Genomic DNA, 109,714 nt, shown 5'->3' on the forward strand with positions numbered 1-109,714 from the left:
GGAGCTCCTTCATCTCGAAGAAGGCGTCGAGCAATCTCTCCACCTCGTCCGGGCTGCGCGCCTCGATGCGCCGATGGCTGCCGACGGCGTCGAATTTGCGCATCTGCGACCGATGTTTCTTGCGTTTGCGCTTGCCGCTGGCGCGCAGCAGCAGCGCATCGAAGCCCCCGCCAAGGTCGACGGCCAGCGAAAGATTGGGGCTGGAGAAATGATCGAGCGATGCGAGCGGATTGGCGATGCCGTCGAGATCGGGCAGCAATCGTTCCAGCGCGATGAGATCGACGTCGGGCCTAGCCTTGGCGATGGCCCCAAACACTGAGTCGACGGCCGCGCTCTCCGCCCTGACCAGCCATTGCGGGTCAGCGGCCGCGAAATTGCCATTGGCATGGCGGCCGCCCATGAAACGGGCGACCCGGAACGGGCCCTGGCTGACAACCTCCAGCGCCAGTGCGACGACCGGCTTGCCTCCGAGAGTGAGCGTCGCCACCAACAGATCGGGCTCGAGCTGCGCGGCCCAGTTCAGGATCCATGTTGCGCCCTGGGCCGGCGCATAAAGCGCCGACCGGCAGAATTCCGCATAGGCCGCCAGCCCGTCCGCACCCACGACGGAGACCGATGGCCCGGCGGCATCCTTCGGCAGGGCGCGTGGCGAAGCCTCGGTCGCCGCAAGCCGATTGCCGTCAAATGACGCCATTGCGTCAACCATACCTCAATCCTTAAGGCGTATTGATCCCGATTTGGGGGGCGCGCAGGCGTATTCCGTGCTTGGATCAGCCTAGGCGCAAAAGGTGAATGAATGATCGACGGTGGGGAGGCAATCCGGAAACTGGCGCTCAACGTCGCCCGCTATACCGGCCTCGCACCACTGGCCAGGCCATTTGTCGGCGGCATCGGTGCCATCCTGATGCTGCACCGCGTGACTGCGACACCGGAAAAACCCGACAGCGTCAACCGCCACCTCAACATCGCGCCGAGTTTCCTTGACGCGGTGATCGCCGACATGAAGGCGGACGGCTATGTTTTCGTCTCGATGGACGAGGCCGTGCAGCGCATCAAGGCAGGCGGCAAGGGCGGCCGGTTCGCCACCATCACCGCAGACGATGCCTATCGTGACAACATGACCGAGGCCCTGCCGGTGCTGGAGAAGCACCGCGCGCCGATCACCATCTATGTGGCGCCGGGGCTGATCGACGGCACCGCCGATCTATGGTGGGATGTGGCCGAGGATATCGTCAACGCGTCGGACCGCCTGACTCTGTCGACCTCGAATGGTCCGGCGGTGATCGATTGCGCGACCCCGGCCAGGAAAAGCCAGGCAATAACCCGGCTGCACGCCTACCTGGCCACCGAGGTTCGTGAGGAAGATCTGCGCACAGTGCTGCGCGATCTCGCCAGTTCAAACGGCGTCGACGCGGACGCCTCGCGCCTGCGGACGCTGATGAACTGGGATGAGATCCGCACCGTCGCCGCGCATCCGCTGGTTACGATCGGCGCCCATACGATCAACCACAGCAATCTGAAGCGGCTTTCCGAGGCCGATGCACGGCGCGAGATCGACGCCGTGAAGGGCATGTTGCGAGCAGAGCTTGGCAGCGAACCACTCCATTTCGCCTATCCCTATGGCTATGCAAGCGCCGTCGGCTGCCGCGAAGTCGGCTTTGTCGCTGACGCCGGCTATGTCTCCGCCGTGACGACCCGCCATGGCGTGCTGCGCGCCGAACATGCCGGCTTCCTGCATGCCTTGCCGCGCATTTCGATCAATGGCCGCTACCAGAGCCTTGCCCATATCCGCACCATGCTGTCGGGCGTGACGACGCCGCTCGCCAATGCTGGCAAGATGGTCGTCACCATCTGACCGGGTTTGCCGTCCGCCTTGAGCGTTGATCCAGCAGCGTATGAGCTGCGAGCCAAGGCAGCCCGTTTCAGCCTTTCGAGCGCGGCTCCAGCATCAGCCACTTGATGATGCCCATCGCCGGCAGCACCCAGAGCAGGCCGCTGAGCAGGAAGAACAGGAATTGCACCAACGCGCTGGACTCCGACAGCCGGGCGACGGCGAAGATCGATGCGACCAGCGCATAGATGATGACCAGTGCCACCAGCAGGAACATTCCGATCAGCTTTTTCAGGCGAATGGGCATGGCTTAGCCTCGTTGATCGCTACCGCTTAGGCCGAACGCAGGACACGCGCAACCCGCGACATCGGGCGCGACGGCGTGCCGCGCTGCATGGTCTTGCCAGCACGGATGCTATGGTTCACCAATCCGCGACATTCAACCGGACTGGACAGATCATGGCTGCCATATCAGCCGCCCACCAATACGTCGCCCGCGACCGCGACCTGCACAACCGCGCGCTTGTGCGCGGCTGGCTTTATGTCGTGCTTCTGGTGCTGTTTGCACTGGTGCTGGTCGGCGGCGCCACGCGGCTTACGGAGTCCGGCCTGTCGATCACCGAATGGCAGCCGATCCATGGCGTCATCCCGCCGCTCAACGACGCCGAGTGGCAGGAGGAATTCCAGCGCTACCAGCAGATCCCGCAATACACCGAGCTCAACAAGGGCATGAGCATCGAGGCGTTCAAGTCGATCTTCTGGTGGGAATGGGCGCACCGTCTGCTGGCGCGCAGCGTCGGCCTGGTCTTCGCCTTGCCGCTGCTGTTCTTCTGGGTGAGCCGCCGCATCGAGCGCGGCCTTGGGCCGAAACTCGTCGGTATTCTTCTCCTCGGCGGCCTGCAGGGCGCCATCGGCTGGTGGATGGTGGCCTCAGGCCTGGTCGACCGTGTGTCCGTGAGTCAGTACCGGCTGGCGACGCATCTGACGCTGGCGGCGCTGATCTTCACCGCCACCATGGTCGTCGCGCGTGGGTTGGCGCCGCATTCGGAGCCCGCCGCCGATCGCTCGACGCAGCGCCTGGCCGGCTTCATCGTGTTCCTGGCGCTGATCCAGATCTATCTCGGCGGCCTGGTCGCCGGGCTCGACGCCGGCCTGAGCTACAACACCTGGCCGCTGATGGACGGCAAGATCATCCCCGGCGATCTGCTGATCCTCGAGCCGGCATGGCGCAACTTCTTCGAAAGCCCGAAGACGGTGCAGTTCATCCATCGGCTCGGCGCCTATACGGTCTTCGCCGTCGCGCTCTGGCACATGATCGCCACGCGTCGTCGACTGCCCGGCTCAACCCATGCCCGCCGCGCGACGCTGTTGTTTGTGCTGGTGCTGGTGCAGGCCTCGATCGGCATCGGCACACTGCTGATGCAGGTGCCGCTGCATATGGCGCTGACACATCAGGGGTTTGCGCTGATCGTGCTGGGTTTCGCTGCCGCGCACTGGCGCGGCACCAAGGGCGCCTATCCCTTGCCGCAGGAGATCGTGCTCAGGAGTTGATCCCGAGCCGCTCGGCCCGTCCCTCAGGTCAGAAATTCGCCCGCACCGCCCGGATCGCCTTGGCGATCGACAGTTCGCGGTTTTCCTCGACCGTATTGTCATCCTCGTGGTGCCAGGCCGCGGACAGGCAGCCATAGGCGATGGCATGGTCCAGTATTGCCGGCGGCGACTGCCCCAGCGTCTTGCCAAAGACTTCGGCCATGTGTGCGATCCGCTGGGGATCGAGGCAAAGCGCGTCGCGGTCGAGCGGGTTGTAGAACATGTTGGCGGCGTCGAAGCCGGGATCGCCGAGCACGCCCTTCGGATCGATCACCAGCCAGCCGCGCGGTCCGTGCAGGATGTTGTCGTGGTGCAGGTCGCCATGCAAGGGCCTGATATCGTGCGGATTATCCAGCAGCCGTCCGGCGATCGACGCTGCCTCGACATAGATGCTGGCATGACCCGCGTCTCGGTCGATTGCGGCTTTCCTGAACAGGCTGGCGTACCGCTCCCTGAGCGGCTGCAGCTCGGGCGGAAAGGGGTGATGCGACGGCGAAAACAGTTTCGCCATCACCTCAGCCGCGATTGCGGTTGCGGCATTGTCGCCCTGTTCATCGAGAACCTGGGTAAGCAAGGTGTCGCCGCCATATTCCAGCAGCATGCTGTGGCCGTCGCGGCCAAGCAGGCGCACCGCGCCTTCACCGCGCCGCCAGGCGAGGAAATGCTCGCCGCGCAATTCGTCGGCGACATCGTCGAAAGGCTTGAGCGCCTTGACGACGGCCGGCGAGCCGTCGCCGCGAACAACCTTCCAGATGCGGCTCGAAAAGGTCTCGGCAATGAGTTCGGGCGCGCTGATTTTCCAGCGCGCCGGGAAAACTGGTGCGTCCATCAAAGCCCGAGCATCAGGTCCATGTTCTGGACGGCTGCGCCCGAGGCACCCTTGCCGAGATTGTCGTAGACCGCCAGCAGCAGCGCTTGCGCGCGTTTGTCGTTGGCGAAGACATAGACCTTCATGCGGTTGGTGCCGTTGTAGATCTCGGGATCGATCTCCGGCATGCGCTCCAGGTGCGCATAGGGCGCCACCTCGACCACGCCGCCCTTGATGGCGGCGAAATGGTCGGCAATGGCTGCATGAAGCTCCGCGCCTGTCGGCACATGCTCGAGGCCGCCGAGCTGCAGCGGCACCACTGTGATCATGCCTTGGGCGAAATTGCCGACCGCCGGCTGCATGATCGGGTCATGTGACAGTTTTGCATAGGCCCGCAGTTCCGGCACATGCTTGTGCTGCAGGGTGAGGCCATAGGGCAGGAACTCCGAGGCGTCCTCGCCCTTGGCGACGTAGTCCTCGATCATCGGGCGTCCGCCGCCCGAATAGCCCGAAATGCCGTTGACGGTGATGGGGAAATCCGCCGGCAACAGGCCTGTCGTGACCAGTGGCCTCAGCGTGGCGATCGGTCCCTGCGGCCAGCAGCCGGGATTGGCGACGCGCTTGGCCGTGGCGATCGTCTTGGCCTGGTCCTTGTCCATCTCGGCGAAACCATAGGCCCAGCCTTCGGCGACGCGATGCGCGGTCGATGCATCGATGACCTTGGTGGTGTCGTTGGCGATCAGCGAGACGCTCTCCTTCGCCGCATCGTCCGGCAGGCACAGGATCGCGATATCGGCCGCATTGAGGAATTCGGCGCGCGCCGCCGTCTCCTTGCGACGCTCGGTGGGGATGGAAATGATCTCCAGGTCGCCACGCTCGGCAAGCAGCGCCCGGATCTGCAGGCCGGTGGTGCCGTGCTCGCCGTCGATGAAGATTTTCGGTTTCATGACCTGATCAAATTCCCTGATATTCCGAGACTATATACCGTTGCCGTGATTCACCGCGGCACCGTTGTGATTGCCGTTGTTCATCTCTTCCTGCCGTGCCTTTCGTTCAGCCAGCAGGCCGAGATACTGCATGGCCACCATCGAGCCGGCGATCGCCGTTATATCGGCGTGATCATAGGCCGGCGCAACCTCCACGACATCGGCGCCGACAATATCGACCTGGTTGAGCTGGCGCAGCGTCGACAGGATCTTCGCCGAGGACGGGCCGCCGGCCACCGGCGTGCCGGTTCCGGGCGCATAGGCCGGGTCGAGGCAGTCGATGTCGAAGGTCAGGTAGGTCTTCTTGCCGCCGGTGCGGTCGACGATGGCGTAGGCGATGTCGGAGGCACGCATCTCCTCGATTTCGTGGCCGTAGAGGATCTTGATGCCGAACGTATCAGGGGCGTGGGTGCGGATGCCGATCTGGATCGAACGGTCCGGATCGATGATGCCTTCCTTGACCGCACGGCCGACAAAGGATCCGTGGTCGATGCGCTTGCCGTCATCCTCCCAGGTATCCTGATGCGCGTCGAACTGCACCAAAGCGAGCGGTCCGTGGATGGCGGCATGTGCCTTGAGCAGCGGCCATGTGACGAAATGGTCGCCGCCCAGCGTCAAAAGGAAGGCGCCTGATTTCAGGATCTTCGCCGCTTCGCGCTCGATCGTGCCGGGGGTTTTCTGGTGGTTGCCGGAGTCGAGCAGGCAGTCGCCATAGTCGACCACCGCGAGATGTTCGAACAGATCGCGCGAGAATGGATACTGAGGGTCATTGTCGAGGATCGCCGAGGCGCGGCGAATCGCCTGCGGCCCGAAACGGGCGCCGGGCCGGTTCGTGACGGCGGCGTCGAAGGGAATGCCCCACACCACCGCATCCGCGCCCTTCACGTCCTTGGTGTATTTGCGCCGCATGAACGACAGCGCGCCGGAATAGGTCGGCTCAAGGGCGCCGCCCGTTTTGGAGCGGGCGGTGAAGGCATGGTCGATGTTCTTGGTCGCCATTACTGGTCCTCGTTTTCATCGGGGTGCAACAACTACAGAACCGGCATGGAAGATGCCAGTCACAGCTTGGGGAGACGAAACGGCGCCGCCCGGGTGCCACGGCAAGACAGGATTTGTCCCATCATGACGCAGGCCGCGTTTCTTAATCCGTCCGATGGCGTGGTGTCGACCCATGCCGGCACGATAGCCGGCGAGCGCTTCCAGGTTCTCGATTCGTGGCGCGGCATCTGCGCGCTGCTTGTGGCGCTGTTTCATTTCCCGACCGCTTCCGCGATCTCGCAGAGCGCCTTCATCGGTTCGTCCTATCTTTTCGTCGATTTCTTCTTCGTCCTTTCCGGCTTCGTCATCGCCAGCAGCTATGCGGATCGGCTGAGTCAGCCGATAGAGGTCGCCCGCTTCGCGCTGGTGCGGTTCGGCCGCATCTATCCGCTGCATGTCATCATGCTCGCGGCCTTTGCGGGCTTCGAACTGCTGCGGCTGATGCTGCCGCAATTGCATGGCACCGGCGCTGCCCCCTTCACCGGCGGTTTCGATTTGAAGAGCCTGCTTGCCAATCTGCTCCTGCTGCAAGGGATGGGCTTCGAGGATCATCTGACCTGGAATGCGCCAAGCTGGAGCATTTCGGCGGAGTTCTTCGCCTATCTCCTGTTTGCCGGCGTGGTCTTCATCGCCGGCGCGCGTGCCTGGATATGGCTTTTCGCCGCCGCCGTCACCGCGCCGCTGTTCCTGTTTGGTTTCTCCACGCATCATATGGACGTATCCTACGATTTCGGCTTCATCCGCTGCCTCTACGGCTTCTCGCTCGGCGCCCTGCTGGCTTGGTTTCAGCATGATTCCATTGCAGGGGCACGACAGCTCCTCGCCAGAAGCGGCCCGCGGCTGAGCTGGACCCTTGCCGAAATCGTCATGGTGGCGGCCATCGTGTTTTTCGTGTCGCTGGCGGGCAGCAATGATTTCGGCATCGCGGCACCCCTGGTGTTCGCGCTGGCGCTGTTTCTCTTCGCCCATGAAGGCGGCTGGATTTCCGCCTTGCTACGGGCGCCGGTCATGCTGACGCTCGGCGCGCTGTCCTACTCGATTTACATGGTCCACATCTTCGTGCAGGCGCGCCTGATCAACGTTGCCGGGCTCGTCGAGCACAAGCTTGGCCTCGGCCTGGTCGGCGACATCGTGCTGCGCGGCTCGCCGGCGACGGGCTTCGGCACCGGCTGGGCCGGAACGGTTGCAATCGTCATCATGCTCGTCGCCACCATCGCCGCGTCGTGGATCACCTGGCGTTTCATTGAAATGCCGGCGATGGCCTGGTTCCGCCGGCTCTCGAAGCGCATTTGACGCCAGATATCGCGACCATCCGCTAGCCGGCTTCGTTCACCCAGATGTCACGGGCATCGCCTATCCCGGCTTCGATCCGGCAAGGAGCGATTCTCGAATGCGGACGATCTGGCTGAGCCTTCTGCTTTGCACGACCCTTGCGGCCGTCTCCGGTCAGGCCTTTGCGGACGAAAGCCGCGCCAGGCAGATCCTCGACCGTTTCGAGCATGCCAACCAGTGGCGCGACCATGTCATGGTGGCCGCCCATCGCGCAGGCAGTATGCAGGCCGGCAAGACGCTTTATGCGGAAAATTCGCTCGCCGCCGTCAAAGGCTCGATCGCCATGGGCGCCGAGATCGTCGAGGTCGACATCAGGCGCTCGAAGGACGGCGCGTTCGTCGTCATGCATGACAGCTGGCTCGACCGCACCACCACCTGCAACGGCGAGGTGGCAAAATACACGCTGGCCGAACTGAAGACCTGCCGCTTGGTGATCGAGGGCACCCGCGCCGTCACCGACGAGAGGGTTTCGACGCTGCGCGAGATGCTGCTGGCGACCAGGGACCGGATCCTGATCAATCTCGACAACAAGCTCGAAGTCGGCGACCTGCCGGGCATGATCGCGGTGGCGCGCGATCTCGGCATGGCCGACCAGGTCATCGTCAAGGAGAACCTCTGGAACCAGACCAGGATTGCCACGGTGAAGGCCGCCATGGCCGCGATCGGCGGCGGCGTCCAGTTCATGCCGATCATCGCCGATGACGCGGTGCATGATGCCGGTTTCGCCGAAACGGTCGACCACGCCTTCTCGCCGCGCGCGATCGAGCTGATCAACTGGCGGGCTGGCGCCGAGACGCTGACCGAAACCGGCGGACCGCTGTTCAGCACGCGCATGCGCGCGGCCGCGGTGCGGGGCAACTGGCACATCTGGGCCGACACTTATGCCATCGTCAACAAGCCCGGCGGGTTTCTCGCAGGCGGCCGTGGCGACGAATTGGCGGTCCAGGCCAGCCTGCCGCGCGAAGCCTGGGGTTTCTGGGCCGATCGCGGCGCCACCATCATCCAGACCGACGAACCGAAGGCGGCCATCGATTGGCTGGCGGCGAACGGTTACCGCGTGCAGTATGCCGGGACGGGCGAACGCATCGAACCCGCCGCGACCGCCAGCATCAATTGATTTGCCGGGATCGGCATCCCTGACTGGTTGTCGCAGGCTGGCCTCTCCTGACGGAACGGTGTCAGCGAGAAGCCGTTATGCCAAGGCATGACCGACACCATCGTTTCCAAGCCCCGCGCCACCTATGCCGCCACTGTCGCCGCGACCAGTCTCGGGTTCGTGGTGGTGCAGCTCGATGTCTCCATCGTCAATCTCGCCCTCAACAGGATCGGCGCTGCACTTTCGATGGGCATAGGCGGCCTGCAATGGGTGGTCGATGCCTACACGCTTGCCTTCGCCTCGTTGCTGCTAGCCGGCGGTGCGCTCGGCGACAGGATCGGCGCCCGCCGGGTGTTCGTCGGCGGCATGGCGCTGTTCAGCATCGCCTCGCTGGTCTGTGGCCTGGCAGGGAGCCCTTGGGTGCTGATCGCGGCGCGCGCCGTGCAAGGCGCGGGTGCGGCTTTGCTGATGCCGTGTTCGCTGGCGCTGCTCAACCGTGCCTACGCTTCGGACAAGGCGCGCCGCGCGCGGGCCGTCGGCCTGTGGACGGCGGCAGGCGGTGTTGCGCTTTCGGCCGGGCCGGTGCTCGGCGGCTTCATGGTCGGGTCGCTCGGCTGGGCAAGCATCTTCCTGGTCAACCTGCCCATCGGCGCGCTTGCCATCTGGATGGCCTACCAGTTTCTACGCGAAACGCCGCTGAAGGCTGAAAAGCCGCCGATCGACTGGGCCGGGCAGGGGCTTGTCGTGCTGACGCTGTTTTCGCTGACCGGCGCCTTCATCGAAACCGGCTCGTCCGGTTGGGCTTCATTGCCGGTTATCGGCGGACTGGCCGTGGCTGCAGTGGCCGGAAGCCTGTTCCTGCTGGTCGAGAGCCGGACCAAGGCGCCGATGTTTCCACTGAAGCTATTTGCCAGCCGCGTGCCGGCGGCGACCAGCCTCGTTGGACTGGCGGTCAATCTGACGCTCTACGGCACGATTTTCATGCTCAGCCTCTATTTCCAGCAGGAAAGGCATTTTTCGCCTGAAATGACCGGGCTCGCCTTCCTGCCGTTCATGGCGGCGGTCACCGTGTCGAACATTGCCGCCGGACGCATCGCCGCGACGTATGGCCCTCGGTTGCCGATGGCGATCGGCCTGCTTATCGGCGCGGCCGGTTTCGGCCTGATGGCGCTGATCCAGGCCGACACCTCTTATCTGTCGCTGCTGTGGCGGCTGCTGTTTCTGCCGGTCGGCATCGGTCTTGCGGTGCCCGCCATGACCACGGCGTTGCTGTCGTCCGTGCCGACGGCAATGTCGGGAACAGCCTCGGGCGTGCTCAACACGGTGCGCCAGTCGGGTGGGGCGATCGGCGTCGCGCTGTTCGGCTCCGCTTTGGCGCTGGGCACGATCCAGGGCATGCAGCTTGCTTTCCTCGCCTCCGCGCTCGCCGTGGCGTTCTCGGCGCTCTGCGCCTTCCTGTTCATCCGCGACGCGGATCATTCCGCAGGATAGGGATTCGCAATGCAAAAAGGCCGCCCGGAGGCGGCCTTTCGATTGCCCAAACTGCGGAGCGCTTAGCGCTTCGAGAACTGGAAGGAGCGGCGGGCCTTCGCCTTGCCGTACTTCTTGCGCTCGACGACGCGGCTGTCGCGGGTCAGGAAGCCGCCCTTCTTGAGCACGGCGCGCAGCGCCGGCTCGTAGTAGGTCAGCGCCTTGGAGATGCCGTGACGCACCGCGCCGGCCTGGCCGGAGAGGCCGCCGCCGACGACGGTGGCGACGATGTCATACTGGCCCGAACGGTTGGAGGCGATGATCGGCTGGTTGAGGATCATCTGCAGGACCGGACGCGCGAAATAGGTCGCGAATTCCTTGTCGTTGACGACGATCTTGCCGGAACCCGGCTTCACCCAGACGCGCGCAATGGCGTTCTTGCGCTTGCCGGTGGCATAGGCGCGGCCCGACTYGTCGAGCTTCTGGACGTGGACGGGTGCCGCGGCCTGCGTATTGGTGTTGCCGGTGGCGGCGCCCAGTTCTGCGAGCGAGGAAAGCTCAGCCATCTTATGCGACCTTCTTGTTCTTGGAATTCAGCTTGGCCACGTCGAGGACTTCTGGCTGCTGGGCGACATGCGGATGCTCGGCGCCTGCATAGACGCGCAGGTTCTTCATCTGGCGACGGCCGAGCGGACCACGCGGGACCATGCGCTCAACGGCCTTCTCGACGACGCGCTCGGGGAAGCGACCCTCGAGCAGCTGGCGCGCGGTGCGCTCCTTGATGCCGCCGGGGTGGCCGGTATGCCAGTAATAGACCTTGTCGGTGAACTTCTTGCCGGTGAACACCACCTTGTCGGCATTGATGACGATGACATTGTCGCCGTCGTCGACATGTGGGGTGAAGGTCGGCTTGTGCTTGCCGCGAAGATGATTGGCGATGACAGTGGCGAGACGGCCGACGACGAGACCCTCGGCGTCGATCAGGATCCACTTCTTCACCACATCCGCAGGCTTCTGCGAAAAGGTTGTCATGTTTTCTGCTCTCGGTTTTGACCTTCAAAGAGAAGGCGTTTCTTGTTGCTTGGATTGGCGAAGACGCTTGCCCGCCGCCAATAACAAAACGGCGGCCTTTGCGGGCCGCTGCTTCGTGAGGGCTTATAGGCGACGGGGAATTGCGCGTCAAGCCGATCAAAAAGCCATCTAGCGAAGAAACGGAAGTAAAAACAATAGCCTAGTAAAAAGGTATTATTTTACCACATCGCCGGTGCGCTTCGGTGGGATCGAATAGGTGCCGGTGGCGTGCGCGATCGTGTGTGCTTGCGGGCCGGCGACGATGTCGATGTCGAACACCATCAGGCTCTTTCCCAGCTTCAGGATGCGGCAATGGCCATCGATCGGCCCGGCCTCGGCCTTGCGCACGAAGTTGATGTCGAGGTTAACCGTCACGGACAGCGCATCCGGCCCGGCATGGGAAAGCACGCAGACATAGCCGCCAATGTCGGCCAGCGTGAACAGCGATGGACCGGACACCGTGCCGCCCGGACGCAAATGCCGCTCGCCGGCATTGAGCCGCACGGTGCAGCCGCCTGGGAAAACGTCGATGGCCTCATAATATTTGAACTGCTCGTTGAGCTGGGGATAGACGGTTTCCATCAGCACATTGACTTGTGCTGCGGTCAGCATCGGCTTGAGGTTGGTCTGGGCGGGCATGTCGGTCTCTCGCTTTTACGCCAAGCCTGTATGAACGCGGCAGGGCGTTGCTGGCAACATCTTCGGCCTTCTGGCGCAAGCGATGGGTGTTGGATGAAAGCCGATCCGATATTAGATAGTCCGTAAGCCCGACCGGAATCGCGGAGACCTTAGCCATGGCCGAAATACTTGCCATCAAGCCTGTTGCTGCCGAGGGGCCGGTCACGACCAGGCTGGACAAGGGCCTGCTGCGGCTCACCCTCGCCAATCCCCCGGCCAATGCTCTGTCGCTAGCGGTAATGGCGGCGCTGACGGCGGAGCTCGACCGCGCCAGGGCTGACAAGGCGGTTCGTGTCATCATCCTGTCGGCGGCCGGGAAAGTGTTCTGTGCCGGCCATGATCTCAAGGAAATGACCGCGCGCCGCGCCGACGCCGATCGCGGCAAGGCTTTCTTCGAAGAGACATTCGCCGCTTGCTCCCAGCTGATGCAGGCGATCGTGCGCCATCCCGTGCCGGTCATCGCAGAAGTCGACGGCCTCGCGACGGCCGCCGGCCTGCAGCTTGTCGCCAGCTGCGACCTGGCGATCGCCTCGCATGAGGCGACCTTCTGCACGCCGGGCGTCAATATCGGCCTGTTCTGCTCGACGCCGATGGTGGCGCTGTCGCGCAACGTCTCGCGCAAGCAGGCGATGGAGATGCTGCTGACCGGCGAGACGATCGACGCGGCAACCGCCAAGGAGTTCGGCCTGGTCAACCGCGTCGTGCCGCGCGAATACCTGAATCAGATCGTCACCAAATACGCGCAAACCATTGCTTCCAAATCATCTTTGGTGGTCAAGACCGGCAAGGAGGCCTTTTACGCGCAAGCCGAAATGGGCCTGGCGGACGCCTATGCCTATACCGGCCGCGTCATGGTGGAGAACATGTTGGCGCGGGACGCCGAGGAAGGCATCGGCGCCTTCATCGGCAAGCGCAAGCCGGAATGGACGGACGAGTAGCCGTGGAGCCGCGCATCTCCATCGTCACCATCGCCACGGACGATCTCGATCGCGCCGTGCGCTTCTACGAAGCCATGGGTCTGCAACGGCATGCCGCGATCACCGACGGCGTCGCCTTCTTCCAGATGGGCGGGGTCATTCTCGGGCTGTTCCCGCGCGCCAGTGCCGAGGCGGATTCCGGCATTACATTCGCCGGAGCGCCGTCCGCCGTCTATCTCGCCTACAACACCCGCTCCGACGCCGAGGTCGACGAGGTGCTCGCCATGGCCGAGAAAGCCGGCGGCCGTATCGTCAAGCCGGCCGGCCGCGCCTTCTGGGGTGGCTGGTACGGCTATTTCGCCGATGCGGACGGGCACATCTGGGAAGTGGCGCACAATCCGGCCTTTCCGATCGCGCAAGACGGCACGATTTCGTTGCCCGGGTGATGGCTTACCGCAAACAGCTGACGCGGCTCAAGGCACCATACCTCAAGCGCGTCCTGCTTGACCCAGCGCGGGTCGCGGACTGGGAAAAATATCCCTGGAACCTGCCGCTGTTTCGCGGCCGTGACTTCGAACTCGAATTCACCACGCCGATCACCATCATCGTCGGTGAGAACGGCACCGGCAAATCGACGCTGCTGGAAGCGATTGGTGCTTTGGCCGGCTATGACGAGGCCGGCGGCGGCAAGGGTTACCGCCCGGTCGACCACTCTCGTGCCATCGACAAGAGCGGTGCCGCACTGGCCGACAATTTTCGTTGCCACTGGCTGCCGAAGGTTACCGCGGGTTGGTTCTTCCGCGCCGAATCCTTCTATTCCGTTGCCCGTTACCTCGACGAGGCAGCTAGGGAATCGGGCGGGACGCCGCCGGATTTCCTGTCCTGGTCGCATGGCGAGGGTTTCATCCGCTTCTTCGAGGAGCGCTGCCGCAGGCAAGGCATCTACATCCTCGACGAGCCCGAGAGCGCGCTTTCGCCGTCGCGCCAGATCGAGCTGCTGAAGATGCTGCGGCGCATGGACCAGTCCGGCACCGCGCAGGTGATCATGGCGACGCACTCGCCATTGTTGATGGCTTGTCCCGGCGCGCGGCTGTTCCGCATCAGCCGCTTCGGGCTCGAGCCCGCCGACTTTCGTAATACGGACCACTTCCGCATGTTGCGCGATTTCAGCAACGACCCGGATGGTTTTCTCGCCGAGGCGTTGTATGAGGACGAGGCATGAATCACGATAGCTACGACAACACCTACATCGCCGGCATCCTCAATTCGGTAAAGACCATCGCCATGGTCGGCGCGTCGGCCAATGACGTCAGGCCGAGCTATTTCGTGCTGAAATACCTGCTGGCCAAGGGCTTTTCGGTGTTTCCGGTCAATCCGGGCCAGGCCGGCAAGGAAATCCTCGGCCGGATGACCTATGCCAGTCTGGCCGATATTCCGGAGCCGATCGATATGGTCGACATCTTCCGCGCCGCGACCGCGGTGCCGGGCATCGTCGACGAGGTATTGCGGCTCGATCCCTTGCCGAAAGTCATCTGGATGCAGCTCGGTGTGCGCCATGACGAGGCCGCCGCTCGCGCCGAGGCCGCCGGCATCAAGGTGGTGATGAACCGCTGCCCCAAGATCGAATACGGCAAGCTCTCCGGCGAGATCGGCTGGACTGGTGTCAATTCCGGGGTGCTGTCGTCCAAGAAGCCGCTGATGCGCCAGGGCTTCCAGAGTTTCGGCGTGCGCCAGAAATAGGCCGCGAGCGAGAAGCGCAAAATTATTCCGGCTAGCGCCGTATTTTCCTGCAGCTTGGTCGAAGGTCCCACGCCGAAGGGTATTTTCTTCTTTGCATTCCATGCCCGGCTTCGCCAAGAATGCTCGGCGATTTTCAGAAGGTTCTCGAGGGAGGTTTTAAGTGACCCGTACGCCCGGTTTCAACACGCTCGCCGTCCATGCCGGCGCCAAGCCCGATCCGGCCACCGGCGCGCGCGCCACGCCGATCTACCAGACGACCTCCTTCGTCTTCGATGATGCCGACCACGCCGCGTCCCTGTTCGGCCTGAAGGCGTTTGGCAACATCTACACCCGTATCATGAACCCGACGCAGGCCGTGCTCGAGGAGCGCGTCGCCGCACTCGAAGGCGGCACGGCTGCCCTCGCGGTCGCATCCGGCCACGCCGCGCAGGTCATCGTCTTCCACAATCTGATGCAGCCGGGCGACAATTTCGTCGCCGCGACAAGGCTTTATGGCGGCTCGATCAACCAGTTCGGTCATGCCTTCAAGAATTATGGCTGGGAAGTGCGCTGGGCCGACACCAACGACATCTCGACCTTCGAGAGCCAGATCGACGACAGGACCAAGGCGATCTTCATCGAGAGCCTGGCCAATCCGGGCGGCACTTTCGTCGACATCGAGAAGATCGGCGACATCGCCCGCAAGCATGGCTTGCCGCTGATCGTCGACAACACGCTGGCCTCGCCCTATCTGATCCGTCCGATCGAGCACGGCGCCGATATCGTCGTGCATTCGCTGACCAAGTTCATCGGCGGCCATGGCAATTCGATCGGCGGCGTCATTGTCGATGGTGGCACCTTCGACTGGTCGAAGTCGGGCAAGTACCCGATGCTGTCGGAACCGCGCCCCGAATATGGCGGCCTCGTCCTGCACGAAACCTTCGGCAATTTCGCTTTCGCCATCGCTGCGCGCGTGCTTGGCCTGCGCGATCTCGGCCCGGCGATCTCGCCCTTCAACGCCTTCCTCATCCTGACTGGCCTGGAAACCTTGCCGCTGCGCATGCAGCGTCACTGCGACAACGCCGTCACGGTCGCCGGCTGGCTCTCCAACCACCCCAAGGTCGCCTGGGTGAACTACCCCGGCCTGCCCAGCGACAAGAACAACGCGCTGCAGAAGAAATACTCACCGCTGGGCGCCGGCGCCGTCTTCACCTTCGGCCTCAAGGGCGGCTACGAGGCCGGCGTCAAATTCGTCGAGGCGCTGGAACTGTTCTCGCATCTGGCCAATGTCGGCGACACCAAGTCGCTGGTCATCCATCCAGCGTCAACCACGCACCGCCAGCTCTCCGACGAGCAGAAGGTCAAGGCCGGCGCCGGCCCGGACACCGTGCGGCTTTCGATCGGCATCGAGGACGTCACCGATATTGTCGCCGACCTCGAACAGGCACTCGCCAAGGTTTGATTGCTGATGGCCGCTTTTCTTTCCGTCGACACCAAGAGCGTCGAACCCGAATCCGGCGCGCCCGCGCCGGATCGCCTGATCTCGGGCGATCCAAAATTCCGCACCTGGAACGTCGAGGAGCGGGACGGCGGCCTCTATGCCGGCATCTGGGAATCGACTCCCGGCAAATGGCGCATCGTTTATGACGAGTGGGAATTCTGCCACATCCTGTCCGGCGTTTCGGTGATCGCGCAAGACGGTGGGCAAGCGCGCACGGTCAAGTCGGGTGACAGTTTCGTGCTGAGGCCGGGCTTCAAGGGCAGCTGGGAAGTGCTTGAAACCACCCGCAAGGAGTATGTGATCAAGCTGTGATCACTTCGCCGGAAACTGGCTTAGGCAGGCTTCCGACGCCTTGTCATGCGCGGTCAGCAGATCGGCGTCCTGGGCTTCGATATCGGCGTCCGTGATCTCGTCTCGATAATATTGCGCCAGGAGGTCGAGCCCCTGCTGGCTGACGCCATAGGTCGGGATTTCGCGGGCGACGCAGCCGCATAGTGCGAGCGCGCGATCGGGCGAGCCAATCTTGTGGTTGGTCATGATGAAATCCTGCGCCCGGCAGGCGTCGAGAAAGGCGCCGAAATTCAGCTTCTGCTGCGGCTGGTCGCCATGGTCGAAATAGGCCGGCGGCCATTGGCTTTTGCCGCTCGCGACCTCGCAGCCCGTGGCGACGTCCTGGGCGCTTTTCGATAGAGCGAGCCAGGCATCCTCCTTGTCGCCTATCGGATAGTCGAAATCTGCGCCCATGAGTGAGGCCGCATAGGCGTCAAGGTCGGCCTGCGTGAAGCCGACCTTCTGGAATCGGTTGAACTGGCATTGGCAAGCGGCGCTCACCTGCTCCGTTTCACCCTGCGACGGCTGTTCGCTCAACTTGTTTTTCTGGCAGGCCGCCACGAAAGCGGTGCCATCAAGCGTCGAAGCGGGAAGGGTGGAAGCGTCGACATAGCGCTTTCCGCCCCAGCCGATAGTCATCGTGTCGGATTGGATGTCGAAAAAGCCGTTCCGTTTGAAGGGGCTGAGCGCGATCTTGTCCTGCGGCACCAGCCGCGCGCCGGGAATGTCGCCGAGAACCTCCTGATAGCTGTCGCCTTCCAGGACGAACAGGAAGTTGCCGCAATTGACGCCGTCGCAGCCCGGCGCATAGCGGTAGGCGAAGATCTCAGGCAAGCCGTCAAGATTGAGATCGACCTCGATGGCGAAGGATGCCAGCGGCAGGCCCTTCGATCCGGTCTGCCGCTCCAGGAGGCCTATCGCCATCTTCTGCGCGATGGCCATGCTGTTCTCCCACGGGATGTTCTCCGGCTGTTGCTGGGCACGCGCCGTGCCCAGGCTGGCGCATAGAAACGCCAATGCGAACGCCGTCGCCGGTCTCCAGAACAGTCTCATCGCGCAGCCCCAGGCCCGCGATCGTTCAGAAGTCGACGGCGAGCATTTCCAGCCCATGGAAGTGGTAAGTGTCGCGGAAGCGAGGCTGTTCGGCAAGATGCAGCCGCGGATGCCGCTCGAACAAAGTCTTCAGCGACACCTGCAATTCCAGCCGGGCCAGCGGCGCGCCGATGCAGAAATGGATGCCGGCGCCGAAGGACACGTTCTTCTGGTCGCTCCGGTCCGGCCGGAAGGCCTGCGGTTCGGCAAAGGCGCGCGGATCATGATTGGCCATGCCGAGCAAAAGCCCGATGGTCTGGCCCGGCTGCACGACGATGCCGGGCGCAATCTCGATTTCCTGGTAGGCGTAGCGCGTGAACATGTGCAGCGGCGCGTCGAAGCGCAGGCATTCCTCGACGGTTGCGGCTGTCGCTTCCGCCGAGGTGAAGAAGCGGCTGGGATCGCCGCCTTGCGCCAGGATCGAGCGCACCGCGTTGCCGGCCTGATGCACGGTCGCTTCATGGCCGGCATTGAGCAGCAGTATGGCCGAGGACACCATTTCGTCCTCCGACAGCCTCTGGCCGTCCTCCTGTGCCGAGATCAGCAGCGACAGCAGATCGTCGCCGGGGTTCTTGCGTCGCTCGATAATGTAGCCGCGCAGGAAATCGGTGAATTCGCCCGCGGCGCGATTGGCCGTCTCCTCGGTCTCGCGCGTGCGGCCATGAACGTACATGGCGACCATTTGATGCGACCAGTCGAGCAGTTGCGGCCCCATCTCGACCGGCACGCCGAGCATTTCGGCGATGATGGTGATCGGCAGGGGGGAGGCGAAGGCGGGAAGCAGGTCGACCGGCCCGGCCGGGTCAAAGCGGTCGATCAGCTCGTTGGCGAGCGCCTCGACACGCGGCCGCAGCCGCTCGACCTGGCGCGAGACGAAGGCCCGGTTGACCAGCGTTCTCAGCCGCGTGTGCACCGGCGGTTCCAATTCGAGCATGGAGTTGGCTTCAATGCCGTCGAACGCCTTGAGATGGCTGCGGTCCTGGCTAACACCACGGCTGTCGGGAATGCCGGCCGGGTTCTGGCGGCCCAAGCGGCGGTCGCGTAGCAGCCGGTTGACATCGTCGAAGCCGCCAAAGCACCAGAAGCCGAATTCCTCCCAGAAGAAGGCGTTCGAGACGCCGTGCAGGAAGGCGTAGGCCTCGTACGGGTTCAGGAAGAAAGCCGGCTCGTGCGGGTCGAGCCGCAACTGGCGAGTGGCTGGATCAAAGGCAAGATAGGGGAGCGTCGAATTGGTCATGCCAGACCCATAGCGCGGCTTGCCAGCCTCATTCCAGACCGTATGTTGGCGCCCGCACTCCAATGAATTGAGCCAGCCAATGCGGCTGCGGAAGGCGTGAACGATGAACGTGATCGTTGTCGGCGCGGGGATTGCCGGTCTTTCCACGGCGTGGTCGCTGGTCAAGGCCGGCCACAGCGTGTCGATCGTCGAGCAGGGGCCGATTCCCAATCCGCTGGCCGCGTCCGGCGATCATCACCGCATCATCCGCCGCGCCTACCGCGCCCGAAGCGGCTATGGCCGGCTGATCACCGAAGCCTACGAGGCCTGGGACGAGATGTGGACCGATCTCGGCGAAAGCCACCTTGATGCGCGCGGATTCGTCTGCATTTCGCGCGAACCGGGCGACGAGGCCGAGGAATACCGCGAGGGCCTGGAAGAGGGGAATTTTCCCTTCGAACTGTTCGAACCAGACGCCGCCGTCAAGCGCTGGCCTTTCATCGAGCCGGGCACGTTCCGCTATGCCTATTATTCGCCGGAAGGCGGCGCGCTCCATTGCCGCAAGATCGCTTCCGGCCTTGCCGCCTGGCTGCGTACCAATGGCGCCAATGTCTACGAACACAGCAAGGTGACCGCGATCGACTCCGAAACTGGCCGCATCGTGCTCGAAAGCGGCGAGACCATGCAGGCCGACCGCATCGTCGTCGCTGCTGGCGCCTGGGTGCTGAAACTGTTTCCGGAACTGGACGGTGAACTGAAGACCTATCGGACAGCCCTTGCCTATGCCGAACCGCCGGCCGACCTGAAGGCGGCCTGGGAGGCGGCACCGGTCGTCCTCGACGTCGGCGGCGCGGTCGACGGCTACGTGATCCCGCCTTCCGGCGGCGCCGGCATGAAATTCGGCTCAGGTCTGCACAGGGTGCCGACCAGCGACGCCGACTGGAACCGTCAGCCTGTGCCGGGCGAGGGGGAGGCGATCCGCAACCTCTTTTCGCCACCGATCGCCCGCATCCAGGAGTATGAGGTGACCGAGGTGGTCACCTGCGCCTACACCTTCACCGCCGACGAAAAATTCATGGCGCATGCGAAAGGTAAGTGCCTTGTTGTCTCGGCCTGCTCAGGCCATGGCTACAAGTTCGGCGCGGCGGTCGGCAGGCGCGTTGCGGCGGCTGTCGGCGATGGCGATATCGACGGCCTGAAGGCGTGGCTGCGGGCGGAGGTGGCCTAGTCCTGGCAGTGCCTCGGAATATGCACGCGCCGCCAGCCAGACGACCCTTCTCTGACCACCACGCGCCGCGCGACGGTTTGGTAGGAGGCAGGGACATCGATGATGCGCCTTCGCTCCGGCCGCACCAGCACTTCCTCGGCGATCTGGTCGTATTGCGCCGGAATGACGACGCGCCTTGTGCGCTCCGGCTGGATCACCACCGTCTCGGCGACGCGTTCGTAGCGCGCCTTGTGCCAGATCTTGCACAGAACCCTGCGACCATGGATGACGCGCCATTCCCAGGAATAGCCGCCGCCATCGACCCTCACCGTGTGGTAGACGGTGCGGGTAACGGCAGGCACGACCTCGTAGGTCACTTGTGCCGGAACCGTCATCACCACGCGTTCGCGTGTGCCGTAGATCGGCGGGGTGTAGTCGACCTGCTGGCCGGGCGGACTGACCATCACGTCTTCATAGACCGTGTCGTAGACGTCAGGCGTGTGGACCGGTTCGTAGCATTCCACGGCGCGGCCGCCGGCCGCCGTCTGCGAAGTCGTGCCAAGCATGGCCAGCCCGGCAATGGCGAAGGATGCGCTTCTCCTGAACATGACACTCCCCCTGTTTGAACCGTAGGCACAAGTTCAACGTTGAATTGTAGGGGAAGACGCCGCTGAGAAAAGCGGTTTCGGCGCATTTCGTTAAGTGACGCGGTTAAGAAACTGCTACGTTGCGGCCCGGTACCGTCTGCTCCGGAACCGGTGCAGGCGTCAGCGATGCGAATCCTTGGCCGTAAAGCTTGATTCGACTTACCCAGATGGCTAGGACGGGTCGGCCTTGCACAAGGATGAGCCGGCATCCTATCTACGGAACAACGATCCAGAACCGATTCTGCCCGATCTGCCAGCATTCCCGGCGCCGGAATCCCACCGCGAGATAAGAGATAACCGATGAAAAACCCCGTCGAAACCTACATGAACCTCGTTCCGATGGTGGTCGAACAGACCAATCGCGGCGAGCGGGCCTACGACATCTTCTCGCGCCTCCTCAAGGAGCGCATCATTTTCATCACCGGTCCGGTCGAGGACGGCATGGCGACGCTGGTCTGCGCGCAGCTTCTTTTCCTGGAAGCCGAGAATCCGAAGAAGGAAATCAACCTCTACATCAATTCGCCGGGCGGCGTGGTCACTTCGGGCATGGCGATCTACGACACCATGCAGTTCATCAAGCCGGCTGTATCGACGCTCTGCATCGGCCAGGCGGCCTCGATGGGCTCGCTGCTTCTGACCGCCGGCCACAAGGACATGCGTTTCGCCACGCCGAACGCCCGCATCATGGTTCACCAGCCGTCCGGCGGCTTCCAGGGCCAGGCCTCCGACATCGAGCGCCACGCCATGGATATCGTCAAGCTGAAGCGCCGTCTCAACGAGGTCTATGTCAAGCACACCGGCAAGAGCTACGAGGAGATCGAACGCACGCTCGACCGCGACCATTTCATGACCGCCGACGAAGCCAAGGATTTCGGCCTCATCGACAAGGTCATTTCGTCGCGCGAGCCGGCTGAGAGCGCCGTGGCATAAGGGCTTGGTGGCAGTTGGATGACACCATCACGCGCTTTTGGCGCGTCTTGCGGCATTTCGGCCACAATTGGCTGTTCCCTCGACGGTCGGGATTGCCTACGTTAAGGCTATGTTGATTTTCGACGGCTTAGCTTTGTGTGGGGTTGCTGCGAATCATTGCCACGTTTTCTGATTTGTGTTTCGTACGGAATACGTTGCGGGAGCCGGGACACTGGCGGCGGCGGATTCCCGCGATAAATAGAGTATGCGCCCTTTCAGCCAGACCATCGGCGGGCGGCGATGAAAGGACAGGGAAATGAGCAAGGTCGGCAACAACAGCGGTGACTCGAAGAACACGCTTTATTGCTCGTTTTGCGGCAAAAGCCAGCATGAGGTGCGCAAGCTGATCGCCGGTCCGACGGTCTTCATCTGCGACGAATGCGTCGAACTCTGCATGGATATCATCCGCGAGGAGAACAAGACCTCGATGGTGAAGTCGCGCGAGGGCGTGCCGACACCGCAGGAGATCCTCAAGGTTCTCGACGACTATGTCATCGGCCAGCCCTACGCCAAGCGCGTGCTGTCGGTGGCCGTCCACAACCACTACAAGCGTCTCGCGCATGCCGGCAAGAACAACGATGTCGAGTTGGCCAAGTCCAACATCTTGCTGATCGGCCCGACCGGTTGCGGCAAGACGCTGCTCGCGCAGACGCTGGCCCGCATCATCGACGTGCCCTTCACCATGGCCGACGCCACGACGCTGACCGAAGCCGGTTATGTCGGCGAGGACGTCGAGAACATCATCCTGAAGCTCCTGCAGTCGGCCGACTACAATGTCGAGCGCGCCCAGCGCGGCATCGTCTACATCGACGAGATCGACAAGATTTCGCGCAAGTCCGACAATCCCTCGATCACCCGCGACGTGTCCGGCGAGGGCGTGCAGCAGGCGCTGCTGAAGATCATGGAAGGCACTGTCGCTTCCGTGCCGCCGCAGGGCGGCAGGAAGCATCCGCAGCAGGAATTCCTGCAGGTCGACACCGCCAACATCCTGTTCATCTGCGGCGGCGCCTTTGCCGGCCTGGACAAGATCATCTCGGATCGCGGCCGCAAGACCTCGATCGGTTTCGGCGCCACGGTCGCCTCGCCGGAGGACCGCCGCACCGGTGACATCTTCCGCCAGGTCGAGCCCGAGGACCTCCTGAAGTTCGGCCTCATTCCGGAGTTCGTCGGCCGTCTGCCTGTCCTGGCGACGCTGGAGGACCTCGACGAACCGGCGCTGATCCAGATCCTGACCGAGCCGAAGAACGCGCTGGTCAAGCAGTACCAGCGGCTGTTCGAGATGGAAAATGTCGACCTGACCTTCCACGAGAACGCCCTGTCGGCTATCGCCAAGCGCGCCATCGAGCGCAAGACCGGCGCGCGCGGCCTGCGCTCGATCATGGAAGCGATCCTGCTCGACACCATGTTCGAACTGCCGGCGCTCGAAGGCGTGCGCGAAGTGGTGATTTCGGAAGAAGTGGTGACCGGCAGCGCCCGGCCGCTCTACATCTATTCCGAACAGAAGGAAAAGAAGGGCAACGTCAGTGCCTGAAATGGCACTTCACCGCATATTTTTGTGGAACGGCGCCGTCGCGGCGCCGTTTTGCTGTGTAGAGCACGCGACCTCGGCGATGGAGTGGATTGCAGGCGATGTTAACTCTTGATCTTTGCCCTGCTTGCATCCACCTAACACGAGAAGGCCGAGGTGCCCGATTTCTGTGCTGTAAAACTCCCGTCACAAACGGTGGTAGGCGGAACGATCCCCGGTCGTTAATATAAGATTCGCGGTTGGCCTGATGGCGACCGCGACATGAAAGGTTGGACAATGGCCAAAATATCCAAGGCTCCCAGCGACGGCGTCTTCGCAGTTCTCCCACTGCGCGACATCGTGGTGTTCCCGCACATGATCGTTCCGCTCTTTGTCGGGCGCGAAAAGTCGATCAAGGCGCTGGAAGAGGTGATGGGTCAGGAGAAGCAGATCCTGCTTGCCACCCAGATGAATGCTGCCGATGACGATCCCGAGCCCGATGCCATCTTCGACATCGGCACGCTCGCCAATGTGCTGCAATTGCTGAAGCTGCCCGACGGCACCGTCAAGGTGCTGGTCGAGGGCGCTTCGCGTGCCAAGATCGTTTCGTTCACCGACCGTCCCGATTTCCACGAGGCCCGCGCCACCGCGTTGGTCGAGCCGGAAGAGGAGGAGGTCGAGGTTGAGGCGCTGGCCCGCTCGGTCGTCACCGACTTCGAGAACTACGTCAAGCTGAACAAGAAGATCTCGCCTGAAGTGGTGGGTGCCGCCAGCCAGATCGACGACTATTCCAAGCTCGCCGATACGGTTGCCTCGCATCTCGCCATCAAGATCCCTGAAAAGCAGGAAATGCTGGCCACGCTCTCGGTCAAGGAGCGGCTGGAAAAGGCGATGGGCTTCATGGAAGCCGAAATCTCCGTCCTGCAGGTGGAGAAGCGCATCCGCTCGCGCGTCAAGCGCCAGATGGAGAAGACGCAGCGCGAGTACTACCTCAACGAGCAGATGAAGGCGATCCAGAAGGAGCTCGGCGAGGGCGAGGACGGCCGCGATGAGGCCGCCGAGATCGAGGCGCGCATCAAGAAGACCAAGCTCTCCAAGGAAGCCCGCGAAAAGGCGGAAGCCGAGTTGAAGAAGCTGAGGACGATGTCGCCGATGTCGGCGGAATCGACCGTCGTGCGCAACTACCTCGATTGGCTGCTGTCGATCCCGTGGGGCAAGAACTCCAAGGTCAAGCAGGACCTGGCCTACGCCCAGAACGTGCTCGACACCGATCACTTCGGCCTCGACAAGGTCAAGGACCGCATCGTCGAGTATCTGGCCGTCCAGAGCCGCCAGAAGAAGCTGAAGGGGCCGATCCTGTGCCTTGTCGGCCCTCCCGGCGTCGGCAAGACTTCGCTTGGCAAGTCGATCGCCAAGGCGACCGGCCGCGAATTCATCCGCATGGCGCTCGGCGGCGTGCGTGACGAAGCCGAAATCCGTGGCCATCGGCGCACCTATATCGGTTCGATGCCCGGCAAGGTCATCCAGTCGATGAAGAAGGCGAAGAAGTCCAACCCGCTCTTCCTGCTCGACGAGATCGACAAGATGGGCCAGGACTTCCGTGGCGATCCGTCGTCGGCGCTGCTCGAGGTGCTCGATCCCGAGCAGAACTCGACGTTCATGGACCATTACCTCGAGGTCGAATACGACCTGTCGAGCGTGATGTTCGTGACGACGGCCAATACGCTGAACATCCCTGCGCCCTTGATGGACCGCATGGAGATCATCCGTATCGCCGGCTACACCGAGGACGAGAAGATCGAAATCGCCAAGCGGCACCTGATGCCGAAGGTGATCCGCGATCACGCGCTGCAGCCGAAGGAATTCTCCGTCGGCGAGGATGCGATCCGTGCCATCATCCAGACCTACACCCGTGAAGCGGGTGTCAGAAGCCTGGAGCGCGAGCTGATGAAGCTCGGGCGCAAGGCCGTGACCGAGATCCTGAAGACGAAGAAGAAGACGGTGAGCATCACGGCGGCGAACCTCGCCGATTACCTTGGTGTCCAGCGCTATCGTTTCGGTCAGGTCGAGGCTGACGATCAGGTCGGTGTCGTCACCGGTCTTGCCTGGACGGAAGTCGGCGGTGAACTGCTGACGGTCGAAGGCGTCATGATGCCCGGCAAGGGCCGCATGACGGTGACCGGCAATCTGCGCGATGTGATGAAGGAATCGATCTCGGCGGCGGCCTCCTATGTCCGCTCAAGAGCCCTCGATTTCGGCATCGAGCCTCCGCTGTTCGACAAGCGCGACATCCACGTGCACTTGCCGGAAGGCGCCACGCCGAAGGATGGTCCGTCCGCTGGTGCTGCCATGGCGACAGCCATTGTGTCGGTGCTGACGGGCATTCCGGTCCGGGCCGATGTGGCGATGACTGGCGAGATAACGCTTCGCGGCCGCATCTTGCCGATCGGCGGCCTCAAGGAGAAACTGCTCGCCGCGCTGCGCGGCGGCATCAAGAAGGTGCTGATCCCGGAAGACAACGCCAAGGATCTGGCGGAGATTCCGGACAATGTGAAGAACGGCATGGAGATCATTCCGGTCTCGCGCGTCGGTGAGGTGTTGCGCCATGCGCTGGTGCGTATGCCGGAGCCGATCGAATGGGTCGAACCGGTCAATCCGCCGGCCACGACCGACAGTGCCGATGACGCTGGAAAGTCGCTTGCACATTAGATTCTTTCTAAGGTTGCAGTGCACAAACGGAAAGCCGGGCCTCGCGCCCGGCTTTTTCATGTGAAAAACCCCGGATTTCCGGGCTTTTTTCCACTTTTTCCGGGCTTTTCGACTTGGTTGCGGCAGCGCTTCTTTCTAAAGTCCGTTTCCTGCCGGATGAGTCGTTAGTTCCGGTGTTCTCATGGAAGGGAATTTTTATGAACAAGAACGAACTGGTGTCCGCTGTCGCCGACGCCGCGAGCATTTCGAAGGGTGACGCGCAGTCGGCGGTCGATGCGGTGTTTTCCGTCATCACCGGCGAACTGAAGAAGGGCGGCGATGTCCGGCTTGTCGGCTTTGGCAATTTCACCGTGTCAAAGCGTGCGGCCTCGACCGGCCGCAACCCGCAGACCGGCGCCGAAGTGAAGATCCCGGCACGCACCGTGCCGAAGTTCTCGGCCGGCAAAGGCCTGAAGGACGCAGTCAACTAAGCGTTTTTTCTTTTCAGAGACAGAAAAGCCGGGCTTGCCCGGCTTTTCATTTTTTGTGCCCGACGCCGGTACCCGGCTTTTCATTTTTTGGCCCGAATTGGGGGCGGCAAAGCTCCTATGCGGTCGGCGCGTCGTCGCGCATCAAGCCCTCCTTCTTGAGGTCGGCCCACAGCGCAGCCGGCAGTTTCGCGTCGAGCAGTGCCCGGTTGCCTTCCACTTCGCTCGGCCGCTGGCCGCCTGGGATCACCGAGACGACAGAGGAATGCAGCAGCGGAAACTGCAGCGCCGCCTCGATCAGCCTGACGCCATGGCGTTTGCAGACAGCCTCGATGCCGGCGACCCGCCCGAGAATGTCCTTCGGCGCCTCGGAATAGTTGTAATAGGCGCCGGGCTTGGGTCCTGTCGCCAGGATGCCGGAATTGTAGGGGCCGCCAAGGACGATACCGATGCCGCGCTTCTGGCAGAGCGGCAGGAAGGACGTCAGCGCCTCCTGTTCCAGCAGCGTGTAGCGCCCGGCAAGCAGGAACAGGTCGAAATCGCCGCGCTCGGCCAATGTCTGGGCAACCTGCCATTCGTTGATGCCGCCGCCGAACGCCTTGATCGCGCCCTGGTCGCGCAGCGACAGCAGTCCATAGTAGCCCGAGCGCATGAATTCTTCGATGCGCCGGTCGGACGCCTCCTTGCTGCCATGGGTGAAGATGTCGACATCGTGCACGAACAGTATGTCGATCCTGTCGACGCCAAGCCGCTCGAGCGAGGCCTCGAACGAACGCATGACGCCGTCATAGCTGTAGTCGTAGACCTCCTGGCGTGATGGCGTGTCGAAGAACTTGCCGATGCCGGTGCGCTGCTCCGGCGGGCAGGCGCGCATGAGGCGGCCGACCTTGCTCGACAGCACATAGTCGTCGCGCTTCTTGCCGCGCAGGAAGGGGTTGAGGCGTGTTTCAGACAGGCCAAGCCCGTAGAGCGGCGCGGTGTCGTAGTAGCGGCAGCCGGTCTCCCAGGCGGCGTCGAGCGTGGCCTTGGCATCCTCGTCCGAAACGGCGCGGTAGAGATTGCCGAGCGGTGCCGTGCCGAAGCCGAGCTCCGTAAAGGTGAGGCCGCCATTGCCGATGCGGTCGAAATGCCGTGTCTTCATGTCTTGCAATTTTCCCGGGGTTGATTTGTCTGACATGACACTATCACGCCTGTGATTAGGCAAAAGCGTTGCGCGGCGTTGGACACGCATTTTCGCGGTTGCTAGCATGAATGAAATCAAGCTGTTCGTAAAAAATCCGAGGAGGATTTCGAGGGTGGGTTTGTCGTGAGCGACCAGGACGAAAATCTGTTCAAGACCGCGCTCGACGAACTCGGCTGCGTGCTGGCGCGCGTGGATGACAGCCAGATCGACGTCGCCTGCAAGCTTCTGGCCGAAGCGAGGCAGATCGTCGTCTATGGCTGCGGCCGCGAGGCCTTGCAGGTCAAGGGTTTCGCCATGCGGCTCTACCATCTCGGTCTGCCGGTCGCGGTGGTTGGCGACATGACCATGCCGCCACTGGGGCCTGGCGACGTCTTCCTGGCCAGTTCCGGGCCGGGAGAAACCTCGACGGTGCTGACCTTGATGCGTGTCGCGCGCGATGCCGGCGCGACCAATCTGCTGCTCACCGCCCAGTCCGGCGGCAGCGCGGCGGGGTTGGCCGATGCCACGCTGCTCATTCCGGCCCAGACCATGGCCAATGATCAGGGGCCGCAAAAGACTTCGGTCCTGCCGATGGGCTCGCTGTTCGAAGGGGCGCTGTTCCTGCTGTTCGAGGTGATGGTGCTGAAGCTCAAATCCCTGATTGGTGCTTCGCCCGAAGCCATGCGCGCACGCCACACCAATATGGAATAGATCATGCGCTATGAACTGATGCTGCCGCACCAGATCCGCCAAGCGATCGCCGAGAATTGGCCGGTCGCCCTGCCGCTCGGCGTGCTCGAATACCATGGCGAGCATATGGCTGTCGGCATGGACACGCTGGCCGTCATCAAGACGCTGGAGCTGTTCGAGAAGGAGAGGGATGTCGTCATCCTGCCGCCCTTCTACTACGGTGCTGCGAGCTACGCAGTGGCGCCGCCGGAAGGCACTGGCTCGGTGCAGGTCGGCGGCAACCAGCTGGCGCCGTTCGGCGAGGAACTGTTCTACAGCCTGCTGCGCGTCGGTTTCCGCAACATCCACGCCATCATCCACCACCAGACCGAGAATTTCGCCGCCGGCATGCCGACCGATCTCGCCTTCAAGACCGCCGGCCGCCAGGCGATCTTCCGTTTCCTCGAGAAACAGCGCGGCGAGGGGTGGTGGGGTTCCGAGACGATGGCCGACTATTATGCCGGACACGCCGCCGGTGAAAATTTCTTCAACTGGGTGCAGGTGCATCCGCTGATGCCGGCCGCCATGAACGGCAAGTACCCGTTCGACCATGCCGGCATCGGCGAGACATCACTGATGCTGGCGCTGTGTCCGGAGGCGGTCGATGCCGCCCGCTTCGCCGACAATACCAGCTGGTATACGGCGAGCGCCAAGGATGCGTCGGCTGAGCTTGGGGACAAGGGCGTCGCCATGATCATGGATCACCTGCGCGCTATCCTGAAGGCCTAAAGGTTTTTTCAGCCGCTCCGCCCGGTAATCGGCAATCGACCTGTCCCCGGATCGCTCTTGGTGGCAACGGCCCAGATGAACGTCCCGGCGCCGGCTATCGCCAGGCCGACATAGAGGGCTATGCCAAGCCCGAGGTGGTTGGCGTAGAATCCCTCCAGGGCCATGACCAGGCCGCCGCACAGCATGGCCAGCACGAAGCCGGCGATGACGGCTCGACCTTGCCAGGCGATCGGCATGACGCCCTTGCCGTAGCGGTCGTAGCCCTTGTAGCCGGCGCGGATGTTGCGTGCGAACCAGTATTGGTTCGTCACTTCACAGCTCCCGCCGTCATGCCCATGATGAGATAGCGTTCCAGCGCGATGCCGATGACCGCCAGCGGCGCGATCGCGGCGGTGGCAAGGGCTGCCATCGACCACCAGTTGATGCCTTGCGAGCCGGTCTGGCTCGCCACCATGACCGGGATGGTCTTGGCATCGGTCGAGGTCAGAAGGGCAGCGAAGAAATATTCGTTCCAGCACAGCACCATTGCCAGGATGAAGGCGGCGACCATGCCCGGCAGCGCGATCGGCATGACGATGCGGAAGAACGCCCCCCAGATCGACAGGCCGTCGACGAGCGCTGCTTCTTCCAGCTCGACCGGGATGGAGTTGAACTGGTCGCGCATGATCCAGATGACGATCGGCAGCACCATCAGCGTGTAGAGCAGGATCAGCCCGATGCGCGTGTCGAGCAGGCCGACTTCGCGGTAGAGCACCAGGAAGGGCAGAGCGAGCACCACGGGCGGCAGGATCAGCTGCGACAGGAAGAAGAAGGAGATGTCCTCGTTCTTGAACCAGGCGAACTTGTAGCGGTAGCGCGTGAGGCCGTAGGCGGCGAGGCTGCCGATGACGATGGCGAGGCTCGACGCGCCGACCGAGGTGATGACCGAGTTCATGAAGCGCTTGAAGAACTCATCGCGCACCGTGGAGGTCTGGAAGATCGAATCCGGCGACAGGCCGAGCGAGCGCCAGCCTTTCCAGTCCGGCTGGAAGTCGACGAAGGGGATCAGATGGCCTTGGGTGACGTCGACCGCCGATTTGAACGAGGTCGTTATCGTCCAGTAGATCGGGAACAGGCAGATCAAGGCCCAGAACACCAGCGCGCCATAGATGAAGACGCGGCTGGTGATGAAGCTCGCCGGAGAGCGGATTTCGGAGACGGTGTATTCGGTGGTCTGAACGCTCATGATCCGGCCACTCAATTGACGTTGCGCACGAAGCGGTTGGCAAGCTTCAACAGCCAGGTCACGAACACGACGATGATGACCAGATAGGCCATCGCCAGCATGGTGCCGTAGCCGACATTGGAGCGGTCGCGGTATTCGCGGTAGATGAAGCTGGAGACGGAATCGGTGGCGCCGCCGGGGCCGCCCGAGGTCACCGTGATGATGATGTCGGCCAGCTTCAGCTTGAAGATGATGCGCAGGATCACCGCCGTCACCGAAACCGGCAACATCAGCGGGAAAGTGACCTGCCAGAAGGTCTGCCAGGTGGTCGCGCCGTCGACGCGCGCGGCCTCCAGCACCTCGCGCGACATCGCCTGCAGGCCGGCGAGCAGCATGATCATCATGAACGGGATGAAGGTCCAGGCATCTAGTATCATGATCGATATGCGGGCGATGATGGGATCGGAAAAGAAGGCGGGATTGTCCCAGCCGAGATGGCGCGCCAGTGTTGCCGCCGGTCCGAACCGGTACTCCATCAGCGATTTGCCGATCATCCATGACACCGCGACCGGGGACAGCATCAGCGGCATCAGGAAGACGACGCGGAAGAATTTGCGCGCCCGGATCTGCGCGTTGAGCAGCAGCGCCAGCCCGAAGGCGATGACATATTCGACCAGCACGGCGAGCACGTAGAGCACCATGTTGAACAGCGCGTTGCGATAGTAGGGATCGCCCAGCATCTGCCAGAAATTGTCGAGCCCGTTGAACCTGCGGCCGCTGAAGGAGGAGAGGTTCCAGTCGGTGAGTGCGATGTAGAAGCCGAACAGCGTCGGGAAGATCACCATGGCGATGGTGAACAGCAGCGCCGGCAGCAGAAACAGCGCGCGCTGGCCGTCCTCGCCGCGCGTCAGCACCTGGCCGATGCCGAGTGCCACGCCCCACAGCACATAGGCATAGACCACCGGACGCCATGTCTCGAAGCCGATCGTGTCGACTTCGCTCTTGTAGAGGATCTGGACGAGGATCGTTGCCAGCAGGCCGAGTGTTGCGGCGGCCATCACCGCCCAGCCCAAGCGTTTGCGGCCTGGCGGTATCAGGTCGGATGGGACGGCGTTTGCCGGCCAATCATTGGTGGGCAAAATCTGGTCAGCCACGCGTCTCATCCAGTTGCAGAAGGCACTTCGCGACCGGCGATGCCGGTCAAGACAGGGTCCGGCGGCTTTCGTCGCCGGACCCCTGGTTCACGCTACGATCAGGCCAGGCCGAGCGAGGCCTTGTAGAGCTTGATCTGCTTTTCGCGGCCGATCTGGTCGGTGAGCTTTTCCCAGGCGGCGGCGATGGCATCGGCGCCTTCCTGTGCCTTCATCTTGCCGGCGAAGGTGTTGGCCAGAATGTCCTCGGCGGCGGAATAATACTGGAAGATGCCGGGGATGCGTGGCTCGATCGCCGCGTTCGGATGGTTGTAGCTGTCGCCTTCCGACTTCAGATACGAGGTGATGAAGGCCTCGTCGTAGCCGGCCGCCACCCATTCCGGAATGTCGAAATGCGAATTGCGGTAGGGCTGGAAGCCGGACGGATACATCGCCGTCCAGATCGACAGGTCCTTGCCGCCGAGATGAGCGGCGGCGGACCATGCCGCCTTTTTCTTCTTCTCGTCCTTGTCGACGCGAGCCATGACATAGACGCCCCAGCCGAGATAGGCGCAGTTCGGCGAATAGTTCGGCCCGCTGGCGAGCTTCTCCCATTTGCCGGTCTTGGAATTGTAGACATCGTCCGAACCCGGCAGGATCGAGAAGCCGGTGACATCGCCGATGACCGAGGAATCGTTGGTCTTGACGTTGGAGCCGATGTCGCCCCACCAGGGGATCATCGAACCGGTGCCGGCCAGGAACTGCTGGAACCCGGTGGTGTTCGGGTCGGCGTTGATCTGGTCCGCCGGTTCCGACGGCAGCGCGTCGATCACGTCCTGGATGGCGCGCACCCAGGCCGGATTGTTGATGCGCGGCTTCATCGTGTCGGCGTCGAACAGCCAGGCCTTGTCGTCGGGATGCTTGGCGTAGGCGGTGGCGCGGCTGCCCAGGAAGTAGAAGCCGAAACCGCCCCATGGCTTGGGCGCGTCGAGATAGCCGTAAACGTCCTGGCCCTTGAATTTCTTGCCCTTGAGGAACTTGGTGACGGCCTGCACCTGCTGCCAGGTCTTCGGCACGCCCCATTCGCCTTCACCGCCGCCATCCTTCCACTGCTTGGCGAGGTCGGCATCGGCGAACACGTCGGTGCGGTAGTTGAAATTGTGCGTGTCGCCGTCGATGGTGACGCGATACTGCTTGCCGTCCCAGGTGCCGACCGGCGGCTTCAGGTAGTTGACCAGGTCGTCGAAATCGATCTGCTTCTTGACCCAGTCGGGCATCTCCGAGGTCAGCCCCTTGCCGCAGACATCGCCTTCGAAGGGCGCGCCCATCTCGATGATGTCGAAGTCGACGGTGCCGGTGGCGATCGATTGCTGAAGGCGGGCATTGTAGTCGGCCTGCGCCAGGTCGATCCAGCTGATCTTGGCGCCGGTATAGGCCTCCCATGGCTTCAGGAAGCCGCGGAACAGCACATTGTGCAGGTTCTGGTTGTTGAGGCCCATGAAGGTCAGCTCGACGCCGGCGAATTCGCCTTCCTTGACATTGGCCTTGGTGGCCTCGAGGCAGAGTTCGCCGACCTTCTGGAAATCGGCATCGGTCGGCTGACCTTTGCCAACGCCGGGAATCTGTAGGATCTTCGAGCGCAGTTCGCTTGCGGCGGCAGCGGGGCGCGTCAAGGCGCCAAGCCCGGCGCCGGATGCCGCCGCGATCGCGGCCATGCTGGCCGCACCCTTCAAGACGTCGCGCCGCGTGGCGCCGGCCCGGACCAGCCTATCGTAAAGACCTGTTCTCATCGACTATTCCTCCCAGAATCAGTGTGAATGGATGTGGCCACCTGTCGGACGCTGAAGCACAACTGTGCTACCGGCTCGGATACGAATTAGGCAGGACCCCACCCTGCGTCGATTGAAATTCCCTGCGGATCGGTGCCGACATTTGGACCAGCACCCGCCACTATTCTCGCAACCAAACGCCGTGTCAACGAGAACGGTTTTTATCTATAAGAGACCGACTTGCCCTGACAGGGCGCGTTGGTTAGCTTCTGCGCCTACGGCCAGTTGGAGCCGATGGGGGAGAGATGGCTCAAGTCGCAATCAGCAAGGTGGCCAAGGCGTTTGGAACCGTCAAGGTTCTGCACGAAGTCAGCGTCGACATCGCTGACGGACAGTTCGTGGTGCTGGTCGGCCCCTCGGGTTGCGGCAAGTCCACGCTGCTCAGGATGGTGGCCGGGCTGGAGACCGTTTCCGGCGGCACGATCGCCATCGGCGACCGCGTCGTCAACCATTTGCCGCCGGCAAAACGCGACATTGCCATGGTGTTCCAGAACTACGCGCTCTACCCGCACAAGACGGTCGAGCAGAACATGGCCTTTGCCCTCAAATTGCGGAAAACCGATCCGGCCGTGGTCGCCGAGCGGGTCAAGCGCGCCGCCGATATCCTCGACCTCAACCCCTATCTGAAGCGCTATCCCCGGCAGCTCTCCGGCGGCCAGCGCCAGCGCGTCGCGATGGGCCGCGCCATCGTGCGCAATCCACAGGTGTTTCTGTTCGACGAGCCGCTGTCCAACCTCGACGCTAAGCTGCGCGTGCAGATGCGCACCGAGATCAAGGAACTGCACCAGCGACTGAAGACCACCACGATCTACGTCACCCACGACCAGATCGAGGCCATGACAATGGCCGACAAGATCGTCGTCATGCGCGATGGCCGCATCGAGCAGGTCGGTGCGCCGCTGGAGCTGTTCGACCGGCCGGCCAATCTCTTCGTCGCCGGCTTCATCGGCTCGCCGTCGATGAACCTGCTCAAGGGCGTTGTGCGAAAGGGCGACAAGCCCGGCGTCGACATATCAGGCACATTGTTCCCGATTGCCGACAATGCCGCGCAGGACGGGCAGGCCGTCGTCTATGGCGTGCGCCCGGAGCATCTGGAAATCCATCCCGATGGCGTACCGGCGAAGATTTCGGTGGTCGAACCGACCGGCTCGGAAACGCTTGTGTTCCTGCGCTTTGGCGACCGCGAGATGGTGGCGCTGTTTCGCGAGCGCCACGACTTCAAGCCCGGCGACACGCTGACCCTGAAGCCCAGGCTCGACCACATTCATCTTTTCGATGCCGAGACCGGCAAGCGTCTCTGATTTCAACGGACATCACGAGGACTATCATGCTCAAAGGCATCAATCCGCTGCTCAATGCCGACGTGCTCCAGGCATTGCGGGCGATGGGCCATGGCGATGATCTGATCATCGCCGACACCAACTTCCCCTCCGATTCGGTGGCGCGTCAGACGGCGCTCGGCCGGCTGCTGCGCATCGATGCGCCGGCCGCCGAGGTGGTCAAGGCAGTGCTATCGCTTTATCCGCTGGATACGTTCGTCGACGACGCGGCCGCGCGCATGGAAATCGTCGGCAAGCCGGACGAGATCCCACCCGTGCAGAAGGAAGTGCAAAAGGAAATCGACGCGGCTGAAGGCAAGTCCTGGCCGATGCTGCCGGTCGAGCGCTACGCCTTCTACGAGCGCGCCAAGCAGGCCTATTGCGTCATCCAGACCGGCGAACGCCGTTTCTACGGCTGCTTTGCCTTCCGCAAGGGCGTCGTACCGCCGGATGCGGAGTAGGGATATGGCAGCCGGAAAGCCTGTCGTCATATTGGGCGTCTTCGTCGCCGATACCGCCTATCGCGCCGATCGCCAGCCGCGCATGGGCGAGACGATCCTCGGCAATTCGTTCAAGCTGGGCCCGGGTGGCAAGGGGTCGAACCAGGCGGTGGCCGCCGGCAAGCTCGGCGCCGACACCACCTTCCTGACCCGCCTTGGCGTCGACGCCTTCGCCGACATGGCCAAGCGGACCTGGCAGGATGCCGGCGTGAAAAGCGCCGTCATCGACACGCCGGACAGCTACACGGGCGCCGCCTACATCTTCGTCGAGGAGGGCAGCGGCAACAACGCCATCATCGTCAGTCCGGGTGCGGCCATGCTGATCTCGGCGGCCGATATCGAGGCCAATGCCGCACTGATTCGTGGCGCCGGCGTCTTCGTCACCCAGCTCGAACAGCCGATCGATGCCGCGATGCGGGCGCTGGAGATCGCGCGCGGGGCAGGGGTGACAACCATCCTCAACCCTGCCCCTGCGGCAAAGCTTCCCGACCGTATCTACACGCTCTGCGACTATCTGACGCCAAACGAGACCGAGACGGAGGAATTGGCCGGACTGAAGGTCTCGTCGGTCGATGAGGCGCGGGTCGCCGCCGGCAAGCTGCTCGAAAAGGGCGTCGGGACCGTCATCGTCACACTCGGCGACAAGGGCGCGCTGCTGCACTCGAAGGGACGCTCCGAGCATGTCGCAGCCATCAGCGCCGGGCCGGTTGTCGAAACCACCGGCGCGGGCGACGCCTTCAACGGCGGCTTCGCGGCGGCGCTGTCGCGAGGCGTGGAGCCGCTGCAGGCGGTGCGCTTCGCCTGCGCCGTCGCCGGCATCTCGGTGACGCGACCCGGCACCGCGCCGTCGATGCCGACGCTGCAAGAGGTCGAGGCGCTGCTGGCGAAGGGTTGAGGCACGCGGGGGCAGCCGGGCCATCAGGCTGTTCCAATCCAGCGCAATCCCATGAAAAGTGCGTAGCGCTTTCCCCTTGAAATTGCGCCAATGGAATTGCGCCAAAACAGAGTGTTAGGGCAGTTCGCTGTTTCCATGAAACGGCAAACTGCCCTGGATGTCCATCCAGTGATAGCCCGATCAGCTATTGCCTGACGTAGCAGCGCTTTTCACGACCGGGAGCGGGATCGCCGAACGTATCATTGTCGCATTGGACGCCGTTGCGGAACACGTCCTGCGTGAATTGGCCGCGTGCCCCGTACCTGACCACCTTGCGGCCATAGAAATCGCAGTAGTCGCCTTCATCGGCACAGGCTGCCCATCTCTCGCGGCGGGGTTCGTCGTAATTGTCATCCGACTGGTCCCGGCCGCGCATGACGATGAAACACGACTTTGGGATGCCCGGCGCCGGATCGCCAAAAACGCGATTTGAACACGGCACCGCGTCTCGGTCGAAATAGCGCGAGGTCGTGCGGCCCCGGGCGCCGTAGACCACTTCGGCGGGATACGGCAGACGGCAGAGCCCGCCCTCGCGCGCGCATGGCTGCAATCGGTCGGCCGACGCGGTCGCCGGGAAAAGGGCGGTGGCGACCGTCGTCGCGCCGCCCAGGTACATGAGCGTGAATAATGTGCGCATAGAAATGTTTGGTGCGTTTGACACGATAAGTCCTCCATGCCGTTCAGGCAGCCTACGAATGCAACTCCGCTACCTGCGAAATGAATCCAGCGCTTTGTGGGCAAATCCGCAAGTGGGATTCGCAAGGTCAAACGCGGCTCAAGCCCGAGTCGTTCCAGGAGCTGCTTTTCAGCCTATTGGAGTGGCCTCGCGTTTGCCAGATTGCCGCGCGGGCGTGGCTGAATTTTTAAAGCCGGCGGCGAAACAGTCGGCCGCGCACGATTCGCGCGGCCGCGGCGAATGATCATCGACCGCAAGGCTACAAAGCCGGCGATAGAGCGCAAAAGCCCGCGCCTTGGCCCTTCATTTCTGAAAGTGGATTCTGACAATTCATGTCGGCATTTCCCTGTGCCAAGGATTGCGATCCTTGAGGGAAATGGCGCGAGTGACGGGGCTCGAACCCGCGACCTCCGGCGTGACAGGCCGGCACTCTAACCAACTGAGCTACACCCGCGCATTGACGAGCACGTGTCAGCCGTGTTCGTCGTTGGGGCGCTGGATAAGGGGTTCGCCACCGGGTGTCAAGCGCACCAAACCATCATAACAACAAACTGGAGAAGGTTTTTTGACAGCCGGCGTTTTGTTCGCAAATCGGGCCTGCGGACAGGGCTTCACCTGTTCATTTGGCCTTGCGAAGCCGGTCCCGACCGCTTAAAGGTCCGCGCCGGAGCGGGCGATTAGCTCAGTTGGTAGAGCGCTTCGTTTACACCGAAGATGTCGGCGGTTCGAGCCCGTCATCGCCCACCATTCCACGTCGTCTTGAAGATGCGATTTGGCCCTTCCTGGAGGCAGGACGATGGGCGCCTGATGCTTCCGAGGATTGAACCTAGATCCGTTTGAAGTCGGTAAGCCCCGCACGTATCCTCTGGCCCTCTGCGAAGGCGAGGGCGAAAGACTCCAGACAGAATGATCGGGTTGGTTCCTCGTCACCGTCGATCATGCGGACGGACCATTCTCCGCAGGCTTTTCGCAGGTTGCGATTTCGCCGATGGGAACGTTGGCAGGGCTTCGAAGTTTCTTGACCGCTAAGGCGACCTTGCGCGGAGGTGGCGGATGAAGACGACAGTTGGACCGGATACCGTCGACGTGGCCAAGGCGGTCGAAACGATGCTCACGGAGCATGACGGCCCTGCCTTTCTATCGATGGCCGAATTCATCGAAGTGCTTCGTCAAAGGACCGGAACGGACCGTTCTGACGCGGATCTGAAAGCCCTCGTCACAAAGAAGGCGGCTGTGCTTGGTATCGTTATGGAGTGAGGGAGGCCAAGCTCGGCTACGCAGCTTGTGCCCGGATGCTGTTTGCGTATCGGCGCGCCTGCACGAGCCATTTCAGTGGTCTTGTTTGCGCGGCGTACAACCCACAGTCAACGCTGCGCGCAAGATCGATTGAACAAGGCCGGCGCGTTACAGCTTGTTCTGCCGCTTTTCGATAGCATAGGATGTCCAGCGGCAGCACATGCCCGCAATCGATGTGGTGGCGCCACCGAACAGGCATGCGGCAAGCACCGGGTCTTGCGAGGCATTTTTCCAGCTGACCACCGCCAGCAATATGACGCTTACCGTCGAGACCACATAGCCGATACCCTTGAGCGCATGCGGCGAAACCTTGACCATTCACACTCTCCCTTCGCTCCAACGTTGAACATTTGTATCGGCACCGGGTTCCGTTCGTTGGTTGCCACGCGGGAACCTTTTGCCTGTTCGCGCGTGCTACTGCGATCTGGGCGCTGGATGGACGAGCCATGACAAACTTTCTGAAACTCCCGGCCAAGTCGCGGAACCTGTTTCGCGTTGTCGTCGAAACGCCGCGCGGAGCAGCCGCCAAGCTCGCCTACGACCCCAAGACGGGCGTCTTTCAATATTCAAGGCCGCTGCCGGTCGGCAACACATACCCTTATGATTGGGGGTTCGTACCTTCCACCGTCGGGGAAGATGGTGATCCGCTCGACGGGATGGTGATCCACCAGGCCGCTACAGCACCTGGCGTGGTCATCAAATGCGAGCTGCTCGGTGCATTGCGGGTGAAGCAGAAGGACCCTGATGGGGCGGTCATCCGCAACGATCGTTATATTTTCTGCCCGCGCAAGGAGGATGCGCCGGACAAGCCCGTGACTGCCGACCATTTGCCGCAGGATTTGCGCCAGGAGATCGAGCAGTTCTTTTTGTCCTCCGTGCTGGGCACGGGCAAGACGATCAAGCTGAAAGGCTGGCAGGACGCCAAGGAGGCTGCCAGGTCTCTCGGCAAGGGCGCGAGGGCTTTTCGGCGCAATCGCAAGTGATGGCCTTGTCTTCCGCGATCACACCATAGGCTAACACGGTGACGCGGTTCACAATACAATTGCAAGCGGTCGATTCCTCCGGGATGTAGCCACTCCAAAAGCCCGCCGCGGGTCGCTCCCGTGGCGGGTTTTTCATCATCAGGGGTTGCAGGCCATAGGGGGTGCGAGCTTCCTGACGCCTCTACCGGGCGGATCGCTCCTGCGCCGTCCGAAAGATCTGGGCGATCAAGGTGGCACCATCCGGAAATCCTTGCCCTCGGGCAGCAATTGCCCACCATCGACGACAATGGTCGTGCCGGTGATGTAGCTTGCGTCGTCCGAGGCAAGGAACAGGAAGGCATTGGCGACATCGCGCGGACTGCCGAGCCGGCCGAGCGGGATCGAATCCTCCATGTTCTTGATATAAGCGGCGCCGCGATGCTCCTGGATGGCTTCGGTCAGGATGTTGCCGGGCTCGACGCCGTTGACGGTAATGCCGTAGCCGGAGAATTCCAGGGCTGCTGCCCGGATGAAGCCGTTGATGCCTGCCTTTGTCGCCGAATAATGGCCGTGGCCGGGGCTTGTGACATGCGGTCCGGTGATGGAGGAGGTGTAGAGCATTCGTCCCGAGCGCTGCGCCTTCATCGGCACCAAGGCTGCGCGAGTGGCATTGAAGGTGCCGCGCAGATTGACGGCCATGACGCGATCCCAGTCGTCGGTGCTGGTGTTCTCGATCAATTGCCAGGGATAGATCCCGGCATTCTGCACGATGATGTCGAGGTGGCCGTAATGGTTCAGCGCCAGTGTCACCGCGGCCTCGGCGTCGCGCATTTGCGAAATGTCGGTGCCGATGAAGGGGACACCGAGCTCGCTGGCGGTCGCTTGCCCGGCCTCGGCCTCGCTGTCGGCCAGCACGAGCCGTGCGCCTTCTTCGGCAAAGCGCAGCGCGATGCCCTTGCCGATGCCGCGCGCGCTGCCGATGATCAGCGCCACCTTGTCTTTCAATCGTCCGGTCATGCGAGCGGTCCTGTCATGCCAGTCTCTGGCGAATGGTTTGCTTGAAGGCGTCGAGCAGCACAGCCGCCAGCACCAGCAGGCCGTGGATGACCTGGGTGAAATTGGCCGGCAGCCCCATCAGATTGATCGCCGTGTTGATGGCCGAGAGCAGCAGCACGCCGGCATAGACGCCAGGCAGGGTGCCGACGCCACCCTTCAGGCTGACGCCGCCGATGACGACCGCGGCAAAGGCGTTGAACAGCAGGCCAACGCCGAGATTTGCGGTGGCGCCCGAGGTGCGGATCGCCAGCAGCCAGCCGGCAAGGCCGGCGATAGCGCCGGCAAGCACGAAGGCGATGATGAGGTTGCGGTTCACCCGGATGCCGGCGCGGAAGGTCGCCGTCTCGTTACCGCCGATCATCACCAGGTGCCTGCCAAACGGTGTCTTGGCCATGATCAGTGAGAAGACGACGAAACAGGCAATGGCGATCCAGGCGGTGAGCGGCAGGCCGATCAGCCGCTGGATGCCGAACCAGCGGATCGCCGGTGCAAGATCCTGCGCCGAGCGGCCGCCCGAAATCACCAGCACCAGGCCGCGCACCCAGATGTAGGAGGCCAGCGTGATGATGAACGCGCTCATCTTCACCTTGACGACCAGAAACCCGTTGAAGGCTCCGATCAGGCCGCCCACGGCCAGCGCCAGCAGCAGCGACACCGGAACCATCAGCCATTCCGGATGCAGTTGGACGCCAAGCCCGATTCCGGATGAGCAGAACAGGATGCCGACCGCCATGGCGCTGAGTGCGGCGACGGATTCGACCGACAAATCCATGTGGCCGGCGATGATGACCAGCGCCAGGCCGATCGACATGACGCCGAGCACGCTCGAAGCCTCGATGATGTTGGCGAAGATTCCGAGCTGGAAATAGTTCGGGATGAAGATGGAAAAGACCACCAGCACGAAGACCAGCATGAACCAGACGAGGTTGTCGAGGATGAGCTCCAGGGCATGGCGGGTGCGGGGGTTCATGGGGCTGATCCGACTAGTGCATGGCCCGAAAGAATCAATTCGATCTTCCGAATGGCGCGATTTGCGAAGGATTGGCTCCGGGCCGCGATGGCCCGGAGCGCTCCGTACGACAGTGACTACTCGACGGGTTTAATGGCGTCCGTCGGCGGCTTCTGGTTGCCCCAGAAAGCCGGGTTGTCGACATTTTCCTTGGTGATGGCGGCGCCGGGGATCTTGATGTTCGGTCCCCAGGCTTCCTTGGTCACGGTCGATTTCAGGCCGATCACGTCATATTCGCCGGGCTTGATCTCTTGCTTCTTGACCACCTTGTCCATGAACATGGCGACGGCGGCGGCCTGCGCGTAGAGCGGCTGCTCGACTTCGACGTTGAGCCAGCCCTTGCGGATCAGGTCGAGGCCGACCGGCGCGCCGTTCGAGCTCATCAGCATGACGTCGCCCGGCTTCTTGCCGGCGGCCTCGAGCGAGGCGACGGCGGCCACCGAGAGGTGCGCGGCATGGCTGAAGATCAGGTCGATGTCGGGGTTGGCCAGCATCTGGTCGGCGACGATGGTGCCGGCGTTGCTGGCTTCCCACTGCATGGCCGGAAGCGAGATGATCTTGACGTCCGGAAACGCCTTCATCTTCTCTTCGAAGCCTTTCTGGATGTCGAGCGTGTAGGGATCGCCTGGATCGCCGAGCACCTGCAGCACCTTGCCCTTCACCGAGCCGTTTTTGGTCTTCAACATTTTTTCGGCCTGGTCGGCGGCGACATGGCCGATTTCGACCGTTCCGGCGACTGACGTGAAGTCGGATGGTGTCGAAGTGATCTGGCGGTCGAACTCGACCACCGGGATACCGGCGGCACGGGCGGCCTCGATGGACGGTTTCAGCGCGTTGAAGTCGACAGCCGCGAGGATAATGGCCGCCGGCTTTAGTGCAATGACGTCGTTCATCTGCGATTGCTGGGCATCGGTCTTGTTGTCGGCGTTCAGTGACTTGAACTCATAACCGGCCTGCTTGAGGAACAGCTCCAGCGCGGTCACCGAGCCGGTCTGGAATTCATCGAGCAGTGTCGGCACAAGATAGTAGACGACACCCTTGGACTGGGCGAATGCCGGCGTGAGCGTGGCAAAGGCCAGTGCCAGGATGCCGAAGACAGCAAGAAGTATTCGCTTCATGTCGTTGGCTCCCTGTTAAGCCGGACCCCTCTTTTGTCCCTCAGCCCGCCGGTCCGGCACCGGCAAGCGTCTCCCCGGTGATCATGTTGATCACCGCATCGGGACTTGTTTTGTTGCGCGCCACATCGCCGGCCACGACGCCTTGCCGGATCACTACGATCCGGTCGGCGACCTGAAAGGCCTGCTGCATGATGTGGGTGATGATGACGACGCCGATGCCCTGGCTCGCCACCTGGCGGATCATGTCGAGACCGCGCCGCGTCTGCTCGACGCCCAGCGCCGCGAACGGCTCGTCGAGCAGCACCAGCTTGCCGCCCCAGTGCACGAAGCGGTTGAGCTCGATGGCTTGCCGCTGGCCGCCCGAGAGATGCTCGACATTGGTGCGCAGCGACGGAATGCGGGTACCGGCGCTGGCCAGCGCCTTGGAGACGACGGCTTCCATGGCGCGCTCGTCGAGCACGGGAATGCCGAGCACCTTCCTGGTGATCTCACGGCCCATGAAGAAATTCGCCACCACGTCGACATTGGTGCAGAGCGACAGGTCCTGGTAGACGGTTTCGATGCCCGCCGCCTTGGCCTCGGCCGGCGACCTCGCCAGGAACTCCTTGCCTTCGAAGAGCATGCGGCCCGAGGTCGGCTCCAGTCCGCCTGATATGATCTTGACCAGCGTGGATTTGCCGGCACCGTTGTCGCCCAGCAACGCCACGACCTCGCCCTTGCCGATGGAAAAGCTGATCCCCTTCAGCGCTTCGATCGCGCCATAGTTCTTGGTGACGTTGTCGAGCACCAGCAGCGGTTCGCTCATGCCGCAACCTCCTTGGCGGTCAGAAGATCGCGGCCGCGTTCGCGCTCGGCGGCGAACATCTGGCCGAAGCGCGGCGACAGCACCCCGGAAACCGCGAGGGCAGCGGCGCCGCGCAGAACGGAATGTTGCCCGCCGCGCGCGACCATCAGCCGGGGCGCGATGCGGTCCTTGCGCGCCGAGACGGAGTTGTGCAGGCCGCCGGTCGAACCGGCCAGCCGTTCCAGCAGGTCGGTGGACGCCAGCCCGCCGAGGATGACCGTTTCGGGGTCGAACAGGTTCTCGATGACGGCGACGGCATTGTGAAAGATCGGCGCGACTTCCGCGATCCAGTCGGGCTCTGTGCCGTTCCAGCGCCGAAGCGCCTCGAGCGAGAGGTATCTTTCGAGGCAACCCCGGTTCCCGCAGGGACAGGCCTCGCCGGCAGGAACGACAGGGATGTGTCCGACCTCGCCGGCATTCCCCCAGGCGCCGCGCTGCACGATGCCGTCATGAACCATGACGCCGCCAAGGCCGACGCCGAAATAGAGGTAGTAATAGTCGGAGAATTGGGCGCCGAGGCCGTAGAGCCGCTCGCCCATGGCGGCGGCCGCCATGTCGGTTTCGAAGAAGGCAGGCAGTCCGGTCGAGGCCGCCAGTCGCTCGCGCAGCGCCACATCCTGCCAGCCAGTCATGGTGGTCGGGCCGACGAAACTCATGGATTCGACGCCGAACGGCCCGGGCAGGGCCAGGCCGACCCCAAGCACCCGACCGCCGGCCCGCAATCCGGTCAATTCAATCACCATCGCACCGATCAGCTCGAAGGCATGGTCGGGCGTCGCGTTCGGGGCCTCGCGGTAGGTGCTCTCGATCACGTCGCCGCTCAGATTGATCAGGGCGGCATCGATGCCGAACGGGGTGATGTGAATACCGACGGCATAGCCTCCCTCGGGATTGATGCGCAGCGTCGCCGGCGGCAGGCCGCGCCCCTTGGGCTCCACGCGCAGTGAGAGGATGTAGCCCTGTTCTTCCAGTTCGCGAACGATGGTCGATACGGTCTGGACGGTAAGCCCGACACGGCTGGCGATCTCGCCGCGGGCGATCGGCCCATGCAGGCGGATAGACTCAAGCACGATGCGCCGGTTGTACGGCCGCCCGAACTCCTGATTGGTCCCCCGCAATGCCATGCCTTGCGTCCTCGACTGACGTAAGGTTCGCACCAAAGATTTATTCAGTCAAATGGAATTCAAAAATAAACGAGAGCAACATTCCGCCCAAGAGAGCCGCAAGCCGCACCGGCTTAGGACCTGTTCACCTGCCGCCCTTGGCCGATTGCCGCCATAGCGAAACCGCCTCAATGGTGGCGAGGTTCGCAACCGTCGAAAAATGCATGGAGCAAAAATGATTGAACTGCCGTTTGCCCGCGACGAGTACCAGCAGCGGCTTCGCAAGATCCGCGCCGAGATGGCGAAGCGCGGTCTCGAACTCCTTGTCGTCAACGACGTTGCCAACCAGCACTACATCACCGGCTATGATGGCTGGTCATTCTACACGCCGCAGGTGGTGCTGGTTCCGTTGGAGGAGGTCGAGCCGGTCTGGATCGGCCGCGCCATGGATGCGGCCGGCGGGCTGCTCACGGCTTGGATGAAGCCCGAGAATGTCGTTGGCTTCCCGGAGGATCACGTTCAACGCGCCGATCGCCACCCCATGGACTGGATCGCGAGCTGGATCGTCGCCAAGGGATGGGGAAACAGGCATGTCGGCATCGAGCTGGAAGCCTATTATTTCTCGCCGAAAGGCCATGCCCGGCTCGTCGCCGGACTCCCCAATGCGAAATGGCATGACGCAGATCTGCTGGTGAACTGGATCCGCGCGGTCAAATCGGCGCCCGAAATCGCCTATCTGCGCAAGGCGTCGACCCTGGCCGAAGCGGCCGTCGTGCGGGCCTTCGAGGTGATCGCGCCAGGCGTGCGCGAATGCGACGCCATTGGCTCCATTCAGGCGGCGCAGATCGCCGGCAGCCCGGACTTTGCCGGCGATATCACCGCCCTTCCGCCGACCATCCTCGGCGGCGAGAACGCTTCTGCCCCGCATATAATGTGGAGTGACCGGCGGTTTGGAGACAACGAGACGATTGCACTGGAGCTCGCCGGTGTCTGCCGCCGCTATGCCGCCGGGCTTGCAAGAACGATGCAGCTCGGCAAGACGCCGACGCGGGTTGCGGACACGGCAAAGGCGGTGATCGAAGGCATGGACGCGGTGCTCGATGCAGTGAGGCCGGGAACGACTGCCGAGGCGGTCGAGGCTGCATGGCGCAAGGTCATCCAGCGTTACGGGCTGAAGAAGGAATCGCGCATCGGCTATTCCATAGGTGTCGCCTATCCGCCGGATTGGGGCGAACACACGATCAGCCTGAGACCCGGCGACAAGACGGTGCTTCAACCCGGCAATGTCGTCCACTCCATCCTCGGCATGTGGATGGACGGTTGGGGCATCGAGGTCAGCGAGACCATTTTGGTGACCGAAACCGGCCAAGAAACGCTGACGAAGTTCCCGCGAGAGATCCATGTCAAATCCTGAGGGCGTCGTCGTGGCAGCCAGTGCTGAAAGTTCCGGCACGGTCGCTATCGATGCCGGAATTCTCGACCAGATGATTGAGATCCGCCGGCATCTGCACCGCAATCCGGAACTGTCGAACCACGAAGCCAACACGCAGCGTTATCTCAGGCAGATGCTGGCCGGCGAGGGGATATCAGACATTCGCGATGTCGCGGGCTTTGGCCTCGCGGTCGACATAGTCGGCACCGGCAAGCCGTCGAACCGGAAGATTGCCATTCGCGCCGACATCGATGCCTTGCCGATCGAAGAAGAGTCCGGCGTCGACTATGCGTCGGCCAATCCCGGCGTGATGCATGCCTGCGGCCACGACGCCCACGCATCGATGGGCTTCGCAGTTGCCGCGCATCTGCATAGATCAAGAGCCGATTTTGGTGGCACCGTCCGCCTGATCTTCCAGCCGGCAGAAGAGGATTCGCCCTCGGGCGGCAAACGCGTGGTGGAGGAGGGGCTGCTCGACGATGTCGACGCCGCGATCTGCCTTCACATCGATCCGTATACGCCATCCGGCAAGATCGCGGTCCGTTCGGGTCCCTACACGCTGGCATGCGATACGTTCGACGCCGTCGTAATCGGCGAGGCGGCACATGCGGCAAAGCCCTATGAGGGTATCGATGCTATCGCCGTGGCCTGTTCCATGGTCGGCGAATTGCAGAAGATCGTCTCGCGCGAGATCGACCCTTACGATCCGCTGGTCATTTCCGTCACCGGCATCAATGGCGGCAGCGCCTACAATGTCGTCGCCGGCAAGGTCGCCTTGAAGGGCACCATCCGCAGCGGCAGCGACGCCACCCGCGAGCGGGCCTGGCGGCGCGTTGGCGAAATCCTGGAGGGCATGGCGGCGAGCCACGGGGCCGATGTGGAGCTCACCATCCACAAGGGCGAGCCGGGTGTGGTCAATGACGGCGAGATGGCCGAGCTGATTGCCGCCAGCGGCAAGGCCTGCATCGGCGCCGACAATGTTCTCGATACGCCCGGATGGACCATTGCCGACGATTTTGGCTATTACAGCGAGAGGCGTCCTTCGGTCTATTTCCGGCTCGGCATCCGCAACGAGGCGGTCGGATCGGTCTTTCCGCTTCACCATCCCAAATTTCGCGTCGACGAAGCTGCCTTGAAGGTTGGCGCGGCCACCCTGGTTGCGGCGGCGACCGGATTTCTGTCGGCGCAGCCGGAAAATACCGACTGATCAAAGCGGTCCAAAGTCGGCTCGTGCAAGCCTGCACGAACCGGTTAGATGCCTGCTCAGTATTTGATGACCCGGCGTTCGACCAGCACCACGGCACAGAACAGCACGATCGACAGGCAAGATGACAGCACGATCGCCGCGTAAAGTCGGTCCGACTGGTAATTGAAGCTCGCCTGGATAATCAGCGCGCCTAGGCCCTTGTCCGAGCCGATCCATTCGCCGACGATGGCCCCGATCACCGCCGTCGCGGAGGCGATCCTGAGCGAGGAGAACAGCGTCGGCAGTGCGCGGGGCAGGCGCAGGCTCCAGAAAATCTCCGAACGTGTCGCCGACAGCACCCGGAACAGTTCGTGCTCATTGTCGCTGGCCGAATCCAGGCCGCGGATCATGTTCACCAGCGTCGGGAAGAAGCAGATCACCGCGGCGATAACGATCTTCGGCGTCATGCCGAGCCCGAAGATCAGGATGATGATCGGCGACAGTGCCAGGATCGGAATGGTGTTGAAAAACAGCACGATCGGAAAATAGGTGGCCTGCAGGATGCGGTTGTGCACGAACAGGACCGCCAGCAGCACGGCGGCCAGATTGCCGATGACAAAGCCGGCCAGCGCCTCGATCAGCGTCGGCCTCAAATTGTCCATGAGCAGCGCGAAATTTTTCTGGAAGACGCCCGATATGGCTGTCGGCGTCGGCACGATATAGGCCGGGACGCCGAGAAGCGGCAGCAGATACTGCCAGGCGAGCAGCAGCGACGCAGCGCCAAGAACGGGCAGGGCTATCGCCAATTGCGGCGACAGCGGCGCCGGCCTCATGATGCCTGCTCCAGCGCGGCCCGCAGCTCCGCCATGGCGGCGACGATTGCCGGGTCTTCGCGCTTACAACGGTTGCCGTCCTGCTTGAGCGGCCGCATGTCCAGATCCTTGACCAGCCGCCCCGGATTGGCGGCGAGGACAATGACACGCTCGCCGAGATAGGCGGCTTCGGCGATCGAATGGGTGACGAACAGGATCGTCGTTCCCGTGCGCCGCCACAGGTTGAGAAGCTCGTCGTTGAGCCGGTCGCGGGTGATTTCGTCCAGCGCCCCGAACGGTTCGTCCATGAGCAGCAGCTTCGGCTGGCCAAGCAGCGCCCTGGCGATCGCCACACGCTGGCGCTGGCCGCCGGACAGCTGGTGCGGCAGGCGTTCGCCAAAGCCCGCAAGCCCCATCAGCTCTAACAATTCTTCGCTGCGATCCTCGATCTTGCGCGTCAGGCTGCCTTGCCCGACGCCAAGCGGCAGGCGCACATTGTCGCGCACCGTGCGCCAGGGCAGCAGCGTCGAGTCCTGGAAGACAAAGCCGACATCGCGGCGCGAGCGCACCGCATGCGGCGTGTCGCCGAGCACGCTGATCGTGCCGCCGAGCGGGTCGAGCAGGTCGGCGACCACTCTGAGCAAGGTCGACTTGCCGCAGCCGGACGGTCCGAGGATCGACAGGAAGGAGCCGGCCTCGACGCTGAGGTCGAGGCCGGAGAGCACCTTGACGGCCGTCTGGCGGCCGCCATAGCCGACGTCCAGCCGGCTGGCTTCGATCGCGTTCGCCATCAGGCGGCGGGCGCGTCGAGCTTCGGCCGGTCGGCAGCCGAAAGTTCGAGGATCCTGGTGGTGTAGACGTCGGCGGCCTTGGGGCGCCCGTTCGGGTACTGGCCGACCTTGTCGAGCAGCGCCAGCTGCTCTTCGATGGAGGCGGGGTCGAACGTGCCCCAGCCGTCCTTTGCCGTCGCGCCGTCGAACGAGAGCCTCAGCACGAGGTTAACTGTCTTCTCTTCCCAGCCGAGGTCCATTTCGGGATAGGCGGCGACCATCTTCTTCACCGCCTCCTGCGGGTTGGCGTGCACCCAGCCCCAGCCCTTGGCGACCGCGCCGATGAACTTGGCCAGCGTGTCCGGATCCTTTTCGATCGCCGCGTCTGTGGCGAAATAGACATCGGCATAGGAATTCAAGCCGAGATCGCGCACCAGAAGATCGATGCGGTCGTCGCCGACGACGCTGAGCGCCTGCGTGTTGGTGATCCAGCCGCCAATGGCGTCGACATCGCCGCGCACCAGCGGTCCCTTGTCGAAGCCGACATTGATGACGGTGAGGTCGGATGCGCTCATGCCGTTCTTGGCGAGGATCTCGTCCATGACGAAACGCGCCGTCGGCTGGATGCCGATCTTCTTGCCCTTGAGATCGGCCACGCCCTTGATCGGATTCGAGGCCTTTGAGGTGAGCGCGTAGGGGCCGGTGCGGAATCCGCAAGCGATGATCTTCACCGGCACGCCGCTGGCACGCGCCGCAAACAGCTGGGGCGTTTCGGAGAATTGGCCAAGCTGTGCCGCGCCCGATATCACCGGCGGCACGGTCGAGGCGTTCGGGCCGCCCGGGCTGAATTCCACGTCGAGCCCGGCATCCTTGAAGTAGCCATTGGCGACGGCGACGATGTCGCCGATCTGTCCGTTGGACATCAGCCAGTCATACTGGATGACGACCTTGCCGGCGGCCTTCGCGCCCGGAGTCAGCACCAGCTGCATGCCGCCCGATGCCATGGCAACGGCCGCCAGGCCGGATTTCATGAAGCCGCGGCGGTTCATGTCGTGATTCCCATTCATTTTTCGCTCCTGTTGCAAGACTGTCTCGTCTCTTCATTGCGCGCCGTTCCCTTGGCGCGGGTGGTCTACGGCTGTTCGTCGTGGTAGTCGCCGGGGCCGCCGTCGAGCCAGGCGTAGAGTTCCCAAAGCGTGTCGTCCGGGTCGGTGAAGTAGGCGCAGCGCGCGTTCCAGACATAGTTTTCGGGCGGGCCATAAAACGGCACGCCCTTTGCCGTCAGCTCGGCATGCAGTCGGTCGATCTCGTCGGGCGCGCCGAGTTGGACGGCGACGCAGACCTTGTGCGCATGGCGCGGCGACCGCAGTTTGGAGACGCCGGCATGCTGGCTGATGTGGTCGATTTCCCAGGCGGCCAGCGTCACGCCTTCGCCATGGAAGTCGGCGAAACCTTCGGCGCGGCGGCGCAAGCGAAAGCCGAGCTTGCGGACATAGAACGCCACCGTCCGCTCGATATCCTCGACCAGAAGGCAGACGTCGGAAATGCGGGTAATGCTTGCGACAGCCATGCTCATTTCCCTCCGCCGGTGCGTTCGCCGCGGGCAGAATGCAGCTTGACGCCGACACGGTTGGCAGCGCCGATAATATGCGCGCGCATCGCGGCTTCGGCTGCTGCCGGATCGCCGGCGACCAACGCCTCGTAGATGCGCACATGCTCGCCGACATTGACCTCCACCAGATCGTGCAAGGGATTGGTCTGCCGCGCGTAATAGATCGAGCGGCGGATTTGTTCGCAGACGAAGGAAATGAAGGTGTGGATGTAGCTGTTGCCGGTCGCGCGGGCGATTTCGCGATGAAACAGCAGATCGGCGTCGATGCTGCCGTCTTCCCAGCGCTCCTCGCCGCTCATCCGGTCGAGCGCGCCCTTGATCGCGTCGAGATGCTCCTGCTCGCGCCGTTCGGCCGCAAGTGCCGCCGATTCCGCCTCGAGGATGCAGCGCAGCTCGAACAGCCGCTCCATGTTCTGCCCCTCCTTCAGTGTCTCGCGGTCGATGCGGATTGCCGCGCGCTGTTCCGGCGCCAGGACGAAGGAGCCGATGCCTTGTCGCGCCTCGACCATGCCATCGGCGCGCAACTGCGCGATCGCCTCGCGCACGACGTTGCGGCTGACGCCGAATTTCTCCGAAAGTTGCTGCTCCGTCGGCAGCAGGCTGCCCGGATTGAGATCGCCGGACTCGATCTCGCGGCTGAGGAACGCCGCGACCCGGTGCGGCAGCGCCTCGACAGTGCCGATGGCGGCCAGTCTTTGTTTCATGAAGAAGTCTCCGTCGCGGGAAAGAGGCAGCCGGGGTTCATCAGCCCGCCCGGATCGAGCGCATCTTTGAGTGTGCTGACGAGCCGACGCTGGACTGCTGACATTCCCGCCCAATAGACACGCTGGCGGGTGCGTCCGATGCCATGCTCGGCGCTGATCGAGCCGCCGAGGGCGTTGACGATGTCGTATAGGCCAGTGGTGATGGTGGCGCCCGTGGCGCGGGCGGCGGGCTCGGCAAGGTCGAGCGGCGGCAGGACGTTGAAATGGATGTTGCCGTCGCCCGCGTGGCCGTAGGCCTGGGAAATCCAGCCCGGATGCTGCAGTTCGATAAACTGGCGGGCCTGGGCGATGAGCGTGGGGATGTCGGAGATGCGCACCGAGAGGTCGGTGCGCACATGGTAGCCGCGCTTGGCTTGGCCCTCGACCAACCCCTCGCGAATGGCCCAGAATGCTCTGGCCTGCGCGCCGCTCTCGGCCAGGACGGCGTCGGTGACGAGGTCTTCTGCCATCGTGCCGGCAAGGAAATCCACCAGCAGGGCGCGCAAATCGATCGCGGCACTCGACGACAATTCGATCAGCACATGGACCGGCGTGGTGACCGGTGCCACGATGTTCGGGTCGGCGAGGCGCGCAAGCTCCATGCATTCCGCGCCGATGATCTCGAAGGCGGATATCAGGTCGCAGCATTGGCGTCGGGCGCGCCTGAACAGCGATATCGCCGCTTCGAATGAGGGGAGCCCCAGATAGGCGGTCTCGACGCGGCCGGGTTTTGGAAAGAGCTTCATCTCGACACCGGTGATGATGCCCAGCGTGCCCTCGGCGCCGATGAAGAGCTGCTTCAGGTCATAGCCGCGATTGTCCTTGCGCAGGCCAGAAAAGCCGTTCCACAACGCGCCGTCCGGCAGCACAGCTTCCAGGCCGACGATGAGGTCGCGGGCCATACCGTAGCGCAAGACGTTGACGCCGCCGGCATTGCTGGCGGCGTTGCCGCCGATCTGGCAGCTGCCTTGCGCGCCGAGCGACAGCGGAAACAGGCAGTCCTGCTCGTCGGCGGCGTTCTTGATGTGCTGCAGGATGCAGCCGGCATCGGCCTGTAGGATGAAATTGTCGGCATCGACAAGGCGGATCCTGTTCAGCCGCTCCAGGCTGATCACCACCGCGCCTCGGGCTGTGCCGATGTCGATCGCACCTGCCACAAGTCCGGTGTTCCCGCCTTGCGGGATCATCGCCAGCCCCAGCGTGCCGCACAGCCGGACCGCGGCCTGAACCTCGGCGACCGACGCGGGCTTCAGCACGGCAAGCGCGCCGCCATGATGATCGCCAGACCAGTCCACGAGGTATTTCGCCATGTCGGCCGCATCGGCAGCCACGCCGCTCTGCCCCAGCACATGCTCCAGGGCGGTGAGAACGTCAGGCGAGATGCCGTGGATGGTCATTGTCGGGTCGGCGTTGATGTTGTGGTATATGGTTATACATATCATCCTACAACTTGAATTGTGTCAACACCGACAGGGCCGAAGGCCGTGGACTAGTCGCCTTGCCGGCGCGTGGGGATGATACGTCTGCTGGGAGGCAAAAGAGGCGAAACAGGCGGCCGAAAGCCGCACGGATGGCGATCACTCACCTCGAAATCGAAGCGGGAAGGTCTATTCGAGAGGTATTGAGTGCCAATCAGGTCAGGACTGGCGCCTCAGAGATACTGGGCGACCTTCCTGCCGACGGTGAGGAAGCGCAAGGGATCGATCGCTTCGCCATTGTGGCGCACCTCATAGTGCAGATGCGGGCCGGTCGAGCGGCCGCTGCTACCGGTCTTGCCGACGATGGCGCCGGCGTCCAGCTTCTCGCCCACGGTCACGTCGATTTCGCTGAGATGCCCGTAGCGGGTCGCAAAGCCGTTGCCGTGGTCGACCTCCACCATGCGGCCATAGCCACCGTTCCAGCCGGCCTTGGTAACGATGCCGGGCGCCGTGACCTTGGCCGCCATGCCGATGGGCGCCCTGAAATCCATGCCCGAATGCAGTGCCGCGGTGCCGAGGATGGGATCGGTGCGCACGCCGAACGGGCTGGTGACGGAGTGGCCGGGGGCGGGGTTGGCAAGCGGCAGCTGGCGCGCTTCCTTCTTCAGCTGGTCGAGCGTATCCAGAGCTTCGTCCAGTTCCTTGACCTTGCTGTCGAAGATCATCGAACTGTCGAGCGGGATCAGCGGACCGCCGACATCGCTTTCGTTCTTGCCGAAATCGCTGTCGACCGGCAGTCCGGCCGCCTGCAGCGCCTGCTGGATGGCATCGGCGCTCTTGTAGGCATTGTCTGCAAGCGTGCTGATGCGGGTGAGCTGTTCGTTTTCGATGGATTTCAGCGACTGGTTGATCGAGACGAACAGCTTGTCGGCACGATCAGCGGCTGTATCGCTGGGCAGCGGATCGGTGCGGGTCGACCACAAGGAGAACGGCCTGGTATCGGCAGCACCCAGGTCGGCACCCAGGCTCGCGACCGCATAATTCCGCGCGGGCTGGCTGATGCTGCCGGTCACCTCGGCGTGCTTGTCCGGTTTGGCGGCCGCGGCCGGATCCTCGGCGGGCGCTGCTCCCACCTCGTTCTCGGCGCGCTCGAGCAATGGTCCGAGACGGCCATGGCGCTGGCTGAGCTGCGTCTGGCGTTCAATCAGTTCGCTGACCTTGTTTTCCATCAATTGCTGGTCGAGCAACTGGCGGCTGGTGATGCGGTCGACCTGGGCGCGAAGCGCCGAGATGCGGTCTTCGTAGGCCTGCTGCATGCGCGCCTGGCGCGCGGTGGTGGCGCCGATCAGGTCGTCGCGCAGCACGAGATAGGAGGTGGCCAGGAGGTAGCCGATGGCAATGGCGGCGAGTGCCGAGCCGATGAATGCCGCGAGCCAGGGCCGGATCGTGAAATGCCTGATCTCGTTGCCGCGGGCTATGATGACCGTGTGGGGTTCCTTGCGCCTGCCGAAGACTGCGGACTGACCGGTTGCGTTCACGGGACCAAGCTTTCGTTTACGACACCACGACAGCTTGATTACACATTATTAGGGTTAACAAAGGCTTGCCTGATCGATCGCCTGGCGCCGAATGCATGCGGCGCGCGCAGAGGGTTGTATGAAAATGGCCAAAGAAGCGTGCGTAATGCCGCGAAATCATTGGCGATGAGCGCCAATCGGCTGCCAGCAGAGCGGCCTGTCGGTCGCGATCAAGGTCTAGGTTTCCTTAACTGTCTTCGATCGCTTTTAATTGACGGTTTTCGATTAGAAGCGGTACCGGGGTTTGGGATTCACTATGGCGGCAGGAATGCTGGGCGATCTGGTTGGCAAGATCCTCGACAAGATCTCGGGCACCAGTTTGCTGGCGACCGGGCTTCTGCTGTTGACTGCTTTTGTCAGCGCGCTCGTCGCCTATTGGCGCACGGTCGAGGAGAAGAGCTGGAAGGAGTTCTTCGAGTTCGTCATCCCGCACGAGGTCATCACCCATCCCTCGGCGAGGGCCGACCTGCTGTTCTGGGTCACGAAAAAAGCCCTGATGCCCTTCCTGATGCTGCCCGCCGGAATAGTCTTCGTCTCGGCGGTGGGCTACGCAACCAACTGGCTGTTTTCGACACTCGTCCAGTTCCAGCCGCCGCTGGTCCAGGGACCGGCAGGCCCGGTGACGGTGCTGATCTTCACCATCACCATGCTGCTCGCCTACGATATTTCCTATTATCTCTATCACGTCGCCCAGCACCGCTATCCGGTGCTCTGGGAATTGCACAAGGTGCATCACTCGGCCGAGGTGATGGTCGGGATCACCAAGGACCGGGTCCACCCGCTCGACGAACTGATGAATCGCGCCTGGGATGGCCTCATCGTCGGCGTCTGCTTCGGCATCTGGTCGCTGATTTCACTGAACCTTGTCGAACTGACCGTCTTTGGCGTCAACGTCTATGTCATGCGCAACATCCTGATGATGGATTTCGTCAGGCACACCCATTTCAAGATTTCGTTCGGCCCGCTCAACAATGTGATCTTGTGTCCGCATTGGCACCAACTGCATCACAGCACCGATCCGCGCCACTACGACAAGAATTTCGGCCTGCTCTTCTCGTTCTGGGACCGACTCTTCGGAACATTGTGCGTGCCGAAACCTGACGAGGACTTCAAGTTCGGACTGGTCGACCGCAATGTGCGCGACTACCAGTCCCTCGCGGGCCTTTATGTGATGCCGCTGAAGCGGATGTGGGGGCATATTGCCAGGCGCATCCGGCCTGCAAAACCACGGACCGTACAGTCATCGGAAGAGGGGACGCGGCCATGAACGCTCCCTTCGTGCTCGCGATCCCGCGGACACGCACCTTCGAAGTCGTGACATCAGCGGCGCGTCTGGCCGAGATCGCACCGGCCTGGGCCGCGCTCTGGCAGCGCGCCGGCGGGCTTGTCTTCCAGCACCCGGACTGGATCGCGGCCTGGTGGCGCACCACCCCGCATCAGCAGCGGCGCACGCTCAGGATCGGGCTTGCCTGGAATGGCGATCGGCTCGACGGCGTGATCGCGCTCGCTACCTTCAAGCGCTCCGGCATCCGCATACTCGAATGGGCAGCGAAAGATCACAGCGACTATGGTGACGCGCTGGTTGCGCCCGACAGCGATCCGCATGTGATCTCCCGCCTCTGGCAGCATGTTTTTGATCAGGGCGGCTTCGACCTCGTCTATCTCAACCGGCTGCTGCCGGATGCCGGTGTCCGAGGCCTGCTGGATCCGGCCTCGCACCTTCGACCCAACCACCGCAGTGAAATCAGCTACCGTGTCGTCGGCCCCTGGCAAAGTGGGGCGGAATGGTTCGAGACGCTGTCCAAGAAGGCCCGGCAGAACTACCGTCGCGGCCGCAAATTCATGGAGGAAGGTGGGGCGGTGCGTTTCCGCCTGCTGGGTGCGGACGACCCGCGCGAGCCGGTGCTCGCACGGGTCGCGGTGCTGAAGCGCCTCTGGCTCGCCCGGCATGGCCGTGCCTCCGACCTGTTCGACGAGGGCTCGCCCGTTCTCGCCGCGCTGGTTTCGGTGCTGGCCGAGCTCGGGCTGTTGCGCATCTTCGTGCTGGAACTCGACGACACGATCATCGCCGTCTCGATCAATTTCGAGCAGCTTGGCACGATGATGGCTTTCGTCACCACCTATGATCCCGAATATGAGCGCGCCTCGCCGGGCATGGTGCTGATGATGGACTATATCCAGTGGTCGCTCGACCATGGCCTTGCCAAAGTCGATTTTCTCTGCGGCGGCGAGGATTTCAAGCGGCGCTTCGCCACGCAATCAGCCAGGCTGTCGTCGATGATCGGCGCGCGCGGTCTGCGCGGTCATCTCGCCGCGCTGGCTGATCGTGTGGTCCATGTCACGGAATCCTGGCGGGCACAGCCGCAGCCGAAAGCGCAAACGTCGGACGAGTAAGCCCATTCCCGCGCGACCGGAATTGTCGATAGCGTCCTGGGCTTTGACGCTCAAAGCGCGCGAACGGCTTCCAGCACTTCCTCGGCATGGCCCTTGACCCGGACCTTGCGCCAAATCCTGGCAATCCGCCCGTCACGGCCGATCAGGAACGTCGCTCGCTCGACGCCCATATATTTGCGGCCATACATCGATTTCTCGACCCACAGATGGTAGGCCTCGATCACCTTGCGCTCCTCGTCGGCGGCGAGGTCGACGGTGAGGTTGTATTTCGATTTGAACTTGTCGTGCTTCTTGACGTTGTCGGGTGACAGACCGATCACGACGGCGCCTGCCTTCTCGAATTCCGGTTTCAGCTGCGAAAAGCTGATCGCTTCCTGGGTGCAGCTTGTTGTGTCGTCCTGTGGATAGAAGTAGAGCACCACGGGTTTGCCGGCCGACGCGGTCAGGCTGAGCGAGCCGCCGCCGTCCCGCGGCAGATCGAATTGCGGCGCAAGATCGCCCACGTCGAGGTCAGCCATATCGATGCCCTTGTTTGAGGTTACGCGCGACGCCACACCGATATAGTGTCGACCGGGGATTCGTCCACGAGCGAATTTGTACAACGGAAGATTGCGTGGATCAGGAGCAACCGCAGCACGAGAAGATCCGGTTCAGGCGTGACGAGATCACCGACCTGGGGGCTTTGCCGTCCGCGTGCCGCGTTCCACCACTCGGCCAGGCGTCGATCGGCCGCGGCTTCCGCATCCTTTCGCGCGTGTTCGCCGGCATGGTCGCGTTCATGGTGCTGGCTGCGGTCGTTGTCTATCTGGTCGGGGCATCCGGGGTCGGCTCCGAGCGGCTTCGGGCGGAAGCGGAGACCGCCATCGAGAAACTCGCCGGTGTCGATGTTAACGTGGCGGTCGGGCCGGCGCGCATCACGCTCGACAGTTCGAGTTTCGTCGCGCTCCAGGTCAGCGACGTCAGCCTGAGGACATCAGACGACAAACCTATGGCGGATGCTGGTCGCGTCCGCTTCGGCATGCGCCTGATCCCGCTTCTTTGGGGAGAGGTGCGGCTGACCAGCGCCAGGATATCGGACGCACACATCGTTGTGGCGGCGATGCCGTCCGGCGGCGACTGGACAGCGCAATTGCGCAACGAGGACGGCCTCGTCGATCCGGAGAGACTGTCCGACGCGCTGTTCGGCAACATACATCGCGCGCTCGACGCCGTACGGGAAGATTCGATGCGCCGGATCGATCTCAGCAATGTCGAATTCCTGCTGCCCGACGCGGGGGCGATCAAGTTGGTCAAGATCGCCGACGCCACCGTCTTACAATCGGGGCCGGGCGCTGTGGAGTTTTCCTCGGAGGCGGATGTCGACGGCAGAAAGGTAACGGTTGCCGCCTCCGCCACCCGAGATGTCGCTGCGCATCGCGTGACGGCGCTGAATGCGAGCGTCGATCTGGTATCCGCCGACGAAACCGCTGCCGGCGCCGGGAAGCTGGGCGCGATCGCGTTGAAGCTGACAGGAGCTGAAGGGTCCGGCACCAATGAATCACGGCTGACGGCCTCTCTGTCGTCCGCCGGGTCGGTGCTCGATCTTGGCACGCGCGGCTTGCTCCCGGCCGATGTCGATGTCGACGCGACGCTTGTCCACGGCAGCAACAAGATCCAGGTCGACAGGCTGCTGCTGAAAACCGGCCGGTCTTCTTTCAATTTCGGCGGCTCGATAGGGCCAAAGCCGGCGACAGGGGCGGCGGGCGAGGAACCCTCCTATCGCTATGACCTGACCAGCGACGGTTCGACCCTGGCGCCATCGGAATCGCCCGAGCCCGCGCTGACCTTCCTCGCCCGCATTGCCGGCGTCTATCAAACCAAGAGCCATAAATTGGTGGCCGAGCAGATCGCCGTTCGGTCCGCTGCCTCAGGCGAGGTGCTCGGCACCGCGGCCGTGGCGTTCGTTGACGGCAAGGCCCCCGGGGTCAATCTGGCGCTCAACGTCCATGACATGCCGGTCTCGCACGTCAAGCAGCTGTGGCCATGGTTCTCGGCGCGCAATGCGCGGTTGTGGGTGCTGGATAATCTGTTCGGCGGCCGCGTCGTCGACGCCAACCTACAGTTCCAGGTCGTGCCGGATCGCCTCGGCAACGGCGTGCCGCTTTCGGCCGAGGAGGTGTTCGGCCGCTTCCAGATCGAAGGCTCGCGTTTTGATACGGCCGGCCGTATTCCGCCGATACGCGACGCCGTCGGCGTCGTCTCCTTCCACGGCAATGACGTCGACATTTCGCTCTCCTCGGGCACCGTCTACATGCCCAGTGGCCGCACCGTGGCGGCCAGCAACGGCACGCTGGCGGTCAAGGCGGCGAACCGCCCGCCGGTCATCGGCGCCCTCGACATCGATGTGGAGGGTGAGGCGCCAGCTGTCGCCGAACTCGCCTCCTACGAGCCGATCAACGCCATGCGCCATGTCGGCTTCCTACCGGAGGACCTGTCCGGCAGCGTCACCGGCCATGTCCGGGCGGACATTCCGCTGCAGTCCGGCGTCGATACCTCGAAACTCGACTGGCTGGTGTCGCTCGACTACACCGGCCTGTCGCTGGCCAAGCCGTTCGAGGGCCAGACCGTGACGGATGCCGACGGCTCGATCACCGTCGATCCCGAAAAAGCGGTGATCTCCGCCAAGGCAGCGCTCAACGGCATTCCTGCCGAACTCGACCTGATCGAGCCGTTGGCGGACAACGGGCCGGCGCGCAGCCGCAAGGTGGCCATGGTGCTCGACGACAAGGTCCGTGCCGCGGCCATGCCAGGCCTGACGCCGCTGCTTGGCGGAACGGTGAAGGTCGCGATCGACAAGAGCGGCGATGGCAACCAGAACGTGTCGGCCGACCTGACCAATGCCAGGCTGGACATTCCCTGGGCCGGCTGGAGCAAGGGGGCAGGGGTTCCCGCTAACGTCACCTTCGTCATGACCAAGGCCGGGGACACCACGACACTGTCCGATTTCAGCCTCGACGGCAAAACATTCTCGATCGACGGCAGCATCGTGCTGATCAACGGCGCCCTGTCGTCGGCCAAGTTCGGCAAGGTCACCTTGAACCGGGGTGACGATGTCGCGATTTCGGTGAAACGGTCAGGCAAGGGCTACGCCGTCGACATCAATGGCAACGCGCTCGACGCCCGTTCGCTCATCAAGCAGTTCACATCCGATGTGGACACCGCGACCAAGACGACCGGAACAGACAACATTTCCGTCAGCGCCGACGTCGAGCAGCTCACAGGCTTCCATGACGAGCAACTGTCCAATTTGAAGCTCGACTACAGCGCGGCCGGCTCAAGGGTGAACGGGCTGAAGGTCAGCGCCACGGCAAGTTCGGGCGCGGCCATCACCATCAGCAACACAACCGGCGACGGCCGGCGCTCGCTCAACGTGAAGTCAGCGGACGCCGGCGCGATATTGAGGTTCCTGAACGTCTACGAGCATATGGAAGGCGGCTCGATCATGCTGGCGCTGACCGGGGCCGGCGACGGGCCGATGAAGGGCAAGGTCGACACCAGCAACTTCTTCATCGTCAACGAACCGAAGCTCGCCTCCATCGTCTCGACCACGCCGGCCGGCGACAACCGCAGCCTCAACCAGGCGGTCAAGGGCAATCTCGACACGTCGCGGGTCAAGTTCGAACGCGGTTATGCCGAGATCGAGAAAGGCAGCGGCTATCTGAAGCTGGCCAATGGCGTGCTGCGCGGTCCGCGCATCGGCACGACGTTCCAGGGCATCCTCTACGACCAGAACAAAAATATGGACATGACCGGCACCTTCATGCCGGTCTATGGCCTCAACCGCATCTTCGGCGAATTGCCCATCGTCGGCGCGCTGCTGGGCAACGGCCGCGACCGCGGCCTGATCGGCGTCACCTATCGGCTCAGGGGCAATGCCAACAAGCCGGTGCTCGACGTCAACCCGCTGTCGGTGATCGCGCCGGGCATATTCCGGTCGATCTTCGAATATCGATGAACGGCCTCAGGCCGGCCGCACCAGAACGTGTTTTTTCTTGCCGAGTGAAAGCTTTACGACGTTTTCCGGACTCAGATCCTGAAGCGTGACCATGCGGCGGTCATCGCCGACCGACTGGTCGTTTATGCGAACCGCGCCGCCCTGTATGTGGCGCCGCGCCTCGCCATTGGACGATGCCAGCCCGGCCGTGACCAGCAGCGACAGGATGCCGATGCCGGCTTCAAGGGCTGCCTTGTCGGCCCCGACGGTCGGCAATGTATCGGCGAGCGCCCCTTCCTCGAACGTCTTGCGCGCGGTTTCCTCGGCCTGGTTTGCCGCCTCGCGGCCATGGACGATCGCCGTCGTCTCCGTGGCCAGGATCTTTTTGGCCTCGTTGATCTCGGAGCCGCCAAGCGCGGCCAGGCGCGCGATTTCGTCGAGCGGCAGGCGGGTGAATATCTTCAGGAAGCGCTCGACATCGGCATCCTCGGTGTTGCGCCAGTACTGCCAGAAATCATAGGGCGAGAAGAGGTCGCCGTTGAGCCACACCGCACCCTTTGCCGACTTGCCCATCTTGGCGCCCGACGATGTCGTGAGCAGCGGCGTGGTCAGCGCGTAAAGCTGCGGCGTGCCCATGCGATGGCCGAGATCGACGCCATTGATGATGTTGCCCCACTGGTCCGATCCGCCCATCTGCAGGCGGCAGTTCTGGCGCCGGGCGAGTTCGACGAAATCGTAACCCTGCAGGATCATGTAGTTGAATTCGAGGAACGACAGCGATTGCTCTCGGTCGAGCCTGAGCTTGACGCTGTCGAAGGTCAGCATGCGGTTGACGGAGAAATGCCGGCCGACGTCGCGCAGGAACTCGACATAGTTGAGCTTCATCAGCCAGTCGGCATTGTTGACCATGATGGCGTCGTTCGGGCCGTCGCCGAAGCGCAGGATGCGGCCGAAGATGCGCTTGATGCCTTCGATGTTGGTGGCGATCGCCTCGGGCGTCAAAAGGCTGCGCTGGTCGTCGCGGAAGGACGGGTCCCCGATCATCGACGTGCCGCCGCCCATCAGGGCGATCGGACGGTGTCCGGTTTCCTGCAGCCAGTAAAGCATGGTCGCCGAGATCAGATTGCCGATATGCAGGCTGGTGGCGGTGGCGTCATAGCCGACATAGGCGGTGACCGTTTCCTTGGCGAAAAGCTGGTCGAGGCCGGTCTCATCCGAAATCTGGTGGATGAAGCCGCGCTCGCTCATCGTGCGCAGGAAATCGGATTTGAAGGCAGGCATGTTTTCTTTCCCGAAAGCGTCCGCCCGGTCCGGCGGGGGCATATGTGAACGGGCGCGTTTAGCATCCAAGCGCGATCAGCAAAAGTGGAATCCGGTTTTGCGTCAGATCGCGCGCCAACCGGGAGGTTGCGATCAGCAAAAGTGGAATCCGGTTTTGCGTCAGATCGCGCGCCAACCGGGAGGTTGCGATCAGCAAAAGTGGAATCCGGTCTTGCGCCGGATTGCCTCTGCGCCAAGGATCATAAGTTCCTGACGATCACCGGTTGTTGAAACGGTGCATCGCGCCTTACGGCACGAATGCTTGCTTCATCGTTTCGGCTGGCGTAATGAGGCGCCGCGCCAAAGGTTCTTGCAGCCCACGACCTCGAGCGGCACCGCACGGCATCCATCAATGCCACATTCGACGACAGAGCCCGACGCGACATGCCGGACGCATTGATATCCATCGTCATTCCTTGCAGGAACGAGGCGGCAAACCTGCCCCTCTTGATCGACGAGATCGAGGCGGCGATGGCCGGGCGCGACTTCGAACTGATCATCGTCAATGACGGCTCGACCGACGAGACGGCTGCCGTGCTTACCGAACAGGCGGCGCTTCGTTCCTTTCCGGTGCGGGAACTGCGGCACCAGAAATCCGCCGGCCAGAGCCTTTCCGTGCGCTCGGGCGCCTGGGCGGCTCGCGGCGCCATCGTCGCCACCATCGACGGCGACGGGCAGAACGATCCGCAATACATTCCGGTGTTGGTCGACGCCTTGCGGCAGGCCGGGCCGGATTTCGGCGCCGCCCAGGGGCAGCGCCTCAAGCGCCGCGACAGCAAGGTCAAGCAGCTGGCGTCGCGCTTCGCCAACTGGCTGCGCGGCGCGATCCTGCATGACGACACGCGCGATACCGGCTGCGGCCTGAAGGCTGTCCACACCGATATCCTGCGCAAATTGCCGTTCTTCGACGGCACGCACCGCTTCGTCCCGGCCCTGGTTATCCAGGAAGGCTATCGCGTCGTGCATTGCGACGTCGTGGATCGCTCGCGCCGGCACGGCAAGTCGAACTATGGCATCTTCGACCGCGGCCTGCAGGGCGCGCTCGATCTCGGCGGTGTCTGGTGGCTGCGCCGCAGGCGCCGCAGAATGCCCAAAGTAGAGGAAATCAAGCGTGTTTAACGTGCTTCAGGAACTGGGGACCTGGCTTCACCAGGTTTTCATCAAGCAATTCGATGCGTGGATCCTGCTCGGCTTCGTTGCGCAGTTCTTCTTCACCATGCGCTTCGTCGTACAATGGCTGGCTTCGGAAAAGGCCAAGCGCAGCGTCGTGCCGGTGGCCTTCTGGTTCTTCTCCCTGTTCGGCGGCGGCCTGCTTCTGATCTATGCCATCCAGCGCCAGGATCCGGTCTTCATCGCCGGCCAGGCCATGGGCATGTTCATCTATATCAGAAATCTCTGGCTGATCGCCAATGAGCGCAAGGCGGCGATGACCAAGGTCGACTGAGCGGCCCGTCACTGCGAGAAAATGGTTAGAGAGGCTGATGCATGGCGCTGAACAGGAACTACATTCTTCTCTTCCTGTTCAGCCTGGTGATGACGCTTTCGGGGCTGGCATCGCTGCCGCCCATCGACCGGGACGAGTCGCGCTTCGTCCAGGCGACCAAGCAGATGGCCGAGAGCGGCGACTATGTCGACATCCGCTTCCAGGAGGCCTCGCGCTACCAGAAGCCGATCGGCATCTACTGGCTGCAATCGGCAGCGGTGACGCTGAGCGGCAAAGGCGCCGAGGCGCCGATCTGGGTCTATCGCACGATCTCGGCACTGGGCATTGCCATCGCGGTGCTGGCGATCGCCTGGACGGGAACCAATCTTTTCGGCGCCAATGCCGGCATCGCCGCCGGCCTGGTGATGGCGGCGATCTTCGCCACGGCCTTCGAGGGGCGCGACGCCAAGACCGATGCGATGCTGCTGGCCTGCGGCGTGGCGGCGCAAGGCGCGCTGGCGCAGATCTATCTCGCGTCGCGCCGCAATGAACCGGTCGCCGGTCATCTCTGGTGGATTTTCTGGATCGCGCAAGGCGCGGCGATCCTCATCAAGGGGCCGATTGCGCCGCTGTTGTCGGCGCTGACCATCGCGGTGCTGTTCGCCTTCGAACGTGACGGTCGCTGGCTGGCGAAGCTCAGGGTCGGACGCGGCCTGTTGCTCGTCGTGGTCATCGCACTACCCTGGCTTGCCGCGATCACCTGGAAAAGCCATGGCGCCTTCCTGCAGCAAGCCGTCGGCAAGGACATGCTCGGCAAGGTCGCGTCGGGCGAGGAATCACACGGCCTGCCCCCTGGTTTTTACATGCTGACCTATTCGCTGTTCATGTGGCCTTTCGGGCTGATCGCGGTCGGCGCCGGCCTCCAGGCCCTCAACCGTATGCGCGACGATGTCAGGCTGCGCTTCTGCCTCGCCTGGTACATCCCGTTCTGGCTGGTGTTCGAGCTGATCCCGACCAAGCTGCCGCATTATGTGCTGCCGGCCTATCCCGGCATGGCTCTGCTGATCGGCTGGCTGCTGATGTTGCAGCCTGAGGACGCCAATGCACCGCTCAAGCGCTGGCAGCAATGGCTGTGGTGGTCGACCGCATTTGGTCTCGTCGTGGTCAGCCTCGGCCTGGCGGCGGTCTGCATTGGAGCGCCGATCTATCTCACCCACAGCTTCTCCTGGTGGAGCATACCGGCGGCCGCCGCCGCACTGGGCACGGGCTATTTTGCCTTTTCGCGGCAGTTGCAGGTGCCGCTGCCCCGCATCGGAGCCACCGCCGCCTGTGCCGGCATCACCTATGCCCTGCTGTTCGGCGTCATCGCCCCATCGCTGAAGCCGATCTGGCTGAGCCCGGCGATCAAGCAGGCGGTGCTTGCCAACAAGCCTTGCGCCATGACGGTGCTGGCCTCGGCGCGTTATCAGGAGCCGAGCCTGGTGTTCCTGGTCGGCACCAAAACGGTGCTGACTGATGTCGGCGGCGTGGCACAGCATCTGCTTGCCGATCCTGCCTGCGCGCTGGGGCTGGCGCCGATCGAGGACGAGCAGAAACTGAATGGCATGCTGTCGGTGCAAGGCAAATCGATGAACCGGGTCGCGGAAGTTGATGGCCTCAACTATTCGTCGGGAGACAAATTGTCGCTCGGCCTCTATCGTGTGGCCCCATGACGGCTCGTCGATGCCCATGACGGCAACAATGGGGTCGAATTCCCAATGCTCGTAAAATCGCGCCCTACAGTTTCCGGTCGGCTCCTTGGGGTAGGGCGCCGATCCCTGAGCAATTTTCGCGACACCACGCAGATCGTCAGAAGGCGCTTTGCCGCTCGTCCCGCGCGCTACCCCAACATCGCATGGCCGGTCTGGCTCGTTGTTTGGGTGTTGCTGACGGCGGTGGCCTTTGTTCGCCTCGATACACCGGCAGGGATGGTCCACGGCCAATGGTCGGGAGCCGGGGTGGCTGAATTCCTGACCCAGTTCGCTCTCGGCGGCTGGTACCTGATCCCGTCGGCGCTTTTGCTCGTTGGGGCCAATCTGACCGATTGGCGCAGCCTTTCACGGCGATCGCTGATGCTCGTCTACAACTGGACTTGCCTGGCTTTTCTGGTGCTGAGCGCCGTCGGCCTGTCGGGCCTGCTGGTCAATGTCCTGAAATATGCGATCGGCCGGGCCCGCCCGCTCTACTTCCAGGATTTTGGCGTGCTCGCCCTGCACCCCTTCGCCTTTGACGCGCGCTTCGCCGGTTTTCCATCCGGCCATGCCACGACGATGGGGGCGGTGTTCGGCGTTCTCCTGCTCTTGTTTCCGCGGCGTTGGTACATCGCCCTGGTGATCACCGCCTGCCTCGCCTCGACCAGGGTTTTCGTCGGCGCGCACTATCCGAGCGATACGGTGGCCGGCTTCGGCCTTGGCTGCACCTTCGCGCTGGCTTGCGGGCTGGTCTTTGCCCGGCTCGGCTTCATCTTCCGTCCGACGCCCTCAGGGTTGCCGGTCCGCAAGGCATCGTTCCGGCTGATTGCTCCGGAAAATAAGTCGTTGCCCGATTAATTGCTGTCCAGGCCGCCGTAGGACCTTACCAAGCGAGCCATGTCGGATGCGTTAGCGACTTCGCTTTCCAGCCCCTGCGCCACGCCGGCGCGATCGGCGACGGGGCGGTTCTGGCTGACCTTCCACTTGCCGTGGATCTCGCCGATCTCGATCTCCAGGCCGATAATGCCTTTGATCTGCGACTGGATGAAGGGCGGCGGCGCATCGGTCACTGCCCAGGGCGCCTGGCGGGTCCCTTCCTGGGAAGCGGTCAGATCGCCGATCTGCCGCGTCAGCCACTCCTGGTCGTCGATCACCTTTACGGTGCCGCGTACCTGCACGATGGCGTAGTTCCAGGTCGGCACCACCTTGCCGGTCTCGCGCTTGGTCTCGTACCAAGAGGGCGTCACATAGGCGTCGACGCCCTGGAAGACGATGAGCACGGGCGACGCCGGATTGTCGGCAATGAGGCGCCAGTGTGGGTTGGCCTTGGCCAGGTGAGCCCGCAGTCTCCCGTTCGGCGCCGCTGCGGCGTCGAGCAGGAAGGGAATGGCGTTGGCGACCGGGCCGTCAGGCCCGTTCGAGATCAGCATTCCGAGCGGATGCGCCCTGATCAGTCCATGCAGCACGTCGGGCCGCGTTTCCTGGAAATGGGGAGGCTCGTACATCGGCGCTGGCGCCTTTCCTGCTTATCTCAGCCGCTTGGGCCGCGGATCGGACAATTCGCCCGCCAGCCGGCGATCGAGATAGTCCGCGCATTCCTCGATCAAAAGATCGGCGTGGTTGGCGAAGAAGTGGTTGGCGCCGGGCAGGGTCTTCTGCGTGATGGTGATGCCCTTCTGCGTGTGCAACTTGTCGACCAGGCCTTGCACATCCTTCGGCGGCGCCACCTTGTCGGCATCGCCATGGATGATCAGGCCCGATGACGGGCAAGGCGCCAGGAACGAGAAGTCATAGGTGTTGGGCTGCGGCGCGATCGAGATGAAGCCCTCGATCTCCGGCCGGCGCATCAAAAGCTGCATGCCGATCCACGAGCCGAATGAATAGCCGGCGACCCAGCAGCTCTTGGAATCCGGGTGCAGCGACTGGACCCAGTCGAGTGCGGCGGCGGCATCCGACAATTCGCCGGTGCCGTGGTCGAATTCGCCCTGGCTGCGGCCGATGCCGCGGAAATTGAAGCGCAGCGTGGTGAAATCGCGCTTCTGGAACATATAGAAGAGGTCGTAGACGATCTTGTTGTTCATCGTGCCGCCGAACTGCGGATGGGGATGCAAGACGATGGCGATCGGCGCGCTCTTTTCCTTGGAGGGCTGGTAGCGTCCCTCCAGGCGGCCGGCCGGACCGGTGAAAATGACCTCAGGCATGAAATACTCCACTTGGGTAATACGAATGCGCGGCGCCCGGAACGAGTCTTCCTCTGGCCTTGACGCAGGGCGAGCGTCTTCTTAGAAGCTAGTTTAGAACTATTCAAAACTGAGTGACCAGACGTCGAGCCCGGCCACCCGCGCCGCAAGCCGCGTAAATAGGACGGCTCGCCTTGGAATTTCAAGGAAATAACGCCATACGACGACCGAATGGCTTCTGACGGGATCAACTGGACGAAAATGGCCGCAAAACGCGCCTATCTCGACTATAATGCCAGTGCGCCGCTGCTTCCAGCGGCACGCGAGGCTATGGTCGCGGCGCTTGACGTGGCGGCCAACCCGTCATCGGTCCATGCCGAAGGCCGCGCCGCGCGGCGCCTGATCGAGACGGCAAGGCGCGAGGTCGCGGCTCTGGTCAATGCCAGGCCCGAACATGTCGTTTTCACCTCGGGCGCGACGGAAGCCGCTTCGACTTTGCTGGCCCCTGAATGGCAGATGGGGCGCGGCAGCGTGCGCATGAGCCGGCTCTACGTCTGCGAGGCCGATCATCCCTGCCTGTTGAATGGCGGGCGCTTCCCGGCGGGGCAGGTGACGCGCATCGGCGTCGATGCCAACGGCATTGCCGACCTTGCGGCCTTGGCCGGGGCACTTGCAGGTCATGACAAGGCCGATGGCCTGCCGCTGGTCGCGATCCATGGCGCCAACAACGAGACCGGCGTGATCCAGCCGATCGATCGCATCGCCGAAATCGTCAAGGCCGCTGGCGGCATTCTTGTCGTCGATGCCGTTCAGGCCGCAGGCCGCGTTTCCATCGACATGTCAGCGGGTTACGCCGATTATTTGATTCTGTCTTCGCACAAGATCGGCGGTCCCAAGGGCGTCGGCGCCATCGTCGCCGCCGCCGATCTGATGATGCCGAAGCCCCTGATCAATGGCGGCGGCCAGGAAAAGGGCCATCGCGGTGGCACGGAAAACCTCGCCGCCATATCAGGCTTTGGTGTCGCCGCGCGCGAAGCACTGGCCGGCCTGCCGGCGATCGATGCGGTGCGCCAGCACCGCGACGAGATCGAAGCCATCGTGAAAATGCTGGTGCCAGACGCGGAAATCTTTGGAACCGACGCGCCAAGGCTTGCCAACACGACATTCTTCGCTATTGCGGGCATCAAGGCCGAAACCGCGCAGATCGCCTTCGATCTCGCCGGTGTGGCGCTGTCGGCCGGCTCCGCCTGTTCGTCGGGCAAGGTCGGGCCGAGCCACGTGCTGAAAGCCATGGGCTATGGCGACAGTCTTGGCGCCTTGCGCGTGTCGATCGGTGCTGCGACGGGCGCCGAGGACATTGAATTGTTCCGAACCGCGCTGGCGGGAATTGCCCAGCGCCGGGCGGGCAGGGAACAGGCCGCCTGACGCGGTGAAAGGGGAATTCAGGCTTCGCAGCCTGGTAGAGCCGTGCGTTTGCAAGTGGCCGGGTGAATTTCCGGTCGAAACGCACTATATGGAACTTACGCCACTTCCGGCGCCTCAAGGGGCTGCCGTTCGCGGTGCCATAGTTTGAAAACTGCCGGGCCTTGACCCCGGCGTGGATGGAGAACGCATATGCCTGCTGTGCAGGACACGATCGATCGGGTCCGAAAGATCGACGTCGACCAATACAAATACGGATTCCAGACCGAGATTGCTGTCGACAAGGCCCCCAAGGGCCTGAGCGAAGACATCATCCGTTTCATTTCGGCCAAGAAGGACGAACCGTCCTGGATGCTGGAATGGCGTCTGGAGGCCTATCGGCGCTGGCTGACGCTGGAAGAGCCGACCTGGGCGCGCGTCCACTATCCGAAAATCGATTTCCAGGACATCTACTACTATGCCGCGCCCAAGAGCACGCCCGGCCCGTCCTCGCTCAGCGATGTCGATCCGGAACTCTTGAAGGTCTACGAAAAGCTCGGCATTCCGCTGCGCGAGCAGGAGATCCTCGCCGGCGTGCAGAAGACCGACGCCTCGGAGCTCGAGGAGCCCAGCGACAACGTCTACAAATCCGGCCGCGTCGCCGTGGACGCGGTGTTTGATTCCGTCTCCGTCGTCACCACATTCAAGAAGGAGCTGGCGCAGGCCGGCGTCATCTTCTGCTCGATCTCGGAAGCCATCCGCGAGCATCCGGAACTGGTTCAGAAATATCTCGGCTCGGTCGTGCCGACCTCGGATAATTTCTACGCCACGCTGAATTCGGCTGTCTTCACCGACGGCTCGTTCGTCTTCGTTCCCAAGGGTGTGCGCTGCCCGATGGAGCTGTCGACCTATTTCCGCATGAACGAGAAGAACACCGGCCAGTTCGAGCGCACGCTGATCATCGCCGAGGAGGGGGCTTACGTCTCTTATCTCGAAGGCTGCACTGCGCCGCAGCGCGACGAGAACCAGCTGCATGCCGCAGTCGTCGAACTGGTGGCGCTCGACGACGCCGAGATCAAATATTCGACCGTGCAGAACTGGTACCCCGGCGACGCCGAGGGCAAGGGCGGCATCTACAATTTCGTCACCAAGCGCGGCGACTGCCGTGGCGACCGCTCGAAGATTTCGTGGACGCAGGTTGAGACCGGCTCGGCCATCACGTGGAAGTATCCGAGCTGCATCCTGCGCGGCGACGATTCCAGCGGCGAGTTCTATTCGATCGCCGTTTCCAACGGCTATCAGCAGGTCGACTCGGGCACCAAGATGATCCATCTCGGCAAGAACACGTCGAGCCGCATCATCTCCAAGGGCATCGCCGCCGGCTTCTCGCAGAACACCTATCGCGGCCAGGTCTCGGCGCACCGCAAGGCGACCAACGCCCGCAACTTCACCAACTGCGACAGTCTGCTGATCGGCGACCAGTGCGGCGCGCACACCGTGCCCTACATGGAAGCCAAGAACTCGACGGCGCAGTTCGAGCATGAGGCGACGACGTCGAAGATTTCCGAGGACCAGAAATTTTACGTCATGCAGCGCGGCATTCCCGAGGAGGAAGCCATCGCGCTGATCGTCAACGGCTTCGTCAAGGACGTCATCCAGCAACTGCCGATGGAGTTTGCCGTCGAGGCGCAGAAGCTGATCGGTATCTCGCTTGAGGGCTCGGTCGGCTGACCGGACAGATATTCAGGAAACAAAAGAATGCTTGAGATCAAGAACCTGCACGCCCGCATTGTCGATGACGGCACCGAAATCATCCGCGGCCTGAACCTGACGGTGAAAGCCGGCGAGGTCGCCGCGATCATGGGCCCGAACGGCTCGGGCAAATCGACGCTGTCCTACATCCTTGCCGGCCGCGAGGACTATGAGGTGACCGAAGGCGACATCCTCTACAACGGCCAGTCGATCCTCGAAATGGATCCGGCCGAGCGCGCCACGTCGGGCATTTTCCTCGCCTTCCAGTACCCGATGGAGATACCGGGCGTGGCGACCATGGAATTCCTGAAAGTGGCCATGAACGAGCAGCGCAAGGCGCGTGGCGAAGAGCCGCTGAAAATCCCCGAATTCCTCAAGCGGGTGAAGGAAGCCGCAGCCTCGCTCAGCATGGACATGGCGATGCTGAAGCGGCCGCTCAATGTCGGCTTCTCCGGCGGCGAGAAGAAGCGCGCCGAGATCCTGCAGATGAAGCTGCTGGAGCCGAAACTGTGCGTGCTCGACGAGACCGATTCCGGCCTCGACATCGACGCGCTGAAGATCGTTTCCGACGGCGTCAACGCGCTGCGGGCACCCGACCGGGCCTTCCTGGTCATCACCCACTACCAGCGCCTGCTCGAGCACATCGTGCCTGATAGCGTGCACGTGCTCTACAGGGGCCAGGTTATCAAATCCGGCGACAAGTCGCTGGCGCTCGACCTCGAAGCCAATGGCTATGCCGGCGTGATCGGCGAAGCCGCGTGAGATGCCAGAGGCAAGACTGATGAATATGCACACACAACCGCAGCGGACACCGGCCGAGACAGCGTTGATCGACGCGTTCGGCGACCGGCTGTCGCTGCTGCCGGGCGACGGCGCGGTGATGCTGAAGCGCGACGACGCGATTGAGGCGATCAAGCACGGCCTGCCGACGCGGCGCGTCGAATCCTGGCATTACACGGACCTGCGCCGGTTGTTGAGCGTGGTGCCGGACTTCGACCCCGCCGCCATGGCCAAGGCCATCGCGCCGATCGTCGAAGGCTCCGCCGTCCTGCCGGTCCTGAACGGCAAGTCCGACGCGAAGGTGCCGGCCATCGAGGGCGTTGCCGTCCAGTGCCTGTCGGAAAAGTTGATTGATGGCAGCATCGCGCCGGGGCTCGATCCCTATGGCAGCGACGATGCGATCGGAGCGCTGAACACCGCCTTCGTTGCCGATGGCTATTTTGTCGACATCGCCGATGGCGCCGAACTTGAAAAGCCGATCGAGCTGCAGAATGTGCAGGCCGGCGGCCAGACCCATGTGCGCCTGGCCGTTCGCGTCGGCGCCGGCGCCAAGGCCGTTATTGTCGAGCGTCAGGCGGGTGATGGCGCGGCGCTGGTCAGTTCGGTCAGCCAGCTGGTGCTTGGCGAGGGTGCCGAGGTGATGTGGCTGATCGTCCAGGAGCAGCCGGACACGGCGACGCATCTGGCGCAGTTCAAGGCCCATATCGGCAAGAATGCGAAACTGACGCTGTTCGTCATGAACGCCGGCGGCAAGCTTGTGCGCCAGGAGGTCATGGTCAAGACGACCGGCGAAGGCGCCGATTTCAAGCTGCGCGGCATCAACCTTCTGGCTGGCGATACCCATAGCGACGTGACGATGGTGCTCGACCACGCCGTGCCGCACACCACCTCGACCGAGGTCATCCGCAACGTGGTGACGGGCAAGGCGCGCGGCGTCTTCCAGGGCCGCATCAACGTCCACCAATATGCGCAGAAGACCAACGCCAAGATGGCCTGCAACACGTTGCTGTTGTCGGACGATGGCGAGTTCTCGACCAAGCCTGAGCTCGAAATCTTCGCCGACGACGTCGTCTGCGGCCACGGCGCGACGGTGACCGAGATCGACCACGACCATCTGTTCTACCTGATGGCTCGCGGTGTCGACGAGAAGTCGGCTCGCGGTCTGCTGGTCAAGGCCTTCGTGGCCGAGGTGATCGAGGAACTGGACGACGAGACGATCGTCGAGGCGCTGGAAGCGAGACTCGACGAATGGTTTGTGACGCACGGGTGAAATGATGAACGCTCCAGGCAAGATCGGAGATTTCTACGACGTCGAGGCGATCCGCCGCGACTTCCCGATCCTGTCGCGCGAAGTCTATGGCAAACCGTTGGTCTACCTCGACAATGGCGCGTCGGCGCAGAAGCCGCAGGTGGTGCTGGACACGATCCAGCATGCCTATTCCCAGGAATACGCCAACGTCCATCGCGGCCTGCATTTCCTGTCCAACGCAGCGACCGATGCCTATGAAAAGGCGCGCGAGACGGTGCGCCGCTTCCTCAACGCGTCGAGCACCGACAACATCGTCTTCACCTCCAACACGACCTCGGCGATCAACACCGTCGCCTATGGCTATGGCATGCCCAATATCGGCGAGGGCGACGAGATCGTGCTGTCGATCATGGAGCACCACTCCAACATCGTTCCCTGGCATTTCATCCGCGAGCGGCAGGGCGCCAAGCTGGTCTGGGTGCCGGTCGACGATCTCGGCGTCTTCCACATTGAGGAGTTCGAGAAGCGGCTGACCGACCGCACCAAGCTGGTCGCCATCACGCAGATGTCGAATGCGCTGGGCACGGTGACGCCGATCAAGGAGATCGTGCGCATCGCGCACGCGCGTGGTATTCCCGTCCTTGTCGATGGCAGCCAGAGCGCCGTGCATATGCCGATCGACGTGCAGGATCTCGACTGCGACTTCTTCGTCTTCACCGGCCACAAGGTCTACGGTCCGTCTGGCATCGGCGTGCTCTACGGCAAGAAGGACATTCTCCAGGGCATGCGCCCCTTCATGGGCGGCGGGGAGATGATCGAGGAGGTGACGGAAGACATCGTCACCTACAACGAGCCGCCGCATCGTTTCGAGGCCGGCACGCCGCCGATCGTCCAGGCGATCGGGCTGGGTGCTGCCCTCGACTACATGGAAAAGATCGGCCGTGAGCGCATCGCGGCGCACGAGGAAGACCTCAAGACCTACGCGCATGAGCGGCTGCGCGCCATCAACTCGCTGCGCATCTTCGGCGATGCGCCTGGCAAGGGCGCCATCATCTCCTTCGAACTGCAAGGCATTCATGCCCATGACGTGTCGATGGTGATAGACAGGCAGGGCGTGGCAGTGCGGGCCGGCACCCATTGTGCCCAGCCGCTGTTGAAACGCTTTGGTGTAACCTCCACATGCAGGGCATCGTTCGGCATGTACAATACCAGGGCCGAAGTCGACGCTTTGGCCGAGGCGCTTGAAAAAGCGCGAAAGTTCTTTGGGTGATGACGACCATGGACGATGTGAGCACAACCGAAGAGACCGCGCCGGAAACGGCTGCAAATGGCATCGTATCGGCCTCGGCCATTCCCGCCGACGAACTGGCGCGGCTGACCGACGACATTGTGTCGGCGCTGAAGACGGTCTACGACCCGGAAATTCCGGCCGACATCTACGAGCTCGGCCTCGTCTACAAGATCGACATCGAGGACGACCGCTCGGTCAAGATCGACATGACGCTGACCGCGCCGGGCTGCCCGGTGGCCGGTGAAATGCCGGGCTGGGTCGAAAATGCCGTCGGCGCCGTCGAAGGCGTGTCCGGCGTCGAGGTCAACATGACCTTCGACCCGCCCTGGTCGCCCGACCGTATGTCGGAAGAAGCGCAGGTGGCGGTGGGGTGGTACTAGCGTCGAGCCTGGTACACTTGCGCCAGGGGTAAAACTTCACCATTTTAGGTGAGGAATCATTCGGCAGGCCTTGAACCTGCATGGAATGGAGAAGGAAAGAGAATGGGACGCTTCGCCGTCATCAAGATGACCGAAAAGGCCGCAGACCGGGTGCGCGAGATCGTGGCTACCCGTGACAACGCGCACGGCATCCGCCTCGGCATCAAGAAGGGCGGCTGCGCCGGCATGGAATATACGGTCGACCTGGTGACCGAGCCCAACACCAAGGACGATCACATCGAACGCGACGGCGCCCATGTCTATGTGGCGCCGGAGGCCGCGCTTTTCCTGTTCGGCACCGAGATGGATTTCGAGCAGACCACGCTGCGCACCGGCTTCACCTTCCACAACCCGAACCAGAGTTCGGCCTGCGGCTGCGGCGAGTCGGTCGAACTCAAGCCGGCCGACCTCAAGGCGCTGGCCGAAGCACGCGCTTCGGCCTGATCTTCCTTCGCCCCGTCTGCGGGGAGAAGGTGTCACGAAGTGACGGGTGAGGGGCAGCACTGGCCCCTCCAAGGTTGGCGCCGCCGCGGCTAGCCTCATCTTGTCCCCATAAACGGGGCGAAAGCCGCTAATCCACCCACATCCCCATCCGCTTGTGCCAGTCGGCGATCGATTCCTCGGGGTAGACGTCGAACGTCTTGTCGCCCTTGCCGATATCGGGTTCGACCCAGTTCGCCTTGTATTTCAGCATCAGATGCACCTTTTCAGGCGGCCTCGGCAGGTCGCTGTCGATGGCCGAGGTGAAGGGGTGCACCAACTCCGGCCATGTCGGGTCGTAAAGCCAGAGCGCCGACCCGCATTTACGGCAGAAATTGCGCTCGCCGGTCGAGACCTCGCAATGGGGATGCTCGTCATCATCGATCTCGGCGCGGTAGACGCCAAGGCTTCTCTTGCCCCTGATGTTCAGCGTTTCGTAGTCGGCGCCGAGATTGATGGCGAAACCGCCGCCGCCCTGCTGCTTGCGGCAGATCGAGCAGTAGCACAGCATGAACGGTACGGGCGTGTGGCTCTCCACCTCGAAACGCACGGCGTTGCAGCGGCAGGACCCCTTGAGCAGAAGCGGCATGACAAGAACTCCGACGGAATGGTCAACCTGTCAGCATGATTTTCGTTGCGCGATGACAATGTCAAATGCCGGTGACATGATTGCGGCATGGACAATGAACGCATCGCCGAACTGTTCTCAGGGCTAGGCCCGGTCAGCATTCGCCGGCTGTTCGGCGGGAAGGGCATCTATTTCGACGGCGTCATCGTCGCCATCGTGCTGAGGGGCGAGTTGCTGCTCAAGGCAGACGAGCAAAGCGCGCCCGATTTCGAAGCCGCGGGCTGCAAGCAATGGACCTATACCGGCAAGCGCCACGGCAAGCTGGTGGCGATGCCCTATTGGAGCATTCCCGACAGCGCCTTTGACGATCCCGATGAGATGACGGTGTGGGCGCGCCGCGCCTATGAGGCAGGGCGGCGCGCAGGCAAGTGAACTACAGGGCCTTGGCGATCTCGGCAGCCAGCCGCGCATTGTTTTCGACCAGCGCGATGTTGGTCTTGAGGCTGCGGCCGCCGGTCAACTCCAGGATTTTTCCCAGCAGGAACGGCGTCACCGCCTTGCCGGTCACGTTGAGCGCCTCGGCCGCCTTTTGCGCGGCGTCGATATAGCCCGCCATCTCTTCAGCAGGGATTTCGTGGTTTTCCGGCACCGGATTGGCGATCAACATGCCGCCACCCAAGCCCAGTGCCTGCCGAGTCCGGAAGAAATGCGCGATCTCTTCGGGCTTATAAAGGGTCAGCGGGGCGCGGAACGGCGACTGCCGCGACCAGAAGGCGGGCATGGTCTGGCAGCCATGGCCGACGACAGGCACGCCGCGCGTCTCCAGCACTTCCAGCGTCTTTTCGATGTCGAGGATCGCCTTGGCGCCGGCCGAGACGACGATGACCGGCGTGCGCGCCAATTCGTCGAGATCGGCGGAGATGTCGAAGCTCTTCTCGGCGCCCTTGTGCACGCCGCCAATGCCGCCGGTGGCGAACACTTTTATCCCGACCATTTCAGCCGCGATCATGGTGGCGGCGACTGTCGTGCCGCCCGTGCGCCCTTGCGCGACGGCAAAGCCGAGGTCGGCGCGCGACAGCTTCATGGCGTCACCGGTCATGGCCAGCGATTCGCGCTCGCCGTCGGACAGGCCGATCTTGATGCGGCCGCCAACCACGGCGATCGTCGCCGGTATGGCGCCGCCGTCGCTGATGATCTTCTCGACATTGGCCGCCATGGCGCCATTGTCGGGGTAGGGCATGCCATGGGTGATGATGGTGCTTTCCAGCGCCACAACCGGGCGCCCGGCGGCCAGGGCTTGCGCCACCGGTGCGTTGATGTCGATGAAGGGGCGGGCGGTTTCGGGGCTCATCTGGATCTCCAACTCGCGGTGCGGCGCATGCCGGCAACACAGCGGCACTATGAATTTGCCGGTCTCATGCCACTTCCTGCGCGTCCGGCACAAGTGCCAGCGCTTCCGCGAAGCTTGCCGCGGTAAAATCAGGGATGGCGTCGGCGCTTTCGATGGCCAGCGTCGCCGCCGCGACGCCTTCGCGCAAGGCCTGGCGCAGCGGCAGGCCGCGCAGCAAGGCTGCCACCGTCGCACCCGCCAGCGCGTCGCCGGCGCCGGTGACGTCGGCGACTTTTCTGGGGGCAGGCGGTTGGATCGAAAAAGCGCCTGTCTCGTCGAAACCCAGCACCGGCGCGCTGCCTGCCGTCACGACGCCGCTGGCAAGGCCGCTGCATCGCAACCCGTCGACGACGTCTCGCTCGGCGGCATTTGCATTGACGCCGGCCAGCGCGACGGCCTCGCGCCGGTTCATGAAGACCAGTGCCAGCGCGCCGAGCACCGGTATCAGCCGCACCACCTTGGCCGGCGAAATGGTAATGGCATAGACCGGCTTGCCGGCGGCAAGCGAAACCAGCCGCTCCAGTGCCGAAGACGGCAGATTGGCATCGCACAGTATGGCATCGGCGGCTGCGATCGCCTCGCGGACCTTGGAGCGCCTCATCTGCTTGGGAAACGCCAGATCGTACAGCGCCATGTCGGCGAAGCCGACGATCAACTCGCCCTCGCGATCGATCAGCGCCGTATAGCTCGGCGTCGTGCGGTCGAGGAAGACCGCCGACAGGTCTGCGATGCCTGCCTCGGCGATGGCTCGCGAAATGGTGTCGGCCCCGGCATCGCCGCCGCGCATCGACATCAGCGAGCCCGATACGCCGCGCCGCACCGTGCTGCGCAGCGCGTTGAACACGCCGCCGCCGACATCCTCGCGCATCGTGCCGGGATTGGACGCGGCCGGCACGTAGGCGCCGGACACCTGGCCACGCCGGTCGATATGGGCGCCGCCCACGGCCAGTATCTTTATGGATTTCACCATGCTGGCGATATGCCCTTTGTTATTGCGACTGCACAAGCGCTAGACTGCGCCGCAGACCTTCGCCAGCAAGATGGCGATTCGGCGGGTCGATACAATCGAGCAGTCTGGCCAATGCGGGGTGCATTCCTGCTCGATCTCTTGGTACGAAAAAAGAACAAATCCGGATATGACTTGTTTTTCAGATATTTGATCCCTCTTGCCAAACGAGAACAAAAAAGGTACAAAATGGCAGGGATTACGGATTGTCCGGCCTTCATTGACGACCAAGGGGTGATGTATCATGGCTCAGAATTCTTTGCGGCTTGTAGAGGATAAGGCAGTGGACAAATCAAAGGCTCTGGATGCGGCGCTGTCGCAAATCGAGCGGGCTTTCGGCAAGGGCTCGATCATGCGGCTCGGCGCGAACGAGCAGGTCGTCGAGATCGAAACGGTGCCGACCGGCTCGCTCGGCCTCGACATCGCGCTCGGCGTCGGTGGCCTGCCGCGCGGCCGCATCATCGAGATCTACGGGCCGGAAAGCTCGGGCAAGACGACGCTGGCGCTGCACACGGTGGCCGAAGCCCAGAAGAAGGGCGGCATCTGCGCCTTCGTCGACGCCGAACACGCGCTCGACCCGGTCTATGCCCGCAAGCTCGGCGTCGATCTTGAAAACCTGCTGATCTCGCAGCCCGACACCGGCGAGCAGGCGCTGGAGATCTGCGACACGCTGGTGCGTTCCGGCGCCATCGACGTGCTGGTGGTCGATTCGGTTGCGGCACTGACGCCGCGCGCCGAAATCGAGGGCGAGATGGGCGATTCGCTGCCCGGCCTGCAGGCCCGCCTGATGAGCCAGGCGCTGCGCAAGCTGACCGCCTCGATCTCGCGATCCAACACCATGGTCATCTTCATCAATCAGATCCGCATGAAGATCGGCGTCATGTTCGGTTCGCCCGAGACCACGACCGGCGGCAACGCGCTGAAATTCTACGCGTCGGTGCGCCTCGACATTCGACGCATCGGCTCGGTCAAGGACCGCGACGAGGTCGTCGGCAACCAGACCCGCGTCAAGGTGGTCAAGAACAAGCTGGCGCCGCCCTTCAAGGTGGTAGAGTTCGACATCATGTATGGCGAGGGCGTGTCCAAGACCGGCGAGCTGGTTGATCTCGGCGTCAAGGCCGGCGTGGTCGAGAAGTCCGGCGCCTGGTTCTCCTACAATTCGCAACGCCTCGGCCAGGGCCGCGAAAATGCAAAACTGTTCCTGCGCGACAATCCCGATACGGCACGCGAGATCGAACTGGCGCTCAGGCAGAATGCCGGGCTGATCGCCGAAAAGTTCCTCGAAAATGGCGGGTCTGAAGGCGGCGACGACGGTTTTGAGGACGAAGCCGGCGCGATGTAGGGCAACGGACAGAGTTCGGCCATAAAGTCGGCCTATGACCTGATGCTTAAGTAATCGAGTTCTTTAGTACCGCGTCCAAAACCGCCGGCCTTCGCGCCGGCGGTTTTCGTTTTTGGGGCCAATAGACTCCCAGGATTGGCCCAGTTCCGTGTTTCTGGACAGGCTGGAGCGTGCCCGCTAAAAGGCCAAGTCTATTTCTGGAAAGCAGACACCAGTTTCCGCCGGCCGCGCCGGCGGTTTTCGCGAAAAGGCAGCAGTCATGAGTGGCGTGAACGAGATCCGGTCGACCTTTCTCGACTATTTCCGCAAGGAGGGCCACGAGGTCGTGGCCTCGAGCCCGCTCGTGCCGCGCAACGATCCGACATTGATGTTCACCAATGCCGGCATGGTGCAGTTCAAGAACGTCTTCACCGGTCTGGAGAAGCGGTCCTATTCGCGCGCCACCACCGCCCAGAAGAGCGTTCGCGCCGGCGGCAAGCACAACGACCTCGACAATGTCGGCTACACCGCGCGCCACCTGACCTTCTTCGAAATGCTCGGCAATTTCTCCTTCGGCGATTACTTCAAGGAGCGTGCCATCGAGCTTGCCTGGAACCTGATCACCAAGGAGTTCGGGCTGAAGAAGGACAAGCTGCTGGTCACTGTCTATCACACCGACGATGAGGCGGCCGGCTTCTGGAAGAAGATCGCCGGCTTCTCGGATGATCGCATCATCCGCATCGCGACCTCGGATAATTTCTGGGCGATGGGCGACACCGGTCCCTGCGGGCCGTGCTCGGAAATCTTCATCGATCGCGGCGAGCACATCTGGGGCGGTCCTCCCGGCAGCCCCGAAGAGGATGGTGATCGCTTCCTCGAATTCTGGAACCTGGTGTTCATGCAATATGAACAGGTGACGAAGGAGGAGCGCATCGACCTGCCGCGCCCGTCGATCGACACCGGCATGGGGCTGGAGCGCATGGCCTCCATCCTGCAGGGCGTGGAAAGCGTTTTCGAAACCGACCTGTTCCGGCATTTGATCGATGCGGCGTCCTCCGCGCTCGGGCGCGCGCCTGACGCGGAAACGGTGGCCTCCTACCGCGTCATTGCCGATCATTTGCGCTCGTCGTCCTTCCTGGTCGCCGACGGCGTGCTGCCTTCGAACGAAGGCCGCGGCTATGTGCTGCGCCGCATCATGCGCCGCGCCATGCGCCACGCGCAGCTGCTCGGCGCGAACGAACCGCTGATGTGGAAGCTGGTGCCGGCTCTGGTGCGCGAGATGGGCCAGGCCTATCCCGAGCTGCTGCGCGGCGAACAGCTGATCACCGAGACGCTGAAGCTCGAGGAGACGCGCTTCCGCAAGACGCTGGTGCGCGGCCTCGGCCTGCTCTCCGAGGCGACGGAAACGCTGCATGCCGGCGACATGTTGGATGGCGAGACGGCTTTCAAGCTTTATGACACCTACGGTTTCCCGCTTGACCTGACGCAGGACGCGCTGCGCCAGCGCAACATCTCGGTCGATCTTGCCGGCTTCACCAATGCGATGGAGCAGCAGAAGGCCGAGGCGCGCAAGCATTGGACCGGGTCTGGCGAGGCCGCCACTGAGACGGTGTGGTTCTCCGTGCGCGAACAGACCGGCGCCACCGAATTCCTCGGCTACGAGACCGAGCAGGCGGAAGGCCTGATCCAGGCGCTGGTCAAGGACGGCAAGACCGTCGACAGCGCCGGAAAGGGCGATGCCGTTGCGGTGGTCGTCAACCAGACGCCTTTCTATGGCGAGTCCGGCGGCCAGATGGGCGACACCGGCATCATCTCCGGCGAAGGGTTCTCGATCGAGATCGCGGACACGCAGAAGAAGGCCGACGGGCTGTTCGTGCATCTGGGCAAGGTGGCGAGCGGCACGGTCAGGACCGGCGCCGCCGTCGAGCTCAAAGTCGACCATGCGCGCCGCACCAGGCTGCGGGCGAACCACTCCGCCACGCACCTGATCCACGAGGCGCTGCGCGAGGTGCTGGGCACTCATGTCGCGCAGAAGGGCTCGCTGGTCGCGCCCGAGCGTCTGCGCTTCGACATCTCGCACAACAAGCCGATCTCGGCCGAGGAACTCGAAGAGGTCGAGCGCATGGCCAACGAAATCGTCGTGCAGAACGGCCCGGTGACCACGCGCCTGATGTCGGTCGACGACGCGATTGCGGAAGGCGCCATGGCGCTGTTCGGCGAGAAGTATGGCGACGAGGTACGCGTCGTGTCGATGGGCACGGGCCTGCACGGCGCCAAGGCCAACCGGCCCTATTCGGTCGAACTCTGCGGCGGCACGCATGTCAGGGCGACCGGCGATATCGGCCTGGTCCGCGTCGTCTCCGACAGCGCGGTCGCCGCCGGCGTGCGCCGTATTGAGGCGCTGACCGGCGAGGCGGCCAGAAAACATCTCGACGAGCAGGATCGGCGTCTGAAGGCGGCGGCAGCCGTGCTGAAAATCTCGCCCGCCGACGTGCCGGCCCGCGTCGAGGCTTTGCTCGAAGAGCGCAAGAAGCTCGAGAAGGACCTGACCGAAGCGCGCAAGAAACTGGCGCTGGGCGGCGGCGCCGCGGCGGGTGCACCCTCGGAGAACGAGACGGTCGCGGGCGTTGGCTTCCTCGGCAAGGCGGTCTCCGGCGTCTCGCCGAAGGATCTGAAGCCGCTGGCCGATGCCGGCAAGACCTCGCTCGGCTCCGGCGTCGTCGTCTTTGTCGGTGCCGGCGAGGACAACAAGGCAAGCGTCGTCGTCGCCGTTACCGACGACCTCGTCGGCCGCTTCAGCGCCGTCGACCTGGTGCGCGTCGCCTCCGCCGCCTTGGGCGGGCAGGGCGGTGGCGGGCGGCCCGACATGGCCCAGGCCGGCGGCCCGGATGCCTCGAAGGCCAATGATGCGATCGCGGCTGTGAAGGCGGCGCTCGAAGCCGCCTGAAAGCCATGACATGAATGTTCTCGTCCTCGGTGGCTATGGGTTGATCGGGGACGCCGTCATTGGCCGTTTGCTTCGCGACGGTCATCATGTGACCGGTCTCGGCCGCGATGTTCAGGATGCCGGGCGGCGTCGGCCCGCGGTTCGCTGGATCGCGGCGGACATGTCGAAACTGCTTGCCGCCGAAGACTGGCTGCCGGTGGTTGCGGGCATGGACGCGGTGGTCAATGCGGCGGGCGCCTTGCAGGACGGCCCGCGCGACCGCCTCGACGCTGTTCATCGGGGCTCGGTGGTGGCACTCGTTGCTGCCTGCGAACAGGCCGGTGTTCACCGCTTTGCGCAGATCTCCGCGATCGGCGCCGATCTCGCTTCGGCAAATCCTTTCTTCAGCACCAAGGCGCAAGGCGACCAGGCCGTCGCAAGGGCCTGGTGATCGCGCCCGCCGCCTATGGCGGAACGGCACTTCTGCGTGCCCTTGCGACATTTCCGGGTTTTGTTCCGGCCGTCATGACGCGCCAGCCGATCCAGACCGTGGCGGTCACCGACGTTGCCGAAGCGGTGTCACGGGCGGTCGCCGGATCGCTGCCGCCCCGACTTGCCGTCGATCTCGTTGAAGCCAATGCCAGACCGCTCGCCGAGGTCTTGACCGCCTTGCGTGCGTGGCTTGGCCTGCAGCCCGCAAGAGTGGTGCCGATGCCTGCCATTCTCGGCCGGCTTGCGGGCGCGGTTGCCGATATGCTTGGCATTCTCGGCTGGCGGTCCCCGCTGCGCAGCGCAGCCCTTGCTGCCGTGGCGCGCGGCGTCACGGGCGACGCAGCGGCTTGGAACCGAATTTCCGGCCGTCCGCTTCAGCCGCTGGAAGCAACGCTGGCCGATATGTCCGCCAATGTCCAGGAACGATGGTTCGGCCGCCTCTGGCTGGCAAAGCCTGTCATCTTCGCTTGCCTGTCCTTGTTCTGGCTTGTTTCGGGTGTCGTCGGTCTGATCCGGCAAGAGGCAGCGGCGGATATCCTTGTTTCGCACGGCGTCTCGGCGAGCCTCGCTCACATCTTGGTTCTCGTCGGAAGTGCTGCGGATATCCTGGTTGGCGCGGCTGTCGTGGTTCGATCCCTGGCCCGGCACGCGCTGCTGGCGATGATTGCGATCACGCTGTCCTATCTGGCGGGCGCGACGCTCCTTGTCCCCGGCCTATGGCTCGATCCACTGGGACCGCTGGTCAAGACGATCCCGGCGCTTTGCCTAGTGCTGGTGGCGCTCGCGGTGCTCGACGAGCGATGAGCCTCTGGGCCGACATATTGCGCTGGGCGCATGTTATCGGCGCCACGGTTCTGTTCGGCACTGGCGCCGGCATCGCCTTCTTCATGCTAATGGCGCAACGCAGCGGACGCGCCGACCTCGTCGCCCATGTCGCGGGCACGGTCGTCATCGCCGACACGATTTTTACGGCGACCGCCGTCATCGTGCAGCCGATCACGGGCGTGCTGCTGGCTCAGGCACTGGGCTGGCCGCTCAACGAAGGCCGGATCGTTCTGTCCTTGCTGCTTTATGTCGTCACCGGCCTGTTCTGGCTGCCGGTCGTCTGGATTCAGATCCGGATCCGCAACCTGGCGCGGCAGGCCGCCATCGAAAACGCGCCGCTGCCCGCCGAAGAGAAACGCCTGTTTCGCATCTGGTTTGCTTGCGGCTTGCCGGCTTTCGCCGCCGTGCTTGCCATTCTCTGGCTGATGGTGACCCGGCCCGAGATAGGGTTTTAGCGCCGCCTTGGCTCTCAATCGGCCTTTTCGGTCATGGCAAAGGCTTGTCTGGCCGCGATGCGGTCCCACCAGGCCTGAATCTCGGGAAACTCGGCCAGCAGCTTCTGCCCGTCGGCAACCTTGAGGAAATATGCGATGATCGGCGCGGCATGCAGGTCGGCCAGTGTCACGTGATCGCCGAGCAGCCAAGGTCCGGGAGCCTTGAGTGAGGTGAGTACCCTGAGGACCGTTTGGGCCTGGCTCAGGCCGCTAGCGATCAGGGTCTCATCCGGCTCTGGCTTTTCGAGCCGCTCGACGGCAACGTCCCAGACCATGGCGCGGTAGCCATAAGCGTCGAGCATGCCCGTCATCTGGCCCATCCTGGCGCGGCCACGCGTATCGGCGGGCTGCAGCGCCGGACCGTCGAAAGCCTCATCGACATAGCGGGTAATCGCATTCGTCTCGAAAAGGCGAAAACCGTCATGCTCGAAAGCCGGGATGCGGCCGAACGGGTGATGTTCGAGATACCAGGCCGGGATGCCCTCGGCGGCGAAGATGTCGAGCGGCACGAGTTCGTAGTCGATGCCCTTCTCCTCCAGCGCCATCCGCGCGATGCGCACATAGACGCTGTAGTCCGCGCCATAGAGGATCGGCTTGGTCATGCTGTCAGCCCTTCGCTTTCGCTGGCCCAAAAAAGGCGAAGGCTCCTTTCGGAGCCTTCGGCATGTGTAAAGCTGGGTTCTTAGGCCATCGCCTTCTGCAAGTTCTCGTCGATCTTGTCGAGGAAGCCGGTGGTCGAGAGCCAGGGCTGGTCGGGGCCGATCAAGAGCGACAGGTCCTTGGTCATGAAGCCGGACTCCACGGTCTGGATGCAGACCTTTTCCAGCGTCTCGGCAAAACGCTTCAGCTCGGCATTGTCGTCGAGCTTGGCGCGGTGCGCCAGCCCGCGCGTCCAGGCGAAGATCGAGGCGATCGAATTGGTCGAGGTTTCCTCGCCCTTCTGGTGCTGGCGGTAGTGGCGGGTGACGGTGCCGTGCGCGGCTTCGGCTTCCACCGTCTTGCCGTCGGGCGTCATCAGCACCGAGGTCATCAGGCCGAGCGAGCCAAAGCCCTGCGCCACCGTGTCGGACTGCACGTCGCCGTCGTAGTTCTTGCAGGCCCAGACATAGCCGCCCGACCATTTCAGGCTCGAGGCCACCATGTCGTCGATCAGGCGGTGCTCGTACCACAGCTTCTTCGCCTTGAACTCGGCCTCGAATTCAGCCTCGTAGACTTCCTGGAAAATGTCCTTGAAGCGGCCGTCATAGGCCTTGAGGATGGTGTTCTTGGTCGACAGATAGACCGGATAGTTGCGCAGCAGGCCGTAATTCAGCGAGGCGCGGGCGAATTCGCGGATCGACTCGTCGAGATTGTACATGGCCATGGCGACGCCGGCGCCGGGCGCGTCGAACACGTCATGTTCGATCACCTTTCCGTCCTCGCCGACGAACTTGATCGTCAGCTTGCCCTTGCCGGGGAAGCGGAAATCGGTGGCGCGGTACTGGTCGCCGAAGGCGTGGCGGCCGACGATGATCGGCTTGGTCCAGCCCGGCACCAGGCGCGGCACGTTCTTCATGATGATCGGCTCGCGGAAGATGGTGCCGCCGAGGATGTTGCGGATGGTGCCGTTCGGCGACTTCCACATCTTCTTCAGCTTGAACTCCTCGACGCGCTGTTCGTCGGGGGTGATCGTCGCGCATTTCACGCCGACGCCGTATTTCTTGATGGCGTTGGCCGAATCGATGGTCACCTGGTCGTTGGTGGCGTCGCGATGCTCGATGCCGAGATCGTAATATTCGAGCTTGAGGTCGAGATAAGGGTGGATCAGCTTGTCCTTGATGAACTGCCAGATGATGCGGGTCATCTCGTCGCCGTCGAGTTCGACGACCGGGTTCGCCACCTTGATCTTCGCCATGGAAAGAATGCCTCGTTCAACAGTTGGGGGATGGCGGGTCGGCCCCGCCAGGATAGGGACTTCGCCTATAGCAAAGCGATCCGGGCGGCGCAAACCGGGGCAATGCGGAAGCAGGCCGCTGCTGGCGCAATTCCAGGAAAAGTGTGAAGCGGTTTTTCGTTCGAAATTGCCGCAAAACAAGGGGACGGAGCGGTTCGGCGTTTCCGCGAACGGTGAACCGATCCTGCAATCGTGAACAAAATCGATGCCGCACCGCCCATCGAGAGGCAGGCGGCATCGCCTTTGTTTCATGCTGCCGCACGCAGGCGGCAGGCGCGCTTATTGCAGCGGCGTGCCGCCAGGGCCGGGGAAGGCCGTGATCGGTGTGCCGTCGACCACGTTGCCGGAGATCATGTTGTTCTTGAACGACTGGACGGCGCCGCTGCCGGTGTTGCTGACCCCGCTGACATTGCCGAACACCGTCGAGGCGCCGAGAAAGGCGATGGCGCTGCCGGCGCCGCTGGCGGCGGCGCCGTTGGCGTTGACGCCGACGCCGGCATTGGAACTGATCGTGGTGTTGACGATCGTCGCGCGTACCGACGATGCCGCGGCGACGGACTTGACCGCCACTCCGTTGCCGGTGTTGCCGCTGACCAGGCTGTCGGTCAGTGCCATATTCATGGCAGAGGTGTTGCCGGTGCCGTCGACAAGAATGCCATTGGCGCTGTTGGTCAGTTCCACCCTGGACAGGATGGCATTGATGCCAATGGCGCCAGTCGTTTTGATGAGAATGGCGCCACCGGCCGCCTCGGCTATCCGCGTATTGATTATGTAGAGTTCGCTGGCACCGTTGGGAAGAAATTCGACGCCATTGCTGGTCACCCGCTCGATGTTGCAGTCCTCGATATGCAGTTGACCTTGGCCGGTCATCCGCACGCCGTCGAGTCCGGTGCCCGCGCCGTCTATGTCGAGACCGCGAAGATGCACGACGGAGCCGACAGGCGTGTTTATGATGATGCCGTTCACGAGCGCCGAAAGCACACCGCCTTCAGTCGTTCTGCAGTCGATGGTGATGGATTTGGTGATGGTGACCGCGCCAAATCCGCCCGGGTCCAGACAGTTGATCTCGCCGGCCGTCGCCGTCTTCGAGATGGCGCCGGCAAACGTCTTGCAAGGTGCCGTTCGGCTGCATGGATCGGCATCGTTGCCGACGCCGGAAACCCAGGTGCGGGTCGCTTGCGCGGAAGCCGGAGCAATCAGGAAGACTGATGCCAGAAGCAACACAGCGATTAAAAGGAAAAATCGTAAGACGTTCATTTGCCCCTCCTGACGTTTGGCCAACACCCGTGTCGGCCATTGAAAACCCGTGTCGAGACGCTTGGGGCATAGATAAATGACAGGAGCGTGCAAGACACGCTCCGTCTTCAAAATGCATTCTCCGATACAGCTTGACCCCAAGCGGTTTTGATATTGCAAATTCCTAAGATTATGTCACAGCGCCAGGCGCATCGCTGTATTTAGGTATACATATAGCTAATAGGTTATTTCTGTAACCGGCAGATGTTGCCGATAAGAAGAGTAAGGCCGGGCCATCAGGGAGTATAGGGTTGGATAGCTTGTCGTCGCAAGAGTGCCGCGATGCCCACATCTCCACCATCTCTTGAGAAGAAGGAGCACATGGCTCGTCTGCTTGTACGGGCGCGTGACAATTTGCTCGAGCCCGCCGATGGAGCGAATTTGGATTTCTCGCGCAAACACAGGGGTGGCGAGACAAGGCTATTTGTCGCCAGGTCACCGACAACTCTTCAAAAAGCCGTATCGATATGGCAGGACGCGGTGACCTCGTAGCGCAATCATCTGGAACACATGACCGGAACAGACTTTCAGCGTGGCCCCGGCGGTCCGGCGATCATCCTCGTCGAGCCGCAGCTCGGCGAGAACATCGGCATGGTCGCGCGCGCCATGGCCAATTTCGGCCTGTCGGAACTGCGTCTGGTCAATCCGCGAGACGGCTGGCCGAGCGAGAAGGCGCGCGCCGCCGCCAGCCGTGCCGACCATGTCATCGACGCCGTGAAGGTGTTCGACGATCTGGCCTCGGCGCTTGCCGACCTGAATTTCGTTTTCGCCACAACCGCCAGGCAGCGCGACGGCTTCAAGGCTGTGCGCGGGCCGGTGGAAGCGGGCAGGGTGCTGCGCGCCCGCCATGGCATGGGGCAGCGCACCGGCATCCTGTTCGGCCGCGAGCGCTTCGGTCTCTACAATGACGAGGTCGGGCTCGCCGACGAGATCGTCACCTTTCCCGTCGATCCCGATTTCTCCTCGCTCAACATCGCACAGGCCGCGCTGCTGATGTCTTATGAGTGGATGAAGTCCGGCCTCGAGCACGAGACCAAGACCAATTTCACCGGGCCGCAGATGAAGCCGGCCAGCAAGGAAGAACTGCACGGCCTTTTTGCCTATCTCGAAGGCGCATTGGAAGCGCGCGGCTATTTCCGGCCGGCGCCGAAGAAGCCCAAGATGGTCGACAATCTGCGCGCCGTGCTGACGCGCGCCGGCTTTGCCGAGCCGGAGCTGAAGGTGCTGCGCGGCATCATCTCCTCGCTTGACAGATTTTCGCCGGCAATGCCGCGCGGCGACGGCTCGCCGGGCGATGATCCAAGGCGGCTTCCGGCCGCCGCGCGCGCCGGCAAGGCAGAGGCAGATCGCCAGGCGCACAAGCCTATGGGTGACGATGAGGACACGCCGCCGCTGGGCGGCAAGGGAACCGACAATGACTGACCAGCCGATCCTGATGTTCGATTCCGGCGTCGGCGGGCTGACCGTGCTGCGCGAGGCGCGCGTGCTGATGCCGGACCGGCGCTTCGTCTATGTCGCGGACGATGCGGCCTTTCCCTTCGGCGCCTGGGAAGAACCGGCACTGCGCACCCACATACTCGAACTCTTCGCCAAATTGCTCGACCGGTTTGCGCCTGCGATTTCCGTCATTGCCTGCAACACCGCCTCGACGCTGGTGATCGATGCGCTGCGCGAGAGATTTCCCGGCCATCCCTTCGTCGGCACCGTGCCGGCGGTCAAGCCGGCGGCGGAGCGCACCCGCTCCGGTCTGGTCTCCGTGCTGGCAACGCCGGGTACGGTGAAGCGGCAATACACGCGCGACCTGATCAGCAAATGGGCGCAGAAATGCCATGTCCGCCTGGTTGGCAGCGACAGGCTGGCGGGACTTGCCGAAGTCTATATGCGCGAGGGCTTTGTCGACGAGGAAGCCGTGCGTGCCGAGATCGCGCCCTGTTTCATGGAACATGAGGGGCTCAGGACCGACATTGTCGTGCTGGCCTGCACGCACTATCCGTTCCTGGTCAACCGCATGCGCAAGACCGCGCCATGGCCGGTCGACTGGATCGATCCGGCCGAAGCGATCGCAAGGCGTGCCCTTTCGCTCTTGCCGCCCGTCGACGGGGCGCTGCCGCAAGGCGAGCCCGACATCGCCGTCTTCACGTCAGGCAAGGCGGATTTCGCCGTCGGCCGGCTGATGCAAGGCTTTGGACTGTCCGTGAGCTAATGCATGTCGCCCAAAAGTGACCTCGGTTTTGGCAAAACGACATGCATAAAATCAAGACCCAAGCGGCAGAACGCCAGCTGCTCAAACAGGTTCGAAGACGATGCTGCGTTGATCCGGATCGGCCGAGGCCAGCTTTAGCGTCACACCGTCGCCCTGCCTGAGACCGGAGGCCTTTACGGTGGCAACGACAGGCATGTCGGCAAGCTGAACGCGCACGCCATGGTCGACGAAGTCGGTGACGACGGCCTTGAACGTTTCCCCTTCGCGCCCCCTGAGCATCACCGCCTCGGCAAGGTCGATGGCCGCATGGTTGATTTGCGAAGCGCGGGCATCCCCACGTCCCATCACCTTCGGCAGTCCGGCGAACGCATCGGTGACAGCCTGCGGCACGGGCTGGTCGTTGGCGATAGCCAGCGCGCAGCGCACGACATAGCGATCGGCCAATCGCCTGAGTGGTGCGGTTGCATGGGCATAGGTCGCAGCCATCGCCTCATGCCAGGGAACGACACCCTCCTGGTAGGGCTGGTAGGACGCGCCATTGCCCGCGCGGCGGATTTCCAGCATCAACGCCGCCTGTTTCGGATCAGCCGGATCGAGTGTGTGCTGGTAGTCGCGCAGGCTGGTTGAGGCCGGCCAGGACAGACCGAGCGCCCGTGCCGCGTTGCGCAGTCTCTGCACCTTGGAAGCATCCGGCCCAGACATCACACGGAACAAGCCGGTCTTGTGCGCGAACATGGCGTCGGCGATCGCCATATTGGCGGCCAGTGAAAGCGCGGCGTTGTCTTGTTCGGATTGCAGGATCGGTCTGAACGAAAGCCGGAAGCTGCCATCGGCAAGCCTTTCCACCTCCTGCTCGGGCGGGTCGACGCGGGACGCGCCGCGACGCTCTTCGTTTGCCGCCATGCGCCGCGCCATTTCGGCGAAGTCGGCCGGAACGTCGGAAGCCTTTACGCTGTCATAGGCGAGCTTCGCGCGGCTTTGGATGATTGCCCGCTCCGCACCGTCCAACTTTACCGCGCCATCCTCAGCGACCCGAACGGTGAAGATCACGGCTGGACGTGGTCCGTCAGGCAACAGGCTCGCCGCGCCCTCGGCAATTGCCGGCGGATAGAGCCCTGCCTTGCCGTCCGGCAGGTACAGCGTCTCGCCTCGCGTCCAGGCTTCGCGATCCAGCGCGTCGCCGTCCTCGACGAACCATGCAACGTCGGCAATGGCATAATACAAGAGAAGATCGCCGCCGCTTGCCTCGATCCAGAACGCCTGGTCAAGATCGGTGGAGGCCGCCGGATCGAGCGTAACGAAGGGCATGTCCGTTCGATCGGCATGCTGGTTCGGCACGCGTCTGGCCGCCGCCTCCGCCGCGGCCATCACGTCAGCCGGAAATCCATCCGGCACGTGGAATTCGGTGCGGATTTTCGCCAGGCCGGTGGAGAGCGCTTGTGAGGGGTCTGTCAGAGACTTCATGCAGCCGTCCTACACCAGGGTTTCGGACACGGGAAGGCTGCCGACGAATTCGCCAAAGCTCGCTGCCTGACCGGCGGCGATCGGACGAGAAACGGGGCCATCGGCACTGGAACCGCCGCCGAAGAGCGGCGTTTCCCTGCCTGATAGCAAAGGAGAACCGCCATGCCAGCCACCTCGAAAGCCCAGCAGAAAGCCGCCGGCGCCGCACTCTCCGCCAAGCGCGGCGAGACGAAAAAGAGCGAGCTCAAAGGCGCTTCCAAAGGAATGTACGAATCCATGAGCGAAAAGCAGCTTGAGGAATTCGCCGAGACCAAGCGCAAGGGGCTGCCTGAAAAGAAGTCGAAAGACTGAGTGTCGTTCGTGAAACGCCGACCCAAGCAAACAAGGCCCGCAGCGGAACCGCGGGCCTTGTTTCTAGTGCAAAGTCCCTAGGCGGATGTTTTGCCTTACCAGCGATGGCAGCGCCGTATCCGCTCGACGATCACCCTGCGGTGGCCATGCCGCCACACCACCCTTTTCTTCACGATGATGCGGCAGACCTGTTTATGGCCGTGCCAATGGCGCGCCATGGCCGGTTCCGGCGCAACCGCCATCGATCCGGCCAATACCGCGGCACCGGCCAAGGTAAGGAAGAACTTCTTCATGCTGATTGGACTCCTCTAGCTCCGATCCCTTCCTGGTGCCGTTGGCGCAAACCTCCCGCCACATCCGGCATCGCTCAACGCCGGGAACGCTATAGGGTTGCGTTGCGCCGCGCCACTCACAAGCTTGACACCGGTTAAATCTCGGTTTAACCAGCCGCCAACGCCGGGCAGCGATGTCCGGTGTTTGTTTTGTATGCGCAAGACCGGTTGCCTTGGTTTCTGGTTTTGTTTGAACTGACGTGTCCCGTGGGTTTTCCGCCGCGTTGCGTGGGAAAACCCTGTCAGGTCTCGAAAACGGAGGCCAGAGGAGGGCGCGTTTCCTTCACCCGGACCATGAGGTGCCGGGTGTGTTGTTTTGAAAAGGGAATGCGATGAGCAAGCGCGAATCCGCGAAATACAAGATCGACCGTCGTCTCGGCGAAAATATCTGGGGCCGCCCGAAGTCCCCGGTCAACAAGCGTGAATACGGCCCCGGCCAGCACGGCCAGCGCCGCAAGGGCAAGCTTTCCGACTTCGGCCTGCAACTGCGCGCCAAGCAGAAGCTGAAGGGTCACTATGGCGACGTTTCGGAAAAGCAGTTCCGCAAGGTCTATGAAGAGGCCGACCGCCGCAAGGGCGACACCTCGGAGAACCTGATCGGCCTGCTCGAATCGCGTCTCGACGCGGTCGTCTACCGCGCCAAGTTCGTGCCGACCATTTTCGCGGCCCGTCAGTTCGTCAACCACGGCCACGTCAACGTCAACGGCAAGCGCGTCAACATCGGCTCGTACCGCTGCAAGCCGGGCGACGTCGTCGAAGTGCGCGAAAAGTCGAAGCAGTTGGTCATCGTCCTGGAATCGGTCGGCCTCGCCGAGCGCGACGTACCGGACTACATCGAAGCCGACCACAACAAGATGGTCGCGACCTTCTCGCGCATCCCTGGCCTGGCGGACGTTCCGTTCGCGGTCCAGATGGAGCCGAACCTGGTCGTCGAATTCTATTCGCGCTAAGCGAACGCTTTTTAGCGATACCGAAAAGGCCGCCCTCGAGGCGGCCTTTTTGTTTGGCGCATCCGCTTTGCCGTTTCGATTTTCCGGCCAATGCGCTAATCCGGGCGGACATTACATTCCGGGGCCGCCGCGCCATGAACATGCTGCCAGACATCGAGACGCTTGAGCCGACCGCCGAAGGCGGCTCCCACCCGCTGTTCGCCGATGTGCCATCCTCGGTCGAGTTCAACAAATTGCGCAAGCGGCTGCTGCGGCTGACCCGCCAGGCGATCGAGGATTTCGCGATGGTGGAGCCGGGACAGCGCTGGCTGGTCGCGCTGTCGGGCGGCAAGGATTCCTACGGCCTGCTTGCCTTGCTGCTCGACCTCAAATGGCGCGGGCTGCTGCCGGTCGAATTGCTGGCCTGCAATCTCGATCAGGGCCAGCCGAATTTCCCCAAGCACATCCTGCCCGACTATCTCAACGCCAACGGAATTGCCCACCGCATCGAGTACCAGGACACCTATTCGGTGGTCACCGACAAGCTGCCGCAAGGCAGCACCTATTGCTCGCTCTGTTCACGGCTGCGGCGCGGCCATCTCTACCGCATCGCGCGCGAGGAGGGGTGCTCGGCACTGGTGCTCGGCCATCATCGCGAGGACATTCTCGAAACCTTTTTCATGAACTTGTTCCATGGCGGCCGTCTCGCCGCCATGCCGCCAAAGCTGCTCAACGACGAAGGCGACGTCATGGTGCTGCGGCCGCTGAGCTATTGCGCCGAGATCGACCTCGAAAAATTCGCCGCGGCGATGCGGTTCCCGATCATTCCTTGCGACCTCTGCGGCAGCCAGGAAGGTCTCCAGCGCAACGCCATGAAGGCGATGCTGGAGGACATCGAAAAGCGCATGCCCGGCCGCAAGGACACCATGATCCGCGCCCTGTCCAACACCAGGCCGTCGCATCTGCTCGACAGGAAACTGTTCGATTTCGCCGCCCTGAACCAGACCCTCATCACAGGACAAGACGCATCCGATGACATTTGACGACAACGCGATCGACTGGCTGGCCAACCTGCTGGCCGAGGCCGCCGACACCGAAATCATGCCCCGCTTCCGCCGGCTGGGCGATGGCGACGTCAGGCAGAAGACCTCAGCCGCCGATCTGGTGACGGAAGCGGACGTCAACGCCGAGCGGCTGATCACCGCCAGGCTGCGCCAGCGTTATCCCTCGGCCATGGTTGTCGGCGAGGAAGCCTGTTCCGACGACCCGACGCTGCTCGATGGCCTGGGCGACGCCGATCTGGCCTTCGTCATCGACCCGGTCGACGGCACCTTCAATTTCGCCTCCGGCGTGCCGCTGTTCGGCGTCATGCTCGGCGTCGTGGTCAAGGGCGAGACGGTCGCCGGCATCATCCATGATCCGGTCGGCAAGGACTGGCTGATCGGCGCCAAGGGTGCGGGCAGTCATATCCGCCATGCGCATGGTACGCTGGAGACAGTGCGGGTTGCGGCGAGCGCGCCGATCTCGCAGATGACCGGCGCGGTTTCCTGGCAGTACATGGCCGAGCCCGACCGCACGCGGCTGGCCTGCAACCAGACCAAGACGCTGTCGCAGTTCAACTACCGCTGCGCCGCCCACGAATACCGCTTGCTGGCGAGCGGCCATGGCCATTTCGTCGTCTACAACAAGCTGATGCCATGGGATCATCTGGCCGGCGTGCTGATCCATGCGGAGGCCGGCGGCCATGCCGCGCGCTTCGACGGCACAGCCTATCTGCCGTCGCATGTCGGCGGCGGCCTGCTGGTCGCCCCCGATCCTGAAAGCTGGCAGGAGTTGCGCCGAGAGCTGTGGGCTGGGTAGGATCCAGAGGCCGGCGCTTGACCGTGCGCGGCCCAAGAGTTGGTGCTTTCGCGGAGGCCCTCGGATGAAACCTCGGTTCGCAATTTTCGCGGCGGCTCTCGCTGCCGTCTTGTTTGCAAGCGCCAACACGGCAATCGCGCAAGAGCGCCCCTGCCACAGCACCGATCCGGTCGACACCCTCAAAGAGATGTCGGAGGCTATCTATGCCTGCTGGATGCCGCCAGCGGGAACCGCGGGCATGTCGCTGACGCTGCAGTTCTCGCTGCGCCGCAACGGCACGCTGATCGGCAAGCCTCGCGCCACCTATTCGGATCTGGGGACCAATCCGCAACTCAGCCGGGCCTTCGTGGCATCCATCCTCAAGGCGCTCGACGATGCGCTGCCATTGCCCTTTTCGGACAGTATGGGCGGTGCAATCGCCGGGCGCATGCTTGCGCCTCGATTCACGGCGGCACTTGTAGGTGCATCCTGACGCACGTGGTCTAATGCAGGTCGGTGACATGCCCTGAAATGGGTGGATTGTGCGGCTGGAACATCTTGCCGCGCTCAGCGATGAGGATCATCAGCAGCGCCGCGACCGAGACGCTGCAGAATCCGGCGGCAAGCGGCGTCACCGTGCCGTTGAAAGCCTGGCCGATCAGCGTGCCGAGAATGCCGCCGAGAAACGTCTGCATGAAACCCAGTATGGACGATGCCGTGCCGGCCAGTTGGCCGAGCGGCTCCATCGCCAATGCGTTGAAATTGGCGCCAAGCGCACCGAAGGGAAGCATGGCGCTGGCAAAGAAGGTGATGAACAGCCAGAGCGGCATCTTGATTTCCAGCGAAACCACCAGCCAGGCCAGGCTGATGACCAGAAACAAAAGCAGCGCGCTCTGCGACAGCCGGCGCATGCCGATGCGGCCGACAAGCCGCGAGTTCAGGAAATTGGAGAAGGCGAGCACGCCGGCGACCCCGGCGAAGATGACCGGGAACATCTCGCCGACGTTGAAGATGCCGACATAGATCTGCTGCGCCGAGGCGATGAAGCCGAACATGGCGGCGAAGATGAAAGTGCTGGCAAAGGCGTAGCAGAGCGCGATGCGGTTGGTGAGCACGATGCGGAATCCGCCGAGGACGGAGGAAACCGTCAGTTGCCGGCGATATTCGGGCCGCAGCGTTTCAGGCAGGCGCAGCAGCGACCATGCCGACACGATCAGCGCGCCGACGGCCATGGTAACGAAGATATAGTGCCAGGTTGCGAACAGCATGATGAACTGGCCGATGCCCGGCGCAATGACCGGTATGGCCATGAACACCATGAAGATCAGCGACATCACCTCCGCCATGCGCCGGCCTTCGAACGTATCGCGCACGATCGAGACCGCGATGACGCGCGTGGCCGCCGCGCCGATGCCTTGCACGGCGCGGCACATCAACAGCGTTTCAAAGCTTGGCGCGATGGCGGCGGCGGCGGCTGCCGCCACATAGATGATCAGCCCGGCGACGAGCGGCGAGCGGCGGCCGAACCGGTCGGAGATCGGCCCGAAGAACAGCTGGCCGCCACCAAAACCCAGAATGTAGGCGGTGACCACATATTGCCGGTGGTTTTCATTCTCGACGCCGAGCGAGGCGCCGATCTGCTGCAGCGCCGGCAGCATGATGTCGATGGCCAGCGAATTCAGCGCCATCAGCGCCGCGCACAGCGCAATGAACTCCCAGCGCGGAATAGGCAGTTTGCTTGCCGATTGCGGCGCTGTTGATTGCTGGTCCACGGCAAGTCCGATCTCTCAAACGAAAACGCGCCGGCGGGCCGGCGCATTGGCTCGTCTTGGTCCCGATACCGGGACATAAAGATTGCCGAGGTGGGGCTGCCCCGGTGTTCAATGCAGTCGTTACGACATGCCCAAAATCAGGCGGCGCCTTTGACGCCGACGCCCTTTTCGACCAGGAAGGTCTGCAACTCGCCGGCCTGGAACATCTCGCGGACAATATCGCAGCCGCCGACGAATTCGCCCTTGACGTAGAGCTGCGGGATCGTCGGCCAGTTGGAATAGTCCTTGATGCCCTGGCGCAGTTCAGCCGAATCCAGGACATTCACGCCTTTGTAGTCGGCGCCGATATAGTCGAGGATCTGGACGACCTGTCCGGAAAAACCGCACTGCGGAAAACCGGGCGTGCCCTTCATGAAAAGCACGACGTCGTTGCCCTTCACTTCATTGTCGATGTAGTCGTTGATACCGCTCATGGAATATCCTTTCACGCCTGTGGGAGTCAGGCTCGAAGCATGTCTTTCAAATAAACCCATAGGTTGCCCGAAACAAGACATTAGCCGCGCCATGGCCGAAATGGCGCAAAGGATGGGCGGGTTTGGGCCAAGCGGGTGTTGGCCGGAACGGCCTCAGTCGGGAACGCTGGTCTGCAGCGCAAGTGCGTGCAGCACGCCGCCCATATTGCCCTTCAGCGCATCATAGACCATCTGGTGCTGCTGGACGCGGCTTTTTCCCCGAAAGCTCTCGGCGACGACTTCAGCCGCATAGTGGTCGCCGTCGCCGGCGAGGTCCCGGATCGTCACCTTGGCGTCCGGAATGCCGTCCTTGATCAGTTTTTCGATGTCGTGGGCATCCATTGCCATTGCAGAATTCCTATTTCGGGCGGGCGGCAATGTGGCCGCCCTTGCGATGAGAGTCGGGGTAAACCTAAAGCCTTTCCGGCCGCGATTGAAGCCGTTCCATCCGCTGCCGGCGCGATTGTCGCCTAGGACGCATTCTCCTCCGGATCGACCGCATCGGACGCTGGGTCGTCTTCGCGCATCGAGAAGGTGCGGCCAAGACTGAAAACCAGGATATAGAGGGGGATGTTGACCGTAAGATTGGCGATCGGCAGGTAGCTGGTGATCTGCCAGACGGGCGAGAAGAACGGTTGGCCATAGCCGTCGCAGACAAGCGAACAGCCATATTCCCACAAGGCGCCCAGAACGGCCGCGACGGCGAAAAGCTTGATACAGGTGACGATCCGGTTTGCCCGTGCCGGGTCCGGCAGAAGCCGGTTCCAGAACACCAGACAGACGATCGGAACCGCATAGATAAGGTTCTGCAGCACCAGCATAGGCAGCGTGCCGTTGGCCGCGTCAAGGAACTCGGCGCGCGTTTCCAGCCGCGGGCAAACCTCCCTCGAGGTTGTCGACAACAGGAAAAAGACGAACGGCCCGAGGAACCAGAAGAAGAACAGCGACGGCCAGAAAACGACTGCAAGCAGCGCCCGGGCAGCCAGTGTGCTCAACTGGCCTGGTCCATGAAGCGCGGGAACCAGCCTTCATGGGCGGCCTTCAAATCGCTGACCGGGATTGCCCTGGCATCGCCGAGCTTCAGCGCATCGCCTCCGGTCGAGCCGATCCACGGCGCGAAGATGCCGAGTTCGCCCTGCTGCTTGCGGATGGCGTCCCATTCCTCGCCATGCGGGTCGATCGACAGCGTCAGCAGATAGCGGCCCTGATCCTCGCCGAACCACACGGGGATCGGATCGGTGCCGACAAGGCCGGGAACAGTCGCGCCGATGCCCGACGCCATCGCCATTTCGGCCAGCGCCACGGCGATGCCGCCATCGGAAACGTCATGCGCCGCAGTGACGATGCCGGAGGCGATCAGCGTGCGCACATGGTCGCCGACGCGCTTCTCATGCGCGAGGTCGACCGGCGGCGGCGGACCGTCGGTGCGGCCATGGATGTCCCTGAAATAGACGGACTGACCAAGATGCGTGCCCCAGGAGGCTGGCGCGCCGACCAGCAGGATCATCTGGCCCTCAGCCGCAAAGCCGATGCGCACCATCTTCGACCAGTCAGCGATCAGCCCGACGCCGCCGATGGTCGGTGTCGGCAGGATGCCCTGGCCGTTGGTCTCGTTGTAGAGCGAGACATTGCCCGACACGATCGGGAAGCCGAGCGCGCGGCAGGCGTCGCCGAGGCCTTTCACCGCGCCGACCAGCTGGCCCATGATTTCGGGCCTTTCCGGATTGCCGAAATTGAGGTTGTCGGTCGCCGCCAGCGGCAGTGCGCCGGTGGCTGTCAGGTTGCGCCAGCACTCGGCCACGGCCTGCTTGCCGCCTTCATAGGGATCGGCTTCGCAATAGCGCGGCGTCACGTCCGACGAGAAGGCGAGCGCCTTGGTCTCATGGCCTTCCACCCGCACCACACCGGCATCGCCACCGGGAAGCTGCAGAGAATTGCCCTGGATCAGCGTGTCGTACTGCTCCCAGACCCAGCGGCGCGACGACAGGTCCGGTCCGCCGAGCAGCTTCAGCAGCGCATCGGCAACATCGGCCTGCGGAATGTCGTTGGCGGCGAGCGGCGCCGGCTTCTTCGGCTCGATCCAGGGGCGGTCATATTCCGGCGCCTTGTCGCCGAGATCCTTGATCGGCAGATCGGCGACCTGGTCACCCTGATGCAGCACGCGGAAGCGCAGATCGTCGGTGGTCTTGCCGACAATGGCGAAGTCCAGGCCCCATTTGTGGAAGATCGCCTCGGCTTCCTTTTCCTTCTCGGGGCGCAGCACCATCAGCATGCGCTCCTGGCTTTCCGACAGCATCATCTCATAAGCGCTCATGCGCTCCTCACGCACCGGCACCTTGTCGAGATCGAGCTCGATGCCGAGGTCGCCCTTGGCGCCCATCTCGACCGCCGAACAGGTGAGGCCGGCCGCACCCATGTCCTGGATGGCGATGACGGCGCCCGAGGCCATCAGCTCGAGGCAGGCCTCGAGCAGGCACTTTTCGGTGAAGGGGTCGCCGACCTGCACGGTCGGGCGCTTCTCGTCGATCTTGTCGTCGAACTCGGCCGACGCCATGGTGGCGCCGCCGACGCCGTCGCGGCCGGTCTTGGCGCCGAGATAGACGACCGGCAGCCCGACGCCCTTGGCTTCCGACAGGAAGATGGCATTGGTCTTGGCGAGGCCCGCGGCAAAAGCGTTGACCAGGATGTTGCCGTTGTAGCGGGCGTCGAAATTGACCTCGCCGCCGACTGTCGGCACGCCGAAGGAATTACCGTAGCCGCCGACGCCCGAAACCACGCCGGCGACGAGATGCCTGGTCTTGGGGTGGTCAGGCGCGCCGAAGCGCAGCGCGTTCATCGCCGCGATCGGTCGTGCGCCCATGGTGAAGACGTCGCGCAAAATGCCGCCGACGCCGGTCGCCGCGCCTTGATAGGGCTCGATGAAGGAGGGGTGGTTGTGGCTCTCCATCTTGAAGACGACGCAGTCGCCGTCCCCAATGTCGACCACGCCGGCATTCTCGCCCGGCCCCTGGATGACCTGCGGTCCTGTCGTGGGCAGCGTGCGCAGCCACTTCTTGGAGGATTTATAGGAGCAGTGCTCGTTCCACATTGCCGAGAAGATGCCGAGCTCGGTAAAGCTCGGCTCGCGTCCGACGAGGTCCAGGATGCGCTGATATTCGTCGGGCTTCAGCCCATGCGCGGCAATGAGCTCTGGGGTGATCGGCACGGAATTGGAAATGGTCATGGGCGGTGATTTATGTCCATGGAGCGGGGATTTTGAGTCCCCTCTTATCGCAAGCTTTGCAGCCGATACACCCGTCGACGAGCGAAAAACGCACGAAAACCCGACAAAGCCACAGGGCAGTCCGAATGGGTGGTATTCCCAGGCGCCCAAGGCGCTCGAGGTTCAGGAGAAGCTGTCGTAGCCGGCGCGGCCTTCGTCGAGGAGACGGCGGATGACGGCGACGCCGTCGGCGACATCGCCCCGCTGTTTCGGCTGCGAAGTGCCGAAGCGGACGCCATGAAAGACCTGTTCGGAGCGGCCGGCCTTGAACTCGTCCTCGTCGTCTATCAGCACGCCATGTTCGAGACAGGCATTCTTGAAGGTGCCGGAAAGCCATGGGTCGGGCAAAGTCAGCCAGACAAAGGGCACCTTGTCGTGTGACTTGAACGCGAAGCCGCCCAAGGTCTCGCGCACGATCGCGATGCGGGCGCTGATTTCGGCGATGCTGCGCTTGCGGATATCGCCGGCCTGACCGGAAAGCACCAGCCTTGTGTTCACCTCCGCCAGCAGGAAGGGCATGCCGCCGGTGATCATCTTGTGGGCGATGCGGATCCGGTGGCGATAGGCGGGAGGACAGGAGAGCCAGCCGCCGCGAATTCCGGCCGCCACCGATTTCGACAGGCCGCCGGCGACGATGGTTCTCTCCGGGGCATATTCAGCGAGCAACGGTGTCGGATCGTCGGTCAGGTGGCCGTAAAGATCATCCTCGATCAGGATGACGTTGTATTCGCGCGCGACACGCGCGATCGCCTCGCGGCGCCCGGCGGACAGTGTCGTCAGGGTCGGATTCTGCGTCGTCGGCATCAGGAAGATCATCCTCGGGTGCTTTTGCGCGCAGACGCGCTCGAAATCGGCCGGGTCGAGGCCTTCGTCATCCGACGCCACCAACGCCGTGCGCCGGCCGATCAGTCCGGCGCTACGCGAGATCTGCGAATAGGTGAGGTGTTCGAAGGCGACATAGTCGCCCGGCGTGGTGAGTGCGGCGATCGCCGCCATCACCGCGGCATGGGTACCAAGCGTCGGAACGATGCTGTCGGCGGCCGGGCGGAAGGTGTTTCTCGACAGCCAGCGGGCGCCGGCTTCGTACCAGCGGGCAGGAAAATCGCGCGTATAGCTCGAGATTTCATGGGGATGATCCTGCGCGGTGCGCGACAGGACTTCGGCGACGATAGCGCCCTGGCCGACATCGGGCGCCGCCGTGCTGTCGAAACGCAGCTTGTCCTGGGGCGCATCGACATAGCGCGTGCCTTCCACGCTGACGTCGGGTGTCTCCGGTTTCACGCCGTCGGCGCGCCGGCCAAGCACATAGGTTCCACGCCCGACTTCGCCGCTCACCAGCCCGCGCTCACGCAGCAATTGGTAGGCTCGGCCGACCGTGCCAACCGTGGTGCCGATGTCATAGGCGAGGTCGCGCTGCGGTGGCAGTTTTGTCCCAGCGCCGATCACGCCCTGGTCGATGCCCGCTTCAACGGAGTCCGCAAGGCGTTGGTAGAGCGGTCCGGCGCCGCCGGTCAGATCTGGAAGCCAATTTGTCATGGTGACAATTTTCTATATTGCACCGAAATATGAGTCAATACATATCAATCGCGCACCAAAATGGGTGCAATTGAGAGTCTTGGCAGAAAGAAAATGGATACAATCGCGACAATCCGCCATTCGAGAGCCGCGGTTCCAGGTGAGGCGCTGCGTCCGGCCGGCCAGCGAGGCTTTGTCGGCCGTCTGGTGCGTCTGGTCAGCTCGCTGGCACGATGGATCGGCCATTTGCTGGAGCGCCGGCGCGGTCGGCTGGCTTTGCTGGAGATGACCGACGATCAGCTCAAGGATATCGGCATCTCTCGCTGTGATGCCCATCGTGAGGGCATCAGGCGCTTTTGGGAATAGAGGCCAATCTCAACGGACCCTTTTGGCCTCGCGATGGCCGATGCCGCGATCGATAAAAGCGGCAATGATAGAGATCACCAGGAACAGCGCGGTGATGGCCAATGCCGCAATGGCTACGCTGGCGGCGCCGTTCTTGGCGACATCGAGGAAAGGGTAGGGCACTTCACCCGCGATCGGTGCCCGTACCAGCGCATAGGCAAGATAGGCGATGGGGTAGAGCATCCACCAGGAAATGTCGCTCCATCTCGTTCTGCCGTCGGCCCCTGCTACCAGCCACCACAGCACGAACAGGACTGGCGTCACATAGTGCAGCAGCACATCACAGAGCAGGAACAGGCCTTGCGGCTGCCAGAGCCGTGCCAGAACCGTGGCATAGACGATGAAGACGACGGTGATCGAAACCGCAACACCCGCACGCATCCGCGGCCCGGCGAAAGCCGGCAGCCAGGCATAGCCGGTGGATGACAGCAGGGATGTGTACACCAGCACAGCGCCAATGTTGGTCAGGATGGTGAAGAAGCTGAACAGGAAGACGATCGAGCCGAGCAGGCTGCGGCCGGCTTCCATCGACGCTGGGATGCTGATGCAGAACTGCAGGACGAGGCCGACCAGACCAATGGCCAGACCCGTCACCTGCAGGAAGCGGCCCATGCTCAGGCGGTGGCGGCGCAGGCCGGATTGCCCGTCTGCCAGCGGGCAATGTCCGAGCCGATGCGTGCGCCGAGCGGGTCGTTCATCAGCGGTCCGAACACGTCGACGCGGCTCGAATTGCCTTGCGCTTGCACAACCAGCAACGGCTTGCCGCCATAATGCTTGGCCGGCACCAAAAGGAAACGCGGCGTGCCGCTGAACGAGTTCAGTTCATTGGCCATCTGATATTGCTTGAAGGCCGGGTCCTTGCTGGCGATCCAGCATTTGTGGGCCGCGATCGCCACTTGTTCCATGGCCAGCAGTGCCGCACTTTTGCCTGAGGGCGCCGGCGTGCTCTTCGGGGTCGATTGGCATGACGCCAGGGCAAAGCCTGCGGCTGCGACGAGAACGATCGTCTTGCTCTTGATCAAGCGGCACCCATCTCGAGTTCGGTCAGAGAGATCTTCAGGCCGTCGGTCATCTCGCCCCAGACCCGCGACAAGGCCGGATGCTGCGAGGCGATCTGCTGATAGGCATCGAATTTGGGATAGGCGTCGAGCAGGTCGTGGCGACCGGTCATGGCGCGGAAATTGTTGAAGATGAAACGGGTCGGCGTCAGCCAGGCGTCGGCAAAGCTGATGTCGTTGCCCAGCGCGAAGGGGCCTTGCGCCATGCGTGCCTCGATCGCCGCCAGCCCGTGATGCAGGCGGGCGAATTGGGCGTCGATCTCGGCATTGTTGCGCTTCGGCACGAAATGCAGCTCGAATAGCTTCATCATCGGCGTCAGTACGTCGAGATCTGTGATGCGGGCGAACATGCGTACCAGCGCGCGGTCCTTGGAATCGGGCGGCAGCAGCGCCGGTTCCGGAAACCGTTCCTCGAGATATTCGGCGATGACAACCGATTCGACGATGGTTTCACCCGAGCCGGTGATCAGCACCGGAATCCGGTTCATCGGCGAAATGGCGCGAAACGCTTCGGGGATTGGAAAACCCGGCGGCGGCGCGATGATCTTGAGGGGCACGTCCTTGATATAGGCCAGAGCCCGCACGATCGACGAATAGGGCGACAACGGCCGCGAATAGAGTTTCATGACCGTCTCTCTCCCCAGAGCAATGGACTCGATGTCCGTGTAAAGCTTGCCGCATTCGCGGCTGAGATCGTCAAGCGGCGATACCGAGCGCGCCTTCGAACAGCGCCCGGCCGTCGCTGCCGCCATGGGCGGCCTCGATCAGGTTTTCCGGATGCGGCATCAGGCCGAGCACATTGCCTTGTTCGCTGATGATGCCGGCAATGTCGTTGATCGAGCCATTGGGATTGGTGCCCTCGGCATAGCGGAACACCACCTGGCCTTCGCCTTCGAGGCGGGCAAGAGTTTCGGCATCGGCGAAGTAATTGCCGTCATGATGCGCCACCGGCGAGCGGATGATCTGGCCCGGCTGGTAACGGCGGGTGAACATGGTGTTGGCGTTGGTGACCTCGAGCTTGACCGGCCGGCAGACGAATTTCAGCGAGGTGTTGCGCATGAGCGCCCCCGGCAGCAGGCCGGCCTCGACCAGGATCTGAAAGCCGTTGCAGACGCCGACGACTGCGACGCCCTTGGCCGCCTTTTCGGCGACGGCCCGCATGACCGGCATGCGCGCTGCGATCGCGCCGCAGCGCAGATAGTCGCCGAAGGAGAAGCCGCCTGGGATGGCGATCAGGTCGACGTCAGGGATTTCAGTGTCGGTCTGCCAGACGGTAACCGGCGGTTTTCCTGAAATCTTGGTCAGTGCCGCGATCATGTCGCGGTCGCGATTGAGGCCAGGCAGGAGGACGACGGCTGATTTCATTTTGGTTCAAAAGGCCTTTGAGCTTCGGCAAGTTCGCGCAGGTCGAGACGGCGGTCAATACGTTCGAGTCGATCATCCTGACGGGCGAGAATTCCGTAGATGTTGTGGATATCGCTTTGCGTCGCCACCATGTGACCCCGCATCACATTCAATTCCCGTTTCGTTTCAGAAACATCCTGACGAAGCTCAGCAATCTCGTGATGAACGCACTTCAGAAGCTCGAACATCAGCTCATTCGTAACTTCCGGCATAGTGGCTCCGGCACAACCTCAGGTTATGGCCACACTATAGTTCTCGATCACCGTATTCGCCAGCAGCTTGTCGCACATGGCTTTCAGATCGGCCTCGGCCTTGGCCTTGTCGCTTTCCGCCAGTTCGACGTCGAACACCTTGCCCTGCCGCACCGCGCCGACGCCGCCGAAGCCCAGACCGGACAGTGCGTGTTCGATCGCCTTGCCTTGCGGGTCGAGGACGCCGTTCTTGAGGGTGACGGTAATGCGGGCCTTGATCACGCTGGACATGCTCCTGTTCTAAGTATCGGATCGCAAGCCGCTATCAGTGCGGCTTGCCTTTGACGACGTCGGTCGAAGCGACAAGCACCGGGCCGGTCGGGCGCGGCGGCTCGTTCTCGTTCATGATGCCGAGGCGGCGGGCGACTTCCTGGTAGGCCTCGACGAGGCCCCCCATGTCGCGGCGGAAACGGTCCTTGTCGAGCTTGTCTTGCGTCGCCACGTCCCACAGGCGGCAAGAGTCCGGCGAAATCTCGTCGGCGACGACGATGCGCATCATGTCGCCCTCGAACAGGCGGCCGCATTCGATCTTGAAGTCGACGAGCTGGATGCCGACGCCCATGAACAGGCCGGAGAGGAAATCGTTGACGCGGATGGCGAGCGCCATCACGTCGTCGATTTCCTGCGGACTTGCCCAGCCGAAGGCGGTGATGTGCTCTTCCGACACCATCGGATCGTCGAGCGCGTCGGCCTTGTAGTAGAATTCGATGATCGAGCGCGGCAGGACGGTGCCTTCCTCGATGCCGAGGCGCTTGGACAGCGAGCCGGCGGCGACGTTGCGCACCACCACTTCGAGCGGAATGATCTCGACTTCCTTGATCAGCTGCTCGCGCATGTTGAGCCTGCGGATGAAGTGGGTCGGGATGCCCATGCGGTTCAAGTGGTTGAAGATGTGCTCGGAAATGCGGTTGTTGAGCACGCCCTTGCCGTCGACGACCTCGTGTTTCTTCTTGTTGAAAGCGGTCGCATCATCCTTGAAGAACTGGATGAGCGTACCCGGCTCCGGGCCCTCATAGAGGATCTTGGCCTTGCCTTCATAAATGCGGCGGCGATTTTTCATCTGATTTTTTCTCTGGATTTGCGGGCAGGCGGCAAGCGACCAGTTCCTGTCCGTCTGCCTATATTAGTGCGGCGACGGTTGGGTTCAATGCCGGGTCTATCCCAATCACAACGTTTGCTCAATCGGCAAATCCGTCCAATCAACCGCTTTCGGGACTGAAATGCCGCAGCGCAGCATATGACGAAGCGTATTGACCGGCTCGCGACCTTTTGGTTTGTGCTTTGGCAACACACATATCTCTTGCCAACGAATCGGATTTGACCCGGAGGGACGCCATGAGCAGCATGAAAGATCGCGAAGAAGGCTTCGAGCGCAAATTTGCATTCGACGAAGAGCTTCGTTTCAAGGCGTCGGCGCGCCGCAACAAGGCGCTCGGCCTGTGGGCCGCCGAAAAGCTCGGAAAGTCGGGTGCCGACGCCGATGCTTATGCCAAGGAAGTCGTTGTTTCCGACATCGAGGAAGCCGGCGATCACGACGTGTTCCGAAAGATCCGCAAGGATTTCGATGCCGCCGGTGTCGAGCAGTCTGACCATCAGATCCGCCGCACCATGGACGAACTGATGGCGCAGGCGATCGAGCAGATCAAGAACACCTGATCCGGGAAGACGCAGGTTTCGCAAAAATGTCCCGGTTTTGCGACGGAACCTGCGGCAAAGGACCGACTGGACCAATCGACCGCCCGGCCAAGCCGGGCGGTTTTTCTTTGCCTTCGCCGTGGTTTCCGGCTGAAACTGTTCACGTTAACGAGGAAAGAGATTAGATGTCCCTGAAGTCCCGCCTTGCCGCCGATGAAACGCTGGTCACCGCCTGGTCCGGAGTGCCGGATGCCCTGACCGTCGAGATCCTCGCCAAACAGGGCTTCGATGCCATCACGCTCGACATGCAGCATGGCGGTCATCACGAGGACAGCGTGCTGCGCGGTCTTATGCCCGTGCTTGCCGCAAACAAGCCGGCGCTGGTGCGCATCCCGGTTGGACGTTTCGACATGGCAAGCCGGGCGCTCGATTTCGGCGCCGAGGCGGTGATCGCGCCGATGGTGAATTCGGTGGCTGATGCAAGACTGTTCGCCGCGGCAATGAAATATCCACCGCTCGGCGAGCGCTCGTGGGGCCCCACCTACGCCTTTCCGCGCCACGGCAAGGGCGACTATGCCGAATGGCTGCGCGACACCAATCAGCGCACGATGGCCTTTGCCATGGTCGAGACGCGCGCCGCGCTCGACGCGCTCGACGACATTCTCGACACGCCCGGCATTGACGGCATCTTCCTTGGGCCGTCGGATTTCTCGATCGCCTGGACCAATGGCGCCACGGTCAGTTCGACGCTGGAGAGCATGATGGAGACGGTGGCGGCGGTGGCCGAGCGCACCCGCAAGGCCGGAAAACATGCCGCGATCTATGTCGTTGAACCAGCAATTGCCGGCCGTGTCGTCTCGATGGGCTATCGCCTGCTCGCCACCGGGTCCGAGCATGCGTTGATTTCATTGGGGGCAAAGACACTGTTGAAAGATATCAAGGATTCGATCGGAGCCTGAACCCGAACCGGACGAGCCGCCGTCGCGGCGCCGGGCGGTCAGGCGCTCGCCGCAGCAGGCGCCGCGGCGATAGGGCCGCCGCGCCTGAACCTGTTGAACAGGGCGCCGAGCACCTGGACCCACCAGTTGTTGAAGATCACGAGCGGCAACGCCGCGAGGATCGAACCCAGCATGGCGGCGGCGGCACCAAGTGCGGTGGAACCGCTGGCCAGCAGAACCCATGATGCCAGTGAGCAGATAACGGGGAGATGCACGAGGTAGAGCGGGAAAGACAGGTCGCCCAGGAAACGTGCCGCCTTGCTCGAGAGCCATGCTGGAGGCTCGTCCACACTTAGCATAGCGTAGACCAACATGATGCTTGCCGGGATCGCCACGCAGGCTTGCCTCAGGCCGACATCATCAGAAACCGCGGTCTCAAGCAGCGCAAAGGGCCGGTATATGCCGACAGCACTCCCCGCATAGCCCAGCAGCGCGAGGGAAACGATCACCATGGCGCCTCTTACCCAGCGATTCGGGCGCAAACCCATGGCGAGAAGCGGATAGAGCATGAGGGTGGCCGGAAAGGCACAAAAGAAGAAGCTGACTTGCAGTGCCAGGAACACGCCTGTTGCTATGCAGAACCAGGAAAGCAGCGTCCAGCGGCCCAGGAGGAAAAAGACGATGGGGGCGAGGGCGAAAGTCAACATGCTCCCCCAGAACTCGACCGTCATGGTCCACAGGCTGCTGTCATAATATTTGTCGCCGTAGATAAACGTCCGCCAGGCTCCTTGCTGGAACGCATCGGCGAAACTCGCTGTCTCCGGCGAGAGCACCCTTGAAGCATTGCCGAATCTGCTCAGCCACTCGGATTGGGTGACCGCAGCGGCATCCTTGAAGAAATACAGATCGAGCTTGAAGATGAAACAGGATGCCAGAACCGTGACAAGCACTGGTCCCGCCAGACGAGGCAAACGCTTAATCGCACCCAGCAGCAGATCTTGCGCTTCGCGGGACTGGAAATAGCGCTTCACAAGCACATAGGAAGAGAGGACGAAAAACAAGTAGACGGCAGAGCCGCCATTGAAGGCGATGAAAGCCAGACTTGTCTTGAGGGATTGCGCGGCGTTGTCTCCGTCTCCGCCCGCCGCCGACGGGGCGAAAGCACGCAAAATATGCCCATTCAAAACGACCAGCGCTGCAGCACCCCTCAAAAATTCGAGTGAAGCGTCCTTGCGCAAGCGCTTACCTTCGTTTGAGCGTGAAGAATTGTTATTGAGCAATATCGCATATACGCGGTGAACAGAGTTCGCCGCGTATAAGAAGTATCGCGAGCCACCTTAAATTATTGTTTATTGGAGCTCGGGGGTTTCTTCGGGGACTCTGTGCGTCGACTTTGGGTCTGAATCACAGATCCGTCAGGAACTTGGCGAAGGTCATCGAGCCTTCGGGCCAAGGGCCGAAGCCGGAATCCTGGTTGAGATGGCCGGTCTCGCCGGCATCGATGAACAGCGAACCCCAGGCGCCGGCTATGTCCTCGGCGACATCGAAGGCACAGAACGGGTCGTTGCGGCTGGCGATCACGATCGACCGAAAAGGCAGCGGCTCGCGCGGGTAGGGGCCGAAGGTCATCAGGTGCTTCGGCTTGATCCCTGGGTTGGCGACATCGGGCGGCGCCACGAAGAAGGCGCCGGCGACCGGTTTGACGAATTGCGGGATGGCCTGCACGGCCGCAGCCACCCCTAACGAATGCGCGACGATGACCACCGGCCTCTCAGCCTCGTTGACCGCTTTGGCCACGCTCGCCGTCCAGTCCTCGCGCACCGGCTTCGACCACTCTGCCTGCTCGACGCGACGCGCCGTCGACAGTTTCGATTGCCAGCGGGTTTGCCAATGCTCGGGCCCAGAATTGGTGTAGCCCGGAACGATCAGGATATCTGCATCTTTGACTTTCATGGCGCTGAGATAGCGAGCGCGATTGCCTCATGCAACCGTTGATGGACGCGTTCCTGCTCGTAATGGTGAACACCATGTTCGCTTTTCGCCGTCTTGTGTGAACGATCGCGATCGACGATCTGTCGTTGGGAGAGAAACAGCCGTGGAGGACCGGGATTTTGGCGCTGACACGACGTACAATGATCGGCGGCGCCGGGCTCCTGGCATTGGGAGCTTCATCAAGCGTTGCCGCAATGGAGATTACGATGAGCGAACTGCCATTTGCCGCCACCACGCCGGTGAGCGTTGCCCGCGTCGGGCTGAAGGCGCGCGATGCCGAAAGCCTCGCCGCCTATTACCGCAGGGTTGTCGGCCTGCAGGAATTGAGCCGTGCCGATGGCGCGATCACGCTCGGCGCCGGCAGCCGTCCGTTGCTGGTCCTTGAGCCGGATGCTTCCGCCAAACCGGACGATCCGCGCAGCGCCGGCCTGTTCCACACGGCCTTCCTGCTGCCCAGCCGTGCCGATCTCGGCCGCTGGATCAACCACGCCATATCAGACAAGATCGCCATCGAGGGTGCGTCCGACCATCTGGTCAGCGAAGCGCTCTACCTGACCGACCCCGAAGGCAACGGCATCGAGATCTATGCCGACCGTCGACCGCAGGACTGGAAATGGAACGGCGACAAGATCGCCATGGCGACCGAACGGCTCAACATTCCGGCTGTCGTCGGCGAAGTGCCGGCCGGCGATGCAGGCTGGCAAGGCGCGCCCGAAAACAGCATTGTCGGCCATGTCCATCTGCGTGTCGGCAGGCCGGAAGAGGCGGAAGCCTGGTGGAACCAGGAATTCGGCTTCGACACGGTGGCCAGATATGGCGGTCAGGCAGTGTTCCTGTCGTCAGGCCATTACCATCATCACATCGGCGCCAATGCCTGGCAGAGCGCCGGCGCCGGCCGTCGCGACCCGTCGCGCTCGGGCCTCGCCTGGGTCGAGATGCGTTCGGACAATGTGACCGGCGAAACGACCCGTGAGGATCCCTGGGGCACGGTGATCAGGACCGTTCCTGGAAAGGCGTGATCGGCTTTGTCCCTCGCAGGTTCGGATACGAAAAGGCCCGCCGGAAAGGCGGGCCTTTTTCTTTGGCGCGTTTAGGTTCTCAAGCCTCCCCAAACACCCGCCTGAAGATCGTGTCGACGTGCTTGGTGTGGTAGCCCAGGTCGAATTTCTCGCGAATTTCCGCCTCGGGGAGCGCGGCGGTGACTTCCTTGTCGGCCAAAAGTTCCTCAAGAAAATCAGCGCCTTGCTCCCACACCTTCATGGCGTTGCGCTGCACCAGCCGGTAGGAGTCCTCGCGCGACAGGCCGGCCTGCGTCAGCGCCAGCATGACGCGCTGCGAATGCACCAGGCCGCGGAACTTGTTCATGTTCTTCAGCATGTTCTCGGGATAGACGACCAGCTTGTCGACGACGCCGGTCAGGCGTGACAGCGCGAAATCCAGCGTCACCGTGGCGTCCGGCCCGATCATGCGCTCGACAGAGGAGTGCGAGATGTCGCGCTCGTGCCAGAGCGCCACATCCTCCATCGCAGGCAGCGCCATGGAGCGCACCATGCGGGCAAGGCCGGTGAGGTTTTCCGTCAGCACCGGATTGCGCTTGTGCGGCATTGCCGACGAGCCTTTCTGGCCCGGCGAAAAATACTCTTCCGCTTCCAGCACCTCGGTGCGCTGCAGGTGCCGGATCTCGGTCGCCAGCCGCTCCATCGACGAGGCGATGACGCCGAGCGTGGCAAAGAACATGGCGTGGCGGTCGCGCGGGATCACTTGCGTCGATACCGGCTCCGGCTTCAGCCCTAGCTTTGCCGCGACATGCTCCTCGACATAGGGTTCGATGTTGGCGAAGGTGCCGACTGCCCCTGATATGGCGCAGGTGGCGATGTC

Annotated in this window: 114 protein-coding genes and 2 tRNA genes (2 of these 116 only partly in view); 57 read left to right on the plus strand and 59 right to left on the minus strand. The window is 63.0% G+C overall.

Features of this window, described 5'->3' with window-relative positions; translation table 11 throughout:
* Window positions 1-706, minus strand: the 5' portion of a protein-coding gene (locus AB4Z43_RS14305) for a GNAT family N-acetyltransferase (protein ID WP_441938003.1). Its footprint begins 518 nt before the window's first position; 706 of the gene's 1,224 nt are visible here — the first part of the coding sequence; its start codon is at window positions 704-706; its stop codon lies beyond the left edge, outside the window.
* A 90-nt stretch (window positions 707-796) separates the two neighbouring features.
* On the opposite strand from AB4Z43_RS14305, the gene AB4Z43_RS14310 reads away from it, so the two are divergent.
* Window positions 797-1,855, plus strand: a complete 1,059-nt coding sequence (locus tag AB4Z43_RS14310) for a polysaccharide deacetylase family protein (RefSeq protein WP_019857651.1) — start codon at window positions 797-799, stop codon at window positions 1,853-1,855.
* Between the two features lie 67 nt (window positions 1,856-1,922).
* Here the strand turns inward: AB4Z43_RS14310 and AB4Z43_RS14315 are convergent, their stop codons facing one another.
* Complete coding sequence (locus AB4Z43_RS14315; RefSeq protein ID WP_019857652.1) at window positions 1,923-2,138, minus strand: DUF2842 domain-containing protein; 216 nt, start codon at window positions 2,136-2,138, stop codon at window positions 1,923-1,925.
* A 152-nt stretch (window positions 2,139-2,290) separates the two neighbouring features.
* Here AB4Z43_RS14315 and AB4Z43_RS14320 point away from each other — a divergent pair, with 152 nt between their 5' ends.
* On the plus strand, window positions 2,291-3,382 hold the full coding sequence (locus tag AB4Z43_RS14320; RefSeq protein ID WP_441938005.1) for a COX15/CtaA family protein: 1,092 nt from the start codon (window positions 2,291-2,293) through the stop codon (window positions 3,380-3,382).
* 28 nt (window positions 3,383-3,410) lie between these two features.
* On the opposite strand, the gene AB4Z43_RS14325 is transcribed toward AB4Z43_RS14320, so the two are convergent.
* The 3 genes from AB4Z43_RS14325 to speB are packed head-to-tail and all read right to left on the minus strand — an operon-like array spanning window position 3,411 to window position 6,214.
* A complete protein-coding gene (locus AB4Z43_RS14325; RefSeq protein ID WP_441938006.1) occupies window positions 3,411-4,250 on the minus strand; it encodes an aminoglycoside phosphotransferase family protein in 840 nt (279 codons plus the stop codon).
* A complete protein-coding gene (gene argC / locus AB4Z43_RS14330; RefSeq protein ID WP_038646321.1) occupies window positions 4,250-5,176 on the minus strand; it encodes an N-acetyl-gamma-glutamyl-phosphate reductase in 927 nt (308 codons plus the stop codon). Before argC ends, AB4Z43_RS14325 begins: the two co-directional genes overlap by 1 nt.
* Before the next feature lie 30 nt (window positions 5,177-5,206).
* Entirely contained in the window at window positions 5,207-6,214 is a 1,008-nt protein-coding gene (gene speB / locus AB4Z43_RS14335) for an agmatinase (protein ID WP_010915634.1), read from the minus strand.
* 123 nt (window positions 6,215-6,337) lie between these two features.
* On the opposite strand from speB, the gene AB4Z43_RS14340 reads away from it, so the two are divergent.
* From AB4Z43_RS14340 to AB4Z43_RS14350, 3 genes are all read left to right on the plus strand, one after another.
* Complete coding sequence (locus tag AB4Z43_RS14340; protein ID WP_202360171.1) at window positions 6,338-7,546, plus strand: acyltransferase family protein; 1,209 nt, start codon at window positions 6,338-6,340, stop codon at window positions 7,544-7,546.
* Between the two features lie 97 nt (window positions 7,547-7,643).
* On the plus strand, window positions 7,644-8,702 hold the full coding sequence (locus tag AB4Z43_RS14345; protein WP_441938009.1) for a glycerophosphodiester phosphodiesterase family protein: 1,059 nt from the start codon (window positions 7,644-7,646) through the stop codon (window positions 8,700-8,702).
* Between the two features lie 87 nt (window positions 8,703-8,789).
* Window positions 8,790-10,172 carry an MFS transporter gene (locus AB4Z43_RS14350; RefSeq protein WP_064982594.1) on the plus strand — a complete coding sequence of 461 codons (1,383 nt, stop codon included), beginning with the start codon at window positions 8,790-8,792 and terminating at the stop codon, window positions 10,170-10,172.
* 62 nt (window positions 10,173-10,234) lie between these two features.
* Here the strand turns inward: AB4Z43_RS14350 and rpsI are convergent, their stop codons facing one another.
* The 3 genes from rpsI to AB4Z43_RS14365 form a co-directional block, all read right to left on the minus strand.
* Window positions 10,235-10,717: a 30S ribosomal protein S9 gene (gene rpsI / locus AB4Z43_RS14355; protein WP_441938012.1), complete on the minus strand. Its 483-nt coding sequence runs from the start codon at window positions 10,715-10,717 to the stop codon at window positions 10,235-10,237.
* A 1-nt stretch (window position 10,718) separates the two neighbouring features.
* On the minus strand, window positions 10,719-11,183 hold the full coding sequence (rplM, locus tag AB4Z43_RS14360) for a 50S ribosomal protein L13 (protein ID WP_010915638.1): 465 nt from the start codon (window positions 11,181-11,183) through the stop codon (window positions 10,719-10,721).
* A 213-nt stretch (window positions 11,184-11,396) separates the two neighbouring features.
* The gene (locus AB4Z43_RS14365; protein ID WP_064982595.1) at window positions 11,397-11,861 is read right to left on the minus strand and encodes a PaaI family thioesterase; all 465 of its coding nucleotides are present in this window, start codon (window positions 11,859-11,861) and stop codon (window positions 11,397-11,399) included.
* Window positions 11,862-12,016: 155 nt separating this feature from the next.
* Here AB4Z43_RS14365 and AB4Z43_RS14370 point away from each other — a divergent pair, with 155 nt between their 5' ends.
* The 6 genes from AB4Z43_RS14370 (at window position 12,017) to AB4Z43_RS14395 (ending at window position 16,349) form a co-directional block, all read left to right on the plus strand.
* A complete protein-coding gene (locus tag AB4Z43_RS14370; RefSeq protein ID WP_441938015.1) occupies window positions 12,017-12,838 on the plus strand; it encodes an enoyl-CoA hydratase in 822 nt (273 codons plus the stop codon).
* A 2-nt stretch (window positions 12,839-12,840) separates the two neighbouring features.
* Window positions 12,841-13,263 carry a VOC family protein gene (locus AB4Z43_RS14375; RefSeq protein WP_441938226.1) on the plus strand — a complete coding sequence of 141 codons (423 nt, stop codon included), beginning with the start codon at window positions 12,841-12,843 and terminating at the stop codon, window positions 13,261-13,263.
* Window positions 13,263-14,039, plus strand: a complete 777-nt coding sequence (locus AB4Z43_RS14380; protein WP_441938017.1) for an AAA family ATPase — start codon at window positions 13,263-13,265, stop codon at window positions 14,037-14,039. The genes AB4Z43_RS14375 and AB4Z43_RS14380 overlap by 1 nt, the downstream gene beginning before the upstream one ends.
* Window positions 14,036-14,557 (plus strand): CoA-binding protein, encoded by a 522-nt coding sequence (locus AB4Z43_RS14385; RefSeq protein WP_032929940.1) that lies wholly within the window; start codon window positions 14,036-14,038, stop codon window positions 14,555-14,557. The genes AB4Z43_RS14380 and AB4Z43_RS14385 overlap by 4 nt, the downstream gene beginning before the upstream one ends.
* A gap of 160 nt (window positions 14,558-14,717) precedes the next feature.
* Window positions 14,718-15,998 carry an O-acetylhomoserine aminocarboxypropyltransferase gene (locus tag AB4Z43_RS14390; RefSeq protein WP_019857664.1) on the plus strand — a complete coding sequence of 427 codons (1,281 nt, stop codon included), beginning with the start codon at window positions 14,718-14,720 and terminating at the stop codon, window positions 15,996-15,998.
* 6 nt (window positions 15,999-16,004) lie between these two features.
* Window positions 16,005-16,349: a cupin domain-containing protein gene (locus tag AB4Z43_RS14395; RefSeq protein ID WP_027046750.1), complete on the plus strand. Its 345-nt coding sequence runs from the start codon at window positions 16,005-16,007 to the stop codon at window positions 16,347-16,349.
* Here AB4Z43_RS14395 and AB4Z43_RS14400 read toward each other — a convergent pair whose 3' ends face one another.
* Together AB4Z43_RS14400 and AB4Z43_RS14405 are read right to left on the minus strand one after the other, a co-directional pair.
* Window positions 16,350-17,420 carry a hypothetical protein gene (locus tag AB4Z43_RS14400; protein ID WP_441938020.1) on the minus strand — a complete coding sequence of 357 codons (1,071 nt, stop codon included), beginning with the start codon at window positions 17,418-17,420 and terminating at the stop codon, window positions 16,350-16,352.
* Between the two features lie 25 nt (window positions 17,421-17,445).
* Window positions 17,446-18,696: a cytochrome P450 gene (locus AB4Z43_RS14405; protein ID WP_441938022.1), complete on the minus strand. Its 1,251-nt coding sequence runs from the start codon at window positions 18,694-18,696 to the stop codon at window positions 17,446-17,448.
* Window positions 18,697-18,799: 103 nt separating this feature from the next.
* On the opposite strand from AB4Z43_RS14405, the gene AB4Z43_RS14410 reads away from it, so the two are divergent.
* Complete coding sequence (locus AB4Z43_RS14410; RefSeq protein WP_441938024.1) at window positions 18,800-19,903, plus strand: NAD(P)/FAD-dependent oxidoreductase; 1,104 nt, start codon at window positions 18,800-18,802, stop codon at window positions 19,901-19,903.
* Here the strand turns inward: AB4Z43_RS14410 and AB4Z43_RS14415 are convergent.
* Window positions 19,900-20,490, minus strand: a complete 591-nt coding sequence (locus AB4Z43_RS14415; protein WP_441938026.1) for a hypothetical protein — start codon at window positions 20,488-20,490, stop codon at window positions 19,900-19,902. The two genes, AB4Z43_RS14410 and AB4Z43_RS14415, sit on opposite strands and share 4 nt — an antisense overlap.
* A 339-nt stretch (window positions 20,491-20,829) precedes the next feature.
* Between AB4Z43_RS14415 and clpP the strand changes: the two genes are divergently transcribed.
* From clpP to AB4Z43_RS14435, 4 genes are all read left to right on the plus strand, one after another.
* Complete coding sequence (gene clpP / locus AB4Z43_RS14420) at window positions 20,830-21,459, plus strand: ATP-dependent Clp endopeptidase proteolytic subunit ClpP (protein ID WP_010915650.1); 630 nt, start codon at window positions 20,830-20,832, stop codon at window positions 21,457-21,459.
* 295 nt (window positions 21,460-21,754) lie between these two features.
* Window positions 21,755-23,029 carry an ATP-dependent Clp protease ATP-binding subunit ClpX gene (gene clpX / locus AB4Z43_RS14425; protein WP_010915651.1) on the plus strand — a complete coding sequence of 425 codons (1,275 nt, stop codon included), beginning with the start codon at window positions 21,755-21,757 and terminating at the stop codon, window positions 23,027-23,029.
* Window positions 23,030-23,302: 273 nt separating this feature from the next.
* Window positions 23,303-25,714 (plus strand): endopeptidase La, encoded by a 2,412-nt coding sequence (gene lon / locus AB4Z43_RS14430; protein ID WP_027046751.1) that lies wholly within the window; start codon window positions 23,303-23,305, stop codon window positions 25,712-25,714.
* A gap of 197 nt (window positions 25,715-25,911) precedes the next feature.
* Window positions 25,912-26,184 carry an HU family DNA-binding protein gene (locus tag AB4Z43_RS14435; protein ID WP_006201846.1) on the plus strand — a complete coding sequence of 91 codons (273 nt, stop codon included), beginning with the start codon at window positions 25,912-25,914 and terminating at the stop codon, window positions 26,182-26,184.
* 115 nt (window positions 26,185-26,299) lie between these two features.
* On the opposite strand, the gene AB4Z43_RS14440 is transcribed toward AB4Z43_RS14435, so the two are convergent.
* Window positions 26,300-27,322, minus strand: coding sequence for an aldo/keto reductase (locus tag AB4Z43_RS14440; RefSeq protein WP_038646337.1), 1,023 nt, complete (start codon window positions 27,320-27,322; stop codon window positions 26,300-26,302).
* A 165-nt stretch (window positions 27,323-27,487) separates the two neighbouring features.
* Between AB4Z43_RS14440 and AB4Z43_RS14445 the strand changes: the two genes are divergently transcribed.
* Together AB4Z43_RS14445 and AB4Z43_RS14450 are read left to right on the plus strand one after the other, a co-directional pair.
* Entirely contained in the window at window positions 27,488-28,054 is a 567-nt protein-coding gene (locus tag AB4Z43_RS14445; protein ID WP_441938030.1) for an SIS domain-containing protein, read from the plus strand.
* Between the two features lie 3 nt (window positions 28,055-28,057).
* Window positions 28,058-28,801 carry a creatininase family protein gene (locus AB4Z43_RS14450; protein ID WP_019857673.1) on the plus strand — a complete coding sequence of 248 codons (744 nt, stop codon included), beginning with the start codon at window positions 28,058-28,060 and terminating at the stop codon, window positions 28,799-28,801.
* Window positions 28,802-28,809: 8 nt separating this feature from the next.
* Here the strand turns inward: AB4Z43_RS14450 and AB4Z43_RS14455 are convergent, their stop codons facing one another.
* From AB4Z43_RS14455 to AB4Z43_RS14470, 4 genes are all read right to left on the minus strand, one after another.
* Window positions 28,810-29,112, minus strand: a complete 303-nt coding sequence (locus AB4Z43_RS14455) for a hypothetical protein (RefSeq protein ID WP_019857674.1) — start codon at window positions 29,110-29,112, stop codon at window positions 28,810-28,812.
* Window positions 29,109-30,026 carry a carbohydrate ABC transporter permease gene (locus AB4Z43_RS14460; protein ID WP_019857675.1) on the minus strand — a complete coding sequence of 306 codons (918 nt, stop codon included), beginning with the start codon at window positions 30,024-30,026 and terminating at the stop codon, window positions 29,109-29,111. Before AB4Z43_RS14460 ends, AB4Z43_RS14455 begins: the two co-directional genes overlap by 4 nt.
* A gap of 11 nt (window positions 30,027-30,037) precedes the next feature.
* Window positions 30,038-31,168, minus strand: a complete 1,131-nt coding sequence (locus AB4Z43_RS14465; RefSeq protein ID WP_019857676.1) for a carbohydrate ABC transporter permease — start codon at window positions 31,166-31,168, stop codon at window positions 30,038-30,040.
* 89 nt (window positions 31,169-31,257) lie between these two features.
* Window positions 31,258-32,925, minus strand: coding sequence for an ABC transporter substrate-binding protein (locus tag AB4Z43_RS14470; RefSeq protein WP_064982608.1), 1,668 nt, complete (start codon window positions 32,923-32,925; stop codon window positions 31,258-31,260).
* Between the two features lie 284 nt (window positions 32,926-33,209).
* Here AB4Z43_RS14470 and AB4Z43_RS14475 point away from each other — a divergent pair, with 284 nt between their 5' ends.
* Genes AB4Z43_RS14475 through rbsK form a run of 3 tightly spaced genes read left to right on the plus strand, consistent with a single transcriptional unit; the run spans window position 33,210 to window position 35,678 of the window.
* The gene (locus tag AB4Z43_RS14475) at window positions 33,210-34,265 is read left to right on the plus strand and encodes an ABC transporter ATP-binding protein (protein WP_019857678.1); all 1,056 of its coding nucleotides are present in this window, start codon (window positions 33,210-33,212) and stop codon (window positions 34,263-34,265) included.
* Between the two features lie 26 nt (window positions 34,266-34,291).
* Window positions 34,292-34,744 carry an RbsD/FucU family protein gene (locus tag AB4Z43_RS14480; RefSeq protein WP_019857679.1) on the plus strand — a complete coding sequence of 151 codons (453 nt, stop codon included), beginning with the start codon at window positions 34,292-34,294 and terminating at the stop codon, window positions 34,742-34,744.
* A gap of 4 nt (window positions 34,745-34,748) precedes the next feature.
* A complete protein-coding gene (gene rbsK, locus AB4Z43_RS14485; protein ID WP_019857680.1) occupies window positions 34,749-35,678 on the plus strand; it encodes a ribokinase in 930 nt (309 codons plus the stop codon).
* Between the two features lie 184 nt (window positions 35,679-35,862).
* On the opposite strand, the gene AB4Z43_RS14490 is transcribed toward rbsK, so the two are convergent.
* Together AB4Z43_RS14490 and AB4Z43_RS14495 are read right to left on the minus strand one after the other, a co-directional pair.
* A complete protein-coding gene (locus AB4Z43_RS14490; protein ID WP_019857681.1) occupies window positions 35,863-36,333 on the minus strand; it encodes a hypothetical protein in 471 nt (156 codons plus the stop codon).
* Between the two features lie 437 nt (window positions 36,334-36,770).
* Window positions 36,771-36,847: transfer RNA gene (locus AB4Z43_RS14495), tRNA-Asp, on the minus strand.
* A gap of 217 nt (window positions 36,848-37,064) precedes the next feature.
* Between AB4Z43_RS14495 and AB4Z43_RS14500 the strand changes: the two genes are divergently transcribed.
* Together AB4Z43_RS14500 and AB4Z43_RS14505 are read left to right on the plus strand one after the other, a co-directional pair.
* Window positions 37,065-37,140, plus strand: a tRNA-Val gene (locus tag AB4Z43_RS14500).
* A 306-nt stretch (window positions 37,141-37,446) separates the two neighbouring features.
* Window positions 37,447-37,650 carry a hypothetical protein gene (locus AB4Z43_RS14505; RefSeq protein ID WP_064982716.1) on the plus strand — a complete coding sequence of 68 codons (204 nt, stop codon included), beginning with the start codon at window positions 37,447-37,449 and terminating at the stop codon, window positions 37,648-37,650.
* Between the two features lie 147 nt (window positions 37,651-37,797).
* On the opposite strand, the gene AB4Z43_RS14510 is transcribed toward AB4Z43_RS14505, so the two are convergent.
* The gene (locus tag AB4Z43_RS14510; RefSeq protein WP_019857723.1) at window positions 37,798-38,007 is read right to left on the minus strand and encodes a hypothetical protein; all 210 of its coding nucleotides are present in this window, start codon (window positions 38,005-38,007) and stop codon (window positions 37,798-37,800) included.
* Window positions 38,008-38,039: 32 nt separating this feature from the next.
* Between AB4Z43_RS14510 and AB4Z43_RS14515 the strand changes: the two genes are divergently transcribed.
* Window positions 38,040-38,672 carry an inorganic diphosphatase gene (locus AB4Z43_RS14515; RefSeq protein ID WP_441938035.1) on the plus strand — a complete coding sequence of 211 codons (633 nt, stop codon included), beginning with the start codon at window positions 38,040-38,042 and terminating at the stop codon, window positions 38,670-38,672.
* Window positions 38,673-38,897: 225 nt separating this feature from the next.
* On the opposite strand, the gene AB4Z43_RS14520 is transcribed toward AB4Z43_RS14515, so the two are convergent.
* From AB4Z43_RS14520 to AB4Z43_RS14540, 5 genes are all read right to left on the minus strand, one after another.
* Entirely contained in the window at window positions 38,898-39,668 is a 771-nt protein-coding gene (locus AB4Z43_RS14520) for an SDR family NAD(P)-dependent oxidoreductase (RefSeq protein WP_441938037.1), read from the minus strand.
* Between the two features lie 13 nt (window positions 39,669-39,681).
* Window positions 39,682-40,677, minus strand: coding sequence for an ABC transporter permease (locus tag AB4Z43_RS14525; protein ID WP_019857727.1), 996 nt, complete (start codon window positions 40,675-40,677; stop codon window positions 39,682-39,684).
* A gap of 116 nt (window positions 40,678-40,793) precedes the next feature.
* A complete protein-coding gene (locus AB4Z43_RS14530) occupies window positions 40,794-41,834 on the minus strand; it encodes a sugar ABC transporter substrate-binding protein (RefSeq protein ID WP_441938039.1) in 1,041 nt (346 codons plus the stop codon).
* Between the two features lie 40 nt (window positions 41,835-41,874).
* A complete protein-coding gene (locus AB4Z43_RS14535; RefSeq protein WP_019857729.1) occupies window positions 41,875-42,639 on the minus strand; it encodes an ATP-binding cassette domain-containing protein in 765 nt (254 codons plus the stop codon).
* On the minus strand, window positions 42,636-43,802 hold the full coding sequence (locus AB4Z43_RS14540; RefSeq protein WP_064982717.1) for an ROK family transcriptional regulator: 1,167 nt from the start codon (window positions 43,800-43,802) through the stop codon (window positions 42,636-42,638). The genes AB4Z43_RS14535 and AB4Z43_RS14540 overlap by 4 nt, the downstream gene beginning before the upstream one ends.
* A 214-nt stretch (window positions 43,803-44,016) precedes the next feature.
* On the opposite strand from AB4Z43_RS14540, the gene AB4Z43_RS14545 reads away from it, so the two are divergent.
* Window positions 44,017-45,195: a M24 family metallopeptidase gene (locus tag AB4Z43_RS14545; RefSeq protein WP_441938042.1), complete on the plus strand. Its 1,179-nt coding sequence runs from the start codon at window positions 44,017-44,019 to the stop codon at window positions 45,193-45,195.
* The gene (locus AB4Z43_RS14550; protein ID WP_441938044.1) at window positions 45,182-46,420 is read left to right on the plus strand and encodes a M20 metallopeptidase family protein; all 1,239 of its coding nucleotides are present in this window, start codon (window positions 45,182-45,184) and stop codon (window positions 46,418-46,420) included. The genes AB4Z43_RS14545 and AB4Z43_RS14550 overlap by 14 nt, the downstream gene beginning before the upstream one ends.
* 56 nt (window positions 46,421-46,476) lie before the next feature.
* Here the strand turns inward: AB4Z43_RS14550 and AB4Z43_RS14555 are convergent, their stop codons facing one another.
* The 7 genes from AB4Z43_RS14555 to AB4Z43_RS14585 all read right to left on the minus strand — a co-directional run bounded on the left by AB4Z43_RS14555 (window position 46,477) and on the right by AB4Z43_RS14585 (window position 53,292).
* Window positions 46,477-47,232 carry an ABC transporter permease gene (locus tag AB4Z43_RS14555; protein ID WP_441938046.1) on the minus strand — a complete coding sequence of 252 codons (756 nt, stop codon included), beginning with the start codon at window positions 47,230-47,232 and terminating at the stop codon, window positions 46,477-46,479.
* A complete protein-coding gene (locus AB4Z43_RS14560; RefSeq protein WP_069091972.1) occupies window positions 47,229-48,002 on the minus strand; it encodes an ABC transporter ATP-binding protein in 774 nt (257 codons plus the stop codon). Before AB4Z43_RS14560 ends, AB4Z43_RS14555 begins: the two co-directional genes overlap by 4 nt.
* Window positions 48,002-49,030 (minus strand): ABC transporter substrate-binding protein, encoded by a 1,029-nt coding sequence (locus tag AB4Z43_RS14565; protein WP_441938228.1) that lies wholly within the window; start codon window positions 49,028-49,030, stop codon window positions 48,002-48,004. Before AB4Z43_RS14565 ends, AB4Z43_RS14560 begins: the two co-directional genes overlap by 1 nt.
* An 83-nt stretch (window positions 49,031-49,113) precedes the next feature.
* Window positions 49,114-49,557 carry a VOC family protein gene (locus AB4Z43_RS14570; RefSeq protein ID WP_441938048.1) on the minus strand — a complete coding sequence of 148 codons (444 nt, stop codon included), beginning with the start codon at window positions 49,555-49,557 and terminating at the stop codon, window positions 49,114-49,116.
* Entirely contained in the window at window positions 49,554-50,297 is a 744-nt protein-coding gene (locus tag AB4Z43_RS14575; RefSeq protein WP_441938050.1) for a FadR/GntR family transcriptional regulator, read from the minus strand. The genes AB4Z43_RS14570 and AB4Z43_RS14575 overlap by 4 nt, the downstream gene beginning before the upstream one ends.
* Window positions 50,294-51,733, minus strand: coding sequence for an FAD-binding oxidoreductase (locus AB4Z43_RS14580; protein ID WP_202360129.1), 1,440 nt, complete (start codon window positions 51,731-51,733; stop codon window positions 50,294-50,296). Before AB4Z43_RS14580 ends, AB4Z43_RS14575 begins: the two co-directional genes overlap by 4 nt.
* A gap of 254 nt (window positions 51,734-51,987) precedes the next feature.
* Entirely contained in the window at window positions 51,988-53,292 is a 1,305-nt protein-coding gene (locus AB4Z43_RS14585) for a M23 family metallopeptidase (protein ID WP_038646373.1), read from the minus strand.
* A 307-nt stretch (window positions 53,293-53,599) separates the two neighbouring features.
* On the opposite strand from AB4Z43_RS14585, the gene AB4Z43_RS14590 reads away from it, so the two are divergent.
* Together AB4Z43_RS14590 and AB4Z43_RS14595 are read left to right on the plus strand one after the other, a co-directional pair.
* Complete coding sequence (locus tag AB4Z43_RS14590) at window positions 53,600-54,598, plus strand: sterol desaturase family protein (RefSeq protein WP_202360128.1); 999 nt, start codon at window positions 53,600-53,602, stop codon at window positions 54,596-54,598.
* Window positions 54,595-55,725 carry a GNAT family N-acetyltransferase gene (locus AB4Z43_RS14595; protein ID WP_441938052.1) on the plus strand — a complete coding sequence of 377 codons (1,131 nt, stop codon included), beginning with the start codon at window positions 54,595-54,597 and terminating at the stop codon, window positions 55,723-55,725. The genes AB4Z43_RS14590 and AB4Z43_RS14595 overlap by 4 nt, the downstream gene beginning before the upstream one ends.
* 50 nt (window positions 55,726-55,775) lie before the next feature.
* Here AB4Z43_RS14595 and AB4Z43_RS14600 read toward each other — a convergent pair whose 3' ends face one another.
* Window positions 55,776-56,243, minus strand: a complete 468-nt coding sequence (locus AB4Z43_RS14600) for a peroxiredoxin (RefSeq protein ID WP_038646379.1) — start codon at window positions 56,241-56,243, stop codon at window positions 55,776-55,778.
* Window positions 56,244-56,338: 95 nt separating this feature from the next.
* Between AB4Z43_RS14600 and AB4Z43_RS14605 the strand changes: the two genes are divergently transcribed.
* Window positions 56,339-59,719 (plus strand): hypothetical protein, encoded by a 3,381-nt coding sequence (locus tag AB4Z43_RS14605; protein ID WP_441938054.1) that lies wholly within the window; start codon window positions 56,339-56,341, stop codon window positions 59,717-59,719.
* 6 nt (window positions 59,720-59,725) lie between these two features.
* On the opposite strand, the gene tyrS is transcribed toward AB4Z43_RS14605, so the two are convergent.
* Window positions 59,726-60,979 (minus strand): tyrosine--tRNA ligase, encoded by a 1,254-nt coding sequence (gene tyrS, locus AB4Z43_RS14610; RefSeq protein ID WP_038646385.1) that lies wholly within the window; start codon window positions 60,977-60,979, stop codon window positions 59,726-59,728.
* A gap of 423 nt (window positions 60,980-61,402) precedes the next feature.
* Here tyrS and AB4Z43_RS14615 point away from each other — a divergent pair, with 423 nt between their 5' ends.
* The 4 genes from AB4Z43_RS14615 to AB4Z43_RS14630 all read left to right on the plus strand — a co-directional run bounded on the left by AB4Z43_RS14615 (window position 61,403) and on the right by AB4Z43_RS14630 (window position 65,029).
* Window positions 61,403-62,137: a glycosyltransferase family 2 protein gene (locus AB4Z43_RS14615; RefSeq protein ID WP_038646387.1), complete on the plus strand. Its 735-nt coding sequence runs from the start codon at window positions 61,403-61,405 to the stop codon at window positions 62,135-62,137.
* On the plus strand, window positions 62,130-62,462 hold the full coding sequence (locus tag AB4Z43_RS14620) for a lipid-A-disaccharide synthase N-terminal domain-containing protein (RefSeq protein WP_010909058.1): 333 nt from the start codon (window positions 62,130-62,132) through the stop codon (window positions 62,460-62,462). The genes AB4Z43_RS14615 and AB4Z43_RS14620 overlap by 8 nt, the downstream gene beginning before the upstream one ends.
* Window positions 62,463-62,503: 41 nt before the next feature.
* Window positions 62,504-64,153, plus strand: a complete 1,650-nt coding sequence (locus tag AB4Z43_RS14625; protein WP_441938057.1) for a glycosyltransferase family 39 protein — start codon at window positions 62,504-62,506, stop codon at window positions 64,151-64,153.
* 285 nt (window positions 64,154-64,438) lie between these two features.
* Window positions 64,439-65,029 (plus strand): phosphatase PAP2 family protein, encoded by a 591-nt coding sequence (locus AB4Z43_RS14630; RefSeq protein ID WP_223217740.1) that lies wholly within the window; start codon window positions 64,439-64,441, stop codon window positions 65,027-65,029.
* Here the strand turns inward: AB4Z43_RS14630 and AB4Z43_RS14635 are convergent.
* Window positions 65,026-65,676, minus strand: a complete 651-nt coding sequence (locus AB4Z43_RS14635; protein WP_441938059.1) for an FMN-binding negative transcriptional regulator — start codon at window positions 65,674-65,676, stop codon at window positions 65,026-65,028. The two genes, AB4Z43_RS14630 and AB4Z43_RS14635, sit on opposite strands and share 4 nt — an antisense overlap.
* 21 nt (window positions 65,677-65,697) lie before the next feature.
* Window positions 65,698-66,372 carry an alpha/beta hydrolase gene (locus AB4Z43_RS14640; RefSeq protein ID WP_027046762.1) on the minus strand — a complete coding sequence of 225 codons (675 nt, stop codon included), beginning with the start codon at window positions 66,370-66,372 and terminating at the stop codon, window positions 65,698-65,700.
* Between the two features lie 240 nt (window positions 66,373-66,612).
* On the opposite strand from AB4Z43_RS14640, the gene AB4Z43_RS14645 reads away from it, so the two are divergent.
* From AB4Z43_RS14645 to sufA, 7 genes are all read left to right on the plus strand, one after another.
* Window positions 66,613-67,776: a cysteine desulfurase family protein gene (locus AB4Z43_RS14645; protein WP_441938230.1), complete on the plus strand. Its 1,164-nt coding sequence runs from the start codon at window positions 66,613-66,615 to the stop codon at window positions 67,774-67,776.
* A 189-nt stretch (window positions 67,777-67,965) separates the two neighbouring features.
* Window positions 67,966-69,483, plus strand: coding sequence for a Fe-S cluster assembly protein SufB (gene sufB / locus AB4Z43_RS14650; RefSeq protein WP_019857752.1), 1,518 nt, complete (start codon window positions 67,966-67,968; stop codon window positions 69,481-69,483).
* Window positions 69,484-69,510: 27 nt separating this feature from the next.
* A complete protein-coding gene (sufC, locus tag AB4Z43_RS14655; RefSeq protein ID WP_038646395.1) occupies window positions 69,511-70,266 on the plus strand; it encodes a Fe-S cluster assembly ATPase SufC in 756 nt (251 codons plus the stop codon).
* 19 nt (window positions 70,267-70,285) lie between these two features.
* Window positions 70,286-71,554, plus strand: a complete 1,269-nt coding sequence (sufD, locus tag AB4Z43_RS14660; protein ID WP_441938062.1) for a Fe-S cluster assembly protein SufD — start codon at window positions 70,286-70,288, stop codon at window positions 71,552-71,554.
* A gap of 4 nt (window positions 71,555-71,558) precedes the next feature.
* Window positions 71,559-72,803 (plus strand): cysteine desulfurase, encoded by a 1,245-nt coding sequence (locus AB4Z43_RS14665; protein ID WP_064983522.1) that lies wholly within the window; start codon window positions 71,559-71,561, stop codon window positions 72,801-72,803.
* 8 nt (window positions 72,804-72,811) lie between these two features.
* Window positions 72,812-73,204 carry an SUF system Fe-S cluster assembly protein gene (locus AB4Z43_RS14670; protein ID WP_027046765.1) on the plus strand — a complete coding sequence of 131 codons (393 nt, stop codon included), beginning with the start codon at window positions 72,812-72,814 and terminating at the stop codon, window positions 73,202-73,204.
* A 102-nt stretch (window positions 73,205-73,306) separates the two neighbouring features.
* Window positions 73,307-73,687 (plus strand): Fe-S cluster assembly scaffold SufA, encoded by a 381-nt coding sequence (gene sufA, locus AB4Z43_RS14675; protein WP_441938064.1) that lies wholly within the window; start codon window positions 73,307-73,309, stop codon window positions 73,685-73,687.
* A 127-nt stretch (window positions 73,688-73,814) separates the two neighbouring features.
* On the opposite strand, the gene AB4Z43_RS14680 is transcribed toward sufA, so the two are convergent.
* On the minus strand, window positions 73,815-74,312 hold the full coding sequence (locus AB4Z43_RS14680) for a GFA family protein (protein ID WP_441938066.1): 498 nt from the start codon (window positions 74,310-74,312) through the stop codon (window positions 73,815-73,817).
* Window positions 74,313-74,399: 87 nt separating this feature from the next.
* Between AB4Z43_RS14680 and AB4Z43_RS14685 the strand changes: the two genes are divergently transcribed.
* Window positions 74,400-74,723 (plus strand): TfoX/Sxy family protein, encoded by a 324-nt coding sequence (locus AB4Z43_RS14685; protein WP_140888592.1) that lies wholly within the window; start codon window positions 74,400-74,402, stop codon window positions 74,721-74,723.
* A 1-nt stretch (window position 74,724) separates the two neighbouring features.
* On the opposite strand, the gene AB4Z43_RS14690 is transcribed toward AB4Z43_RS14685, so the two are convergent.
* Entirely contained in the window at window positions 74,725-75,642 is a 918-nt protein-coding gene (locus tag AB4Z43_RS14690) for a pseudouridine-5'-phosphate glycosidase (protein WP_441938068.1), read from the minus strand.
* 64 nt (window positions 75,643-75,706) lie between these two features.
* On the minus strand, window positions 75,707-76,651 hold the full coding sequence (locus AB4Z43_RS14695) for a carbohydrate kinase family protein (protein WP_441938070.1): 945 nt from the start codon (window positions 76,649-76,651) through the stop codon (window positions 75,707-75,709).
* Between the two features lie 280 nt (window positions 76,652-76,931).
* On the opposite strand from AB4Z43_RS14695, the gene recA reads away from it, so the two are divergent.
* From recA to AB4Z43_RS14720, 5 genes are all read left to right on the plus strand, one after another.
* Complete coding sequence (gene recA / locus AB4Z43_RS14700; protein ID WP_010909075.1) at window positions 76,932-78,029, plus strand: recombinase RecA; 1,098 nt, start codon at window positions 76,932-76,934, stop codon at window positions 78,027-78,029.
* 259 nt (window positions 78,030-78,288) lie between these two features.
* The gene (alaS, locus tag AB4Z43_RS14705) at window positions 78,289-80,955 is read left to right on the plus strand and encodes an alanine--tRNA ligase (protein ID WP_019857764.1); all 2,667 of its coding nucleotides are present in this window, start codon (window positions 78,289-78,291) and stop codon (window positions 80,953-80,955) included.
* Between the two features lie 10 nt (window positions 80,956-80,965).
* Window positions 80,966-81,385: an NAD(P)H-binding protein gene (locus AB4Z43_RS14710; protein WP_441938073.1), complete on the plus strand. Its 420-nt coding sequence runs from the start codon at window positions 80,966-80,968 to the stop codon at window positions 81,383-81,385.
* On the plus strand, window positions 81,382-82,230 hold the full coding sequence (locus AB4Z43_RS14715; RefSeq protein ID WP_441938075.1) for an SDR family oxidoreductase: 849 nt from the start codon (window positions 81,382-81,384) through the stop codon (window positions 82,228-82,230). The genes AB4Z43_RS14710 and AB4Z43_RS14715 overlap by 4 nt, the downstream gene beginning before the upstream one ends.
* The gene (locus tag AB4Z43_RS14720) at window positions 82,227-82,706 is read left to right on the plus strand and encodes a DUF2269 family protein (RefSeq protein ID WP_441938077.1); all 480 of its coding nucleotides are present in this window, start codon (window positions 82,227-82,229) and stop codon (window positions 82,704-82,706) included. Before AB4Z43_RS14715 ends, AB4Z43_RS14720 begins: the two co-directional genes overlap by 4 nt.
* 14 nt (window positions 82,707-82,720) lie before the next feature.
* On the opposite strand, the gene AB4Z43_RS14725 is transcribed toward AB4Z43_RS14720, so the two are convergent.
* From AB4Z43_RS14725 to AB4Z43_RS14735, 3 genes are all read right to left on the minus strand, one after another.
* Entirely contained in the window at window positions 82,721-83,347 is a 627-nt protein-coding gene (locus AB4Z43_RS14725; protein WP_019857768.1) for a glutathione S-transferase family protein, read from the minus strand.
* An 80-nt stretch (window positions 83,348-83,427) separates the two neighbouring features.
* Entirely contained in the window at window positions 83,428-84,639 is a 1,212-nt protein-coding gene (locus AB4Z43_RS14730) for an NADP-dependent isocitrate dehydrogenase (RefSeq protein WP_038646407.1), read from the minus strand.
* 318 nt (window positions 84,640-84,957) lie between these two features.
* Complete coding sequence (locus AB4Z43_RS14735; protein ID WP_441938079.1) at window positions 84,958-85,935, minus strand: right-handed parallel beta-helix repeat-containing protein; 978 nt, start codon at window positions 85,933-85,935, stop codon at window positions 84,958-84,960.
* 549 nt (window positions 85,936-86,484) lie between these two features.
* On the opposite strand from AB4Z43_RS14735, the gene AB4Z43_RS14740 reads away from it, so the two are divergent.
* Window positions 86,485-87,396, plus strand: a complete 912-nt coding sequence (locus tag AB4Z43_RS14740; RefSeq protein ID WP_441938081.1) for an RNA methyltransferase — start codon at window positions 86,485-86,487, stop codon at window positions 87,394-87,396.
* Window positions 87,389-88,177 carry a glutamate racemase gene (murI, locus tag AB4Z43_RS14745; protein WP_064982745.1) on the plus strand — a complete coding sequence of 263 codons (789 nt, stop codon included), beginning with the start codon at window positions 87,389-87,391 and terminating at the stop codon, window positions 88,175-88,177. The genes AB4Z43_RS14740 and murI overlap by 8 nt, the downstream gene beginning before the upstream one ends.
* Before the next feature lie 81 nt (window positions 88,178-88,258).
* Here murI and AB4Z43_RS14750 read toward each other — a convergent pair whose 3' ends face one another.
* Window positions 88,259-89,641, minus strand: a complete 1,383-nt coding sequence (locus tag AB4Z43_RS14750; RefSeq protein ID WP_202360117.1) for an RNB domain-containing ribonuclease — start codon at window positions 89,639-89,641, stop codon at window positions 88,259-88,261.
* A 162-nt stretch (window positions 89,642-89,803) separates the two neighbouring features.
* Here AB4Z43_RS14750 and AB4Z43_RS14755 point away from each other — a divergent pair, with 162 nt between their 5' ends.
* Window positions 89,804-89,992: a DUF3008 family protein gene (locus tag AB4Z43_RS14755; protein WP_010909084.1), complete on the plus strand. Its 189-nt coding sequence runs from the start codon at window positions 89,804-89,806 to the stop codon at window positions 89,990-89,992.
* A 95-nt stretch (window positions 89,993-90,087) separates the two neighbouring features.
* Here the strand turns inward: AB4Z43_RS14755 and AB4Z43_RS14760 are convergent, their stop codons facing one another.
* Complete coding sequence (locus AB4Z43_RS14760) at window positions 90,088-90,285, minus strand: hypothetical protein (protein WP_027042433.1); 198 nt, start codon at window positions 90,283-90,285, stop codon at window positions 90,088-90,090.
* Window positions 90,286-90,656: 371 nt separating this feature from the next.
* Between AB4Z43_RS14760 and rpsD the strand changes: the two genes are divergently transcribed.
* From rpsD to AB4Z43_RS14780, 4 genes are all read left to right on the plus strand, one after another.
* The gene (gene rpsD, locus AB4Z43_RS14765) at window positions 90,657-91,274 is read left to right on the plus strand and encodes a 30S ribosomal protein S4 (RefSeq protein ID WP_013895883.1); all 618 of its coding nucleotides are present in this window, start codon (window positions 90,657-90,659) and stop codon (window positions 91,272-91,274) included.
* Window positions 91,275-91,408: 134 nt separating this feature from the next.
* On the plus strand, window positions 91,409-92,296 hold the full coding sequence (ttcA, locus tag AB4Z43_RS14770) for a tRNA 2-thiocytidine(32) synthetase TtcA (protein ID WP_038652570.1): 888 nt from the start codon (window positions 91,409-91,411) through the stop codon (window positions 92,294-92,296).
* Window positions 92,286-93,113 (plus strand): inositol monophosphatase family protein, encoded by an 828-nt coding sequence (locus tag AB4Z43_RS14775; protein ID WP_019857776.1) that lies wholly within the window; start codon window positions 92,286-92,288, stop codon window positions 93,111-93,113. The genes ttcA and AB4Z43_RS14775 overlap by 11 nt, the downstream gene beginning before the upstream one ends.
* 64 nt (window positions 93,114-93,177) lie before the next feature.
* Window positions 93,178-93,585, plus strand: a complete 408-nt coding sequence (locus AB4Z43_RS14780; protein ID WP_019857777.1) for a hypothetical protein — start codon at window positions 93,178-93,180, stop codon at window positions 93,583-93,585.
* Between the two features lie 10 nt (window positions 93,586-93,595).
* On the opposite strand, the gene AB4Z43_RS14785 is transcribed toward AB4Z43_RS14780, so the two are convergent.
* The 6 genes from AB4Z43_RS14785 to AB4Z43_RS14810 form a co-directional block, all read right to left on the minus strand.
* The gene (locus AB4Z43_RS14785; RefSeq protein WP_019857778.1) at window positions 93,596-94,864 is read right to left on the minus strand and encodes a multidrug effflux MFS transporter; all 1,269 of its coding nucleotides are present in this window, start codon (window positions 94,862-94,864) and stop codon (window positions 93,596-93,598) included.
* Between the two features lie 137 nt (window positions 94,865-95,001).
* Window positions 95,002-95,337 (minus strand): Grx4 family monothiol glutaredoxin, encoded by a 336-nt coding sequence (gene grxD / locus AB4Z43_RS14790; protein WP_019857779.1) that lies wholly within the window; start codon window positions 95,335-95,337, stop codon window positions 95,002-95,004.
* Between the two features lie 153 nt (window positions 95,338-95,490).
* Entirely contained in the window at window positions 95,491-95,724 is a 234-nt protein-coding gene (locus tag AB4Z43_RS14795) for a BolA/IbaG family iron-sulfur metabolism protein (RefSeq protein ID WP_010909092.1), read from the minus strand.
* A gap of 122 nt (window positions 95,725-95,846) precedes the next feature.
* The gene (locus AB4Z43_RS14800; RefSeq protein WP_441938088.1) at window positions 95,847-96,371 is read right to left on the minus strand and encodes a hypothetical protein; all 525 of its coding nucleotides are present in this window, start codon (window positions 96,369-96,371) and stop codon (window positions 95,847-95,849) included.
* Window positions 96,368-98,599, minus strand: a complete 2,232-nt coding sequence (purL, locus tag AB4Z43_RS14805) for a phosphoribosylformylglycinamidine synthase subunit PurL (RefSeq protein WP_441938090.1) — start codon at window positions 98,597-98,599, stop codon at window positions 96,368-96,370. Before purL ends, AB4Z43_RS14800 begins: the two co-directional genes overlap by 4 nt.
* 162 nt (window positions 98,600-98,761) lie before the next feature.
* Window positions 98,762-100,174, minus strand: coding sequence for an aminotransferase-like domain-containing protein (locus AB4Z43_RS14810; protein ID WP_441938092.1), 1,413 nt, complete (start codon window positions 100,172-100,174; stop codon window positions 98,762-98,764).
* Between the two features lie 93 nt (window positions 100,175-100,267).
* Between AB4Z43_RS14810 and AB4Z43_RS14815 the strand changes: the two genes are divergently transcribed.
* Window positions 100,268-100,519 (plus strand): DUF1127 domain-containing protein, encoded by a 252-nt coding sequence (locus tag AB4Z43_RS14815; RefSeq protein ID WP_038646199.1) that lies wholly within the window; start codon window positions 100,268-100,270, stop codon window positions 100,517-100,519.
* Window positions 100,520-100,528: 9 nt separating this feature from the next.
* Here AB4Z43_RS14815 and AB4Z43_RS14820 read toward each other — a convergent pair whose 3' ends face one another.
* From AB4Z43_RS14820 to purC, 7 genes are all read right to left on the minus strand, one after another.
* Window positions 100,529-101,170, minus strand: coding sequence for a Pr6Pr family membrane protein (locus AB4Z43_RS14820; protein ID WP_019857785.1), 642 nt, complete (start codon window positions 101,168-101,170; stop codon window positions 100,529-100,531).
* A 2-nt stretch (window positions 101,171-101,172) separates the two neighbouring features.
* Window positions 101,173-101,580 carry a hypothetical protein gene (locus AB4Z43_RS14825; RefSeq protein WP_019857786.1) on the minus strand — a complete coding sequence of 136 codons (408 nt, stop codon included), beginning with the start codon at window positions 101,578-101,580 and terminating at the stop codon, window positions 101,173-101,175.
* Window positions 101,577-102,242 (minus strand): glutathione S-transferase family protein, encoded by a 666-nt coding sequence (locus AB4Z43_RS14830; RefSeq protein ID WP_027046772.1) that lies wholly within the window; start codon window positions 102,240-102,242, stop codon window positions 101,577-101,579. The genes AB4Z43_RS14825 and AB4Z43_RS14830 overlap by 4 nt, the downstream gene beginning before the upstream one ends.
* A gap of 70 nt (window positions 102,243-102,312) precedes the next feature.
* Window positions 102,313-102,981 carry a phosphoribosylformylglycinamidine synthase subunit PurQ gene (purQ, locus tag AB4Z43_RS14835; protein WP_441938095.1) on the minus strand — a complete coding sequence of 223 codons (669 nt, stop codon included), beginning with the start codon at window positions 102,979-102,981 and terminating at the stop codon, window positions 102,313-102,315.
* Complete coding sequence (locus AB4Z43_RS14840) at window positions 102,978-103,232, minus strand: hypothetical protein (RefSeq protein WP_038646196.1); 255 nt, start codon at window positions 103,230-103,232, stop codon at window positions 102,978-102,980. Before AB4Z43_RS14840 ends, purQ begins: the two co-directional genes overlap by 4 nt.
* A gap of 18 nt (window positions 103,233-103,250) precedes the next feature.
* Window positions 103,251-103,493, minus strand: coding sequence for a phosphoribosylformylglycinamidine synthase subunit PurS (purS, locus tag AB4Z43_RS14845; RefSeq protein WP_023759521.1), 243 nt, complete (start codon window positions 103,491-103,493; stop codon window positions 103,251-103,253).
* A 43-nt stretch (window positions 103,494-103,536) separates the two neighbouring features.
* Window positions 103,537-104,331, minus strand: a complete 795-nt coding sequence (gene purC / locus AB4Z43_RS14850) for a phosphoribosylaminoimidazolesuccinocarboxamide synthase (protein WP_010909103.1) — start codon at window positions 104,329-104,331, stop codon at window positions 103,537-103,539.
* Between the two features lie 275 nt (window positions 104,332-104,606).
* Here purC and AB4Z43_RS14855 point away from each other — a divergent pair, with 275 nt between their 5' ends.
* Together AB4Z43_RS14855 and AB4Z43_RS14860 are read left to right on the plus strand one after the other, a co-directional pair.
* On the plus strand, window positions 104,607-104,927 hold the full coding sequence (locus tag AB4Z43_RS14855) for a DUF1476 domain-containing protein (RefSeq protein ID WP_010909104.1): 321 nt from the start codon (window positions 104,607-104,609) through the stop codon (window positions 104,925-104,927).
* A 164-nt stretch (window positions 104,928-105,091) separates the two neighbouring features.
* Window positions 105,092-105,865, plus strand: coding sequence for an HpcH/HpaI aldolase family protein (locus AB4Z43_RS14860; RefSeq protein ID WP_441938098.1), 774 nt, complete (start codon window positions 105,092-105,094; stop codon window positions 105,863-105,865).
* Between the two features lie 38 nt (window positions 105,866-105,903).
* Here the strand turns inward: AB4Z43_RS14860 and AB4Z43_RS14865 are convergent, their stop codons facing one another.
* Both AB4Z43_RS14865 and AB4Z43_RS14870 read right to left on the minus strand, forming a co-directional pair.
* On the minus strand, window positions 105,904-107,082 hold the full coding sequence (locus tag AB4Z43_RS14865) for an acyltransferase family protein (RefSeq protein ID WP_441938100.1): 1,179 nt from the start codon (window positions 107,080-107,082) through the stop codon (window positions 105,904-105,906).
* Window positions 107,083-107,248: 166 nt separating this feature from the next.
* Window positions 107,249-107,797: an RBBP9/YdeN family alpha/beta hydrolase gene (locus tag AB4Z43_RS14870; RefSeq protein WP_441938102.1), complete on the minus strand. Its 549-nt coding sequence runs from the start codon at window positions 107,795-107,797 to the stop codon at window positions 107,249-107,251.
* Window positions 107,798-108,042: 245 nt separating this feature from the next.
* On the opposite strand from AB4Z43_RS14870, the gene AB4Z43_RS14875 reads away from it, so the two are divergent.
* Window positions 108,043-108,855 (plus strand): VOC family protein, encoded by an 813-nt coding sequence (locus tag AB4Z43_RS14875; protein ID WP_027046773.1) that lies wholly within the window; start codon window positions 108,043-108,045, stop codon window positions 108,853-108,855.
* 79 nt (window positions 108,856-108,934) lie between these two features.
* On the opposite strand, the gene purB is transcribed toward AB4Z43_RS14875, so the two are convergent.
* Window positions 108,935-109,714 carry the 3' portion of an adenylosuccinate lyase gene (gene purB, locus AB4Z43_RS14880; protein WP_038646437.1) on the minus strand. Its footprint extends 528 nt past the window's final position, so 780 of the gene's 1,308 nt are visible here — the last part of the coding sequence; its start codon lies off the right edge, out of view; its stop codon occupies window positions 108,935-108,937.

This window comes from Mesorhizobium sp. 2RAF45, from assembly GCF_052115225.1.
GTDB lineage: Bacteria > Pseudomonadota > Alphaproteobacteria > Rhizobiales > Rhizobiaceae > Mesorhizobium > Mesorhizobium jarvisii.

Bases quoted from the DNA above. Each gene is read 5' to 3' on its own strand.
- AB4Z43_RS14310 (WP_019857651.1), top strand. From the start codon at position 797: ATGATCGACGGTGGGGAGGCAATCCGGAAACTGGCGCTCAACGTCGCC.
- AB4Z43_RS14315 (WP_019857652.1), bottom strand. From the start codon at position 2,138: ATGCCCATTCGCCTGAAAAAGCTGATCGGAATGTTCCTGCTGGTGGCA.
- AB4Z43_RS14320 (WP_441938005.1), top strand. From the start codon at position 2,291: ATGGCTGCCATATCAGCCGCCCACCAATACGTCGCCCGCGACCGCGAC.
- AB4Z43_RS14325 (WP_441938006.1), bottom strand. From the start codon at position 4,250: ATGGACGCACCAGTTTTCCCGGCGCGCTGGAAAATCAGCGCGCCCGAA.
- argC (WP_038646321.1), bottom strand. From the start codon at position 5,176: ATGAAACCGAAAATCTTCATCGACGGCGAGCACGGCACCACCGGCCTG.
- speB (WP_010915634.1), bottom strand. From the start codon at position 6,214: ATGGCGACCAAGAACATCGACCATGCCTTCACCGCCCGCTCCAAAACG.
- AB4Z43_RS14340 (WP_202360171.1), top strand. From the start codon at position 6,338: ATGACGCAGGCCGCGTTTCTTAATCCGTCCGATGGCGTGGTGTCGACC.
- AB4Z43_RS14345 (WP_441938009.1), top strand. From the start codon at position 7,644: ATGCGGACGATCTGGCTGAGCCTTCTGCTTTGCACGACCCTTGCGGCC.
- AB4Z43_RS14350 (WP_064982594.1), top strand. From the start codon at position 8,790: ATGACCGACACCATCGTTTCCAAGCCCCGCGCCACCTATGCCGCCACT.
- rplM (WP_010915638.1), bottom strand. From the start codon at position 11,183: ATGACAACCTTTTCGCAGAAGCCTGCGGATGTGGTGAAGAAGTGGATC.
- AB4Z43_RS14365 (WP_064982595.1), bottom strand. From the start codon at position 11,861: ATGCCCGCCCAGACCAACCTCAAGCCGATGCTGACCGCAGCACAAGTC.
- AB4Z43_RS14370 (WP_441938015.1), top strand. From the start codon at position 12,017: ATGGCCGAAATACTTGCCATCAAGCCTGTTGCTGCCGAGGGGCCGGTC.
- AB4Z43_RS14380 (WP_441938017.1), top strand. From the start codon at position 13,263: ATGGCTTACCGCAAACAGCTGACGCGGCTCAAGGCACCATACCTCAAG.
- AB4Z43_RS14385 (WP_032929940.1), top strand. From the start codon at position 14,036: ATGAATCACGATAGCTACGACAACACCTACATCGCCGGCATCCTCAAT.
- AB4Z43_RS14395 (WP_027046750.1), top strand. From the start codon at position 16,005: ATGGCCGCTTTTCTTTCCGTCGACACCAAGAGCGTCGAACCCGAATCC.
- AB4Z43_RS14400 (WP_441938020.1), bottom strand. From the start codon at position 17,420: ATGAGACTGTTCTGGAGACCGGCGACGGCGTTCGCATTGGCGTTTCTA.
- AB4Z43_RS14405 (WP_441938022.1), bottom strand. From the start codon at position 18,696: ATGACCAATTCGACGCTCCCCTATCTTGCCTTTGATCCAGCCACTCGC.
- AB4Z43_RS14410 (WP_441938024.1), top strand. From the start codon at position 18,800: ATGAACGTGATCGTTGTCGGCGCGGGGATTGCCGGTCTTTCCACGGCG.
- AB4Z43_RS14415 (WP_441938026.1), bottom strand. From the start codon at position 20,490: ATGTTCAGGAGAAGCGCATCCTTCGCCATTGCCGGGCTGGCCATGCTT.
- clpP (WP_010915650.1), top strand. From the start codon at position 20,830: ATGAAAAACCCCGTCGAAACCTACATGAACCTCGTTCCGATGGTGGTC.
- clpX (WP_010915651.1), top strand. From the start codon at position 21,755: ATGAGCAAGGTCGGCAACAACAGCGGTGACTCGAAGAACACGCTTTAT.
- lon (WP_027046751.1), top strand. From the start codon at position 23,303: ATGGCCAAAATATCCAAGGCTCCCAGCGACGGCGTCTTCGCAGTTCTC.
- AB4Z43_RS14435 (WP_006201846.1), top strand. From the start codon at position 25,912: ATGAACAAGAACGAACTGGTGTCCGCTGTCGCCGACGCCGCGAGCATT.
- AB4Z43_RS14440 (WP_038646337.1), bottom strand. From the start codon at position 27,322: ATGAAGACACGGCATTTCGACCGCATCGGCAATGGCGGCCTCACCTTT.
- AB4Z43_RS14450 (WP_019857673.1), top strand. From the start codon at position 28,058: ATGCGCTATGAACTGATGCTGCCGCACCAGATCCGCCAAGCGATCGCC.
- AB4Z43_RS14460 (WP_019857675.1), bottom strand. From the start codon at position 30,026: ATGAGCGTTCAGACCACCGAATACACCGTCTCCGAAATCCGCTCTCCG.
- AB4Z43_RS14465 (WP_019857676.1), bottom strand. From the start codon at position 31,168: ATGAGACGCGTGGCTGACCAGATTTTGCCCACCAATGATTGGCCGGCA.
- AB4Z43_RS14470 (WP_064982608.1), bottom strand. From the start codon at position 32,925: ATGAGAACAGGTCTTTACGATAGGCTGGTCCGGGCCGGCGCCACGCGG.
- AB4Z43_RS14475 (WP_019857678.1), top strand. From the start codon at position 33,210: ATGGCTCAAGTCGCAATCAGCAAGGTGGCCAAGGCGTTTGGAACCGTC.
- AB4Z43_RS14480 (WP_019857679.1), top strand. From the start codon at position 34,292: ATGCTCAAAGGCATCAATCCGCTGCTCAATGCCGACGTGCTCCAGGCA.
- rbsK (WP_019857680.1), top strand. From the start codon at position 34,749: ATGGCAGCCGGAAAGCCTGTCGTCATATTGGGCGTCTTCGTCGCCGAT.
- AB4Z43_RS14490 (WP_019857681.1), bottom strand. From the start codon at position 36,333: ATGTACCTGGGCGGCGCGACGACGGTCGCCACCGCCCTTTTCCCGGCG.
- AB4Z43_RS14505 (WP_064982716.1), top strand. From the start codon at position 37,447: ATGAAGACGACAGTTGGACCGGATACCGTCGACGTGGCCAAGGCGGTC.
- AB4Z43_RS14510 (WP_019857723.1), bottom strand. From the start codon at position 38,007: ATGGTCAAGGTTTCGCCGCATGCGCTCAAGGGTATCGGCTATGTGGTC.
- AB4Z43_RS14520 (WP_441938037.1), bottom strand. From the start codon at position 39,668: ATGACCGGACGATTGAAAGACAAGGTGGCGCTGATCATCGGCAGCGCG.
- AB4Z43_RS14525 (WP_019857727.1), bottom strand. From the start codon at position 40,677: ATGAACCCCCGCACCCGCCATGCCCTGGAGCTCATCCTCGACAACCTC.
- AB4Z43_RS14530 (WP_441938039.1), bottom strand. From the start codon at position 41,834: ATGAAGCGAATACTTCTTGCTGTCTTCGGCATCCTGGCACTGGCCTTT.
- AB4Z43_RS14535 (WP_019857729.1), bottom strand. From the start codon at position 42,639: ATGAGCGAACCGCTGCTGGTGCTCGACAACGTCACCAAGAACTATGGC.
- AB4Z43_RS14540 (WP_064982717.1), bottom strand. From the start codon at position 43,802: ATGGCATTGCGGGGGACCAATCAGGAGTTCGGGCGGCCGTACAACCGG.
- AB4Z43_RS14545 (WP_441938042.1), top strand. From the start codon at position 44,017: ATGATTGAACTGCCGTTTGCCCGCGACGAGTACCAGCAGCGGCTTCGC.
- AB4Z43_RS14550 (WP_441938044.1), top strand. From the start codon at position 45,182: ATGTCAAATCCTGAGGGCGTCGTCGTGGCAGCCAGTGCTGAAAGTTCC.
- AB4Z43_RS14555 (WP_441938046.1), bottom strand. From the start codon at position 47,232: ATGAGGCCGGCGCCGCTGTCGCCGCAATTGGCGATAGCCCTGCCCGTT.
- AB4Z43_RS14560 (WP_069091972.1), bottom strand. From the start codon at position 48,002: ATGGCGAACGCGATCGAAGCCAGCCGGCTGGACGTCGGCTATGGCGGC.
- AB4Z43_RS14565 (WP_441938228.1), bottom strand. From the start codon at position 49,030: ATGAACCGCCGCGGCTTCATGAAATCCGGCCTGGCGGCCGTTGCCATG.
- AB4Z43_RS14570 (WP_441938048.1), bottom strand. From the start codon at position 49,557: ATGAGCATGGCTGTCGCAAGCATTACCCGCATTTCCGACGTCTGCCTT.
- AB4Z43_RS14575 (WP_441938050.1), bottom strand. From the start codon at position 50,297: ATGAAACAAAGACTGGCCGCCATCGGCACTGTCGAGGCGCTGCCGCAC.
- AB4Z43_RS14580 (WP_202360129.1), bottom strand. From the start codon at position 51,733: ATGACCATCCACGGCATCTCGCCTGACGTTCTCACCGCCCTGGAGCAT.
- AB4Z43_RS14590 (WP_202360128.1), top strand. From the start codon at position 53,600: ATGCTGGGCGATCTGGTTGGCAAGATCCTCGACAAGATCTCGGGCACC.
- AB4Z43_RS14595 (WP_441938052.1), top strand. From the start codon at position 54,595: ATGAACGCTCCCTTCGTGCTCGCGATCCCGCGGACACGCACCTTCGAA.
- AB4Z43_RS14600 (WP_038646379.1), bottom strand. From the start codon at position 56,243: ATGGCTGACCTCGACGTGGGCGATCTTGCGCCGCAATTCGATCTGCCG.
- tyrS (WP_038646385.1), bottom strand. From the start codon at position 60,979: ATGCCTGCCTTCAAATCCGATTTCCTGCGCACGATGAGCGAGCGCGGC.
- AB4Z43_RS14615 (WP_038646387.1), top strand. From the start codon at position 61,403: ATGCCGGACGCATTGATATCCATCGTCATTCCTTGCAGGAACGAGGCG.
- AB4Z43_RS14625 (WP_441938057.1), top strand. From the start codon at position 62,504: ATGGCGCTGAACAGGAACTACATTCTTCTCTTCCTGTTCAGCCTGGTG.
- AB4Z43_RS14635 (WP_441938059.1), bottom strand. From the start codon at position 65,676: ATGTACGAGCCTCCCCATTTCCAGGAAACGCGGCCCGACGTGCTGCAT.
- AB4Z43_RS14640 (WP_027046762.1), bottom strand. From the start codon at position 66,372: ATGCCTGAGGTCATTTTCACCGGTCCGGCCGGCCGCCTGGAGGGACGC.
- AB4Z43_RS14645 (WP_441938230.1), top strand. From the start codon at position 66,613: ATGGCCGCAAAACGCGCCTATCTCGACTATAATGCCAGTGCGCCGCTG.
- sufB (WP_019857752.1), top strand. From the start codon at position 67,966: ATGCCTGCTGTGCAGGACACGATCGATCGGGTCCGAAAGATCGACGTC.
- sufC (WP_038646395.1), top strand. From the start codon at position 69,511: ATGCTTGAGATCAAGAACCTGCACGCCCGCATTGTCGATGACGGCACC.
- sufD (WP_441938062.1), top strand. From the start codon at position 70,286: ATGAATATGCACACACAACCGCAGCGGACACCGGCCGAGACAGCGTTG.
- AB4Z43_RS14665 (WP_064983522.1), top strand. From the start codon at position 71,559: ATGAACGCTCCAGGCAAGATCGGAGATTTCTACGACGTCGAGGCGATC.
- AB4Z43_RS14670 (WP_027046765.1), top strand. From the start codon at position 72,812: ATGGACGATGTGAGCACAACCGAAGAGACCGCGCCGGAAACGGCTGCA.
- sufA (WP_441938064.1), top strand. From the start codon at position 73,307: ATGGGACGCTTCGCCGTCATCAAGATGACCGAAAAGGCCGCAGACCGG.
- AB4Z43_RS14680 (WP_441938066.1), bottom strand. From the start codon at position 74,312: ATGCCGCTTCTGCTCAAGGGGTCCTGCCGCTGCAACGCCGTGCGTTTC.
- AB4Z43_RS14685 (WP_140888592.1), top strand. From the start codon at position 74,400: ATGGACAATGAACGCATCGCCGAACTGTTCTCAGGGCTAGGCCCGGTC.
- AB4Z43_RS14690 (WP_441938068.1), bottom strand. From the start codon at position 75,642: ATGAGCCCCGAAACCGCCCGCCCCTTCATCGACATCAACGCACCGGTG.
- AB4Z43_RS14695 (WP_441938070.1), bottom strand. From the start codon at position 76,651: ATGGTGAAATCCATAAAGATACTGGCCGTGGGCGGCGCCCATATCGAC.
- recA (WP_010909075.1), top strand. From the start codon at position 76,932: ATGGCTCAGAATTCTTTGCGGCTTGTAGAGGATAAGGCAGTGGACAAA.
- alaS (WP_019857764.1), top strand. From the start codon at position 78,289: ATGAGTGGCGTGAACGAGATCCGGTCGACCTTTCTCGACTATTTCCGC.
- AB4Z43_RS14710 (WP_441938073.1), top strand. From the start codon at position 80,966: ATGAATGTTCTCGTCCTCGGTGGCTATGGGTTGATCGGGGACGCCGTC.
- AB4Z43_RS14720 (WP_441938077.1), top strand. From the start codon at position 82,227: ATGAGCCTCTGGGCCGACATATTGCGCTGGGCGCATGTTATCGGCGCC.
- AB4Z43_RS14725 (WP_019857768.1), bottom strand. From the start codon at position 83,347: ATGACCAAGCCGATCCTCTATGGCGCGGACTACAGCGTCTATGTGCGC.
- AB4Z43_RS14730 (WP_038646407.1), bottom strand. From the start codon at position 84,639: ATGGCGAAGATCAAGGTGGCGAACCCGGTCGTCGAACTCGACGGCGAC.
- AB4Z43_RS14735 (WP_441938079.1), bottom strand. From the start codon at position 85,935: ATGAACGTCTTACGATTTTTCCTTTTAATCGCTGTGTTGCTTCTGGCA.
- AB4Z43_RS14740 (WP_441938081.1), top strand. From the start codon at position 86,485: ATGACCGGAACAGACTTTCAGCGTGGCCCCGGCGGTCCGGCGATCATC.
- murI (WP_064982745.1), top strand. From the start codon at position 87,389: ATGACTGACCAGCCGATCCTGATGTTCGATTCCGGCGTCGGCGGGCTG.
- AB4Z43_RS14750 (WP_202360117.1), bottom strand. From the start codon at position 89,641: ATGAAGTCTCTGACAGACCCCTCACAAGCGCTCTCCACCGGCCTGGCG.
- AB4Z43_RS14755 (WP_010909084.1), top strand. From the start codon at position 89,804: ATGCCAGCCACCTCGAAAGCCCAGCAGAAAGCCGCCGGCGCCGCACTC.
- AB4Z43_RS14760 (WP_027042433.1), bottom strand. From the start codon at position 90,285: ATGAAGAAGTTCTTCCTTACCTTGGCCGGTGCCGCGGTATTGGCCGGA.
- rpsD (WP_013895883.1), top strand. From the start codon at position 90,657: ATGAGCAAGCGCGAATCCGCGAAATACAAGATCGACCGTCGTCTCGGC.
- ttcA (WP_038652570.1), top strand. From the start codon at position 91,409: ATGAACATGCTGCCAGACATCGAGACGCTTGAGCCGACCGCCGAAGGC.
- AB4Z43_RS14775 (WP_019857776.1), top strand. From the start codon at position 92,286: ATGACATTTGACGACAACGCGATCGACTGGCTGGCCAACCTGCTGGCC.
- AB4Z43_RS14780 (WP_019857777.1), top strand. From the start codon at position 93,178: ATGAAACCTCGGTTCGCAATTTTCGCGGCGGCTCTCGCTGCCGTCTTG.
- grxD (WP_019857779.1), bottom strand. From the start codon at position 95,337: ATGAGCGGTATCAACGACTACATCGACAATGAAGTGAAGGGCAACGAC.
- AB4Z43_RS14795 (WP_010909092.1), bottom strand. From the start codon at position 95,724: ATGGCAATGGATGCCCACGACATCGAAAAACTGATCAAGGACGGCATT.
- purL (WP_441938090.1), bottom strand. From the start codon at position 98,599: ATGACCATTTCCAATTCCGTGCCGATCACCCCAGAGCTCATTGCCGCG.
- AB4Z43_RS14810 (WP_441938092.1), bottom strand. From the start codon at position 100,174: ATGACAAATTGGCTTCCAGATCTGACCGGCGGCGCCGGACCGCTCTAC.
- AB4Z43_RS14815 (WP_038646199.1), top strand. From the start codon at position 100,268: ATGGATACAATCGCGACAATCCGCCATTCGAGAGCCGCGGTTCCAGGT.
- AB4Z43_RS14820 (WP_019857785.1), bottom strand. From the start codon at position 101,170: ATGGGCCGCTTCCTGCAGGTGACGGGTCTGGCCATTGGTCTGGTCGGC.
- AB4Z43_RS14830 (WP_027046772.1), bottom strand. From the start codon at position 102,242: ATGAAACTCTATTCGCGGCCGTTGTCGCCCTATTCGTCGATCGTGCGG.
- purQ (WP_441938095.1), bottom strand. From the start codon at position 102,981: ATGAAATCAGCCGTCGTCCTCCTGCCTGGCCTCAATCGCGACCGCGAC.
- AB4Z43_RS14840 (WP_038646196.1), bottom strand. From the start codon at position 103,232: ATGCCGGAAGTTACGAATGAGCTGATGTTCGAGCTTCTGAAGTGCGTT.
- purC (WP_010909103.1), bottom strand. From the start codon at position 104,331: ATGAAAAATCGCCGCCGCATTTATGAAGGCAAGGCCAAGATCCTCTAT.
- AB4Z43_RS14855 (WP_010909104.1), top strand. From the start codon at position 104,607: ATGAGCAGCATGAAAGATCGCGAAGAAGGCTTCGAGCGCAAATTTGCA.
- AB4Z43_RS14860 (WP_441938098.1), top strand. From the start codon at position 105,092: ATGTCCCTGAAGTCCCGCCTTGCCGCCGATGAAACGCTGGTCACCGCC.
- AB4Z43_RS14870 (WP_441938102.1), bottom strand. From the start codon at position 107,797: ATGAAAGTCAAAGATGCAGATATCCTGATCGTTCCGGGCTACACCAAT.
- AB4Z43_RS14875 (WP_027046773.1), top strand. From the start codon at position 108,043: ATGAGCGAACTGCCATTTGCCGCCACCACGCCGGTGAGCGTTGCCCGC.